Raw genomic sequence first — 110,580 nt, forward strand, 5'->3', positions numbered from 1 at the left:
AGAATTTTCTTCATTTTATGACCAATAAGTACTGATTATGAGAGGTGTAAGCAACCATCGACGGCTAAGAGGCATTGAGCCATCAAATCGTTCAATGAAATTTTCACCTGTCACTTTTAACTTATGATTTGGCCGATTCTACCTATCCTACTCCTACCTAACCCGCTCGGGAAAACTCAAAAAGCGTGGAGTTAGGGCCCAGATTTGATCATCTCCAGAAACGAGAAACCCCGCTCAGTGGCGGGGTCTGGTCCACCCCTCATCCCAGCCCCCAAAAGAGAGGGATGGAGGACTGGGTATGAGGAATGGCGGCCGGATGATGCCAAACAAGGATCAACCGGGCAACAAAAAGCCCGACTCAATGGCCGGGCTTTTTATGATCACTCCTCAACACGCGCAGGAATGACAGGATGGGTGAATAATGCGACATGGCGACATGACATTGCAAGCCCTTTTGAGGGCCTTTTTTAGGCCGCCTCTCCTGACAGCACGCCAACCGCTTCGAGCATGTGCTGAGCCTCGACCAGGGCCTCGTCCACCATCGACTCCAGGTGGTCGCGGATCGCCTTACTCCAGCGCTGGTAAGTGCGCTCGGTGAGCCCCTGCGAATCCCAGGTGGTCATGTCGTAATTCGACTCGGCCAGGACGATCATTTCGCCAGGCTTCGACTCGGCCACGGCCCGAGCATGCCTGTTAGCACGAGCGACAGATTCAGCAGCCGCCTTGTTGCGCCACTCCCACTGCCCATCCCTCTCTTCTTCACGCGGCGCCGGCGCTTTCACTTCGGAAACCTTGCGCTGAATGCCTTTGGATTGTTGCGGTACCGCCCAGACGAGCACGGCCTGCTGGGTGAACCGCTTCGGCGCTGGAGTTGGGACCACTGCGACCAGGCGCCCGATTGAGTCGATCTTCCGCCCCCGGTGCGTGCTGTACTTCGCCACCAGGGCATTCCAGTGCCGCGGACTGAGCTGGGCGTGTAGCAGCTTGTGCACGATGCAGTCTGCCAGCAGGGCAGCATCCTTGCCGGATATCTCACCTTTCTGCTTAGCCATCTGGACCTTCGGTTCGAAGTCGCAGCCACCTGCGCTGTTGATGGTCTCGGCGGCCAGTGCACGCACCACCGCTGATATGACATTGTGGTAGTTCATGCTGCTTCCCTCTTCAATTCCTTGATCTTGGCTTTGTATTCGGCCTTGATGGCCTGCAGGTCTTCGATGCTCAGGCGCAGGGCCTTATGAGGGCCTTCCAACCACTCGACCCGATCGGCGCCGATGCGTTTCACCAGGCGGATTCGATACTCGACTGCATTCCCGGACAGGTTCCGGTTGCACTTCACGCACTGGCGGTGGACGTTCAGCGGCTCGAAGCGGAGCTCCGGGCAGGCGCCAACCGACCGGTAGTGGCCGGCATCCCAGCGGCTGCCAGTGATGAGGTCGTGGTCGCTCGGGTTCGAGTCGCAGCTGATGCACGGCAGGCCGGCGTCGCGCTCGCGGATGTAGGCGTTGAACGCGGTCTGCGCCTCGGCCATGTGCTCGCGACGGGTCTTCAGCCCCTCCCGGCGCTCCTGCAGGTCCTGGCGCGCCTGCTTGGTGATGGCCTTGGCAGCGATCTTCTGCAGCTTCGGGTCTTTGGCCATGGCCCTGGCACAGGCGATGCTGCACACCTTCTGCGTGGTCATGGATGGCTTGAAGGGCTTTCCGCAACCTGGCGCCTTGCACTTCTTTGGCTTGATCTCCTTGGCCACACTCATGCCGACCTCCAAATCTGTTCGCGCGTCTTCAAGCCATTTTTCTTGGCCTCGCGCTTCACCTTTCGCAGCTCAGCCTGAACCTGCTCGATGGTCATTTCACCCGCATGGACCCTGGCTACAAGAGATGCGCGCAGTGCTGAGCTGTCGGCAACAATCCCCTGCTCTTCGGCGATCTGGAGGGCCACACGCTTATCCGTTCGACGGTCGTACCAATCACGCCTTCTCATGCAGCAGCCTCCCCCAGCAGGTCGCCGAACACCACGCCCTTGGCCGTGAAGTCCGCAACAACCCGCTCGGTGTAGGCGACGCCCTGGGCGCGATTGAACAGGCTGGTAACCGGCATGCCGTCCGGACCGAACAACTTGCAGTCGCCCATCATGTCCAGCTTCTCCTCGTAGGACAGGTGGCGCATGACCCGGTACCAGGCCGCCAGGAAGTCCTGATCTTCGTTCAGTAAGATCTGCACACCGTGGTGCAGCTTGCAGTACTTGCGGGCGTCCGAGGCATCGCCGATCTGAGTCATCTCGGCGATGCGCTTGTAGAAGGCGAACCACAAAGCGTTCTGGTCTAGGGTGCGATCCTTGCCTGGGCGCATGCTGACTACGACGAACTTCTTGTCGCGGAACATGCGAGTGAGCATGGTCACAGCTTCGGAGAGTTTGGCCTGGCAGTTGACGCTGATCTTGTCAGTCATAACTTCTCTACCTTGCTCATGACCGCATCGATGGCCATCTCCAGCTTCTCACCCGACGGCAGCATTCCAGGTCCGATAGATCCGGCAATCACCTTGTACTCAACAATCCCGCATCGATCGCGAAGCCACCGGTACCGCTCTGCATCCTTGCGCAGCGCCTCGTTCTCGGCCTTGGCATCCCCCAGCCGGCGCTCATGCACATCGCAGAGGTGATCAACTCCCCAGCGTACCTTTTCCACAAGATCGGCTGCGCTGAGGTATTCAGCGTTGTAGCCACCAGCGCCAAGAGTCGAAGCAATGGCGCGCATGCCTTCGTCGAAGCACTCGATTTTTGCAGCCAGAGACCCGTTCTCGGCTTTGAGCTGGTCGATCTCGCGCAGAGTCTTGCGGGCCTGCTTCTGCGCCCTGGATGCGTCCTCGCCCATGCGCTTGGTGCTGCCGCGCATGCTGCCGTTGTCGACTTCCAGCCGCTCGATCTCCGCGAGCAGGGTCAGGACATCGGCTGCGCGAACGGCAAGAGCAGGGAAAGGGTTGCCGCCGCCACCAGGATGGTTGTTGGCAATGGCGCGCTCAGCCAACGCCTTCAGCTTCTCTTTGTCGATGGTCATCACACCCCCCCCCCGGCCGTCTGCCCGGCGCGCTTGATGTTCAACTGAGCCAGTAGTTGCACTCGAGCTGCTGCTCCGCTGCACGGGATGGCCTGAATCTCCAGTAGGCGGGCCTGGCGTTGATCGGCAAACTCTTCTGCCAGCTCCACTTCGCTCTTCTGACTGTCATCGCCAATGCCAATGGCGATTTCTTCCAAGGGTAAGCCCTGCATCAAGCGGCGGATGGTGATGTCGTAGGCGCGATCAAACACCTTGCTGGCCTTCTCAGGGATCAAGTCGCCCAGGTTGCGCATCTCGCATTGCAGCGCAGCGTGGCGCACGGCAGGATGAGACCAAGTGCGATCGCCAAACCGACTTGGGTGGGCGTTCCCCAGGGCTTCGCGAAACGCCTTGTCATGACTGGGGATGCCCAGCATTTCCGGGGTGGGCAGGCACAGCTTGATGAACTTTCCGGCGCTGGGCGCGAAGTCGGTGCCCAGGGCGCGGCAGCGCTCAATACCGAAGCGGATCTGCTCAAGCGTGTTGATCTCAGCCACGATGAAAGCCTTGATCCAGCTGCGCTTTGCAGTGCTCAGTGCAGCATCAGTCGGCCATGCCTGCTTCCAGGCAGGGAAGATGGCCTGCAGCTCCTTGAACAGGGCGTTCACCACATCAGCAGTGCCCGGCGGCAAAGTCTTCGGGATCACTGGCATTGCCGGCGACTGATAGCCAGCCATAGCGCCACGCAGATCCTCTGTCGCCCCTGCAGCCTTCATCAGCTGGGCAGCGCTTCTTGGCGGCTTTGGCTTGTCGCTCATAGCACACCGCCCAAGTCATCAGCCCAACTCAGGTCGTCGAAGTCAGGGCCGTTGGCCTGGCGACGCTGCGGGAACGGGTGCACATTTGCCGGCACCGGCAGCTCATCCTCCCAGCGCCTGCCATTCAGCCAGGTGGCTGGGTGTGGCACGAACTGGCCGCCGTCCTTGGTCCAGTCCGGCGAAACCGCCCAGGCAGCCAGCGCGCTGGCCATTCGCTCGAACAGGTCGGCGTCGACTTTCAGCTTCGACCAGGCCTTCTCGGCATTGGCCTTGCCCACCTTTCGCGGGTACAGCTTCCAGAACCGCGCGAACAGGTCACCGTCATCGCACGATGACGAAGGCTTTTGATCTTGTTCTTTCTCTTCTCTTCTCTTCTCTTCTCTGGTCCGCAAGTTGTCCGCATCGCTTGCGGACACATTGCGGACACGGTTGTTTTTCCGGTCGTTGCGCTTGCGTTCGCTGTCGTTTGCGCGGCGCTTTGCGCTGGCACCGTTATGCTCGTCAAAGCGAGGCATTACAAGGCTTCCGTCGTCCTGCACGGACGCCCACTCCACCTCGATCATGGCCTGGGTAAAGCCGGGCCAGCCCACCACGGCATCCATGGCGTCGACGCTGTAACCATGCAGCACACCGTCGTCGGAATGGGTGTCGAAGATGCTCCAAGCGATGTGCAGTCCGCCGATGATCCGCAATCTGTCCGCTTTCAATGCGGACACCATGCGGAAAACTTTCGGATGCGTCTGAAGGTCGATTCGCATTTTGATCCAGTCCCCGGCCATTACACGGCCTCCGTCAATTGGTACTGCGCCCACAGTCCCGCCACCCAGGTGACGCCCTTAGGGGTGAATTTGGTCTGGTTGAAGGCGTGACCGTTGTCAGCCGTGTCGGTTTTGACTTCGAAGCGCCCGGCATCGATGTGCTGCTGGTAGGCCTGCCACTCTCCACCCATGCGGTACATGATCTTCTTGTCGAGCAGGAACTCGCGGAAGCGGGCCTCATTGGCCCTCAGCAGCTTGGCGGTCTGGCGGAAGCCTTTGAGCCCAGTGGATTCGACGTACTTGTCGACGAATTCGACCTTGGGCGCGGCAATAGCCAGGGCTTGGCTGGCTGCTTGCTGCAGCTCGAACTGCTCGGCCCAGGCCCGGGCAGCTGCGGCAGGGTTAGTAAAGTCCGGAAGGGTTGCCAAAACCCGAGGCTTAAGCGAGAACTCACCCGTCCTTCGAACACTAGGCAGCACTTCGCTCACCACCCACTCTTCGAAACGCTCTGCTTGGGGCATCTTGGAGCGCATCACCAGGCGGTAGACGTCCCGCTCAGGGATGACGTTTGCCGATGCCCCAAGGGTGAACGAATCGTTCACCCCAACTGGGCGCGGGCTTTTGCAGTGATCGCGCACTGCTTTCTGTGGGTTGGTGTAGCCGAGGCCCTCCGCCACGTCCCTGGCAGAGAACCAAGGCTCTCCGTCGATGAGCATGACGCGAACGTCGAGACCTTCGAAGTTGAACAAGTTGACTGTGCGCGCCACGAAATCATGGTTCGCATTTTGTGGCGCGGGCTTGACCGGGGCCTGTACACTCTGGGTCTGCATATGCATAATTGGTCTCATATGTGTGATGTTGCAGAGAGCCGGGGCGCAATCCCGGCTTTTTTGTGCCCGGGATTCAGGCAAGCTTCAAATTCGGTCGGTGTTTTGCGATCAGTGATTCAGCCTTACGGCCAAGCTCGCCTGCCCGCGCCTCAACCTGACGGCATTGCTCGGCGAACGCTGGCAGATGCGGCAGGTCCTCCTCGCACATCACCTGGTCGTCAAACACTTCGCTGCCGGTATCGATCACGTCACCCAGCGCACGAATCAGCGCACCGAAGCTTTTGTTGGCGCATTGATCGCTCTGCATCTGGCGGGCGCCGGTCAGGCCGTGGCGACCGGCCAGCTCGTTGATGCAGTGGTCGCGATACTCGGGCTCCAAAGCATTGACCCAAGACTCTTCCAGCCACGACGGCATTTCCTGTTCGCCGGACAGCCAGCGCTGCACACGCTTCAGCCAGCGGCCTGTCGCTTTCACGAATTCGCTCACATCGTTAAGGCGAGCCAACTCATTGAAGTCAGGAACTTTCGATTCCTTGATCTTCTCCGCCGGAACTCGCAGATAGATCTCTCGGGCCAGTGACTGCGCGAAATCGTCCTGGCTCAGGCTGGTTCGGGCAATCTGGTTTGCCGCATGCGCCACCAGCACTTGGTCACGGGTTTGCGCGGTGTGTCTTGGACTGGACGTTTCCATGGGGACTGCTCTCTTCTAATCTGGATTCAGTAGATCGGCGGATAGAGGTGTCAGGCGACACTTTCCGCAGCAATTGCGGCCAGCTTTGGGAAGAACGAAAAAGCCGAGACCTGGCCCCCTGTTGCTCTATGGATCTTCGCGGCAACCCCTTCGGATGGCTTTCGATGTCCGCCAGCAATAAGCCACAGGTAGCCAACGGAGATTCCCGACTCATCGGCAACCCGCTGGCGCTCATCAGCACAGGCGTGCGTAAGCCATGCCTGCATATCGGGAATGGGGGTTTTCATCTTCATTACCTTGTATAGAGATAAATTAAATTTATCTCATTGATAATTTCAAGGCAAGGATGAATTGATCGCAGAGATTATTTATCAAATAGATAAAAGAGGCGATGATCTGTTGATGGATACCAACAGCATTCGCAGAGAAAACCTGCGAGCCCTTGCGGCTCGCTACCAAACACAGGCCGAGTTCGCAGCAGCCTGTGGTACCGCGCCATCAGTAATCAGCCTGATCGTGTCGTCCAACCCGAAGAGGAACCTTGGTCATCAACTGGCTAGGAAGATCGAGGCCGCACAGGGTCTTCCTTCTGGCTGGCTCGATACGCCGCAATCAGAATCACCTCCTAATGTTAATAGGCCAGAGGCCAATGCAGGGCCGCTTCGTGAGATAGCTGCCTGGGATGAAAAAACGCCTCTGGAAGACGATGAGGTGGAGGTTCCATTTCTTCGCGAGGTGGAGTTGGACGCAGGGTCCGGGAGGTTCGTCATCCGGGAGGATGATGGTGAGACCCTTCGCTTTCGGAAGAAAAATCTTCGCGATAACTGCGTGCGGTTCGATCAAGCCAAATGCGTAACCGTTCGCGGCAACAGCATGATCCCTGTGCTTCGCGATGGCGCAACCGTGGGTGTGGATCTCGGGAAGACGAGCCTCGGTGATATTATTGGCGGCGACCTCTACGCCATCAATCACAATGGCCAACTGCGGGTTAAGCAGGTCTTTAGGCTCCCGTCTGGTATCAGGCTGCGCAGCTTCAATCGCGACGAATACCCAGACGAGGACTACAGCTTCCAGCAGATGCAGGATGAGCAGATTGGCATCCTGGGGCACGTTTTCTGGTGGGGCATGTACGCTCGGTAATCTTCTATAGGAGCCTCGCATGCCCCTAACCAAACCCAACCAAGAGCTCTACGAAGACTTAGATGGTCATGCCGCCACTCTAGACTGGACCGCGTTGGAGGTGCTTGATGTCGCCAAGCGCTTAAATGAGGCGGGCCTGTCCGAGTATGCGATAGAGCTTATGGAGATCGGTAAGTCCCTCAGAGGTCAGTATGAAGTCATTCTAGGCATCGCAGACGATGTTCAGGATGGATTGATCGCCAGGAGCGGTCTATGAGTCTGACTAAGCCCAACCAACAACTGCGCCGCGACCTGAAAGAGGTCGCAGCCCTGCTCAAGTGGTCAGGCGTAAACCTGATGCAGATAGCTACCCGATTGTCAGAAGCCGGCCATGAGCAAGAGGCCCGAGAACTGATTGAGGCAGCCATAAGCTTTCAGGAGGCGGAAGACAAGATGGAGGGGTATGCGGAAGAGGTGAAGGTGGGGCGGATTGAACGAATGAAGCCTGGCACCGAAAATCGATGACGTCACGGCCTGCGCCAGGGTGTTACTAGTATGGAATGCTCATTTGGTTTGACATAATTTTATTTGCATAGCGCTTCACCAGAAAGGGCGCAAACACTGAACATAGGGAATCAGGACTGCTATGAGTGATGATGAGAAGGGATTGATCGTGCACCTGGAAGGACCGGACGTAACTGTGGAACCGAAGCTGAGACCGCCCATGTTTCAACGGCAGTTGTTTCCAGTTGCGGTGATGACAACCTACCCGAATGATCAAAACTCTGCCGACTTACAGACCATAGGCCTTGCAGCGAATGGCAAGGACTATGCGATTAAAACTGTTATGGATGGTAACGGTAAAATCCCCGCATCAGAAGCATTCTGTTATCAGCTTGCGAGAATGGTTCTTATTGCCACACCTGACTTCGATGTGATCGAACTGCACGATGGATCGCACGCTTTCGGCTCCGTTTGGGAGGGCGGCGCATCAACCCTAAAAGATGGCCTGCAAGTAATGAGAATCCTGAAAGGCGAAATTCCCGTTGTAGGATTGAAGACTTTCTTCAGTCGCGTATATGCACTGGACCTTTTCGTCAATAACGTGGATCGTCACTTCGGGAATTACATATTCCGACCGAGCTATAGCGGTCAAATTGCTCTAGCCTTTGATTTCAGTAGAGCTTGGTTTGCATTCAATCCGTTCGGATTTGAAGCTGCTATTGAAGCAAATAATACTTCAAACTCCATACAGCATATTCAAAGCCATAATCAGTACGATAGAGAAGAAGCAATCAAATGTTTGGATGTGATTGCAAAATTGACCAAAGAAGACGCAGCAGCTATAATTTTAAATTTTCCTGAGGCCTGGATGTCAGATCTGGACCGGCAAGAGTTCCTCGATTGGTGGGGTTCACAGGCTCGTATAGATCGGATCGATTTTCTCAAAGGGATGCTGTAATAATGATTACCTACGATTACTCTCTCATACGCTACATGCCAAGCCCGAAGCGCGGCGAGATTGTCAACATAGGCATACTAATTTACAGCAATCCGCACTTTGACATTCGATTGCTAAATGGCGCAGCCAAGCTTCGGCTGCTTGACGGCGAGTCATCTGCAGTTGACATCTCCGAGCTAGAATCAATCATCGCTGAGGCGCAAGAGCGCTGCAAGACACATGACGAAATGCTAGGCTTTCTCAGATTGTTTAGAAGCGCCTTCACGATTAGCCCGGCCGCCAAATTTTCTATCGACCACCCTGGCCAGTACGAAGCGCAGGTCTCTAGGCTTTTCACCGATCTCGTAAAGCCATATAGCACGCGCGAGACAATGCCTAGGACTTCAAGAATCCAAACATTGATTAAAAATAGGTTCGATAGCTTAAACATATTAGCTAAGAGCGCCGAAGAACTTAGCTATCACAAAGTAGTTCAGAATTACTCTTTTAGCAAGAAATCTGGATTCTCTGCCGACTTTTTGCTAAAAAATGGAAAATACCACATTAGCGAAGTCATCGACTATAACGTCAACGACCTAAACTCAAAGTTTAAAGAAACCACTTTGAAAGTGATGACCTTCATGGAAGGGAAAAAGCATCTTGGCGATGAGACTGGCTGCTATTTTGTTTATGCAGCCTCGCCAAAAATAGAGCAGGAAATTCAGGCTCATCTAAATCTGGCAGAAGACTATAGTGAGCACATTTACAACATTTCATCTAAGTCTGATGAAAGAGCTTATTTTGAAATGATTGCGAACTTAGCAGGCCAATCTGCCCCCATCTTTCACTAATATCCTAAGTGCGATACGCCCATGAGAGCCCGCCTCGGCGGGCTTTTTCACGCCTACGTACCGCACGCGCGCTGGGGTCAGGACCCGGCCCAGCGCCGGGCTTCTTGTATCTGCACCATTGCAGATCTACGCCTAAGCTTAGCCTGGGCGTCTAGCTATCTCTCTGGCGCCTAGGCCGCCATGATCACTCCTCCACCTGGTCGGCGGCCTTCTTGTATCTGCCCTTCCCGCCGCCATAAGTCAGTCCACCGTCAGGCCTGCAAGCCATCGCCGATGGAGGCTGCGCATCATGGATGGTAAAGTGCTGGCTCAGTAACGGGAGGGATCCAATGAAAGCAAAACTTGCCTTTTTCCTGCTTGCATCCTGTATCGCAGTGTCCGCGCAAGCTGCTAAAAAATCTTCTGAGCCGGCGCCCTGGATGCAGGAGCCTGACAGCTTCATGGGCATACAGTTTGACCAGAAGTTTGTTTACTCTGTACCGGAGTGCCCAGCCGGATACGAGATCCCTAAGGAAATATGTCGCAGAGCTCCGTATCAAGGCCTCTATATCACCATGGGCGGCCCTTCAATCGGTTTTGGTTACGGCCTGTCGGTGATGGCCAAAAATGGCCCGGTTGATTCATTCTATCTGACCACACCGTCCGAGAACTATCTCCACCTCACGCAGCTGTTCATCACCAAATACGGGAGCCCGACAAGCAGATCCACAGAATCAGTAAAGACCAAAGGCGGTGGAGCATTCACCAATGAAATCCTCGCCTGGAAAGGGAAAAAAATAGAAATTGTCGTTGAGAAGTATACTTCCGACATCAACACTAGCTCGGCAACACTCCGCACCATTGCCTCAAAAGCAAAGGCAATTCAGGACGTTGATCAAAAAATCAATGGCGCTGCCAGCAAGCTCTAGATCTTCCAGCACATAAAAGCGACATCAAGGCCCGCCTAGAGCGGGCTTTTTTGCGCCCGCAGAAAGCAGCGATATACAGCAGATAAACAACCAAGGAGATAAATTTATCAAAATGATATTGACACTAATTTATCACAAGGATAAATTCACTCCCAAGCCAGCACAACACCGGCCCAGCAGCGAAAGCTGCGCCGTTCTTTAACAGTCAGCGCAACACAGAAATACCAACAGACCGCATTGCCTCTACTGGCGACCGGCGATCAGACGGGTCAGATAGCCCGCCAACGACAGGAACAACCTGTACGGCTGATCGAGAGCGAAACGCTCGAACCGTGCGAACGACCCGGCATGCAATGCGCCCCGCTAATCCCAGCGGCAGAAGGGAGATTCAACTGAAAAGAATTAGCGCCCCGAGCTTCGGCATTGAGGGGCGCCGGACCTCATGCACCCTGCCCAAATCAATCAGGGCATTCAGAGCTGTAGCGTGCATGTTGTAAGGACCTGTGAACCGCGGCGGACAGATGCTGTTTGACGCTGCGCGGAGGAAGCTCGAAGCCCAACCACCGACGAAGATCGGCCAGCCCTGCAATCAGCGGCGGGTAACTGGCCAACATCGCCGACGCAACAACCCCGGTCTGACGCCAGTAGCGGGACCGGGGCACTTTGGAAAGCATCACTGAAGCCCTTTCATTGAGCGGGCTTTGGGATTACGACCAGGAGATAAGCGATGAGCACTGCATTGTTTGAAGCGAGCGAAGAAGTGGTCAACGAGGCTGCAGCCTCCTGCGCTCGGAAGCTCGCGAAGTGGTTTGGCGGCATAGATGAAGCGATAGCAGCGCTTGAGGCCGATCCCGCAGATCTCGCCGACCTTGCACTGCGCGATGTCATCAAAGATCGGCGGCAGATGACGCTCAAGGTGTACATGAACCCTCAAGCATTCAGCCGCCAGATTCTGAACAACATCACTTGCTACGAAGCTACCAGGCAGAAACGTAAATACTCTGGGGCTCATTAAATCGAGTCACTTCACGCTCAAGCGACATCCCGACACGCTCGAGCAGGCGGATAGAGGCGAGATTCTTACTCTGCGTTTCGGCGATCACTCTCTTTAAACCCATCACGTCTTTTGCATAAAGCAGTGCGAAGCTTAACGCCTCCGTGGCGTACCCCTTCCCACAGTATTCGGGGAGCAGCTCGTAACTCACCTCGATGTCAGCACCATCATGATGCAGGTCGAACGAAACAATGCCAGCAAACTGCTCGGCTTCACGGGTTCTAATAACCCAAAGAGGCATTTCTCGCTGGGAATCCACTTCCAGGATCGAGCGCTTCACTGCTGCTTCTTGACTGAGCGGCCCTCCTAGATAAGTGCGCACCTTGGGATCGGTATACAACCTCACCAGATTCGTAACATCTGTTGGCCGAAGCGGTGTTAGGTGAACAAGGGATTTCACTGAAGTCTCGTCATCGCGCAAGAGGATTCGCAGCAGCATCTTCGACAAGTTCCAAGTCTATGTCCAATACACGATTCAGGCTGAGCTTCTGCGCCGGCTATACACCCTCCCCCTCCGACACCACCCGCATGCACTCCCCTCCGCGCCCATCGGCAACCAGCAGCCGGTCAGAGTGCTGACGAGTAATCGCAACCTACGCAGCAACCAGGAAGCAAAAATGACCAAATCAATCAGGCAGATGATCACCGCCGGAGAGGTTCGCCGCGCCGATGCTATCAAGGTTCGGCTTGAAGATATTCACGAAGAGCCCGGGTTTAACCTTCGCACCGAAGGTGAGTCGCTGGAGGCCAGCATTTCAGCCCTGGCGGAGTTCATCGCCAATGGCGGTGTCATCCCGCCTCTTGAGATCAGGCCTCGGGCAGATGGTGGTGTGTGGTTGGTTGACGGGCACCGCCGGCGCCGGGCGCTGATCAAGCTTGACCAGGCCGGTCGACTGCCGCGATTGCCCAGCAAGGAAAACCCAAAGGTCACCGAGTATTGGGTTGATGTGCGGATGTTCGAAGGCAGCGATGCTGATCGTGTTGCCAGGATCATCTCGAGCCAGGAGAACGAGAAGCTCTCCCCTCTCGAGCTCGCGGAGGGCTACAAGCGCCTTCGTGCGTTCGGCTGGCCAGTCGAACAGATCGCCAAGAAGGTTGGCAAGACCCGCCAGCACGTTGAGCAGGTGATGACGCTAGGCAATGCCAACACCGACGTCCAACAGCTGGTCGCTTCCGGCCAGGTATCCGCGACTACAGCAGTCCAAATAGTACGCCAGTATGGCGAGGAAGCAGGCAAGGTGCTCGGCGGGGAACTGCAAAAGGCCAAGGCCACCGGCAAGTCAAAGGTAACGGCAGGATCGATGCGCGGGCCAACGACTCCACGTCAGCGGCTTGAAGCCATCCGCACCGCAGCACAGGAGCTGATCAAAACCTTGCCTGAAGGCAGCCTTGAAAGCTCAGGGGCTGTCCTGAGCCTGCCTGCGGATCTTGTTCTGAAGCTGCACCAAGCGATTACCGCTGCCAATCAGGGCGTCTAGCAAATCAATTGCGAAGCCCTCAATCACCCGGATAGAAAAATTGAATTCCCCATTAAGGGGTTCAGTCCACAACTATGAGTACAGTAAATCTGACGAGGTAACAGCGATGACTATCGAAGCAGAGACACTGGTTGAACTGACCGAGACCCTGAAGAGCAAAGGCATGGTTCTCCTGTCGGACGTGACGTTCATTCGCGCCCCTTACCGGTACAACCACCGTTGGGTGTGCAGCGTAGAGTAACACTCGCCGCAATCACCAAAGCCACTCTGTCTGCCGGCACCGGGCCCCTCCCCGCGCCGGCACAGTCATACCTACTCCCCTACTCCAAGCACGCTCTGACTCCGCGCCCTAAGGCATCCTGCGGAGCGCACGACCGTGCACGCTCCGTCTTCCTGGAGGCAATCATGTCAGCACTACGCAAGGCACAGTTCGAATACGACAACCGTTTGCCGCCACCGGTGAGCGATGACGACCTGGCCGAATCGGAATGGCTTGAGGCAAACGCCGAGCGCCTGCTGATGGGTTACCGGATCTCCTGGGGCTACCAACCTTCAGAGCGCGGTGAGGTCACCCAGGCCGACTTTGCAAGGGCCGTGCAGGACCACCTAAACCAACGCCAGATCGACGGAAAGGACCAGCAAGACGCCTTCGGCCAACTGGTGATCGGCGCCATGGGCTTTCGTAGCTCGGGGCTCCTGATGGATCTGGCTGTGTACCTGCTGGGCAAGAAGTCTGCGTTGAAGGACATCGCGCTCGAGCTTCTAAGGCCACACGCCGAGGCAGCCCTGGCATTTGAGCAGGAGCAAGAACGCCTACAGCAGGAGTGCGGATTTTGAGTCGAGTCCGCACATCCTCATCGACCAGGCCATCGAGGGTGTTGCCGATCCCGACAGTGAGCCCGGTATCGATGTCCTGGTGCAAGGCCTGATCACTCGCCTCTTCACTGATGGGGCAATCACCACTGATGAATTCAACCACTACTGCAAGCGCTTGATGGACGTCTGTCAGAAGCGCAAGGAGGCAGAATGACCACATCCCCAGTCAAGTCGCTCATCGACGAGCAGTTGGAAGATATCACCGCCCACAACCTGCGCGATGCCTATAGCCTGGCCGAGCGTCGGGGTTTCTTCGGGCCGCCAGTTGAGCAGTACGCAGAGCCGGGTTACCGCGGTCGGGTGCTGCAGGTTCTGCGCTATCGCGCGGCCCAGCTGGAGCAGCGGCAATGAGCGGTGCCGGCGCGCACAAGCGCGGCCAGCAGTTGGCGATCCGTTGCGCGAAACTCCGGCGCGAAGGTCTTTCTCTGTCCGAAGTGGCCCAGGCAACCGGCATCAAGAAGGAGCAGGCCAACGCCAAGATCATCCTGGGCGAAAGGCTGCTGTCGCTGGTCGAGTCGTGATCACACTTGTCTACTGGCGTAGCTCCTTCCCTGCCCTCGCCCTCTGCACCGCTGCAATGCTGATCAGCGCCCTCGCCGATCACCTCACCCAATAACCCACATCTTTCAAAGCTGCGCACCTGCGCGGCGGGAGATAGTCATGTCTGCACCAAACCTCGCCCTGTGGGAAGAGGTCGAAAAGACCGATCCCAAGTTCACCAAGGAGTACACCGGCCTCGGCGGCTTTACGGGTACTGCGGTAAATGCCCAGTACCTGGCCAAGCGCGCCACGGAACAGTTCGGCCCCTGCGGTACCGGCTGGGGTTATGACGTGATTGAGGAGCGCTTCGACATCGGCGGCCCGCTGCTGAGCAAGGAAGGCGTGGTGCTGGCCCACGCCCAGGTGCACACCCTCAGGGTCGCCCTGTGGTACCTGGGCGGCGACGGTGAGCGCAAGACGATCACGCACTACGGGCACACGCCTTTCATCACTCAAAACAAATTCGGAAGCATCGGCACCGACTTTGACGCACCGAAGAAGTCCCTCACCGATGCGATCGGCAAGTGCCTGAGCCAGCTTGGCTTCTCCGCTGATGTTCGCCTGGGTCTGTACGACGACATTCACTACGTCAACGAGCGCCTGGGAGAAGCCGAGATCGAGCGAGCCGAGGACAAGATCGAAGCGAAGGAGCGTCTGGCAGCTGAGTATCGCGAATGGCGCTCGGAAACACTTCATCTGATCGGTACCGCTCAATCACTCAACGAGTTGGAACAGCTCTACAAGTCGGCGATGCGTAAGCTGGACTTACGCAAAACCGATCCAGACTGCGCAGCCCACAAACTCAAATTCACACGCGCCAAGGACGCCCGCAAAGCGGACCTTGAAGACGCTATGGAAGGTGCAGCATGACCGAACTCTACGCACTGACTGGCCAGATGGCCGAACTCGCCGCCCTGGCAGATACCGACGACGAAGGACTGCGTCAGGCTATCCAAGACACCATGGACGGCATTAAAGGCGAGTTCGAAGTGAAGGCCGACAGCATCGTCATGCTGCGCCGGAACATCGAAGGCGACATCGATGCCATCGACAAGGAAGTCGATCGCCTCAACGAGCTCAAGCGCATCAAGAAGAACACCGTGGGCCAGCTCAGCGACTTCCTGCGCCGGAACATGGAGGCCGCGGATATCAAGTCGGTCAAGCGCCCCCTGTTCACAATCACCCTCGCCCTTTCGCCAGAGAAGGTGATCGTCGATGACGAGAAGGCCGTGCCTGATGAGTTCGTGTCGCTGAAGAGCGTGATCACGCCGGACAAGAAGACCATTGCGGTACGCCTCAAGGAGATCCGCGATCACAACGAGGCTATACGCAAGCGTATGGCAGCCGGCGAAGACGCGGAAGCTGAGCTCATGGAAGAACCGACCTGGGCCCACCTGGAGCGTGGAGAAAGCTCCATTCGCATCAAATGAGGTAATCATGACCAACAACTACATACTGGTCGGCGCCGAGCGCCAGGCCGAACTGGAGGCAGCTAAGGCTGCCTTCTTTATGTCTGGGAATAAGATCGAGGTACTTGAGTCCTTCAAATTCAAGCCCCGAGATCCACGTAAAGACATTGATAGCCCACTTAGCAGGCACGGACCGCGAGGCAAACTCAAACGCACCAGCGAAAGCCACTTCACCCGGCGCCTGGCCTACGTCGACACGATCCGCGAGCTGGCCAAGACCATGACCATCGACCAGGCCATGGCCGCCACCGGCAAATCAGAATCAGCAATGCGTCGGGCAGCCCATGAGGGCGGCTTCATGTTCAAGAGCAAGATCGTGGACCGGGAGCGAGATCTGAAGCTCATTGAGCGCCTGACGGCATTGAGGGATGCAGGTCTTTCACGGATCGCTGCCTGCAGGAAGGCAGGGATATCCGACTCACTCCTGCACCGCCTGGAGCTCACCTATGAGTTCAGCTTCCCCAAGCGCTGGGAGAAGCGAGCTTGAAGCGGATCAACAACCAGGTCCGTAAACGGCGGCGACAAACATGGCTGGACCTGCCGGCCAGCGGAATTGAAGAGGTAGGCCATGGCCAAAACTGGAAAAGAGCGATCTGCCAAAACCGCCGCGAAGCGGATCGAGTACGACGAGAAGGAACTGCGGCACAGGCTACGACTGGGTACCCGACAGAAGCTTGAAGAGCTGATGGCCTGGAACGGTATCGAAGAGATCGGCGAAGCGGTCCAGAACCTGATCCTCAATGCTCACGCCTTGGGCCCGACCCTTTCCCACCAAGCAATCGAATGTCCGCGCCACAAAATCACGGTTAGCGAAAACGTGGCGCGGATGATTCATAGCGCAGGCCAGCGCAAAGCGTCTCGACTCGATGCTGAAGAGGCATAGACCCACCCTATTCGCTGCATCCTGTCACTGGAGTTGCTAGCGTCGTGGATTCAGCGCCCAGCGACGTGCTTCTGCCATTGCCACTTCCAAGGCCTCTTCATCAGTCTCATCGGAAATGTCGTGAATTTGCTCGGTAATCAACTTGCCGTCTTCGCGATAGACACCGATGAACATATATCCTATGAGCCCATTATGAGTGCGGCGCAATCGAATCTCTGAAAAGCATCCGTTTTCATGGCCGTACTCTATGAGCTTATCGCCTTGTTGAGGAGCCCACTGCTCAAACGCTGTTGAACGCTGAATCATCTTGCTCTCCTTGATCCGGCACCATGCCAGTCACCCGCAATATACGATTTACACGCGACTTTCCAACTTGCTAGAACAAGAGCACTAGGCGCCGAATAAGTGCCTATAACTTCAACCTAATCATTAAATTCAGCCTCATTATAATCAAATATATTAATCACGAATTCATTCTCACCAAACGCCTCTCGATCCAACTGCAATACATGACTTGGATTTAACAACAGGGTCACATCCAAGTTATCAAAAATTGCAAATTCATTGGCATACTTCTGAAATCTCTCACCACTAGGCATTAGACAATTATAAAATAATATAACCAGCTCATAATCAGAGATCAGCGACCTAGCAACACTCCCGAGGGTTTTCTTATTTACATACCTGCTTTCCGATATAAATCTAAGCAAAGTGTATAGACTTCTAAAATAAATACTCAAATCCCCTCGGTGCTTATCCCACAATTCTCTGTAGGCTTCTCTGATCCTGTCTGAATCATCAATAGAAGTGGCGTCGTCATACTCTTTCTGCAGCTTACCTGACCACACTTTGAAGCAGTCTCTTCCCTTTGTAATTACTTGATTCCCACCATTACTAGTTCTCTGTAGATCAATATCATAAACGACCGACTGCTGAAGGTTTAACATATTATAAAATTGCGACTCGGCCTGCTGACGTAAGCTATCAACTTGGCTGTCTGCAATGTCTTTGCGCTGCAGAAGTAAAGTCGTAATAAGCCCAAAAAACGCCAAGCCGGAAAAGAGAGCATTAAGTACACCGAAGGCATCCCCGAATGTCCCGGACCTCACGCCGACCAAATTTCCTTCTTTGTCAGCGGCATCGAAACCGAAAAAAAGAAACAGCCAATACCCTGCATACAGCGCAACTATTAGCAAACCAACAACTAAGACAACCAATGCTCCTGGATTTTTTTTGTTATCTCGATCTTCCATGTCAGTTCCTCGCATCCGCCTATGAAATATGACCATTACACTTGCTGCCATAGTGCCATCACACCAGGAGAGAATCTATTGCGACAATCAAATCACCGAATCCTGATGGGCGACTGCGTCGAGAAGGTGCATTTCGACATGCCGGCGGGGGTTCGAAAACAACTTGCAGCCGAGTTGAAGGCTCACGGTTACAGCCAGGTTCAAGAACTCTGGCAGGACCTGGCGCTATCGTGGATCGCCCAGGAACCAGATGAGCGAGCGCGCCGACTGCTTAAACCTGACGCGCCAGCTTTTCGCATATCACAAAGACTTGCGCGTCAGTTCGAAGACGCCAGCATGGCTGAGCTAAAGCGCAATCCAGGCGATGATCAAATGCATCGAGATCATGCCGTGTAGTCCCCCAGAAATCCGCCATCTTCGAAGCGTGCCTTGAAGTTCTCTTTGTTGCAGCCGGTCATCTTCCCGCAGTGCCTGCATTGCTGCAGGTTACCAAAGAGCATGCTGCTCTCGAAACTTGCGCGATCAGCAATCCAAATGGCGGAATCGAACCAATTCCTACAGTGCTGGCAGCGCACTTTTATTTCTGTTGTGGCGGACATTCTGATCCTCCCAAATTCGGCAACATGCCGGTACTTCGTAATAGCCCATCCCACCCCAAATTGCCACCATGCCGCCACCAGCACGGAGGGCGGCGCATGCTTGGAGAAAGCCATGAACGACGAACAGCGCCACCAGGATTGGATTGCCAAGCGCAAAGCTGAAGAAGCCAAGCGCCGTGACCGCGCCGCGGAATGCTTGAAGGATCACCAGTACACAGTCCTGGCCGATACCGACCAGCTGAAGGCCTGGCGCTGCAAAGCCCCCGGAACCAACTGCTACGCCTTCGACATCCTCATGACCCGCTTAGGCATCTCAGTCGTTGGCGACATCGATGGCCTGACCTTCAGCGTCGGCCTCTCCTACGGCATCGAGTTCCTGGCCGGTGATGACATCGGTTACTACATCCACTCGAAGCTGGAGCGGCACTGCCAAGAGCGAGAATTCGACGAGGAAGCCTTTCGAGCCGCCCTGGTTACTGGCATCTGCAGCCAGATTTGCGAGAACACCCATGACGACGACCAATACGCCGCCCTGCCTGAATGGATGCGCAATGACGGCGGTATAGGTGAAGCCGGTCGATGGGAAGAGCTGCGTGAACTGGTCAACGCGAAGCTGAGACCGCTTAAGTTTGGTGACGAAGGGTATGACTTTTGGGATGAGCTGAATGACCGCCTGTACGAAGCCGATCACGTCGAATGCACCGAACAGGCCAGCCTCCTCATGAGCGAGCACCACGAAGTGCTGGGCCTGGGCTGCGACTACTGGGAGATCACTATCGACAAGCCGCGCGACAGCCTGATCAGCCGGCTGTACCTGATCAATCACGCAGCCAAGGTGATCCTCGCTCAGCAAGACGCAGCGAAAGCCGCCTGACCATCCTGCGCTGCCCGTGTCAGCGCCCACCCTACCCCATTGATCACGCCAGCCAGGACACGGCCATCGGCTGCCCGGAGAAACCTCATGAGCACATTCGCAGTCTTCGGCATGACAGCCGGTGTAGCGCTGGCCGAGGCCAGGAAGATCACCAAGACCACCAGGCCAAGCGGAAAAGCTGGCTGCCCCCCCCTGGAGCTGACACTCGCTGAATGGAATGAGGCCGTAGACAAGCAGGCTGCAGCAATCTTCGGCGGCGAGAAGGTAAAGCAGCTCAGCCAGTTGTTCGATGCGCCTCAGTACGCACAGCAGTTCATTGAACTTGCAAGGAAAGCCGGCCCCTGCCGAGATTTGCGGATCAGGGCAAAGGCCGTACTTACGGATGCGGAGGGAAAGCCCGTGATCAACCCCAAGACCAAGGCCCCTATGGTCGGGTGGGCTGACTGGAGTCCGCCATCTGCAAAAGTCGCATAGCTCACCACCAAGGCAAGCCTGCCAGTAGCGACCATAGCCAGAACAGAAGCTCAAACAGAGCCTCCGCGAGTACTTGAATCAGGATCTCTTCAATCAGTCGTTTCATGTCTTGCACCTTTAGTTGAGGTGCCATTGATTCTGATGTCACGACGGACCGGTTTGTACATCGAGGACTTGTCGTTTCACTTCCTACAACTTCCCAACTTGACATCGACTCCGGTCGTGACGGCCGGCGAGGACTCCCCATGCGCACAAAAAACCTACACCTGGAGCAGCGAGTAGCTGCCCTTCAGTCAGACCTGAACCAAAAGGACGAGCAGATAGACGCTCTCGAGTTCAAAGACAAAGACCGCGAGCTATCCCGGCGCGACTGGTTCGACGAGGCGCAGAGGCTGGAGAAGGAGAACGAGGAGCTGCGCTCCGACGTCGAGAAGCAGCGCCGCCTCAAGATGCTTGTTGCTGAGAAACTGCAAAACGCCCTGAACAACTGCTCGGTCTATCGAGTGCAGCTGGCCGAGCGGGATGCGCTGCTATCAGAGATTCGCGGCGCTATGCGTGAGTACGAGCAAGGGTGCGACCAGTTCCCACCTTTCCACCATAACCGACTGATGGAGCGCATCGAAGCCACTCTATCCGCCAGCTCAGAGCCAAAGTCTTGCGGCGCGTGTGCCGGCTGCGAGGATGGTTGCCGTGTTGATCGCGAGTCTCCACCGGTTGATCTCACCGAGAAGGCAGAATTCAAGAAGTGGCATCTAAGTGCGCAGATTGGCGAACGCGGGGCCTGGAGCGCATGGCAAGCCCGCGCCGCCCTGGAGCGCAAGCCATGAGCAATCTTTCGTATCGCATGCAGGACACGTTGAGGAATCTGCACAAGCGCCCAAACGGCTATTACGGGAGCTGCACCAACTCAACGATGAAAGCACTGAAAAAACGTGGTCTTGCCGACGATGAATGGACCGAGGTTCCGGGCAGCCCTTACCGAGACCATAAATGGGTCATCACATCGGCAGGCGTGGCTGCCCTGGAGGGCAAGCCATGAGCGAATACATCTACGAAGTTCATCACCTTGTTCGCGACGACGACATGTCGATCTGCTGCCGCTGCCCGCACTGCCAGAGCGTGATTGGATTGGAAGGTGACGAATTCAGCGACGTGCGTGGCGAGCAGTTCCGGTGCCGGTGCGGCGGATGGCTTGAGGTTTCGTATCGGGCCGCCTGCCTCAAGCGTGGCAGCGATCTACCACCAAACAAAGGTGTTCCTGATGATGAGTAACGAAACGATCAGCGTGCCACCACATATTGGCCTGGAGCCTTTGGTCGGTCTCTACTACCCGGCCAGATGCCGCCGCTGTGGATGGGTTGGTAGCTCGGAAGAGTTGACCGAAGACGATGCGCAGTGCACACGCGACATTGGTGATCGCCTGTGTCTTGGCGATTGCGACGAGCTCGACAGTCATGATCTGCTCGGCATCATCCAGGCCATGGCCAAGCACCAGGGCGAGCCGGTGGCGCGCATGCCCGTTGAGCGCAGCTACGACGTCCGGGCGCAGATGATCATTGCCTTCAACGAGACCAAGAAGGCTGGCGGCGACTTGGATGATGCGCTTGATGCGGCATACAAGTCGGCCTTGCGCTATTCGCCAAACCCGATGATGCGCGACGAGCAGCACCAGGGCGAGCCGGTGGCGTGGGTTGAGCTGGACGATTCAATGCCGCATGGCAAAACGCTCGATTGGTATCAGGAAGATATAAAACCTCTTCCGCTTCACGCGAAGCTCTACACCCGCCCAGGCGCCCAGCACCAGGGCGAGCCGGCTCCCGCGATACCGGTGGGGGTTCCGGCCCTTCTCGCGGAGATCGAGCGGCTGAAGGGGTTGCGGCCAGAGGCGCCGCCACGCCCGCCCGAGGGGAAAGGTCTGCCACGCTACGGCTTGCGCTGGAATGGCCCCCAGCAGCCACTCGCGACACCAATGGACGACGGCTACTGGACGCCGTGGCACCTGGCCAACGAGCTGCGCAAGGACGCCGAGCGGTACCAGTGGCTGCGCTCCCGCGACCTCGAAACCATCAGCCAAGGCGGCGTGTTCGCCGGCATCACGCCAGAGAATCAAGTCCTCAACGAGGAAACACTCGACGATGCAATCGACGCGGCCATGGCCCATGAGGTGCAGCCATGACTGTGTACGTCGACGACATGAACGCAACGTTCGGCCGCATGAAGATGTGCCACATGTTCGCAGACAGCACCGAAGAGCTGCTCTCGATGGCCGACAAGATCGGCGTGCAGCGGAAGTGGATCCAGAAGGCGGGCACTATCCGCGAGCACTTCGACATCTGCCTCAGCAAGCGCGCTCGCGCAGTTGAGATGGGCGCTGTTGAGATCGGCTACCCGGGTGACGTTGCCGAGCTGATGCGTAAGCGCAAGGCCGCAACACAGGAGGTGCAGCCAGGATCCACCAGCGCGGACGTTTGCGACTGTGGTGCCGTGGTCGATGGCGTGGCGGTTCCTGCCGAGCGCGACGATCTGGCGAAATTCATCGCCGAGAAGGCCAGGGCTATGTTGCAGGAACGGCCTGAGCAGGGATCAGGGCTAAAAGTCGCAGCTCCCTCTGCGACTTTGGATCAACCCGACAATGGAGGTTGAGCGTTCTGGCTCAGGAAGATGACCCAAGCGTTATATGACTTCTGGTGCCAGGCAACCGCATCGTCCCAAAGGCCGCCTTTAATCTCGCCGCTAGAAATCAGGTAGCTGAGCCTGGAATTTGAGGCATCTAATTCGAGGAGGTGCCGATGAGCCATATATCGAAAATCATCATTGCTTATCATTGGTCTGATGTCTTGAAGGGCTGGCCCGAGGATACGTGCCGCTGTCCCTGTGCATTCATTGTGACATCAAGTCGAAGCGGATATTCCATAAATCCTCAAGAAGCATGTTTGTACTCTACCCAGCAGTAACCCCTACCCTCTATTCGATCGGCGAATCGAGGGCCGCATCTCCTCCACCCATTCAGTAGCTCGCTGCAGCGCCCAAGCCATGGCGACGCTCATTGTCTGGCCATTGCAATCGGGGTGGCTCTCCTCAAGAAGCATCACTCCCTTCGCTCCGTAAATGCCGAAGAAGACCTGTGTGAGTTTCTCTTTGGAGGTTCGGACCTGGACGTTTATCAGGGTTCCGCAGGGTAGGCGCTTGTCGAGATTGCGAAAATGCAACTCAGGATTAACCCAGTCCCAAAAAACCTTACCTCGATTACGCATTCCCTGGCCTTAAAGAAAAATGAAAAGGTTGATGAATAGTCAGCACCTAGAAGCTTTTTAGATCCAGAAGAGACGAATTAGATTCCTCACAAAATCGCATAACCGCCGCAAAGCGGCAAGGACAAGTCATGCCTGAAGAAAACCAAATTCGCCTAAGCAGCGCGGTGCGAGATGTCATTGCAGAACGCCAACGCCAGGTATCCACCGAGGGCTATTCGCTGTACCACGATGACCTTTACGTGAAGGGCGAGCTCGCAGAAGCCGGAGCAGCCTACGCAAGTCTTGCTGGAAGGCCGAACACCATGAGCACAGCGTGGCCTTGGGGTGAGGCCACATTCAAGCCAAGTGCGGATCGGCGTCGTGACATGGTGAAGGCTGCGGCTCTGTTGCTTGCGGAGATCGAGCGCTTGGATCGCGTAGGCCTGATCAGCCATTGGCCTGTCAAACGTGACGAATACGGAATGTTCCAGCACCCAGACCTGCCTGACTTCGACGAGGGCGACGGCGAGAAGTGCAAGGCCTGGGTCGCACAGCAGGGGCTGCAGCTCGTCATGGTCAGCCTGGAGACAGACGCACCGGAAGAGATCGCAGATCGCTACTTCCAGTCAGATATGCCGCACTGTGGCTACTGGGAGCCGGGCAAGCCTGAAGGCGATGGCTGGTTCTGCCTGGCCATCCACGACACGGACGACGGCCCGGTCTGCTGGTGGGCCCGCCGGGAGGTGCAGCCATGACCCAGGTGAAGGAACGCCCGATCCTGTTCAGCGGGCCAATGGTGCGCGCCATCCTGGAAGGCCGGAAGACGGTCACCCGCAGGACCGTTAAACAAGATTGGATTCAATCCGACCGAACTCCGCTCGAAACCTGCAAAGGAGTGTTTCACTTCTGGTGTAGCGGAGAGCATTCATGCCCCTACGGGTGCCCAGGTGACCGGCTGTGGGTGCGTGAGGCGTGGGTAGCGGATGCCCAGGTGAATGCGGTAGCACCGCGAGATCTGAGCCAAGGCGAGCCGATCCGGTACCCGGCAGATGGGGGCGCCCGGCAGACTGGGTGCGCCATGATCACGCCAGGTAAATCGCGCCCGTCCATCCACATGCCGCGCTGGGCCAGCCGCATCCTGCTGGAAATCACCACGGTGCGTGTGGAGCGACTGCAGGACATCACGCCAGACCAGGCCATTGCCGAGGGAGTTCGTCCCGCTGACGATGGTTTCTTCGAAGTCGATAAAAATGTCCACCTTGGCGCAGATCCTCGGGAAAGCTTCGAGATGCTTTGGCGGTCCACCGGCGGCGACTGGAACGCCAACCCCTGGGTCTGGGTCGTCGAGTTTCGGAGGGTGCAGCCATGATCCTCCCCGCCCTGCTTTTCATGGCCTGGAACGTCTACAGGGGGCCGAGGACATGAGCGCCGCAGCGAAGGTGCTCGACCCCTGCAGCGCCAGCCGCATGATGTGGTTCGACAAGCAGGACCAGCGGGCCCTGTTCGGCGATATCCGCGACGAAGAACACCTGCTTTGTGATGGCCGAGTACTGAAGGTTGAACCGGACGTGCTCATGGACTTCCGGCAACTACCCTTTCTCGATGGCGCCTTCCGCCTGGTCGTGTTCGACCCTCCGCACTTGACCCGGGCCGGCGTCGACAGCTGGATGCGGGCGAAGTACGGGATGCTCACCAGCAATTGGCGCGAGGATATCCGTCAAGGATTCGCCGAATGCTTCAGGGTACTGGAGCCTGAGGGAATCCTGATCTTCAAGTGGAACGAAACCCAAGTGCCGGTCAGTGAGCTGCTGGCACTGACCGACGAAAAGCCGCTGTTTGGCCACAAGTCCGGCAAGCGTGAGAAAACGCACTGGATCACGTTCATGAAGCGCGCCACAGCCTAACCCCTCCCCCAACAACTCTGCCTGCCCGCGAACGCGGGCGAGGATGAACTATGCCCGAAATTAAATGCGAATACGGCCACACCCAGAGCGTCGGGACTGACGCCTGGGTCGCCACCCTCACCCTGGACCAGCTGCGCTACGCCCGTGACCAGATGGCCAAGAAGATCGAAGCAGCCGAAGCCCAGCCGAAGCGCTGCGTTTGGCGTGTATGCCGCGGTGGGATTGCCGAAGGCAACTACCGCGAAGAAGACTTCGAAAAGGCGGCTGAGCACCTGCTGCGCATCTTCAGGGAACGATTTATCAGCGAGGCGAAGGCCTTTATTGGCCAGCCCTACAACACGCTGCGCTTTGAGCGAGAAGTGCCACATATGTCAGTGGATCTGGTCAGCCAGTTCGAATACGACACCGAGTGGTTCCCAGCCAAAGCCTGACAACAACCTGCCGCCAGGCGCGGCGTGGAGATCACCCCATGGAAACCGAAAAAACCAGTGACGTCGACAAGGTCACCGAGAAGCTGATGGCCGAACTGGTCGGGTGCACGAAACGCGCTCTAGAGCGTCGGCGCCTTGAGGGCAAAATCCCTGAAGGTGTCTGGATGAAGCACGGCGGCCGAATCATCTATAGCAAGAAGAGGTACGACGAATGGCTGGAAAGTCAATGGATTTACCCCGAGGGGTCGAAGTCTTCCGCGGCTCCCTCCGCATACGTTTCACATGGGATGGTGTCCGTAGATGTGAAACGCTCCCCTATCCCCCGACACAAAAAGGGATCAAGGCTGCATCCAGCCTTCGCGATCAGGTAGCCAGCCTCAACAAGCTCGGCCTTCTGGATCAGGAGAAGTATGCCGAGCTCTTCCCCGGATCACAGACCATAGTGGGTGGAAAGCCGGCATTCGGTGAGTACGCCCAGCTCTGGCTGGACAGCCGAGAGATCACCCAGGGTACCCACAACAACTACAAGAGCGCGCTGAACCTGTACTGGGTGCCGCGACTGGCCCTGGTACGGATCGACTTGATCACCACCACCATGATCCGACGAATTATCACGGAAACTGAATGGACGTCGGCGAACGTCAAGCGCAACGCGATCACCAGGCTTTCGACTATTCTCGCCGGCGCGATGCGTGATGGCCTGCTGATCAAGAACCCGGCGGAGGTAATCGACCTGCCGAAGCGATCGCGCAAAGAAATCGACCCGTTCAGCCTTGAGGAGGCCAACTGCATTATCGCCAGGCTCTACGAGCACCCGCACTGGCCAAGCCGAATCTATGCCGCGCTGTTCGAGTTCATGTTCTTCACAGGACTCCGGCTATCCGAGGCCCTTGCGGTACGGTGGGAGGTGATCGACGAGGAGAAAAGGACAGTTCACGTCAGAAGGACCATCGCCCTGGGCGAGGTTGAAGAAAGGACGAAGACAGGGAGGGATAGGTTCGTTCTGCTGAACGAGAGGGCTTTGCATGCGCTGCAGTACGCCAGAGAGTATGCCGAGCGCCGCAAACAAGGGAAGGGATTGGCTGCCAACACGCCCTACGTGTTCCCTCCATCGAAGGGAAGCGAATACGTGAAGCAGACTTCGGACCTGCACAAGCAGTGGGTGCCTGTACTGAATGAGCTGGGGATTAGAAGGAGGCCCCCATACAACTGTCGTCACACCTATGCGACAATATGCTTAATGTCTGGCCTCAACCCCGCATTTATCGCCCAACAGCTGGGTCACAGCGTGCAAATGCTGCTGTCGACTTATGCCCGTTGGCTCAACTCAAGCTCCGACTGGAGCGAGCTGGAAAAGCTCAAGATTGGTATCAAATCGGTATCAGGCGAAAATCCAGCTGCATAAGTTACTGATAGGTAAGCACTTTGATCTCCACCGCCAATATCACCATGCAGTTCGGCGCCAAGCCGCTGTTCGAGAACGTCTCGGTCAAGTTCAACAACGGCAATCGCTACGGCTTGATCGGCGCCAACGGTTGCGGCAAGTCGACCTTCATGAAAATTCTCGGCGGCGACCTGGAGCCCTCCAGTGGCCAGGTCATGCTCGAGCCGAACGTACGCCTGGGCAAGCTGCGCCAGGACCAGTTCGCCTATGAAGAATTCACCGTCATCGACACCGTGATCATGGGCCACGAGGAGCTGTGGCGGGTCAAGGCCGAGCGCGATCGCATCTATTCGCTGCCGGAAATGACCGAAGAAGACGGCATGGCCGTGGCCGAGCTGGAAACCGAGTTCGCCGAGATGGACGGCTACACCGCCGAGTCCCGCGCCGGCGAACTGCTGCTGGGCCTGGGCATCCCCCTGGAACAGCATTTCGGCCCCATGACCGAAGTGGCTCCGGGCTGGAAACTCCGGGTATTGCTGGCCCAGGCGCTGTTCTCGGATCCGGAAGTCCTGCTGCTGGACGAACCGACCAACCACCTGGACATCAACACCATCCGCTGGCTGGAAAACATCCTCACGGCGCGTAACAGCACCATGATCATCATTTCCCACGACCGGCACTTCCTCAACAGTGTCTGCACCCACATGGCCGACCTGGACTACGGCGAGCTGCGCCTGTTCCCGGGCAACTACGACGAGTACATGACCGCCTCGACCCAGGCGCGCGAGCGCCTGCTGGCCGACAACGCCAAGAAGAAGGCGCAGATCGCCGAGCTGCAGACCTTCGTCAGCCGCTTCTCGGCCAACGCCTCCAAGGCCAAGCAGGCCACCAGCCGTGCCAAGCAGATCGACAAGATCCAGCTGGAGGAAGTCAAGCCGTCGAGCCGGGTCAGCCCGTTCATCCGTTTCGACCAGAACAAGAAGCTGCACCGCCAGGCGGTGACCCTGGAGAAAGTGTCCAAGGGCTTCGAAGACAAGCAGTTGTTCAAGGACTTCAGCTTCACCGTGGAAGCCGGCGAGCGCGTGGCCATCATCGGCCCCAACGGCATCGGCAAGACCACCCTGCTGCGCACTCTGGTCGGTGAGCTCGCCCCGGATTCGGGCAACGTGAAGTGGACCGACAGCGCCGAGACTGGCTACTACGCCCAGGACCATGCCCACGATTTCGAGACCGACGAAACCCTGTTCGAATGGATGGGCCAGTGGACCAGCGGCGAGCAGAACATCCGTGCCGCCCTGGGTCGCATGCTGTTCTCTTCCGACGAAGTCCAGAAGTCGGTCAAGGTACTTTCCGGTGGCGAACAGGGTCGCATGCTGTTCGGCAAGCTGGCCTGCCAGAAGCCCAACGTGCTGCTGATGGACGAACCGACCAACCACCTGGACATGGAATCCATCGAAGCGCTGAACCTGGCACTGGAAAACTACCCGGGCACGCTGATCTTCGTCAGCCACGACCGCGAGTTCGTATCGTCCCTGGCCACTCGCATCATCGAGCTGGGCCCGAACGGCGTGACCGACTTCAGTGGCACCTACGACGACTACCTGCGTAGCCAGGGCTTGCTGTTCTAAAACAGCGGCAACCGGTGAGTCGCAAGACAAGGCCCCGTCCAGCGTGACGGGGCTTTTTGGTTTTCCGCACTGCCGCCTAGAAGAGACCGGATGGGAATGAATAGTTAGCCTGCTTTCCTTTAACTTCGCGGCACGCGATGATGCGGCCCTCTAACCGCCGCCCGCGAACGAGCCTTCATGCCCGAGCCCCAGACATCCGCGCAAAGCTCCATGGCGATCACCCTGCAGATCGTTTCCATCGTCTTCTATACCTTCATCGCCTTTCTCTGCATCGGCCTGCCGATTGCCGTACTGCCAGGTTATGTCCACGAACAGTTGGGGTTCAGTGCCGTGATCGCCGGCCTGACCATCGGCTCCCAGTACCTGGCCACCCTGCTCAGCCGCCCCCTGGCCGGACGCATGTCCGATACCGTCGGCACCAAGCGCTCGATCGTCTACGGTTTGCTGGGCATCCTGCTGAGCGGCATGTTGACCCTGGTGTCAGTGTGGCTGCAGGAATTGCCCTGGCTAAGCCTGGCGATGCTATTGGGCGGCCGCCTGCTGCTGGGGGTGGCTCAGGGCCTGATCGGGGTCGGTACCATCAGCTGGTGCATGGGCCAGGTCGGCACGGAACATACCGCGCGGTCGATCTCCTGGAACGGTATCGCTTCCTACGGCGCCATCGCCATTGGCGCGCCGCTGGGAGTGGTGATGGTCCAGCAATACGGTTTCGCCAGCCTGGGCCTTGCGCTTTCAACCCTGGCCTTGCTGGCCTTATTGTTGATCCGCAGCAAACCATCGGTACCGGTGGTGCGGGGTGAGCGCCTGCCGTTCTGGGCGGTGTTCGGACGAATCGCGCCTTTCGGCGTGAGCCTGAGCCTGGCCTCCATCGGCTATGGCACCCTGACCACCTTCATCACCCTGTTCTACCTGAACCTGGGCTGGGACGGTGCGGCCTATTGCCTGACGGTGTTCGGCGTGTGTTTCATCTGCTCGCGCCTGCTGTTCATTTCCAGCATCAGCCGCTTTGGCGGCTTTCGTTCGGCAATCGCCTGCATGAGCGTCGAGACCTTGGGGCTCGGCCTGCTCTGGCTCGCCCCCTCGCCCGCCTGGGCACTGGTGGGGGCCGGTCTGACCGGTTTCGGCCTGTCACTGGTGTATCCGGCCCTGGGGGTGGAAGCCATCAAGCAGGTGCCCAACAGCAGCCGGGGTGCCGGCTTGAGCGCCTATGCGGTGTTCTTCGACCTCGCGCTGGCGGTCGCCGGGCCCTTGATGGGCACGGTGGCGCTGAACCTTGGCTATGCATGGATCTTTTTCTGCGCCGCCCTGCTGTCCGTCACCGGCCTGGGCCTGACCCTGCTGCTCAAGCATCGCGCCATGGCCTGAATCACTGGTCGGCAGTCTGCATGCCAGCCCGGCTCGGCTTGCCCAGGGTATGGGCGAAGAACCTGCCCGCCTCGGAAATCAAGTTGCGGTGGATGTCGACCCGATCCACGCCATCGGCGTCGGTGCACAGCAACGGCATGGCCGCCAGTTGTTCAGCGCTGCAGGGCGCCATGAACACGAAATGCCCGGCTCCAGCCAGCAATTTGAAGTCCGGCGCCACCGGCAGTTTGCGCGCCAGGGCCGCGGCGTTCTTGTCCAGGGCGACCAACTGATCGCCGTCGCCGCTGTACAGCAACACCGGTACATGCACCCCGGACAAGGTCTGGCGACCGAACTTGAGGCTCAACGGCGCCATCAACAGCAAGGCGTGCACCCGGGGATCGGCCACCGGCTGCAGGTCGTCGCGGTCGACGATCAACTCACCCTGGGTATTGCAGGCATCCCGGTCAGTCGGCCGCTCCCGGCAATAGCGGCGCAGGCGATCCAGGTCTGGAGTGGCGCCGGACAGGATCAGCGCCGTCTCGCCGCCGGCGGAGTAACCGATCACCCCGACTTGCTCGGCATTGACGAATGGGGCCAGCATCGGGTCGGCCAGGGTCGCGGTGATGGCTTCGGAAATCTGGATCGGCCGGCCATAGAGGTTGCTCAGGGTGCCCAGGCGGCTATGGTCCTTGGAGTTGTCCCCGGGATGAATCACCGCCACCACCACGAACCCCTTGCGCGCCAGGGAGGTGGCCAGATCATGCAGGGCCAGGGGCGTTCCGGTATTGCCGTGGGACAGCATCAGCATCGGGAAGCGGCCGATGGCGATCTTGGCATCGCGGGAGGCGCCGATCCGGTAACCCTCCAACTGGCTGGAGTGCTCGATACCGGTGGACGGGTAAAAAGCGATGGCGCGCATCGGTTGCTGGTCAAGGGGGTCGAGAAAGTTCAACTCATGAAAGCCGACGCTCCAATGCGGGTGGGGAGCGGCCTGCACCGAAACCATGCCGCTGAACAGGCAGATCAGTAACATTGCACAACGACCGCTCATCACACACCCACCTTAGTCGCAGGATCGAGAATGCCGGTTGCCCGTGCCATCCCTTGCCGCCAAGGCTCTGGAGGGGATTCGTCCTGGAATCGGAACCGCGGGCTAAAGAAGCAACCCTCTTCAACCTGCATAACCCGAGCCAGAAAGCCTGGAAAAGCCAATAAAAAAACTCCGTACCCTGATCATCTGAAACGATGACCAGAATACAGAGTCTAGTGGCCCTACCGGTGCGTGAAAGCGTCTTTACACAAGCCTTACGCGGCCGCGAAGAGCGACCCGCGAATATGCGCCTGGGCGTCGGCCATGGCCTTGCTGCGCACCTCTTCGCCATAACCCAGGCCATGGGCACGGACGAACTCGATATCGGTAATGCCCATGAAACCGAACATCACCTTCAGGTAGTCCTCGTGCCCGACACCGGTAGGCATGCCGACATGCAGGCCGCCGGAGGTGGACACCACGATCACCTTCTTGTCGCCGCACAGGCCTTGCGGGCCGGCTTCGGTGTAACGGAAAGTCTTGCCGGATATCGCGATGCGGTCGAACCAGGCCTTGAGCTGGCTGGGGATGGTGAAGTTGTACATGGGCGCCGCGACCACCAGCGTGTCGGCAGCCAGGAACTCTTCCAGGGTCTGGGCACTGAGCCGCGCCTCGTGCTCCTGGGCCGCATCGCGCAGTTCGGCGACGGTGCCGGCGGCCACCAGGGTGGCGGCGGAGAAATGGCTGATGGCATCGGCGGCCAGGTCACGGTAAGTCACCACCGCTTGCGGCTCGGCGGCCTTCCAGGCCTCCACCACGCTATGGCTGAGCTGACGCGAAGCCGAGTTGTCGCCAAGAATGCTGGAATCGATATGCAACAGTTTCATCTGGATTCTCCAAGTGAGGACCGCCGCTTGGCGATCGAATGTTGGCAATCCTACCCATGAAACCAATGGATGATTAGTCAGCATAAATGCGATAGTTAGTCCCATCAGCAGGACAATAAGGCCGATCCAGTGCAAGACCTCAACGATCTCTACTATTTCGCCAAGGTGGTGGAGGCCGGCGGTTTCACCGCGGCCGGCCGCCTCCTGGGCATTCCCAAGTCACGCCTCTCGCGGCGGATCGCCGAGCTGGAAGAGCGCCTGGGCGCGCGCTTGCTGCAGCGCACCACCCGGCAACTGAAACTGACCACGGTGGGCGAGCGTTACCTGCGGCATTGCCAGGCCATGTTGCTGGAGGCGGAGATGGCCGATGAAGCCGTGGCCAGCATGGCCAACGAGCCTCGTGGACGGTTGCGGGTCTCGAGCCCGGTGGGCCTGGCCCATGAGCTGCTGACGCCCCTGGTGAGCGGTTTCCTGCAGAAGTACCCCCAGGTCCAATTGGAGATGTTGCTGGTCAATCGACGCGTCGACCTGGTCAACGAAGGCATCGATGTGGCCCTGCGGGTGCGGGAACAAGGCGATGAGGACCCCTTGCTGGTGACTCGCCGCCTGCGTCCGGCGCAAACGGCGATGGTAGCCTCGCCCGCCTTCCTGGGCGCACATCCCGTGGAGCACCCCGAGGACCTGCGCCGCCTGCCGATCCTCGGTGCCCTGGAAGCCGATCGCCTGGTGCATCTGCGCCTGCTGGACCAGCAAGGCAACACCTGCGAACTGGCCCTGGAGGCGCGGCTGGGCATCGACGATTTCATCGTGCGCCGGGCCTGCGCCTTGGCCGGCCTGGGCTGCACCGTACTGCCAATGCTGTATTGCGAGGAAGAACTGGCCAGCGGTCAACTGGTGCAGTTGCTACCACAATGGTCGCTGCCCGGTGGCTGGCTGCAAGCGGTCTATCCTCATCGACGCGGTGTGCTGCCGGCCGTCCGGGCCTGGATCGAGCACTTGCAGGAAGCCTTCGAAGAATGTGGAGAACGATCGCTGTGAAAGCCAATACCCGAATGACCGAAGAGCAAGTGGCGAGTTTCTGCCTGGACCTGCCAGGTGCGCGGGAAGACTACAAGTGGGGTGGCGTGCGGGTGTTTTCCGTTGCCGGCAACAAGATGTTCGCCATGCAGAACCTGCGGGGCGAGTCACTGGCGTTCAAGGTCGATCCGGAGCTGTTCCTGGGCCATGTGGATCGCCCAGGCATAGCGCCAGCACCGTACCTGGCCCGCGCCCACTGGATCATCATGCAGGCCCCCTACCCGCTGGCCGCAGCCGAACTGCAGCAGTTGCTGCAACGTTCCCACCAGCTAGTGGTGGCCAAGTTGCCCAAGCGGACCCAGGTCGGGCTCTTGCTCTAGAGCAGCCTCGACCAGCCGCCCTGCAAGAACAACCGGTCGATCCAGAACACCTGGTGCAAGGCGACGATCAGCCAGAACAGCGCCTGGTAGGACAGCTTGCGGGTCTTGTGCCGCAGCAACTGCTGGGCCAGCAGCGCCCCAGGCCAGCCACCGGCCAGCTCCAGGGCATGCAGGATGTTCTCCGGCGTGCGCTGGCCCTGCTCCCGGGCCTGGCGCTTGTCATGCCAATACGCCAGGAACGTCGACAGGCTGACCGCACCATAGGCTGCCAGCGCAATGACCGAGCCGTCGCGCCACCACAGCGATAGCGCCCCATACAACGGCAAGGCGCACAGCAGGATGAACACCAGCAGCTTGGCTCGGGGATGCTGGATCCGCCCGGAGCTGCCCTGGCGTTGCTCGGATCGGGAAGCCTTCACGCCTTGGCCGCCGCCCAGTCGATCCAGCCGAACTGCCAGGTCGCCAGGATCAACAGGCCGAAGGCGATGCGGTACCAGGCGAAGGCGTCATAACTGTGGTTGGCGATGAACTTCAGCAAGCCCTTGACGGCGATCATGGCGAAGATGAAGGCGGTAACGAAACCGATGGCGAATACTGGCAAGTCATCGGGCTGGAACAAGTGCCGGTACTTGTAGCCGGAGTACACCGCGGCCCCGACCATGGTCGGCATGGCCAGGAAGAACGAGAACTCGGTGGCGGTCTTGCGCGACAGGCCGAACAGCAAGCCGCCGATGATGGTCGAGCCGGACCGCGAGGTTCCCGGGATCATCGCCAGGCACTGGATGAACCCCACCTTCAGGGCGTCCTTCCAGGTGATTTCATCGACGTTGTTGGCATGCACCTGATGCTCGCGGCGTTCGGCCCACAGCATGATGATGCCGCCAACCACCAGGGCGGTGGCCACGGTGATGGGGTTGAACAAGTAGCCGTGGATCAGGTCGGCGAAAATCACCCCCAGCACCACGGCCGGCAGGAAGGCGATCAACAGGTTGACCGTGAAGCGCCGAGCCTTGGGCTGGGTCGGCAGGCCCATCACCACATCCAGGATCTTGCCCCGGAATTCCCAGACAACCGCCAGGATCGCCCCCAACTGGATGATGATGTTGAAAGCCATCGCCCGCTCGCCGCCAAAGTCGAGCAAGTCGGCCACGATGATCTGGTGTCCGGTGCTGCTGATGGGCAGGAATTCGGTCAAGCCCTCCACAATCCCGAGTAGCAATGCCTGAAAGGCGGTCCAAAGGTCCATCGATCCCCCATGAAGCAATGCTCGTGGCATGCCTCTTTATAGATGTTCACTGCAGTGAAATTGGCCGGGAACCCGGCCTGTCAAAGATCAACACAAGCCCATGAAAATTATGTGAAAAAGCCAGAATTGTTCAGGTTTTGCGCGAAGGCGCCGAAATCCTAGCAGACAGGCGCAAAAAGCGTCGTCGCGTTATTGGACTTCCGTAGAGTAGGCGCTCAGGGCCAAGCGTGCTTGGATGCTCTAAATCGTTCATGACAAGAACAAGAACCTGGAGTGACCGGATGATGAAAAGCTTGCGAAAGATGTCCATCAGTCAGCGCCTGTGGCTGATCCTGATCGTGGCGCTACTGACCCTGGTAACCCTGGGCGTGATGATGCTCCAGCAGATTCATGGCGACCTGTACCAGGCCAAGGCGCAGAAAACCCAGCATGTGGTGCAGACCGCCGCTGGCGTGCTCGATTACTACCAGGGCCTGGAAGCCGCTGGCAGCCTGACTCGCCAGCAGGCGCAACAGCAGGCGCTGCAGACGATTCGCGGGTTGCGCTACAACCAGAACGACTACTTCTGGATCAACGACCTGACCCCCGTGATGATCATGCATCCGGCCAATCCCAAGCTCGACGGGCAGAACCTGGCATCGATCAAGGACCCGGATGGCTTCGAGGTGTTCAACCAGATGGTGACCCTGGCCAAGGCCAAGGGCGCCGGCATGGTCGACTACCGCTGGCCCAAGCCCGGTGCCCAGGAACCGGTACAGAAGACTTCCTACATCCAGCTGTTCCAGCCCTGGGGCTGGATCATCGGCTCGGGGGTGTACATCGATGACCTGCAACAGGAGTTCCAGGCCCAGGTGCTGCGGGCGTCCTACGTGGGCCTGGTGATCGCCCTGCTGATGGGTGCCCTGGTGGTGCTGATCGTGCGCAGCATCGTCAGCCCATTGCGCGAGACCGTGCATGCCATGGCCAATATCGCCAGCGGCGAGAGCGACCTGACCCGCAGCCTCGACACCCATGGCCAGGACGAAGTGACCGAGTTGGCCCGGCATTTCAATGGTTTCACCGCCAAGTTGCGTGGCGTAGTCACCCAATTGCAGTCCAGCGCCGCCGCCCTGGAACAAGCCTCCAGCGAGTTGGGCAGCAATGCCTCGCAGGCCCAGGAGCGCAGCCAGCAACAATCCCTGCAGATGGAACAAGTGGCCGCCGCCATCAGCCAGGTGACCACTGGCGTCCAGGATGTGGCACGCAGCGCCGAGCATGCCGCCGAAGGGGTCCGCGAGGCCGAGGGCCAGGCCCGGCAGGGCCAGGTCAATATCGATAGCAGCCTGCAGCAGATCGGCCAGTTGTCGGCGACCATCGACCAGGCCGTGGAGGTGATCCGCACCCTGGCGGCCGAGAGCACCCAGATCGGCACGGTGCTGGAGGTGATTCGCTCCATCGCCGAGCAGACCAACCTCCTGGCCTTGAACGCCGCCATCGAGGCCGCCCGCGCCGGCGAGCAGGGCCGCGGTTTCGCCGTGGTGGCCGACGAGGTGCGCCTGCTGGCCCAGCGTACCCAGCAGTCCACCGCGGAAATCCAGGGCATGATCGAGCGCCTGCAGAGCCACTCCGAGGCCGCGGTACGGGTCATCGGCGATAGCAGCCGGGCCTCCCAGGCGACCATCGAACAAGCCGGCCTGGCAGGTTCTAGCCTCAATGCCATCGGCCAGGTCCTGCACACGCTCAACGAACTGAACGCCTCGATCGCCAGCGCTACGCTGCAACAGGCCCATGTGGTCGAAGACATCAACCACAACGTCGGCCAGGCCGCCGGCCTGTCCCAGGGGACGGCCTTGGCGGCCCAGCACTCCAGCACCGCCAGCCGGCATCTCAGGGAGCTCTCCGAACAGCTCAACGGCCTCTTGCGCCAGTTCCGCGTCTGATCCGCCGGGCCATCCGAATCCGCCGCTGCGCATCCCGCCGGTGGATTCGGCCAACACCTGACGCCGCTGGCCAGTCTGGGTACAATCCGCCCCCTCCTCCCCTTCCCAAGGAACCATCATGTCCGGGCTTGAACTGTTTGCCGCTGCGCTCGGCGTCATCGCCGTCTGGCTGACAGTCAGGCAAAACCCCTGGTGCTGGCCCATCGGCCTGGTCATGGTGCTGCTCTACAGCTGGATCTTCTTCGAGGTCAAGCTCTATTCCGACATGCTGCTGCAGGTGGTCTACGCCGCATTGCAGCTCTATGGCTGGTGGCAATGGACCCGCGGCGGCGACCGGCACCAGGGACGCCCGGTCAGCCAGCTAGAGTTCCCCGCCCTGCTCCAGGGCCTGGCCCTGGGGGCGGTCGGCAGCCTGGTGCTGGGGGCGGCCATGGCCCATTGGACCGACGCCGCGCAACCCTGGCTGGACGCAGCCCTGACCGCCTTCAGCCTGGTGGCGCAATGGTGGATGGCGCAGAAACGCGTGCAGTGCTGGCCGTTGTGGATCGCCGTGGACGTGATCTTCGTCGGCCTGTTCATCTATAAGCAGCTGTACCTCACCGCCGCGCTATATGCCCTGTTCACCTTGCTGGCCATCCAGGGCTGGCGGACCTGGCGCGCCGATCCGGCCCTGCAGCCATGAAGGTACTGGTTCTGACCGGTCCGGAATCCAGCGGCAAGAGTTGGCTGGCGGCCGAGCTGCAAGCCCATTTCGGCGGCCTGCTGGTGGGTGAATACGTGCGCCACTTCATGGAGCAGGAACGCCGTGATACCTGCCTGGCGGACATTCCCCGGATCGCCAGGGGCCAACTGGCCTGGGAGGATCAGGCGCGGGCGCAACGACCCGAATTGCTGATCCTCGACACCCACCTGTTGAGCAACATCCTCTGGAGCCGGGCACTGTTCGACGATTGCCCGCCCTGGCTCGAAGAACAGCTGCTGGCCCGGCACTACGACCTGCATCTGTTGCTGTCGCCAGAGGACGTTCCCTGGAGCGCCGACGGCCTGCGCTGCCAACCGGAACTAGAGGAACGCCAGGCCTTCTTCCAGGCCACGCGGCACTGGCTGGAGCAACACCAGCAAGCCTACAGGATCATCGGCGGCGATTGGTCGATGCGTCACCGCCAGGCCTTCGAGCTGGTCCGGCAACAATTGCTGGGCTGAGCATCCAGCGCTTGCCAGTGTCCACTTCTGAAACACTCCTGGGTTGAGCGGAGCGCCATTTTCCGGGGGCGCTGCCGCTTCCAGGCAAAACTGTTGCACCGCTGATACACCCCCTCGACAACCCGCATTCCAGAGCATCGTCCCGGCTATGGCCAATGGCCTTGACCCTGTCCTGTCTCAGATTTGAAACAGCTGCCCGCGCCGGCATCGAGCTGTTTCTCCAAGTATTTGATTAGGCGGAACAAATAAAAAGCGGCACGGCTCCTGCTCTATCCCTCTCAACGCTGACTAGGGCCAGCACTGAGAAGAAGGAATGCCGCCGTGGGGACTCTGCATGAAAGTTTCACCCGCCTGTTGCTGATCGGTTGCGCCATCGGTGCAGTGCATAGCCTTCCGGCCTTGGCGGCAGGCAATGGCGAAATCGTCCTTGAACGCCAGATGTACGCAACGCCGATCGGCCGCGCCCGCAACCTCGACAACAATCCCACCACCGTCAATGCCAACCCTTCAGGGGTCGTCACCGGCATGACCAATGGCGAAATCAGCGACAACGACTTTGCCGGCATCAGCAGCGGCGCATTGGTGCGCGGGGCGGTGATGCCCAATGGCAACGGGGTGCCCGGCATGAACATCGTCACCAATCCCAACGGCCTGCCTGGCATGAGCGCGGGCCATGGCGGTGGCTCCGGGGCGTCGATCTCCAATTCGATCAACCGTTCCATGGGTTCTGCCATGGCGCCGCTGAACAACATCGGAGGTCGTTGAGATGAAGCTCTCACTGATCCTGCTGGCGCTGCTGGGCTGCACCTCGGCCATGGCCGATAACGGCGCCCCGGTTCAAGACACCGCGACCCTGAGCAGTTCCGGCGCAGGTTACAGAGGCAACCTCAACATCAACCAGGCCGCCGGCGACCAGCAACAACAGACCAACGTGCGGGCCATCGCCATCGGTACCAATGCCAGTGCCAGCACCGGCGTAACCCAGAAGATCACGACGCCCGCCGACCGCTCGGTCAACGCCACCAGCACCATCGGCGGCAACTCCTTCAGCAACGGCAACGGCGCACTGGGCGTGAACCAGTCGTCCGGCGCCAATAACCAGATGGCCAATGCCCTGCGGATCAGTATCAGCGCCAATCCGCAGGGCATGGACGACAGCGCGCTCTCGCAGCAGAACGTCGCGCTGTTACCGAACTCAGGAGCACCTGATACCCATCAAGGCAGCCGCCAGGTCGTTACCAGCGACCAGGCCTTCACCGGCAGCCGGGGAGTCGTCCAGGTGAACCAGAGTGCCGGGGTGGGAAACCAGATGGCTAACACCCTGAGCATCCGGGTCGCAGACTGACCCTTCGTAGTGCGATTGGAAAGTACCAACACTTAACCAACTAATAAGCACCGGAGAAACACCATGAAACCAACAATGGCTCTCAAACCACTGGTTTTCGCCCTGGCCGCCGTCATGGCAATGGCTGCCCAGGCAGGTGGGAACAACAACGGTCACCATGGTCATGACAATGGCCACCACAACCAAGGTCCGGATCTCAACACTCTGCTGCAAATCACCGCCGGGGCCGGTGCCGCAGTCATCGATGTGCAAGACAGCAACACCAACGTGGTGAAAAACCAGGGCACCAACAACAACGCCAAGATCGAAGGTTCGCTCAACGGCTCCAACGGCAACATGGGCGCCAACGTCGCCGCCGGCGATGGCAACCAACAAGACAACGCCGCAGCCCTGGCCACCGCCGATGAACGCTTCATCTTCGGTAGCGCAGTGGCTGTCTCCAGCGCCACCCAGCTGAACAACAACAACTATGTGAAGAACTCTTCCACCCAAAACAATGCCGTGCTCAACAACTCCGGCAACAACGGCTCGGGCAACCTGGGCATGAACGTCACCGCCGGCGACTTCAACCAACAGAAAAACAACCTGGCGATCGCCGTATCCGGGGGCCGTGTAGCCACCGCCGCCACCTCGGCCAACCAGTCCTCAACCAACCTGGTCGTGGAAAACAAAGGGGTCCAGGCCTACAAGAAAGACACCCTCAGCGGTGGCTTCGTAGCCTCCGGCAGCTACAAAGGCACCGGTACCGGCAAGATCGAAGGCGACGACGATCATGGCCATGGCAACAAAGGCCACGGCAACGACGATCAGAAATTCACCTTCAAGGAGCAAGGCTCCATCGAACTGGCCGGCTACTGGACCCAGCAAGTGCTGACCAAAGACGGCTGGAAAGCACCTGTGGTCAACAACGCCAGCATGACCAACTCGATGAACGGCTTCTCCGGCAACGGCGGCGCCAACGTATCGGCTGGCGTGGGCAACCAACAAAGCAACTCGCTGTCCATCGCCGCCGGCTGCAAAGCCTGCATGTAGTCGCGATCGTAACGAAAGCCCCGGAAACGGGGCTTTTCCACAGTCTCACCAGGCGTAACGATCATGCGTACTGCACTTCTCATCCTGGCGCTCAGCCTTTGTGGTCCGGTACATGTACAGGCTGCGCAGATGGCCTTTGCCGGGCTTCCCGATGGTGGCTTGCTCTTCAAGAAGGTACAAAGCGTACGCGAGCGCAAGTTCGCCGACCTCGTCGAACAGAAGACCGACTTCAGCTGCGGTGCCGCCTCGCTGGCGACCATCCTGCGCCAGGCCTACTGGCTGGATGTCGACGAAGAGCATGTGATCAAGGGCATGTTGATGACTTCGGACCAGAAACTGGTCCAGACCCAGGGTTTTTCCATGCTCGACATGAAGCGCTACGCCGAAAGTATCGGCATGCGCGCCCGCGGTTACCGGATCCCGCCCGACAAGCTCGATGCCGTGAGCATCCCGGTGATCGTGCTGATGGAGATCCGCGGCTACAAGCACTTCGTGGTGCTGCAGCGCACCCAGAAAGACTGGGTATACATCGGTGACCCGGTCCTGGGCCATAAACGCTACACCCGCGATGATTTCGTCAAGGGCTGGAATGGCATCGTCTTCGCCATCATCGGCCCCGGCTATGACAAGGCCAACGCTTTGCTCGACCCACCCGTCCCGCTGACCGCGAAAAACAAGCTCGATGCCTTCTACCCGGTCAAAGATGCGGAGCTGATGGATTTCGGTTTCATCCAAAGCGACTTCTTCTAGAAGCCCAGACAACTAGAAAGGGGCAGGATGCTCCGGGAGCAGCAGATGAAGACTTCATACTGGCTGGCCGCGGCCTGCCTGGCAGCAGCTCTTCCGGCCCATGCGGGCTTCAAGCCCATCGAAGTGCAGGACCAGGAACTCTCGCAACTGCGCGGCCGTTATGTGATGCCCGGGCGCATCATCAGCTTCGGCATCGTCATGAACAGCACATGGCGCAATGCGAGCGGCGACCTGATCGGCGCCAGCAGCACCCTGCAGATCCAGCAGTCCACCGTCCAGCCACAGTTCTACGTGACCACCATCAACCAGGCCGGCAACGGCAGCGCGCCGGCCCAGGGTACCGGCAATGTGATCGGCGGTGCTGGCCTGGGCAGCGGCCAGGGCGTGACCCAGGTGGTGCGCGCCGCGGGCGACGGCAACAGCGCCTACAACAATGTCAGCATCAACGTCAGCGAGGCCAACCAGGCGCCGGTCCAGGTCAACAATCCAGGCCAGGCCCTGCTCAGTGGCCAGACCATTACCAGCAGCAACGCCGCTGGCACTGTTTCGGTCTCGGCGCTCAGCGGCGGCATCCAGATGGCCATCCAGGCCAGCGCCCACCAGGGCAGTAGCCTGCAGCAAGTAGCCCAGGGCAACGTCCTGCAGAACACTCGACTGCTGGGCAACAGCAACTTGGTGAACAACCTCACGCAACTCAATGTTGTCCTACAAAATAACGGTCCCAGCACCGGCGCGCTGGACTGCAACTTAACGACGCTGAACGGACTACGCAATTTGAAATTCTGAACTACGCTGCTCTCGACCATTGGGGTTTACAAGGGACGGTTTATTTCATGTATCGATCGGTTTCACTGCGCGCGGCAGTTTGTTTGAGTACTCTCCTGCCGATGGCGCTGCAAGCAGCGCCTGAGTCGGATGTAGAGGCCCTGAAACGAGAGCTTCTGGAGTTGAAGCAGCGCTATGAAGTGCAGCAGAAAGCCCTGGCAGTACTGGAACAGCGGGTCCGGCAGGTCGAGGACCAGCCCGCTGCGCCACCACCTAGACGCCTGGTGAAATCCCCGGCCGATCTCAAGGGCAACCAGCAGGTAGCCGGTACCGGAGCCACTGCAGCCTCCGGCGGTGCTGGCGGTGGCGCCAGCTATGGGCAGTCGCTCAAGGATGATTCGACTCCAGCCCAGAGTGTGACCAACCTCTACGACGAGGCCAGCGGCTTCTTCGGCGGCGGCAAGTTCAGCTTCGAGACCGGCTTGACCTACGCCCGCTACGACACTCGCCAGCTAACCCTCAACGGCTTCCTGGCCCTGGATTCGATCTTCCTGGGCAGCATCAACCTGGACCGGATCAAGTCCGATACCTGGACCATGGACCTGACCGCCCGCTACAACCTGGATAATCGCTGGCAGTTCGATATCAACGCCCCGGTGATCTACCGCGAATCCACCTATTCGTCCGCCGGTGCCAGTGGCGGTTCTGGGCAGCGCATTTCGGAAGATACCGTCACCCGCAACCCGACCCTGGGGGATGTCAACGTCGGGGTCGCCTATAAATTCCTCGACGAGTCCGAGAGCCTGCCCGATGCCGTGGTCAGCCTGCGGGTCAAGGCCCCTACTGGCAAGGACCCTTTCGGCATCAAGTTTGTCAGGAAAGAGGACAACAGCAACCTGGCCGTACCGGAGAGCCTGCCGACCGGCAACGGCGTCTGGGCCATCACCCCGGGGATTTCCCTGGTCAAGACCTTCGACCCCGCGGTGTTGTTCGGCAGCCTGTCCTACACCTACAACATGGAAGACTCGTTCAGCGACATCAGCCCCAATCCGGTCGAGAAGTCCCCAGGGAAGGTCAAGTTGGGCGACAGCTTCCAGGTCGGCGCCGGCGTAGCCTTCGCCCTGAACGAGAAGATGAGTATGGCCTTCTCGGTTTCCGACCAGGTCCAGCGCAAGAGCAAGATCAAGTACAAGAACCAGGACTGGCAATCGGTGCAGTCCAGCGACGCCAACGCCGCGTACTTCAACGTCGGCATGACCATCGCCGCCACCGATCACCTGACCATCGTGCCCAACCTGTCGCTGGGCATGACCCAGGACGCGCCGGACTTCACCTTCAGCCTGAAATTCCCCTACTACTTCTGAACGGCCCCAAAGCCAAGGCCCGCAGCGACTCCCCAATCGCTGCGGGCCTTGGCCTTTTTCCGCCCTAGCGGATCTGGTGCTTGTGCAGCAAACGGTAGAAGGTCGGGCGCGAGATCCCCAGGACCCTGGCCGCCACACTGAGGTTGTCACTGTGGCGGTTCAGCACATCGCACAGGGCCTGGCGTTCGGCACGGTGCTTGTAGTCTTCGAGAGTGCCCATGGGCGCATCCTGGGTCGACAAGCCCTGCAGCCCCAGGTCGCCGGCCTGGATCTGCCGCCCTTCGGCCAACACCAGGCCACGCCGCACCCGGTTGGCCAACTCGCGGACATTGCCCGGCCAGTCGTGCTTGCCCATGGCCACCAGGGCGTCCTCGCTGAAGCTGCGGGGCCGGCGGCCGGTTTCCTGACTGTAGAAATGCGCAAAGTGGCTGGCCAGCATGCCCAGGTCACCATGGCGCTCGCGCAAGGGTGCGGTGATCACCTGCAATACATTGAGCCGGTAATACAGGTCCTCGCGGAACCGTCCGCTGGTGATGGCCTGTTCCAGGTCCACATGGGTAGCGGCCAACACCCGGACATCTACCGGAATCGGCTGGCTGCCACCGACCCGTTCGATGTGTTTTTCCTGCAAAAACCGCAGCAGGTTGGCCTGCAGTTCCAAGGGCAAGTCACCGATTTCGTCGAGGAACAGCGTGCCGCCGTTGGCCGCCTCGATGCGTCCGACCTTGCGTTGGTGGGCACCGGTGAAGGCGCCCTTTTCATGGCCGAACAGCTCGGACTGGATCAGGTGCTCGGGAATGGCCCCGCAGTTGATGGCCACGAACGGCTTGTCGTAACGCAGGGACTGGCGATGCAGGGTACGCGCCACCAGCTCCTTGCCGGTGCCGCTCTCCCCACGGATCAATACCGGAGACTCGGTGGGCGCCAGCTTGCCGAGCAACTTGCGCAGATCGCGGATCGTACGGCTGTCGCCCAGCAGCTCGTGTTCGGGCTGATCCACATGGACCGAGCCCTGACCGCGCAGGCGGGCCATGCCGAACGCCCGTCCCAGGGTCACCTGGACCCGGGATACATCGAACGGCAGGGTGTGGAAATCGAAGAACCACTCGCAGACGAAGTCACCGACCTTTTGCAGGCGCAGGACTTCCTGGCTCAGCACCGCGATCCACTCGGTGCCGCTGCGGCTGATCAGGTCCTTGACCGCTTCCGGGCGCTCCAGGTGGAAAGGTTGCAGGCGCAGCAAGCCGACATCACAGGAGCGCTCGCGGGCGGACTCCAGGTCACAGCTGTCGACATCCCAACCGATGGTGCGCAAGCCAGGCAACAAGCGGTGGCAATCATCACAGGGATCGACCACCAGCAACCGACGCTGCACGGGAGCTTCGAGCATGACTGTTCCTTGCCGCCACAGTGAGGAAAAGTTATTAGAAACAGTGGTTTGGCAAACCTGGCAGTAACATTAGCAAGAACTTGACGCACGGATGTATCGATTGCTTATAGCGCTGATTGCCAAAGGAACTAAAGTGCCACTTGAGAGGGCCACTTGAGCGACCGATTGTCGCAGTTATTTTTTTAACCCCCCGCAACTAAGGGCTCTGCCCCGGGGCTTGCGCACGAAAGACGTAAAAACTTGTTTTTCAGTGTGACCCGTCCCCCACCTCGGTGCATCAGTACAAATAACCAGCCGAACGGTAAGCCCAACCGACGGCACATCATTTGATTGGGCACCATAGAGAGAAGACCCCCATGAACGCCCCGCTCCGTATCAACGAAGCACTTTTGATCGCCGACCGCGCATTCAAGCCTTTCCAATGCGTGGCCTGGGCTCCACAGGACGGTAACGGCGAGTTGAGCCTGACCGTCATCGACCGTACCAGCACCCGTATCGGCCATGCGCAAATCCCCAGCAGCGCCTACTCCGACCCAGCCCAGCTGGAAACCCTGCTCAACCAGGCACGTGCCGAACTGAGCCAGGAAGGCTACGCACTGCAATCCTGGGCCATGCCCAAGTAAGCGATGCTGTTAACGGATCACCCGAACGGGTGATCCGCTGTTCTAAGCCAGCAACTAAGCAAGCTTTACGCTTGACCTTCCCTATAACTGTCCCTGTTGCGGCATTAGTTGCCCTGGTTGTTCTAGCAAGCATCTCGTGCAAACCATTCCGGTACTCCACGAACTGCTGTTTCCAGCCATTCCGATTATTTTTCCCTGGGCCTCGCTCATGGCCGTCCCATCAGTGGATCGCTGATGCTGTGCTCGCCGGTTTCCAGGCGTCCGGCAACCCTGCGCAACCAGCCGCCATCACTGTGCAAGGTCAGGTCATACCAGCCACCGCTGGACTCGCAGGGGAACACCTGGCGCACCTCGCCCCCGGCCGGAATCGACAAGGTCCACGGGCCCTGCTGGGTATAAGGGCAACGATCGATGCTGACCGTCGCGGCCTGCCCACCAGGGTTGCTCAGGGTCAGTTGCAACTGGTGCTGGCTGGACGTCACCAATAGCTCCGGCTGACGTTGTTGCACCTGGCCGTGGAAACTGCGGTGGAACCCGTTCGGGCCCAGAACCCAGAGCTGGTAGCGCTCGACCACTGTCCAGCTGTCCTGCAACGCCTTGCCGGCCTCCAGCGTATAACGGCGGGGAATATCCGCCAGGTGCAAGCCGTCGTAGACATGCAGGACGGCCCCCTGGGCGCCGGTGTTCTGCAGGCTCAGGGACAAGGTCCGGGCCTTGTGGTCGACCTGGCTATCGACGTGCAAGCGATATGGCAAGGCCCGTGAAGGACGCGCCAGGCGCTTCTGCTGCGGCACCAGTTGCTTGCTGGTCGACGGCACCGGCACCGGCAACAGTTTTTCCTGGCGCTGGCGCAGGCTGTCGGCAGCCTGGCGGGTAGTGGTTTGCAGCGCTGGCAGTGGCTCGTGGTTGGGATCGACGAAGTTGAACGCCGAGGTCAAGTCGCCGCATACCGCGCGGCGCCAGGCGCTGACATTCGGCTCACGGACGCCGAAGCGTTTTTCCAGAAATTGCAGCACCGAGGTGTGGTCGAACACCTGGGAGTTGACCCAACCACCGCGGCTCCAGGGTGAAAGCACCAGCATCGGTACCCGCGGCCCGGGTCCGTAGACCCCGCCGTCCGGCCGCGGCTGCTGGGTCGAGCCGGCCGGAGCCGGATGCTTGAACAGCTCGCTGTCGAACGCCAGGGTCGACTTGCCGGCGAAAGTGCCGTCCTTGCGCTGGGAAGGTGCCGAGGGCGACGGCACATGATCGAAAAAGCCATCGTTTTCGTCATAGGTCACCAGCAGCACGGTCTTGCTCCAGACCTCGGGGTTGCTAGTCAAGGCCTGCAGGATCTCCTGGGTGAACCAGCCGCCCTGGACCGGGCTCGACGGCCCCGGGTGCTCGGAATAGGCCGCCGGGGCCACGATCCAGCTGACCTGGGGCAACTTGCCGGCCTGCACGTCGCTGCGAAAGCCGCCGATGATGGCCTCCAGGTTGCTGCCAGTGCTGGCCGGCAAGGTATTGCCGTTGCCCTTGTACAGCGGCGCCACGGCATTGAGCGCGTCGGTATAGGGAACGAAGGCATTGAAGCCGCTGGGGGGCTGGGCCGGGTTGCCCACCTGCACGCTGGCGGCCCGATACTGGCGAAAGCCTGCCAGCGGGTTGTCGCCGAAGTTGTCCGGCAGATGCTGGTAGACCTTCCAGCTCACGCCCTGCTCTTCCAGGCGTTCGGGATAGGTCTTCCAGGTGTAACCGACATTCACTGGCCCCGGCCCATCCCACTCATTGACCACGGCAGCCACTTGCCCGCCAGTCGGCCCGTTGGTGCCGGTCCAGAGGAACAGCCGGTTAGGGTTGGTGCCGGCATGCACCGCGCAGTGGTAGGCATCGCACAAGGTGAAGGTACTGGCCAGGGCGAACTGGAATGGCAGCTCCTGCTCGCTGTAGTAGCCCATGGAGGTGTTGGTCTTGTAGGTCGGCCAGGCATTCATGCGGCCGTCGCTCCAGGCCGAGTGGGCATCGCTCCAGGTATGGGGCGTGCCGCTGACCCGCTGGGCGTTGCCCCGGGAACTGTCCAGGTGATAGGGCATGACCACCCGGCCCTTGCCCTGCTGTTCCCAGACTTCACGCTGGCCGGACAACGGGATGGTGAAGCGGTCGCTGAAACCGCGTACACCGGGGAAAGTACCGAAGTAATGGTCGAAGGAACGGTTTTCCTGCATCAGGATGACTACATGCTCGACATCCTTGATCGTCCCTGTGCGATTGTTCGCCGGTATTGCCAGGGCCTGGCGAATGGAAACCGGCAAAGATGAAAAGAACGAGCCGATGGCGGCGGCTTGCAAGAGCTTCCTGCGTGAAATATCGGGCATGGGTCAATGAGTCCTTGTGGTTGCAACGCGGTCTATAACGCTGCCTGCAAGGTATTCATTTCTAATAACAATGCAGTGACACTGACATTGCAATGAATGCCATTTCCAATCATTAGCCAACCTATCAACCAACACTGAAGTCGCCACTGGCTTATATATGAACGGCCTTGGAAGAATATTGGGTGAATAAAACTCCCGAGCCTGCAAAGTGCCAGTAGCTGCACGCCTGGATCGGCCTTGACAAGGCTTGAAGTCCCTGAAAACCGGGAACAACCCATGGAGGTTCCCGGAGCCTTTCATGTATGCAAGCTATGTAGGCTATCGCAGCTCGTCAGCCACTTCGTTGCGCTGGACCCGCAACGGATTGAAGAACAGGCGAATGAACTGCGGATCCCGCGCGAGCTTGTAGTCTTCACCGACGAAGTACTCCTTGGCCGCGGGATCGTTCTTGGCCAGGTACAGGATCCAGGCCGTGGTGATACCGGCGAACTCGTTTTCCTTGAGGCTTCGCACCGGGCTGAAGTGCGTGGCGTTATGGGCGGTGGCGCTCCATCCCGGCACCGCCTTGATCAAACCGCCCTGCCACAGCCGCGGCCAGGCCCAGGCCGGTACCACCACATCCGCGGCGCCGGTGAGCACCAGCGTCGGCGTACGGACCGTGGAGCCCAGGCCGATGGGCCCGGGCTCGATCGGCAGCGAACCTATGTACTGGAGTTGCGGGTCAATGGCCTTCAAGGTCTCGGGCATGAGGCTGGAGGAGAGAATCGACGCCCCGCCACCTGCCGAATGCCCAGCCACTATGGTCCGCGCCAGGTCGACCTTGCCAAATAGCGGCGAGGTCGGATCCTGATTGAGCCTGCTCAGCTCCACCGCCCCCAGGACGTGCATGCTCGGCGCGGTATTGATGAAGTCCGAAGACACCACCACCACGAAACCGTAGCTGGCCCACAGCCTCAACAGTTCGGTGTATTGCCCCTGGTTGGAAAGAATGCCACCGACGAAGTTGACTACCGGCAACTTGTCCAGGCTCTTTATATTGGCCGGGTAATAGACGCTGGTGGAAATAGGATTGCTGAACCCGTAGGGAAATGACTGGTTGCATTGAAGGCTGTTGTCCAACAACAGGATCTTCGCCAGCACTCCCAACAAGCCACGGCAGTCACTCAAGACCGCATTGGTCGCTACCTTGTAGGGGCCAGGTGACTTGGCGAATTGTTCATTGGCCAACCCCAGCGCCGGAACCAGTTGCGAAGCGCCTGCCAGGCTGACAGAAGCCAGCAACGCACCGCCCAAACCAAGTTTCATTGCAAGTTTGCGTATCGCCTTCATGGTAATTCCCTTTATTTGCCTGCTTTCCCTGCAAGGCCGAATACCGGTGCCTGGCCGTGCCCCCTTTGAATATCGAGCAGATGAACATTGAGGTGATGACATGGAACTGCAACACCTGTGAAGCACTGCCGCATTCGTCATGCGCCAGCCTGGCGCGACCCTAGAACAGGAGAAAATGGCAGGTCAATGGTTATTTGCCACCCGCCTCAACCGGGAACGGTGCAAGCACACAGCCCCAAAGATTGTGGCAAAAGATTTCATCGTTTCTTGATTCTCCTTCTCGCATGCGGCAACTTGCGCGCTTCTCACTACAAGGAGCAGCCAATGTCCGGTTCAATGGCCCAGGCGTTCGCCCATAATTTTCTCGGCCACTCACCCCGCTGGTACAAGGCAAGCATTGTCGCGTTCCTGCTACTCAACCCATTGCTGTTCTTCGGGGTCAGCCCGGCCGCCGCCGGCTGGTGCCTGGTGCTCGAATTCATCTTCACCCTGGCCATGGCCCTCAAGTGTTATCCCCTGATGCCCGGCGGGCTGCTGCTGGTGCAGGCGATGTTGCTGGGCATGGCCACTCCCCAGGCGCTGTACGACGAACTGGTGCACAACTTCCCGGTGATCCTGCTGTTGATGTTCATGGTCGCCGGCATCTATTTCATGAAGGAGCTGCTGCTGTTCCTGTTCTCAAGGCTGCTGCTGGGGGTGCGCTCCAAGACGCTGCTGGGGTTGCTGTTCTGCTTCCTGTCGGCCTTTCTCTCGGCCTTTCTCGACGCCCTGACCGTCACTGCGGTGATCATCAGCGCCGCGGTGGGCTTCTATTCGGTGTACCACCGCGTGGCATCGGGCAACGATCCGCGCCAGGACAGCGGCTATGGCGACGATCGGCAATTGCCAGCGCTGCACCATGACGACCTGGAACAATTTCGCGCCTTCCTGCGCAGCTTGCTGATGCATGGGGCTGTGGGCACTGCCCTGGGCGGCGTCTGCACCCTGGTGGGCGAGCCGCAGAACCTGCTGATCGGCCATGAGATGGGTTGGCACTTCGCCGACTTCTTCCGCCAGGTCGCCCCGGTATCCCTGCCGGTACTGGTGGCGGGGCTGGTGACTTGCGTGCTGCTGGAGAAACTGCGCTGGTTCGGCTACGGCACCCTGCTGCCGGACAATGTCCGCCAGATCCTGGCCAACTACGCCGCCGAGGACGATGCGCAGCGCACGGCCCGCCAACGCGCGGCCCTGCTGGTGCAAGGCCTGGCAGCCCTGATATTGATCGTCGGCCTGGCGTTGCATGTGGCCGAGGTCGGGCTGATCGGCCTGTTGGTGATCGTGCTGATCACCGCCTTTACCGGCATCACCGACGAACACCGGCTGGGCAACGCCTTCAAGGACGCCATGCCTTTCACCGCCCTGCTGGTGGTGTTCTTCGCCGTGGTGGCGGTGATCCACCAGCAACAGCTGTTCACGCCGCTGATCCAGTGGGTGCTGGCGCTGCCGGCGGATCGCCAACCGGGCATGCTGTTCATCGCCAACGGCCTGCTGTCTGCCATCAGCGACAACGTGTTCGTGGCCACCATCTATATCACCGAGGTCAAGCAAGCCTTCCTGGACGGGCAGATGAGCCGCGAACACTTCGAGACCCTGGCCATCGCCATCAACACCGGCACCAACCTGCCCAGCGTCGCCACGCCCAACGGCCAGGCGGCGTTCCTGTTCCTGCTGACCTCGGCCATCGCGCCGCTGGTGCGCCTGTCCTATGGCCGCATGGTATGGATGGCGCTGCCCTACACCCTGGTGATGGGCGTGCTGGGCTGGTACGCAGTCAGCTACTGGCTATAAAGAAGGATTGACGACGCTGCCAGGGCCCCTGGCAGCGGTTGCAGGCTCAGCGCAGCAGGATATAGCGCTCGATCGCCTGGGCGGCGCCATCCTCCTGGTTAGTGCCGGTGACCACATCGGCCAGGCGCTTGACCTGTTCTTCGGCCTGGCCCATGGCGATCGACAACCCGGCCCGCTGGAACATCGCCGGATCGTTGCCGCCATCACCCAGGGCCGCAGTGCGCGCAAGGGGCACGCCGAGGTATCCGGCGAGCGTCGCCAAGGCCTGGCCCTTGTCCGCCTGCACGGCAGTGACATCCAGGAACCGCGGTTGCGACCGCGAGACCTGGGCCTGCCCCGCGGTCTGGCGTTGCAGGCGTGCCTCCAGCTCCCTCAGCAAGCGTCCGTCGCTACTGGCCGCCACGACCTTGTCGACGCAGTGCAGGTACTCCTCGAAGCTGTCCACCACCTGCGGCGCATAACCCAGGGCCTGCTGCTCCAACGGCAGCAAGGGTCCGTCGGGATCGCGCACCAGCCACTGGTTGTCGGCGAAGACCCAGGTCTCGACCTGGGGATAGGAGGCGAACAGCAGCAGCGCCGTAACGACCGCCGCTACCGGGACATGATGACGAGCCAGGTAGCGACCATCGGGGTGGACGATGCTGCCGCCGTTGAATCCGGCGCTGGGCAGTTCCACCCCGAGTTCTTCGAGTTGCCGCCGCATGGCCCGTGGCGGACGACCGCTGGCCAGGCTGAAACCAATGCCGGCGTCATGCAGGGCACGCACGGCGGCGACGGTTCGTGGACTCAGACTGTGGTCCGGACGCAGCAGCGTGCCATCCATGTCGCTCAGCACAAAGTCGATGGGATAGGCGTTCGAGCCACTCATCCCAGGGGGCGCCAGACCCGGCCATCGCGGGCCAGCAATTGGTCGCCCGCATCCGGCCCGTCGGTGCCGGCCGGATATTGCTGCAGGCTCGCGTCCTGCTTCCAGGCGTCGAGGAACGGCTGTACCGCACGCCAGCCATTCTCGATGTTGTCCGCACGCTGGAAGAGCGTCTGGTCGCCGATCAGGCAGTCGTAGATAAGCGTCTCGTAGCCGGTGGACGGCTGCATCTCGAAGAAGTCCTTGTAGGCGAAGCCGGACTCGATACTTGCCATGTCCAGGGTCGGCCCGGGCTTCTTCGCCAGCAGGTCGAACCACACGCCTTCGTCGGGCTGGATCTGGATCCGCAGGTAGGTCGGCATCAGGCGCTCGACCTCGGTATCGCGGAACTGCGCATAAGGCGCCGGCTTGAAGCAGATGACGATCTCGGTGTCGCGCACGCTCATGCGCTTGCCGGTACGCAGGTAGAACGGCACCCCGACCCAGCGCCAGTTGTCGATCATCACCTTGAGCGCGACATAGGTCTCGGTGTTGCTGTCGGGCGCCACGTTGGTTTCCTCGCGGTATCCGGCCAGGCTCTTGCCGTCCAGCTGGCCGGCGCTGTACTGGCCGCGCACCGAGTTGGCCCGGGCCTCGTCCAGCGTCCAGGGACGGATGGCGCCCACCACCTTGGCCTTCTCGCCGCGCACCGCATCGGCGCCGAAGGCCGCCGGCGGCTCCATGGCCACCATCGCCAGCAGTTGGAACAGGTGGTTGGGCACCATGTCCCGCAGGGCGCCGGTGTTTTCGTAAAAGCTGCCACGGGTTTCCACCCCGACGGTTTCCGCCGCGGTGATCTGCACGTGGTCGATGTAATGATTGTTCCAGAACGCCTCGAACAGGCTGTTGGAGAAACGGCTGACGAGGATGTTCTGTACGGTTTCCTTGCCCAGGTAATGGTCGATGCGGTAGATCTGCTTCTCGCCCATGACCTTGAGCAGGCAGGCATTGAGGGCCTCGGCGGTCTGCAGATCGGAACCGAAGGGTTTCTCGACCACCACCCGGCGAAACGCCCCAGGCTCCTCTTGCAGCAGCCCCGCGGCGCCCAGGCGTTGCACCACCTCACTGAAAAAGCGCGGTGCGGTGGCCAGGTAGAACACGGCGTTGCCGGTGCCGCTGGCGGCGATTCGCGTCGCCAGCTCGACATAGGTGGCATCGTCCAGGAAATCACCCTGGACATAGCTGATGCCCCGGGTCAGGCGCGCCCAGACGTCGGCATCGATGCGGGTCCCTTGCCCTTGTTTCTTGAGTACTTCGTCGCGAAGGAAGTCTTCCAGCAAAGTGGCGAACTCACTGTCGCTCACCGCATTGTGATCGACGCCGACGATCCGCAGCCCCTCGTCCAGCAAACCGTCGCGACTGAGGTTGTACAGTGCCGGCATCAGCAGGCGCTTGACCAGGTCGCCACGGGCGCCGAACAGGAACAGCGTGGTCGCCGGGGCCGGCAGTGCCTTGGACTTCCTTCGCTCGGTCATTTCTTCCCGGTCTCCACATGGCCGCCAAAGCCGAAGCGCATGGCCGAGAGGATCTTGTCGCCATAAGTACCCTGGCCACGCGAGCGATAACGGGAGAACAGCGAATTGGACAGCACCGGAACCGGCACCGCCTGCTCCATGGCCGCCTCGATGGTCCAACGGCCTTCACCGCTGTCGGCCACCGAACCGGAGAAACCGTCCAGCTTGGGATCGCTGGCCAGGGCGTCGGCGGTCAGGTCCAGCAACCAGGACGAGACCACGCTGCCGCGCCGCCAGACTTCGGCGATATCGGCGACATTCAGGTCGAAGCGCTGGTCTTCTGGCAGGCTTTCCGAGCTCTTGGTCTTGAGAATGTCGAAGCCTTCGGCGAAGGCCTGCATCATGCCGTACTCGATACCGTTATGGATCATCTTGACGAAGTGCCCGGCACCGGCGGGACCGGCGTGGATATAGCCGCGCTCGGCGCGGTCGTCACTGGCGACACGGTCCTTGGTGCGGGGGATCGATCCCATTCCCGGGGCCAGGGCAGCGAACAGCGGGTCCAGGCGCAGTACTTCATCGGCGTCGCCACCGATCATCATGCAATAGCCCCGCTCCAGGCCCCAGACACCGCCGGAGGTGCCGACATCGATATACTTCAGGCCCTTCTGCGCCAGGTCCCGGGCACGGCGGATGTCATCCTTGTAGTAGGTGTTGCCGCCGTCGATGATCACGTCGCCCGGCTCCAGCAACTGGCTCAGGGTATCGATGGTCTCTTCGGTGGGCGCGCCGGCGGGCAACATCACCCAGACCGCTCGCGGCTGTTGCAGGCCAGCCACCAGGGCCGGCAGGTCGGCGACGCCCTTGGCGCCTTCGGCGGCCAGGGTGCCGACGAAGTCGGTGTTGCGGTCAAAGACTACGGTCTCGTGCCCATTGAGCATCAGGCGCCGTGCAATATTGCCGCCCATGCGGCCCAGTCCGATAATCCCCAGTTGCATGTGCTGATGCTCCTACTGCCAAAATCCAGATCAAAAATATATAGCCCAACGGGCCAGGTGAAACTTCAAGGTGCGCAACTATACAAGGCAAGGCGCCTCAAGACAGCGCAATCTTTACCTTGGCGGACCGGTTCGCGTCTCCGGCCGTCCCTCCTGGCGTCGCACAACCACGATCGACCGCCCCCAGGAACAGGGCTCATGGAAAATTAGTCAGCAACACCTGCGGCGAAGTTTCGCAAACCATGGATGGATAACGATGCCCATCGCCACGAAGGCACAGGACCATGAAAAATAAAAAAGTTCCCTTGGACTGAAAAATAAATAAAATTGCCCCCGCCAGGCGAGACAACGCGGTATGGACCCGCTGCAACTACGCCGCCTGTGATAGCGCTTTGTGCAAGGAATGGGAATCGCGAAGCATAGTCAAGACCCGCCATTTGCGAGGTGAAGCAATGGGCACAGTACTACCGGCACGACCTGCACAAACCTTGTACGTCACCATTCGTCGTGATGAACTGCAGCAGCTCAAAGCTGAGCGCGACCAGTTGCAACGAGAGCTCGCGCAGATACGCCTGTTACAAAATCAGGACCGGCCATCGGTCGCCCTCCCGCCTCTTTCCCGGGCGAACTGAGTCCTCCCGTTCTCGAGCGCAACCCAACGCTACGCTCGATGCCAGCAGCCCCTCCCCAGCCTCCATCGACGAGCCTCCCGGTCCAGGAACCCAGGCACAAAATGCCAACGTTCTGCTGACGAACTTTTCACACTTGCCTATCGATACTCTCGGCCATTGTGGCCGCCTTGTTACATAGGGGCGGCCTTCATTGGCGCCGGACCGGCGCCCGATGATCATGGTTTCCTGGGGAGCGCCGAATGGCATTGTTCAAACGCGGCAATACGTCTGCGAAGGGTTTCGACTGGATGGGCCTGCTCTGGCTGTTCCTGTTCTTCTGGTATTTCTCGGGCATTACCCAGTTGCTGATCCAACTGACCGATACCTCCGGGTTCGCAGGTTTCCGCCAGGCCTTCCTGATGAGCGCCGTCTGGCTGGCACCGATGTTGCTCTTCCCCAGGCAGACCCGGCTACTGGCCGCCGTGATCGGTATCGTGCTCTGGGCCTGCTCCATGGCCAGCCTGGGCTACTTCTTCATCTACCAGCAGGAGTTCTCCCAGAGCGTCATTTTCATCATGTTCGAGTCCAACCCCTCGGAAGCCGGTGAATACCTGACCCAGTACTTTGCCTGGTGGATGCTACTGGCGTTCCTGGCCCACACCGCTTTCGCCATCTTCCTGTGGACCCGCCTGCGCCCGGTTTACCTGCCCAAGCTTCAAGCGCTGGCGGCTGCAGTGGCGATCCTGGTGGCCATCGTCGGTTACCCGCTGGTCAAGCAAGTCTCGCGTACCGAGACCCTGGCCGAGGGCCTGGAAAAATTCGAGACCCGCATCGAGCCGGCGGTGCCATGGCAGATGGTGGTCGCCTACCGGCGCTATCGCGAGCAGCTGGACGGCATGCAGGGCATGCTCGACAGCGTCAGCAAGATCCCGCCCCTGACCAATCTCAAGGACAGCATGGCCAACCAGCCGGCGACCCTGGTGCTGGTGATCGGCGAATCCACCAACCGTCAACGCATGAGCCTCTACGGCTATCCGCGCCAGACCACCCCGGAGCTGGACAAGCTCAAGGACCAGTTGGCGGTGTTCAACAATGTCATCACCCCGCGCCCCTATACCATCGAGGCCCTGCAGCAGGTACTGACCTTCGCCGACGAAGAGAACCCCGACCTGTATCTCAAGACCCCGTCCCTGGTCAGCGTGATGAAGCAGGCCGGCTACAAGACCTACTGGATTACCAACCAGCAGACCATGACCAAGCGCAACACCATGCTCACCACCTTCTCCGAGCAGGCCGACGAGCAGGTGTACCTGAACAACAACCGTAACCAGAACGCCCGCCAATACGATGGCGACGTGCTCGAGCCCTTCTCCAAGGCCCTGGCCGACAGCGCGCCGCGCAAGTTCATCGTGGTGCACTTGCTGGGCACGCACATGAGCTATCAGTACCGCTACCCGCCGAGCTTCGACAAGTTCACCGACCGCCAGGGCGTGCCGGCCGGCGTGCACGACGACCAGGTGGCCACCTACAACAGCTACGACAACGCCGTGCTGTACAACGATTTCGTGGTTTCCAGCCTGATCAAGGACTACGCCAAGACTGACCCCAACGGCTTCTTGCTGTACCTGTCGGATCATGGTGAAGACGTCTTCGACTCCGCCGGCCACGACACCCTAGGGCGCAACGAAGGCAAGCCCACCGCGCCGATGTACACCATTCCGTTCATCGCCTGGGCCTCGCCCAAGTGGCGGGAGACCCACGACTGGAACTTCGCCTCCGATCTCAACCGGCCCTTCATGAGCTCGCAACTGGTGCATACCTGGGCCGACCTGGCGGGCCTGAGCTTCGACCAACTGGATCACAGCCGCAGCCTGGTCAGCGACAGCTTCAAGCCTCGTCCGCTGCTGATCGGCGACCCATACTCGCGCCAGAGCAAGCCGCTGATCGATTTCAGCCTGATGAAGCCCAAAGCGCCGGTGGACACCTCCGTCGTGCAAAAATGATCGCTTTCCCGGGAGCCGCACGGCTCCCGCGGCAGCCTCGCCCCTGCCTGCGCCCACCTAGGGCACGCATCGCCTCTTGACCCTGGTCGCCTACGATTTCCCGTAGAAGCCCGCGATGGCCATCGCAACATGATGTCGAAAATGTAATTTTTGCCTCAGGCTGGCGTTAACCCTCACTTAATAGAATTCGGTTTAACTTCCTCCCGTCACTTGCCGTACAGGGACGAAGCAAGTAACCGAACACTCTTAAGCAGGAAAACCAGCATGAAACTTTCAACTCTTGTACTCACCGGCCTGATTCTCGCCGGCTCCAACGCAGCCTTCGCCGAAGGCGGTTCCGAGCGTGTACAACAGTTCTACGAGAACTTCCGTGTCAATCAGCAACAAATTGCCGGAAACCAGAACGCCAATACCGCCAAGAGCGACAAACAGCAATCTGAACCTGCATATTCCGCCTCGGATGCCAAACAAGAAAAACAAGTAATCCAGCAGCCCGGCGCCTGATTCAATCTTTGTGCAACCACTCTGGATAAGTGCTTCTCAACCAGAGCTGGATATTTCGGCGCCCTTTGGGCGCCTTTTTTATTGACGTCGGCCAGTGATTGCGGGCCATGTTTTCAAGGCAATTACCGGGTCATTACAAAGCTGTCATATGGCACATCGCCCAGATGTACTGGCTTAACATCCCGATATGAACACAACGAATTTTTCATCGAAGAAAAGAATTGAAACAACAAACAAACCCACAACACCTCGATCGCCCATTGCCCTGGAAGCCCCGCCATACTTCCCGCCCGGGATGTTCTACCGACCGTCGGCAAGCCGCTAATCCCTTGAATTATCAGACCTGATCGATTGACCCTATAGTTACTTCAGGCTTCACCATCGGCCCATCGAACAATATCCGGTTAGTTAAAGAGGACAATAGGCAATGCGTATTCTGGTGATCGAAGACGAGTCGAAAACCGCTGACTATCTGCATCAGGGACTTACCGAGAGTGGATACATCGTCGACCGCGCCAACAATGGCGTGGATGGCCTGCACCTGATTGAACAACAACCCTACGAGTTGGTGATACTGGATGTAAACCTGCCCGGAAAAGATGGATGGCAAGTATTGCAACATATGCACCGGCAATCTCCGGCACGGGTCATGATGCTGAGTGCCCGTGGCCGCCTGGAAGATAAAGTCAGAGGCCTGGACCTGGGCGCCGATGATTATCTGGTCAAGCCATTTCAGTTTCCCGAGTTGCTGGCCCGGGTCCGCACCTTGATGCGGCGCAGTGAACCGGTGGCTCAACCGGAAGTACTGCAAGTTGCCGACTTGCAACTTGACCCGCGACGCCATCGGGCCTACCGCGGTGAACGCCGTATCGACTTGACCACCAAGGAGTTCACCCTGCTGCATGTATTGATGCGGCACTCGGGTGAAGTTCTGACCCGCACGCAAATCATTTCCCTAGTCTGGGATATGAATTTCGATTGCGATACCAACGTGGTGGAAGTGTCCATCAGCCGCTTGCGGGCCAAGATCGACGATGCCAGCGAGCTCAAGTTGATCCATACCCTGCGCGGTGTCGGCTACGTGCTGGAAGTGCGCCAATGAGCACACCCCCTGCACCGCCCGGCAACAGCAGCTTGTCCATGCGCCTGGGCCTGACCGTCAGCCTGATGGGCGCGGCCCTGGTCCTGCTGCTGGCCACCCTGGCCTACTTGTCCCTGAGCCACGAGTTGGACACCCTGGCCCGCAAGAGCTTGCAGAGCAAGCTGGAGCAGATCCAGCACAGCCTGATCAGCGATCTCAAGAGCAGCGACCTGGCAGCCCGCCCTCATTCCCTGCTGGACCTGGTGATGGGCCACGACAACCTGCGCTTGTCGGTGTTGGCCAGCGATCCGCGGGTGCCGCCGCTGCTGGATGTCGGTGGCGGCCGGCAACCTTTACCCCGCGCCCTGAAGGAAGCCAAAGGCAGTACCTACCTGGACTGGAACGACAAAAGCGGCAGCCAGTTGCTCAGTGCCTCACAGCCAATGCCCATGCGCAATGGCGAACAGGTACGGGTCGTGCTGAGCCTGGACCGCAGCAACGACCAGGCGCTGCTCAGTGCCTACCTGCGCTCCACGGTGATTGCCTTGCCGCTGCTGCTGGGCCTGATCGGCATCGGCGCCTGGTGGCTGGTGCAACGGGGCCTGCTGCCCCTGCAGCAGTTCAGCCGGGTAGCGGCCAAGGTCACCACCCAGGACTTGACCCACCGCCTGAATCTGGATCGACTGCCCCGTGAACTGGCGGAGCTGGGCCAGGGGATCAATGTCATGCTGCAACGCCTGGATGGCGGCGTGCAGCGCCTGTCGCAATTTTCCGATGACCTGGCCCATGAGCTGCGCTCGCCCATCAGCAACCTGATGGGCAAGGCGCAGGTGACCCTGTCGCGGGAGCGTCCGCCGCAAGAGTACAAGGCGGTGCTGGAGGCCAGCATCGAAGAGCTGGAGCGAGTCACGCGGATGGTCGCCGACATGTTGCTCCTGGCCCAAGTCAGCCAACCGGCATCCCAGGCTCGCTTCGCGCGGATTTCACTGCGGGTGGAAGCACGCAAAGTCATGGAGCTGTTCGCCCTGAGCGCCGAGGACAAGCAACTGGAACTGCAACAGAGCGGAGATGCCTGGGTCCTGGGGGATCGGCTGATGATCCAACGCGCCATTTCCAACCTGCTGTCCAATGCCATTCGCCACAGCCCTAGCCAGGGCCGTATCCAGCTGCGGGTCGAACAACAGTTGCAGACGGTGAGCCTGACAGTGAGCAACCCCGGTCCAGGCATCGAGGCCTGCCACCTGCCACATTTGTTCGAGCGCTTCTACCGGATCGACAGCAGCCGCACCCGCGCCGAAGGCGGTACCGGCCTGGGATTGGCGATCGTGCGTTCGATCATGAACCTGCATGACGGACAGGCCGAAGTCAGCAGCGTCATCGATGGCCAGACCGAATTCCGCCTGGTGTTTCCCAAGCTCGATCCCGCGCAACACGATCTCTAGGCACGACAGCCCCCGCACGACCAGGGCTCAGCACGACTCCCACCACCTGACTGCTGGCGGGCCGCGGGGCACTACAAGACCTTGCTCCAGAACAGCATGCGGCCATGGGCGGGATCGAGCATCGCATCGGCAAAACCGCAGGCCCGGTAGGCTGCCTGGGCCCTGGCATTGCCTTCCAGCACCTCCAGGGTGATCTTGCAGCAGCCGCGCTGGCGAGCGATGTCCTCGACCTTCTGCAGCAGGCGCTTGCTCAGTCCCTGGCCACGAAAGCCGTCGAGCACCACCACATCGTGGACATTCACCAGGGGCCGGCAGGCAAAGGTGGAGAAACCCTCGAAACAGTTCACCAGGCCCACCGGTTGCCCGCCGGCGAAGGCCAGCACGCTGAACGCCTGGGGCCGCTTGGCCAGTTCCTCCGGCAAGCGCTGGAGCTGGTCCGCCGAGAGGCTCTGGCCACCGCCCATGACGTCTGCTGCGTAATGGCTGAGCAACACACCTATGGCTTCGGCATGCACCGGGTTGCTGTAACTGGCTTGCAACACCACGACATCGGCAACGTCCATGTTCATCCTCGATCAATGTGTCGGAACGAGCGCTCAAGGCTCGGGCAGCTCCGATTGTAGGCTGGCGGATTTGACCAAACGAAGATTTTTCACTCCCTTGTGGCAGAAAAATCCTAGCCAATGACCAGGATGAACCACACCCGGAAGCCCTTCCCCCCTCAGGGCTGGCCGAAACGCTGCAACTGCATTTCCCGCAGGCGGCTCAAGGTCCGGCGGAAGGCGAACTCCAGGTAACCCTCGGTATACAGCTGCTCCATCGGCACTCGCGCCTCCAGGTACAGCGGTACCTTGCGGTCGTAGCATTCGTCCACCAGGGCGATGAAGCGCCGGACCGCATCGTCGTGGACCGACAGCTGCGGCAACTCGCGATCCCCCGCCACCACTCGCTCGGCACCATCTTCGGTGCCCCGGGCAATGCGCCCCGGGCGTTGCCGGGCACTCAGGCAAGGCACCTCGCCAAGCAGGATGGCGCGATAGCGGTCGCACAAGGCCATGAAATCCATGGCCGAGAACGGCTGCTCGCACAGGTCGGCGAAGCGACACCAGATCACCGCCTCGGCGACCCGGACCACCGCCACCGGCCGATAACCCAGCAACACCGGCTCCGCGGATGCCGGCTGCCCGGCACTCAAGCGCTCGAACAAGGTCCCCAGGGCGCTGGCCTGGCCTTCGGCAGCCACCCAGTAACGCTGGGTGCCGGCACCCGGATGCAGCCGGTGATCCTCGGCGCCATCGACCGCCACCACCTGCATGTGCCGCTTGATGGCATCGATGGCCGGCAGGAAACGCTCGCGGTTGAAGCCATCGGCATAGAGTTGCTCGGGCGGCTGGTTGGAAGTGCAGACCATCACCACGCCCTGTTCGAACATCACCTGGAACAGGCGGCCGAGGATGATCGCGTCACCGATGTCGTTGACGAACAATTCGTCGAAGCACAACACCCGCACCTCGTCCGCCAGCTCCCGGGCCAGGGCCTGCAACGGATCGGCGATACCGGTCAACTGGAAGGAACGCTGGTGCACCCAGCCCATGAAGTGGTGGAAGTGCTGGCGTCGCGCCGGAACCTTCAAACTCTGGTAGAAGCGGTCCATCAGCCAGGTCTTGCCGCGCCCCACCGCCCCCCAGAGGTAGACGCCGGCAACCGTCCCGCGGCCCTGGTGCAACGCCGCATGGCAGTGTTGCAAGGCTTGCACCGCCCGGGCCTGGGCCTCATCGGCGACGAACCCTTGCTGCTCCAGGGCATGTTGGTAGGCACTCAAGGGTGAATCGAACGACATGGGGCCACGGCCTCCCGGCAAAAGGCCGCAGTATGCCACCGCCCATCGTCTGGCGTATCCGCTGCCGGGCGCCCAAAGGGAATACGCCAGCTATCTCAGCGGGAAATGTCCAGACGGGCGATCCGCCCCTGGTCATCCAGGCGAAAGACATGGCGCAACGACTGGGGGCCGCCGGGGAAGTCGCCATACAGAAGGCTGTCCAGCAGTATCTTGCCGGTACGCTGCTGGACCGCGACTATCCGCAGGCGGCCAGGGTTGTCCGCCATCCAGCGGGCGATCTCGCCCGGGCCGACCCGATGCTCGCGCTCATCGAAGACCTGGGCCTGGGGAGCGAAGATCGAGGTTATCCGCGAGCAATCACCACTGTGAGTGGCGGCCACGAAGGCCTCGATCGCCGGGGCCAGCGGTCCGCCTCCAGGACGGTGCCGGTGCTCGGATCGGTTGATGACTGACATGACGCAAGCTCCTTGCATGTGGACGAAGCCGGCATGTTAAGAGCTCCCTGCGTCATTTCTTGTCAGGAGTGAAACGCTGGTCTTCATCACCCTGCATGCGCTTGCGCCAGGTCCGTAGCCAGTCGCTGCGCCGGCCTGGGTAGGCCTCGCCCTGCTCCTGCGCGACAGCGACCCGGTCGGTACGGAAGGTCCGGTAGTCCCCGCGCAGTTCGCACCAGGCGACGATCACTCGCGCCTCGTTGAGAAATCCCAGGGCCAGGGGCCAGATCAACCGCTGGCTGGGCGTACGGTTGACGTCGGCGTAGTCGATCAGCAGCTTGGCCTGGTGGCGGATCGCCTGGCGGTACACGTTCAGCGGCACCGGATTGTCGGGGAAGCCATAACCGGCCGGCCCCGGAAGCAGCGTCGGGTTGCGCAAGGCATCCTGGGCCGCCGGCGCCAGCACCGCGGCGATCTTGGCCATGGCATCGGCGGCGGCCTTGCTCAGTTCCTCGTCGCCGCGCTGGTCCACGTAGCGCAGGCCGAGCACCACGGCCTCGGTCTCGTCGGCATTGAGCATCAAGGGTGGCAGGAACAGCCCGCTGCGCAGCACATAACCGACCCCGGCCTCACCGTAGATGGGCGCCCCCAGGGCGGTGAGCTCGGCAATGTCGCGATACAGAGTTCGCTCCGATACCTCCAGCTGCCCCGCCAGGGTCGCAGCGGTGACCGGACGGCTTTTGCCCCGCAGCATCTGCAACAGAGTGAGTAATCGACTGGCTCGCGACACCTTGGCTGGACTCCCGGAAAAAATCCGCCGCAGGATAGCAGAGCCTCCTGACAGAAATTGTCAGCAGACATGGGCCGCCGCGCTGCCTCGCATGCTCGGCAGCGGCTACGACAGCCCCGTGTAGCCGCCGAAGGCTGCGCATGCCCGCGCAGCGGGTGAGTCAGCTCAATAGGCCATGGTCCAGCTCAGGGTGTAGGTGCGGCCGCGGCCCTGGTAGTCATAGAGGTACTCGGGCCCATACGTTGGCGAATAGAACAGCTTGGCGCGCTGGCCCCAGACGGTGCTGTACTGCTTGTCCAGCAGGTTCTGGATGCCACCGCTGAAGGTGCCGAAGCCGGTGTCCTGGCTGCCCAGCAGGTCGAAGGTGGTGTAGCCGTCGATGGTGTGGTCGGCATCGTCCTTGAGGGTGAAGGCATGGTTGCCCTGCAGGCGCACGCTTTGGCTATCGCCCTTCCAGCCGATGAAGGCCGTGGACTTGGACAGCGAGGCGTAGCGCGCATCGCGCTTGATCCAGCCGCCGTTCTTGCCCTCCTCCTCGGAGCGCACCAGGTGCAGGGTGCCACCCGCTTCCCAGCCGCTCTCGAAATGCCGGGTCAGGGCGCTTTCGAAGCCGTAGTCGCGGCTCTTCTGGTCCTTGACGTCGATGGTCAGGGTCGCGTTGTCGGTGGTGATGACCTTGTCCGACCAGATGTAGTACAGCGCCGCCTGGGCATCCCACTCGCTATCGGAGAAACGCCAGCCGGTTTCCACCTGGCGACTCTTGACCCCGGCCAGGGGGTTGTCGTCGACGCTCAGCCCCGGCTTGCCGTAGAACTTGGCCGGGTCCGGCAGATCGAAGCCCTCGCCGTAGTTGACCCAGACCTGGTGGCCGTTCTTGAAGTCATAGATGGTGCCCAGGTTGAACAGGTTGACCTGGTAATCGTTGTTGCCCCCCGGCACGTTCTTGAACCGCCCGACATCCACGTCCATCTGCTGGCGCCGATAACCACCGGACACCGTCAGGTTGTCCGTGGCGTGCCAATCCAGCTGGGTATAGGCGGACAGGCCATCGACCCGGTAGCTGGGGTAGCGCGCGGCCTTGCTCTGGGTCACCAGGTCCAGGCCACCACTTTCTGACGACACCCGCTGGTCGAACGTGCTCTGTTCGGCGTTGAAGCGCTCGCGATCCAGGTCCACGCCGTAGGTCAGCTTGACGGTCTCGAACTCCTTGGCGAACAACGCCTTGAGGCTGCTGACCTCGAAGTTCTGCTGCGAGGCGGCGAAGTACACGCCCTTGGAACCGGTCGGCTTGCCGGTGTTGTAGTAGGGAAACGGATAGAAATTGTCGTTTTCCTTGCGGTACGAGGCCTGCAGGTAGAAATCCTGGCCCAGCACATCAGCGTGGTGATAGTTGGCATTGAGCAACAGGCGCCGGGTGCGCGGTTCCAGGTCGGTGGAGTAGCCGCCACGCAACTTGGCGTCTTCCAGGTTCGAGGGCGCCTGGGTCTTGAGGTTGGGAAAGTAGATCCCGGTGCTGCCGTGGTTGCCCGAGTCGTAGTACTGGGCCAACAGGTCCAGGCTCTGCTCCTCGTTGAAGTTCATGGCCAGGCTGCCCATCAGGTCGAGGGTGCGGTTGTACTGCAGGTCGGTCTGGGTGTTGTCGATGAAGATCTGCTTGCCGGCGCCATCGTAGAACGCCTGGTTCTGCTCGCCGGCCACGGCCAGGCGGCCGCTGATGGCTTCGTTGCCGCCGCTGACCGACTGGGCGATACGGGTGGTCAAGTCGTCGCTGTTGTTGAAGCCGCTGCTGGCACCGATCTGGGTCTCGAAACGCGCCGGACCCGGCTCGCCTTTCTTGGTGACGATATTGATGATGCCGCCGGTGGCGCCACCGCCATAGATCGCGCTGGCCCCGGACAGCACCTCCACACGTTCGACGTTGAATGGCGAGATGCTGTCGAACTGCCGCGACAAGCCGCGGGAGCTGTTCTGGCTGACCCCGTCGATCATCACCAGGACGTTGCGCCCGCGCATGTTCTGGCCATAGTTGGTACGGCCTTCCGGCGCCAGGTCCAGGCCCGGCACCAGCTTGCCGATGGCTTCCTTGAGGCTGACCCCGGTTTCCAACTGCTCGCGCAACTGGCTCTGCTCCACCACCCAGACGGTGCCGGGGATCTCGCTGATGGCGGTGCTGGTACGCGACGCCACGGTGACCTGGGTCGGCTTGAGATTGAGGCTGCTCGCCGCAGGCTCGGCACGGCGCAGGATGACCGTGCGCCCATCGCTGAACGACCAGCCCATGCCGCTGCCGGCCAGCAAGGCTTGCAGGGCCTGGGCAATGGTGACTTCACCGGCGAGGGCCGGCGCCTGCAGGCCCGCCACATCACTGGTGGTGTACAGCAAGCGCAGGTCGGCCTGGTCGGCGAAACGGGTCAGGGCATGGTCCAGGGGCTGGGCCGGCAACTGCAATGACACGCGGCGTTCCTGGGCTGCACCAGCCTGGCTGGCCGGCAATGGCTGTTGCGCCTGGGCCAACAATGGGCCCAGGGCCCCGGCAAGCACGGCCTGGGCCAGTAATGTACGGCGCACCAGGTGTTGACCGCGCCCGAGTATCGACAGCTTGAACATAGCTTTCACGTGTTCCTTCCCAGCCCGTTGAAATGACGTCAATGAGAATGATTGCCTTCTCAGTCTCACTACGACGATTGGCCCGAAAGGAACTTGCAGCGCCCACTGCAAAAAAATTTCAGTGCACGAGCGCCAGCCACGGCAAGTAGGTGATCTGCATGGGATAGCGTTGCTGCAAGGTGCGCAGCGCCCCTTGGGGATCATTGAGGTCGAACACCCCGCTGATGGCCAGGTCCGCCAATTGCCGGTCGGCAACCAGGATGCGCCCATGCTGGTAGCGCTCCAGTTCACCGATCACCTCGCCCAGCGACCGGCCATTGAAAATCAACTTGCCGCGCTGCCAGGCGGTGAGGCTGGCGGCGTCCACCTGCTGTTGGGCCAGCAGCGGCTGGCCGGCCTGGTACTGCAGGCGTTGGTCGGCCTGCAACAGCACCGGGGCATGATCGCCGGTGAATTGCACCTGGCCCTCGCGCACCACCACCGTCAGCCGGTCGCCATCGCGGCGCACGCTGAACGCTCCGCTAGCGCCCTGCAAGTGCTGGCCACGAACCTGCACCACGAACGGCCGCTGCCCATCGGCCACTGGCTCGAACAGCGCCTCGCCCTGCTCCAGGATCACCCGCCGCTGCCCCGCCGAGAAAGCCACCGACAAGGCGCTGGCACTGTTGAGGATCACCCGCGAGCCATCGGCCAGGACCAGGCGTTGCTGCTGCCCCACGCCGGTGTGGTAGTCCGAAGTCCAGGCCGGCCATTGCTGCCAGCCGATCACGCTACCCAGGGCCAGCAACAGTGAAGCGGCCAGCGCCGGCCACCAGCGACGGCCCCTGGCCGCCGGACGAGCGGCCTGCGGGTGCTGCCGCGCAGCCCGGGTCTGGCCCAGGTCAGCCCAAAGTCGTTGTGCCTCATCCGCCGCCCGGGCATGGGCCGGGCTGCGCTGGCGCCAGTGTTGAAACGCCATGCGCTGGGCCGCGGTGGCCTGGCCGGAGTGCAGCAGCACCAGCCAGTCGATGGCGGTGTCTTCGAGGTTCTCGGAATCTTCGGTCATGGCGGCATCGGCAAGCAGGTGGGACTCATTCATGGTGCTGTTGCAGCCAGTCACGGCAATGGCGCAGGGCTTGGCCGATGTATTTTGCCACCATGCTTTCGGAAACGCCCAACCGCACGGCGATCTGGGCCTGGGTCAGGCCCTCCAGGCGGTTGAGCAGCAGCGCCTGGCGCGCATTGTCGGACAGCTGTTGCAACGCCTGGCCAAGTACCTCCAGGCGCTCCGTGGCCAGCAGCACCGCCTCGGGTGCCGGGGCCGGATCCACCGCCTCGCCATGCTCGGGGGCCTCACCCAGGTTGGCGGCCAGGCGCTGTTCGCGACGCAGAGTGTCGATGGCCAGGTTGCCGGCCACCCGGAAAATGAAGCCGCGGTCGTTCTGGACCTGCAGCGCCTGCTGCTCGACCTTGAGCAGTTTCAGGTAGGTGTCCTGGGCCACGTCCGCCGCCCGCTGGCGGTCGTTCATGCGCCGGGTGAGAAACTTCAGCAGGTCGTCGTAGTGCTCTTGAAAGCTGCGCAGCAGGCTGGGTATCGGCAGCATCGAGGGGCGGTCCGCAGATCGGGGAGGCGGATTATTCCATAAAGGCAAATGAGAAACAGTATCTTTCGTATCCCTTGGACGTTGGTTTTTTATGCCCGCCTGCCCTTCTGGCAGCCGCCCCTTTCTGGCATCCTGCGCCTCCTTTTTCAGACCGGGTCCGCAATCGCTGCCTACTGGCCGCTATTGGCGCCCCAAGTCCCGTCCACTTTCCGGCGCGTGCCCCGTTGCATCCACGTGCCACTGGCAGGCCTTCCTCAATGAGCGCATCCGAACACTCCCCGCCCCGCTACAAGTCCGACCTGATCTATGGTCTCGACGATCGGCCACACTTCAGCGCGGCGATCTTCGCCGCCCTGCAACACGTGCTGGCCAGCTTCGTCGGCATCATCAGCCCGACCCTGATCTTCGGCGGGGTGCTGGGCCTTGAAAGCGAACTGCCGTACCTGATCAGCATGGCGCTGTTCGTCTCGGGACTGGGCACCTTCGTCCAGGCCCGGCGCCTGGGGCCCATCGGCTCCGGCCTGCTGTGCGTGCAGGGCACCAGTTTCTCGTTCATCAGCGTGCTGCTCAGCGCCGGTTTCATGGTCAAGGGCCGGGGCGGCGACACCAACGAGATCCTCTCGACCATCTTCGGCATCTGCTTCGTCGCCGCCTTCATCGAGATGTTCCTCAGCCAGTTCATCGGCAAGCTGCGCAAGCTGATCACCCCGGTGGTCACCGGCACCATCATCACCCTGATGGGCCTGTCGCTGATCAAGGTGGCAGTCACCGACATGGCTGGCGGCTATGGCGCCAGCGACCTGGGCGCGGCCAGCAACCTGGGCCTCGCGGCGCTGGTGCTGCTGACCATCGTGGTGCTCAATCGCGTCAACAGCCCGATGTTGCGCCTGGGCTCCATCGTCATCGGCCTGACCCTGGGCTTCCTGGTGGCCTGGATGCTCGGCCGGGTGGACATGGCCGCCATGCCCGAAGTGCCCTTGGTGAGTGTGCCGGTGCCGTTCAAGTATGGCTTTTCCTTCGACCTGATCGCCTTCATCCCCCTGGCGGTGATTTTCCTGATCTCGCCCCTGGAAGCCGCCGGCGACCTCACGGCCAACTCGATGATTTCCCAGCAGCCGGTCAAGGGCCCGCTGTACATCAAGCGCATCAAGTCCGGCCTGCTGGCCGATGGTTTCAACTCGGCGGTGGCGGCGGTGTTCAACAGCCTGCCGATGGTGACCTTCGCCCAGAATAACGGGGTGATCCAGCTCACTGGCGTGGCCAGCCGCTACGTGGCCTATTTCATCGCCGGACTGCTGGTGCTGCTGGGCCTGTTCCCGGTCATCGGCGCGGTGCTGCAACTGATGCCCAAGCCAGTGCTGGGCGGCGCGACCCTGATCATGTTCGGTACCGTGGCGGTGGCCGGGATCAAGATCCTCGCCGAGGCCGGCCTGCACCGGCGCAACGTGCTGATCGTGGCGATTTCCCTGGGCATGGGCCTGGGCGTGGCGGCGGTGCCCGAGGTGCTGCGCGAACTGCCCAAGGCCCTGCACAACATCTTCGAGTCGCCGATCACCGTCGGCGCCTTCTGCGCGATCTTCCTCAACATCTTCCTGCCCGAGGAGTTCCTGGAGCTGGAAGAAGACGAGTTCGATCCTGAAGCCGCGACCCTCAAGGTCATGCAGGACCCGGACCGGGACGCCAAGGCGAACTCTTGAGAAGCAATGGCGTCTATCCTGCGTGCGTCAAGCAAGGCCCCCAGGGGCCTTGTGGCAGGCTCGACAGCAGCGTCGAGCGCAAGCCCCGTAGCGACGCCTTGGTCATTCACGTCCATCGCCAGTAGGTAGCCCATGCGCAAACTCATCGCCCTGTCCCTGGTCCTGCTCAGCCTGGGCGCCTGCGCCCTGTTGCCCCAGCGCGATCCGCTGGCGATCAGCCTGGTCGGCATCGATCCGCTGCCGAGCCAGGAACTGGAGATGCGCTTCGCCATCAAGCTGCGCCTGCAGAATCCCAATGAAACCCCCATCGACTACAACGGCGTGGCCCTGGACCTGGAGGTCAACGGCCGGCCACTGGCGTCCGGGGTCAGCGACCAGCAAGGGCATATCGGCCGCTATGCCGAAGACCTCCTGGTGATCCCGGTAAGCGTCTCGGCCTTCTCCGTGTTGCGCCAGACCCTGGGCCTGGGCCAGGCCCAGAGCCTGGACAACCTGCCCTACGTGCTGCGCGGCAAGCTGGCCGGCGGCTTGTTCGGCACCCAGCGCTTCATCGAACGCGGACAGATCAGCCTGGCCAGCCCCACAGGCAATGGGTAGGCCCAGCTAGAACACCGACCAGCCAATACGCTGGCTGAGCAGCTCCAGGGCGGCCATGCCCGCCAGCGAGTTGCCGGCCGTATTGAGCTCCGGCGACCACACGCACACCGTGAACTGCCCGGGCACCACCGCGACAATCCCGCCGCCTACCCCGCTCTTGCCCGGCAAGCCGACCCGATAGGCAAAGTTGCCGGCCTCGTCGTACAGGCCGCTGGTGGCCATGATCGAGTTGACCTGCTGGGTCTGCCGGCGGCTCAGGATCTGCTCGCCGCTGTGCTTGCAGAAACCGTCATTGGCCAGGAAGCAGAAGGCCCGAGCCAGGTCGACACAGCTCATGCGCAAGGCGCAATGGCTGAAGTAGCTGCGCAGTACCGCCTCCACATCGTTGTGGAAGTTGCCGAAGGATTGCATCAGGTAGGCCATGGCCGCGTTGCGCGCACGGTGCTGGTATTCCGACTCGGCCACCCGACCATCCACCATCACTTGGGGATTGCCGGACAAGCGCCGGACGAAATCGCGCATGGACAAGGCCGGCGCGGCAAAACGCGACTGGTTGATGTCGCAGATCACCAGGGCGCCGGCGTTGATGAAGGGGTTGCGCGGGCGACCCCGCTCGAATTCCAGCTGCACCAGGGAATTGAACGGCTGGCCCGAAGGCTCATGTCCCAGGCGCTGCCAGATCGCTTCGCCGGAGTGGCCGATGGCCTGCACCAGGCTGAAGACCTTGGAAATGCTCTGCACCGAAAATGCCGTATCGGCGTCACCGGCGCAAAACACCTGGCCATCGTTGCCATAGACGGCGATCCCCAGTTGGTTGGCCGGTACGTCCGCCAGGGCTGGAATGTAGCTGGCGACCCGGCCTTGGCCGATCAGGGGGCGAACTTCATCGAGAATCTGGTTCAACAACGCTTGCATGGTCTGGCTCATCGTCACGGGTCCCGATACGGCTGCGGGGCCAAGGTCTGCTAGACGCTCTTCGCGGCCTGCGCAGCACAGTCCGTTGCGCGGACAAATGAAAATGCGATTGATAGTCGATCATTTTCAACAACTAAAACAACGAAACTCCTGATGAAGATCACCATGAAATCAGCAGTAACGGCTAGAATCGCCCGCTGCTGCGCGACTAATACTGTCATATTCAACTTTAGTCGTAGCACAGCAAATCGTTCCGTGCATCGTCGTTTTTTCGCTGTACCGTCGCGGCGATGCTTTCGCCATGACGGCATTTGCTCACCGGAGTCATGCACCCTTGAGAACCTGGCATACGATCGTCGGCGTCCTGCTGATCACCACTTTTACCCTGCTAATGGAAATCCCCAGCCAGACCTGGCTGACGTCCGCCACGCTGAGCCTGGTATTGGGCAGCGCCGCCCTGGCCTACATGGCCCTGTCGTGCCTGCTGTCGAGCCGCTGGCGTTGGGTCGAGCGGCTGTTCGGCGGCCTGGATCGGGTGTACGAGACCCACAAATGGCTGGGCATCTGGGCCCTGGCGTTCGCCAGTTATCACCTGGTGTTCAAGGCCAACCTGGACGAATGGAGCAGCGTGCCGATCCTCGAGCTGTCCAAGTACTGGACGCGCATGGTGCGCCAGTTGAGCTATGTGGCCCTGGGGCTGATCGTCCTCCTGGCCCTGAACCGCAACATTCCCTACAGCCAATGGCGCTGGTGGCACAAGCTGTCCGGGCCGCTGTTCCTGGTGGTGATCCTGCACTGGCTGAGCTTCAAGTCGCCGATCGCCCTGGACAACCCGTCAGGCATCTGGCTCGGCTTGTTGTGCCTGCTCGGCGTCCTGGGGGCGCTGTACAAGCTGCTGCTCTACCCATTCCTGGCCAAGGCCGGTGAATACCAGGTGACCTCCGTGCGCCTCGAGCGTAACTCGTTGCATCTGGAGCTGATTCCCCAGGGTCGCGGTTTTCCCTTCAAGGCCGGACAGTTCGCCTTCCTGGCGATGCAGGAAAAGGGCCTGCGCGAACCTCACCCCTTCACCATCGCCAGTGCCCAGGCCCACGACGGGCGCATCGAGTTCGTGATCCGCGCCCTGGGCGACTACACCCAGCGGCTGCACAAGCAGGTCAAGGTCGGCATGCTGGCCGATATCTATGCCCCTTACGGCCGCTTCAAGCGTCCGCCACAGGCCGCCCGGGAAATCTGGATCGGCGGTGGCGTCGGCATCTCGCCGTTCATTGCCTGGTTGCAAGACCAGGCCGCCAGCCGGCTCGACCAGGCGACCCTGGTGTACTGCTACAACCCGTCCCGGGCCTTTCCCAGCGTCGACGCCCTGCAAGGCATGGCCCAGGCTCGCGGTGTCGGTTTCGTCGCCAACAGCGGCGGTGTCGAGCCCCTGGCCCAGACCCTCAAGCGCGCGGCGGCGGAAACCGACCCGGGGCAGATCCAGATCAGTTTCTGCGGGCCCAAGGGCTTGTTGGGGCGGGTCCGTGAGCTGATGCACGAATGCCGGATTCCCGAGGCCAACTTGCACTACGAGTTCTTCGAGTTCCGCTGATCAGCCGCGCTGGCGCGGCTCATGCAGCGCCACTCGCACCACCAGGGCCGACAGCAAGGTGATGCCCACCAGCACCTGCAACAGCTGGTTGAAGGCCCCGGTATACAAGGCGAGCAAGCGCTCACGGGCAACCTCCGGCAAGGCGGCCGCACTGGCCGCCCAGTCGCCCCCGGCCAGCTGCCGGGCCGCCAGCAGCGCGGTATCGCCCCGGACCTGCAACTGGCCCAGGGCGTGTTGCAACAGGCCGGCCAGCAAAGCCACCACCAGGGCCAGGGCAATGCCCTCGCCCGCCACCCGAGTGGTGCTGAAGATGCCGCTGGCCATGCCCGCCCGCTCCTTGGGCACCACGCTCACCGACAGCCCATCCATCAAGCCCCAGGGCAACCCGGTGCCCAGGCCGATCACCAGCAACGGCCAGGCACGCTCCATGGGCGCCTGTCCTACGCTGCCGCAACTGAGCCAGAACAGCCCGCCAGCAGCCACCACCAGGCCCAGGCTCGCCAGCTTGCCGGCGCTGAACCAACGGTTCAGCCAGCCAGCGGCGAAGGGCACCACCAGCATCGGCGCGGACAGGGCGATCATCAGCAACCCGGCCTCTATCTCGCTGTAGCCTTCCACGCCGATGAAGCGGATCGGCAGCAAGATCAGCAGCACCACGTAGCAGTAGCAGGTAGCGATGGGCAGTACCTGGACCCCGACGAAACGCGGGTAGCGAAACAGCGACAGGTCGAGCATCGGCCGCGCCGCCCGACGCTCCACGGCCACGAACAGCCATAGCACCAGCCCCGCCCCCGCGAGCAACGCCAGGACCAGCGGGCTGTCCCACCCGCTTTGCGGGGCTTGCAGGATGCCCCAGGTCAGCAGCACCAGGGCCAGGGTGAAGCTCAAGGTGCCGGGCCAGTCCACGCCCCGGGCCTCGGGATCGCGGGACTCGACCATGCGTGGTACGCCAAAACCCAGGGACAAGGCCCCGATCAGGGCGCCGGAGACGAAGATCCCGCGCCAGCCGGCATGCTCGATCAGCACCCCGGCTAGGATCGGCCCGAAAGCCAGGCCGACCCCGAAGGTGGTGCCCAGCAAACTGAAGGCCCGGGTCCGGCCCGGCCCATCGAACGCCTGGGCCAGGGCCGCCGAACCACCGGCCAGGGCAGCCGCGCCAGCCAGCCCCTGCACGGCGCGCAGCAGGTTGAGCCATAACAACGACGGGGCGAACACCAGGGCCAGGGAAGCCAGGGCGAACAAGGCCACGCCAAGGCTGAACAGGCGCTTGCGGCCGAATTCGTCGGCCAGGGTGCCGGCAGCCATCAGCACGCTGCCAAAGCTGAGCATGAAGGCGTTGGTGGTCCAGCTCAGTTCCAGCGGACTACCCCCCAGTTCACGGCCGATGGCCGGGGTCGCCACCGCCACCCCGACAAAGGTCAAGGGCAGCATCAAGGCCGCCAGGCAGACTGCGGCCAATACGCCTTGGGCTGCGCGTTCGCCGCTGCGGGTTGGCGAGCCCAGGGTCAATTCAAGTTCAGGATTCACGGTCACTTCTACCTCCTGGCAACCAGGGTCAGCTAAAAAATTCATGGTAGGCGCGCCGCAATAAGCAAAAAACAGGGCAGTATTCCGGTCTTTACGGACAAAAAGGCTCTAATCGAGGTCGCCATGGACAACCTGAACGGCTTGCAAGTGTTTGTCTGCGTAGTGCAGAGCGGCAGTCTGGTAGCCGCCGGCGAGCGCCTGGGGCTATCCGCGTCGGCGGTGGGCAAGGCCCTGGCCCGCCTGGAACAACGGCTCGGTGTGCGCCTGCTGAACCGCAGCACCCGGCGGATCAGCCTGACCGATGAAGGCACGCTGTTCTACGAACGCGGCCAGCGCATCGTCGATGAGGTGCAGGAAGCCGAAGCCGAGCTGGCGCGGATCAGCGACAAACCCCGGGGGCGGCTGCGGGTCAGCCTGCCGGCGATCGGCTATCGCATGCTGCTGCCGATCCTCCCGGAGTTCTCCGCGCGCTACCCGGACATCGAACTGGACCTGGATTTCAACGACCGGATGGTCGACGTGATCGCCGAAGGCCTCGACGCAGTGATCCGCAGTGGCGAGTTGGCGGATTCGCAATTGCGCTCGCGTAGCCTCGGACCGTTCGGTTTCGTGCTGGTTGGCGCCCCGGGCTACTTCGTGCAACGCGGCATGCCGCAGGCCCCACAGGACCTGGAGCAGCATGCCTGCCTGCGCTACAGGTTCCCCGCCGGCACCCAGATACAGGCCTGGCGCCTGCGCCTGCCCGAGGGCGCGCCACCATTGGCGCTGGGCAAGGCCCTGACCAGCAACAACCTCGAAGCGCTGATCCACGCCGCGACCCAGGGCCTGGGCATCGCCTACGTACCGGAGTTCGTGGTCGCCGGGGCCCTGGCCGACGGCAGCCTGGTCTCGGTACTGGACGACTACCAGGACGAGCGCGGCAAGTTCTCGATCCTCTGGCCTGGCAGTCGACAGCTGCTGCCAAAATTGCGAGTCTTCGTCGACTTCCTCAGCGAACACCTGGTGCTCGGCAAACCCCACAAGGAGCCATGACCATGACCGGCCACGTACCGCCGCTCACCACCCCGCGCCTGCTGCTGCGCCCGCTGGAACTGGCGGACGCCGGTGCCATCCAGAACCTGTTCCCGCAGTGGGAAGTGGTGCGCTACCTCAACGCCAACGTGCCCTGGCCCTACCCGGCCGATGGCGCCCTGAGCTTTGTCCGTGACCTGGCCTTGCCGGCCATGGCCCGCGGCGAGGAATGGCACTGGACCATTCGCCTGCGCGAAGAGCCAGGGCAAATGATCGGCAGCATCAGCCTGATGCGCGAGCCCGATAACAACCGTGGTTTCTGGCTGGCTCCGCAGTGGCAGGGCCACGGCTACATGAGCGAGGCCTGCCAGGCGGTGGACCACTACTGGTTCGAAGTCCTGGAACAGCCGCTGATGCGGGTGCCCAAGGCCGCCCCCAACCAGGGGTCGCGGCGGATTTCCGAGCGCGGCGGGATGCGCCTGGTGCGTTCCGAGGCCGGGGAGTTCGTCAGCGGCCGTTTTGCCCTGGACATCTGGGAAATCACCCGCGAAGAGTGGCGCCGCCTCGGCCCGCAAGCACCTGTCAGGTAAAGCGCACGCCAGGACGCGGGCGCTGGTCCACCGTCAGTTCGAACACGTCCGGGCGCGCATAGTGACCCACCACATCGTAGTCATAGCGGGCCTTCACCAGGTCGTCGGTATCGATCTGCGCGCAGATCAACCCGGCACGTCCCACCAGCGGGCCGGCCAGTACATCGCCCATGGGGCCGACGATGACACTGCCACCGGCGATCAGCGGCCGTTGCGCCGGCCAGTTGGCGACCTGCAGGCCCAACGCCTCGGGCGAAGCCTGCACCTGGCAGGCGCTGACCACGAAACACCGACCTTCGTGGGCCACATGACGCATGCTCACCTGCCACATTTCGCGCTCATCCACCGTCGGTGCGCACCAGACCTCGATGCCCTGGGCATACATGGCGGTACGTAGCAGCGGCATCATGTTTTCCCAGCAGATCACCGCGCCGACCCGTCCGACCTGGGTGTCCAGCACCGGCAAGGTGGAACCGTCGCCCTTGCCCCAGATCAGCCGCTCGGTGCCGGTGGGCATCAATTTGCGGTGCTTGCCCACCAGGCCCTGCTGTGGGTCGAAATACAGCGCGGTGCAATACAGGCTGCTGCCGCTGCGCTCGATCACCCCCAGCACCAGGTTGGCCCCAGTACGGGCCGATAGCCCGGCCAGGGCCTCGGTCTCCATCCCGGGTACATCGATGGCGTTGGCGAAGTAGCGGGCGAAGGCCTCACGCCCCTCGGGCAGGCGGTAGCCCAGCTGGGTGCCGAAGCCCTCGCCCTTGGGATACCCCCCGAGCAGGGCTTCGGGCATCACCACCAGCTGGGCGCCGGCTTCGATGATGGCGTCCTCGTAGGACAGGATCTGTTCCAGGGTTTCGGCCTTGCCGCCTGGCAAGGCACCGATTTGCAGGGCAGCGACTATGGATCTGGGCATGGGATGACTCCTTCGGCGATCAAGTGTTGTGCATTCTCCTGCCGCCGTTGATCATCGATAAACCCCAACTCAGTGCTTAATGATATGAACCAGATGAATATCGCCGACATCGATCTCAACTTGCTCAAGGCCTTCGAAGCGCTGCATGACGAATCCAGCGCCAGCCGCGCCGCCCTGCGCCTGGGGGTTACCCAATCGGCCATGAGCGCGGCCCTGCGGCGGCTGCGCGAGTTGTATGGCGACCAGCTGTTCGTGCGTACCGGGCGCGGCCTGGCCCCGACGCTCAAGGCCAACCAGTTGAAGCCGGTGGTCAGCGAGGCCTTGAACAAGTGCCGGCAGAGCCTGGCCATGGTCGCGCCAGACAGCGCCGACTATCAGGGCCGGGCGGTCACCGTGGGGTTGTCGGATGATTTCGAGATCGCCTATGGCCGGCAATTGATCGAGGCCGTGGCCCGGCGGGCGCCCAAGCTGCGGCTGATCTTTCGCCAGACCCACAGCCAGATCGTCGCCGAAGCGCTATTGCAGCGCAGCGTCGACCTGGCCATCAGCGCCGGCGGGTTCGCCCAGCGCATGCTCAGCCGCCAGGTACTGGGGGAAGGTGACTATTTGTGCCTGGCCGATCCGGCGAGCCTGGCTCCCGGGCAACAACGGATCGATATCCAGGAGTTCGTCGAACGCGAACACCTGCTGGTGTCCTCGCAAGGGTTCATCGGCATCACCGACGAGGGGCTGGCGAACCTGGGCTTGAGCCGCCAGGTATGCGCCTCGACTACGCATTTCGCCGCGCTGGCGTTCCTGCTCAAGGGCAGCCAGGCGGTGGCTACCATCCCGGCCCATGCCGCCCGGCGCATCGCCGAGTTCACCGGCTTGCAGTTGCTGCCCTGCCCCCTGGCATTGCCACGCTATCCCATCGAGCTGGGCTGGCGCACCACGCCACAGATCGACCCGTTGCTGGTTAAAGTCCGCGAGGCGATCGTCGAGAGTTTTGCCGTTACCTGTTCGCCGCCATCAGGCGATTGACTTCACTGCGCACCATATTGGAGTACTCCGGTGGCGACATGCCGTCGAGCTCGGCGCGGACCCATTCGGCCCACTTGCCCTTGCGCTTGCCGCGCTCGCCGAACAGGCGTGCGGCCTCGCTCTTGGCCTTGCCCAGGTTGCTCTGCCACAGCTCGAACAGGCGGGACTTCTCGTCCTCGATGGCGGCGCGCTCGGCCAGGGTCTTGTTAGCCAGGTTGAAGCTCATGGGAAATTCCTGCTGCGTAAAATAGGCGACATCTTACACTGTAGGGGCTGGCAGGTTTTACCTGCGAAGGCCGTCGGGCGGTAAAACAGCTGCAACTTTTGCCCCGGCGCCGTACTCCATTGTTCGCCAGCCCAGTCGCCTGCCACCACAAGGGGCGAGCGACAAAGAAGCACAGGCGCTCTTCGAGGGCGCCCATGGCACACTGCACTACCAGGCCACATCGACAAGGAACCACTTCATGGCTCGTAAAACCGCCGCGCAAGCGGACAACGATCAAATCAAGGACCAGGCATTCAGCGAGCTGCAGGCGCTGATCGAAGAATCGGAAAAACTGCTCAAGGGCAGCGCCGCCCTGGTAGGCGAAGAAGGCGAAAGCCTGCGCCGCCAGGTGAGCCAGAAGCTCAAGCAGGCATTGAATTCGGTGAGCAACGTGCGCGAGCGCAGCAAGCCGGTGGTCGATGCCACCGAGCAGTACATCGGCGGCCACCCATGGCAGACCGTGGCCATCTCCGCCGGCGTCGGCCTGGTAGTCGGCCTGTTGCTCGGCCGGCGCTCCTGAGTGCCCCCTCTAGGCCAGGCTCCGGCTGCCTGGCCTTGACCGCCCCCGTTTCATTCCTTGCGCGCCAGCTCCCGTAGCTGTTCCAGCTGCTGGCAGGCGATGGCGATACCCTGTTCCCGGGACCGCTCGCGTTGCCAGTGACGACGATCCCCTGGCAGGCGCTTGAGACCCACCGCGTGCATTTGCCGCACCAGCTCCTGGCTACGTTCGGCAAAACCTTGCCCGGCGCCCTTGCCCGGATCGATGACGATCAACAACTGGCCGGTGCGGGGAGTCTTGGCTCCCGGATGGTTGGACCAATCGAACTCGAACGAGAAGTTGCCACCGGTCAGCCCGGCACAGAGCAGTTCGACCATCATCGACAGCGCCGAGCCCTTATGGCCGCCAAAAGGCAGCAAGGCCCCACCCTCGAGGATCGCCCTGGGATCCTGGGTCGGCTGCCCCAAGCTGTCGACCCCGACCCCCGGCGGCAGGCGCTCGCCCTTGGCTGCGGCGATCTGTACGTCGCCATGGGCGATGGTGCTGGTGGCCAGGTCGAAGACGATGGGGTGCCCCTGGGCCTGGGGCGCGGCGAAAGCGATCGGATTGGTGCCGAACAGTGGCCTGTCGGCGCCATGGGGCACCACGCAGGTCATGCTGTTGACCACGCTCAGGGCCACTAGCCCTTCTTCGGCAAAGGGCTCGACATCCGGCCAGAGCGCCGCGAAATGATGGGAATTACGAATCGCCAGTAACGCGACTCCGGCGTGCCGGGCCTTGTCCACCAACAGCGCCCGGCCGGCGGCCAGGGCCGGCTGGGCGAAACCGTTGGCGGCATCGACCCGGACGAACGCCGGGGCCACGTCTTCCACCACCGGCACGGCCTTGCCATCGACCCAGCCGCTGTCCAGGGTCGAGAGATAGCCGGGAATACGGAACACGCCATGGCTCTGGGCGCCATCGCACTCGGCCAGGGCGCAGTTCTCTGCCAGGCTGCGGGCCACTTCGGCACTGCATCCATGACGCAGGAAAATGGTCTCCAACAATTCCACCAGGGCTGGCAGGGACAGGTATTCGCGAGGGGGCTCGGCAACCAGGGACGATGCAGACATCTGAAGCTCCAGTGTAGTTATTGGAGGGGGCTACAGCGCATGACCTGGAGATTAAACAACGGCGCAGCCCGGGCCTGTCAACCGCGAGCACAGACGCTTTGTGCGCCCGCCCACGAATCAGCGCGGCCCCGCCAGCGGCGCCAAGCAAGCAGGGGAGGCAAGTTGCCTCCCGAGCCGGTCGTCAGTCTTTCTGGTCGCGCAGGATGTTGCCGGAGGTGCCGTCGATGCGGAACTCGTAGACGCTGCCATCGGACTTGCGACCCTCGCCTTCCCAGTAACCGTCGTTGTCCGCCTCGATCTTGTAGATGGCCACGTAGCCAGCCTTGGTCTTCGCCGTTTCAATGGCTTTCTCGATCGTGATCCAGCCTGCCTGCGGATGATCGGCCAGCGCGGCAGAGGCGCCGAACAGGGTGGCGCAGGCAAACAGTGCGGCAAAAGTGTGCTTCAGCATGTTCCATCTCCATTTGTAGAAACTTTCGATACACAACGTGTTTTTAGGGTGCGATGGATGAAAATAAGTTCACTTTGATGCTCAATCGCCATGACGACTGTTCTACAAGGCTTGCCCTGGAGGGTAGAATGCGCGAAATCAGGAAGAGTCAATGAGCGAACAGATCCTCTCGGAAGCCGAATACGACGCCATCACCCAAGCTGCCGCCCAATGGTGCATGCGCCTGCATGAACCGGACTGCAGCGATGCCGAGCGTCTGGCTTTCCAGCGATGGCATGACGCCGACCCCTTGCATGCCCTCGAATACCAGGCCATGCGCGAAATCTGGGAGGTGGCCGACCAATTGCCGCCCACCACCCTCGCACCAGCCCCATTCCAAGGTACCCGGCGGGCCTGGCAACGTTACGGCGTAGCGGCGGCCATTGCCCTGTGCGCCCTGCCCCTGGCCGCCTACAGCGGCTGGGAGCTGGGCTGGCTACCGTCATCCTATGAGCGCTTCGAAGCTGGCGACAGCCTGCGCAGCGTGACCCTGGCCGATGGCAGCGAGGTGGAACTGAACTTGGGCAGCAGCCTGGTCTACAGCAACTACAAGGACCAGCGCCGGGTAACCCTGAAAAAGGGTGAGGCCTTCTTCAAGGTCAGCCATGACAGCCACCATCCCTTCGTGGTCAAGGCCGCCAATGGCCAGGTCAAGGTCACGGGCACTCAGTTCAACGTGTGGATGTACGAGGACCAGGTTCGGGTCACCCTGCTCCAGGGATCGGTCCTGGTGAGTAGCAACACCGCCCTGCCCGGCGAGGGTTTCCGTCTGGAACCAGGCATGCAGGCGCGCTACAAGGGTGGCGACTACGAACCGCGGATCAGCCAGACCCACAGCAACGACAGTTCCCTGGCCTGGCGCAACGGTAAGCTGGTACTGGACAACCTGCCCCTCAACGAAGCCCTGCCGCTGATCAATCGCTACCTGGAAATGCCCGCGCAGGTGGCCGACAGCCGCACCGGCCAGATCCGCGTCGGCGGCATCTACGACACGCGCGAGATCAAGAGCCTGCTGACCTCGCTGCCCAAGGTCCTGCCGGTGTACCTGACCCGCAACCGTGACGGCAATCCAGTGATCAACTCGCTGCCGCAGTCCCCGCCAAAAAGCTGAAGGCCGCGCCGTTGCCGGCGCGGCCTTCAACTTTTCCCCACGCTTGAACTCAGCGGTGGACCAATGCCGCCGGCTCCTTGCGCGCTTGCTCGATCACCTGCACCTGGTACTGCCCATCGGCGCGGATCTGCGCTTCGGTAAAGGGCAATTCACTCCACTGATTACGGGCGAAGGCCTCGGTCTGGTCGCGAAAATGCTTCGAGACCGGATCGCTGGACAGGGAAAATGCCAACAGCCCCCGGGCCCGTGGCCCCTGCTCATCGAAACTGACGACGTTCAAGTAACTGGTGCCGCTGACCACCTCGCGCTTGCCAGCGGCACCAGGCACGCTTTGCATGGCGTTGTAGATCCCCAGGCTCTCCGGCCCACCGGGCACCGGGGTCGGCTGGCCGCCCTGGCTGACCTGCTGGATATCGCCCCAGCGGACATCAGCAGCCAGCCCGGATTCCTGTACCTGCTGCGCCGAGGCCAGCATCGCCTTGCGCAAGGCCTGGGCTACCGCCGGGCGACCAATGGCCAGCCCGCGCGGGGTGTGCAGTGGGTCCTGGGAATCGAACGCCACGCGCCAGGCATCGGGCTCTTGCAACAGGGCCTTCATGATGCCCTGGAAATGCACGAACCCCAGGCCCGCCTGGAGGCCCGCGCTGCGATCCCAGGTCTTCAAGCTCCGGCACAGCGCATCCAGGCGCTGGGCATCCGCCCCCAACTCCTGCGCGCAGAACTGCAACAGATCCGGCATGACCTGGCCCGCCAGGTACACCTGGTCGTCGCTGACCAGATGCTGCAAGTCGCTGGGCCGAGCCTGGTGCAGTCGACTCAGGCGATCCAGGGCAAAGCGCGCGCGCATTTTCAGAGGCACATCCTGCTGGCTGATGACCGGCGAAAAGCCTTCCAGCGGCTTGGCCGGGTTGACCATCCAGGCCGAGTCGTTGGAGTGCTGCAGATAATCGTTGCGCGCCAGTTGCGGCAATTGGCCGGCGGCGAAGATACCCGGCTGGGCCGCCGCCGGATCGATGTCCCAGGCGCAAGCCCGGCGCGAGCCGTCGAGGACGATGAGTTGGGTAGCGGCCCGTGGATCGCTGCATTGCGCCAGCTTGGCCTGGGTAACGTTGGGCACCACCGACTGGTTCATGTACAACGCCCGGCCCTGGTCATCCACCGCCAAGGTATTGACCCAGGGAATGCCCTGCCAGCGGTGCACGCTGTCCTGAAGAGCTACGACGCTGGAGGCCTGGTTCATCGCCGCCCACTGGGCCAGCACCCGGGTATTTTCCAGGTTGGCGTCGCGCAGGCTGTAGGCATGCTGGCGGTCCCAGTCCAGCTCGCCCGGCCACTGCACCACCGGGCCGAAGACCGAGCGGTACAGAGTGCGCGAGTGTTCCTGCAACTGACCGTCCGCGCCCTTGCCCTGCACCGTCACCACCTGCCGTTCCAGGGGCAGCGAACGACCGTCGAGCAGGTAACGGGTCGGGTCCTTCGGGTCCAGCTTCAGGCGATACAGGGTGAAGTGCTTGGAGGTATCGACCGTGTGGGTCCAGGCCAGGTGCTGGTTGAAGCCGATATTGATCAGCGGCAGGCCGGGCAAGGCCGCGCCCATCACATCCAGCTGACCGGGAATGGTCAGGTGCATCTGGTAGAAGCGCATGCCGCCAACCCAGGGGAAGTGCGGATTGGCCAGCAACATGCCACGGCCGTTGAACGAACGCTCGCTGCCGATCGCCACCGCATTGCTGCCCCGGTCCAGGGCAAAGCGTTGCTGGCGCGCGACCGCCAGCTGCCAGGCCTGCGCCGACAGCCCGGCCTGAGCCAGGCTCCCCGGTGGCGTAGCGCCAGCCAGGGCCTCGGCGAACTGACCGGCCCCACCTTCCACCAGGAGGCGTCGGGTCAGCTTTACCAGGTCCGCCGGGGTCAACGGGCGTACCCACTCGCCCTTGCATTGTTCGGGCAGCCCCAGGGGCCGGCGCTCTGCCAACTGGCGGTTGTAGCCCTCGACATAGCCCTGCATGCGCTCACGCATCGCCACGGGTTGCGCCTGCCAGAATGCCTCCACCGCCTGGGGGGTGTTCAACCAACTGAAAAACACGTCGCTACTCAGGTTGTCCCGCTGCTCCAGGGTCTGGCCCCCGGGACCGAAGTAGCGCGAACGCTGGCCGTTGACGGTCAGTACTTCATTGGCCAGCAGGCACAGGTTGTCCTGGGCGTAGGCATAACCAATGCCATAGCCCAGGCCTCGCTCATCGGTTGCGCGGATATGCGGTACGCCGAAGCTGGTGCGGCGAATTTCGGCGCGGGTCTGCTCCGCCTGGGCGCCGCAGCTGAAACTCAGAAACAGGGCTGCAAGGCAAACGTTCGATAACTGCCTGGAAATGATCACGCCGACTCCTGATACGAAAACACAGAACCAGGACTGGAGAGCTGCAAGGAATTGGCAAGATCGCCAGCCTGGGTGTCCGGCCGCGCACGAGTGAACCGGCGCTTGCCTGCCCATACAGACGAAATCGATGAAATAAAATTAACCGGCGCGTAGCCCGCCAGCTGGAACCATCACATGTCAGCGACTTGATACCGACAAATTTTCTACATCCTGAGACTCATGATTTGCCGTGCTCGTTCGTCTAGTCACTAGAGCACCCATCATTCTTTTCCTGGTCAGGCTCTGATTAAGGAGTTTCTGCATGTACAACCAGCCACTGCCAACGGACGGCAATATCGTGAACAGCACGCCCTCCCTCAACGCCGGCGCCGGTGTCTTCGGCAAGCAAGTCGAACGCAACAGCAACGACCGGATCAAGCAGATGCTCAAGAGCTTCGGCCTGCGTACCAGCCTGATTCGCCTGAAGGTCATCGACGCCCTGCTGGTCGCGGCCCAGAGCGGCCGCCCCCTGGGAGTACGAGGCATCCACAGCCAACTGCTGGAGCTGGACACCCCATTGTCGTTCCTCAGCGTGCGCGAAGTGTTGAAGCGCTTGTGCAGCGAAGGGGTCATCACCCTCAACGCAGACAAGAGCTACAGCCTGCATCAACAGGCTGCAGCGGTGCTGGACGGCCTGGCCTGAAGCCGCCCACGGGCTCAGGGCTTGACCTTGCGCCGCATCACGCCGTTGAGCACCACGACGATGACCGCCACGGCGATGGCGATGTACTGGAAGGTCTTTTCATCGATGACACCGCTGTTCTGCAGGTAGGAAAGGCCAAGCATGATTCCCAGGACCGCCAGGGAAATCAGAATCGAATATTTCAAACGTTGTGACTGAGTCATTGCGGGAATCCTGAAGCTGAAATTGTATCCGCCGTGTATCGAGGCCGATGCCAAGCACATACCCGGATTCGGGGATGCGCGGGTCGAATCGGGGTCATATGGTACAGGCGCAAAGGAGTTTTTTCTTCGTTGTCGCCCTGCCGTGTTCCCCAAGTCCTTGAGGATTGATAAATGTTCCGTCGAATCACGTTGTTGATTCCCCTGCTGGCCATGCTGACCCTGTCAGGCTGTATCATCATGCCCCACGATGGCTGGCATCACCGCTACCATGACGGCGGCCCGGGCTACTACTACCACCGTTGAGCGACTGCCAGCGTTGAACCATCCGGCCAGTCCACCGGCCCTCTCGCGCCACCCCACCACCCACGCCCGCCCTGCCGCGGGCGTTTTGTTGTCCGGGCCGACCTCAATTGCGACCCCGGATGAGTTCGTCCGGCCGGGCGAACAGTTCCACCAGCCAATCGATGAACACTCGAACACGAGTCGAAAGGTGGCGCTGGGGTGGATACAGCGCCGTCAGAGGCATGGGCGGCGGTGCATGAGCCGCCAGTACCTCCTGCAGGAGACCGGCCCGCAATTGCCGGGCGGCATGGTAGTACGGGGTCTGGACCAAGCCGTAGCCCGCCTCGCAGGCCGCCAGGTAGCCTTCGGCACTGTTGACGGCGACCTGCTTGGGCAAAGTGATCTCATGCAGTTGCCCGTCAACCAGGAACTCCAGGCCATAGCGCTTGCCGGAGACGGCAGAGAAGTACTCCACCATCCGATGCCCCTGCAACTGCGCCACGGAGGTCGGAACACCGTGCTCACGCAAATAGCCGGGGCTGGCGCAAGTCACCTGGGTCAGCCATGCCAGGGGGCGGGCCACCAGGCTCTCGTCCAGTAGCGGACCGCCACGCAAGGCACAGTCCACGCCCTCGCGAATCAGGTCCACCGGGCGGTCGTTGAGACCGATCTCCAGCTCGAGCAATGGATAACGCGCGCAGAACTCCGGCAATGCCGGCATCACGATCAGATGGCCGATACCGGCCGGCATGTCGATGCGCAAGATGCCCCGGGGATTGTGCCGTCCCTGGGAAAAGGCCGCCTCGGCCTCCTCCAGATCTGCCAGCAGGCGTATACAACGCTGGTAATAAGCAGCTCCGTCCAGGGTCGGGCTGACCTGGCGGGTGGTGCGGTGCAGCAACTGCACCCCCAGATGCGCCTCCAGTTGCTTGATCAGGATGGTCACCGAAGCCCTGGGCAATTGCAGGCTATCGGCCGCCCGGGCAAAACCGCCAAGCTCGACGATCCGGGTGAACACGCGCATCGCGTTGAAACGATCCATGGAAAGCGCCCTTGATTATTTGGAAAATCTTAATAGTGATAGCGTCTTTAGCCGGTTTATCGGTGTTTTGTCGAGCAGCACAATGAGCGCCTCACCACCTCTGGAGTAGCCAGCGATGCACACTCGACAACTGGGCCAGCACGGTCCACAGGTTTCCGCCATTGGCCTGGGCTGCATGGGCATGAGCGACTTCTACACCACCGGCAGCGATTCCCGGGAATCCATCGCCACCCTGCACCGGGCACTGGACTTGGGCGTGACCCTGCTGGATACCGCCGACATGTACGGTCCCCACAGCAACGAAGCACTGATCGGCCAGGCCATCCGTGGCAAGCGCGAACAGCTGGTGCTGGCCAGTAAGTTCGGCATTGTCCGCGACCCCGCCAATGCCTCGGCCCGTGGCGTCGATGGTCGTCCGGAGTATGTGCACGCCGCTATCGATGGCAGCCTGCGACGCTTGGGCGTGGATACCCTGGACCTCTATTACCAGCACCGGGTCGACCCAGAGGTGCCCATCGAGGAAACCGTCGGCGCCATGGCCGAATTGGTCAAGGCCGGCAAGGTGCGCTACCTGGGCTTGAGCGAAGCCTCGGCGGCGACCCTGGAGCGGGCGCACAAGGTCCACCCCATCAGCGCCTTGCAAAGCGAATACTCATTGTGGAGCCGCGACCCCGAGGAAAACGGCTGCCTTGCCACCTGCCAGCGCCTGGGCATCGCTTTCGTTCCCTACAGCCCGCTGGGCCGGGGTTTTCTCACCGGCGCCCTGAAGAGCCCGGACGACTTCGCGGCCGATGACTACCGGCGTTTCAACCCGCGCTTTCAAGGAGAGAACTTCCAGCGCAACCTGCGCCTGGTGGAACAGGTGCAACAGCTGGCAATACAGAAGGAGGTCAGCGCTGGGCAACTGGCCCTGGCCTGGGTCCTGGCCCAGGGCGAATACCTGATACCCATCCCCGGCACCAAGCAACGGCGTTATCTGGAGGAGAACGTAGCGGCCCTGGAGGTGCGCCTGAGCGCCGATGACCTGGCGTCGCTGGACCGCATTTTCAGCCCCCATGCCACCGCCGGCACTCGCTACAGCGAAGAGGTGCTGGCCCTGCTGGATCGCTGAAACGACAAGGCCGGGGTCGCTGGAAAGCGCCCCGGCCCTGGCTCGAAGCCTGGATCAAGCCTTGGCGACGGTGTTCTTGTCGGTCACCGTGGTGCCGTTGCCCTTGCCGTAGCTTTGCAGGCTCTGCAGGACGTAGATGGCTTTCTTGTATTCGGGAATCAGGTAGTTGGCGTACTTGTTGCCCTTGAGGTTGTTGTTCTGGATATCGTCGATCTTCATCGCGAAGTATTCCAGCGCGTTGAAAGGCTCCTCGGGGTTTTTCGGAATGCCGAAACGGTCGAACTTGTCACCGGCATTGAGCAGGTTCAGCGCAGTTACATCGGAGATCAAGCCGTTGTTCTTGAGGAAAGTGCTCATGCCACCCAAGGACTTGATGGTGACATTCGTCGGATCGAAGCCCTTGATCTGCTTGTGCAACTTCAACTGATCCATTTTGCGCACGTCGAGCACGGCGGCGTTCTGCCCCACCATGGTCAGGATCTGGCGCACCTTGGCGCTCTGCGGGGCCTTCTTGACGTCGCCGCCTCCCTGCAACAGGCCTGCCATGCTGCTGCCGCCAACGTATCCGATTGCCATACTGCAACTCCTGTAGTCCGGCTTGTCGATTCCCCTGTCCTGCTCCATAGGAGCTTCGCAAAGCTCCGGGCAGACCTCTGAAACAGGTCGCAAGCCATGGTGAAACATCTGAATGGGGGCAAGTATCAACGCCGAAACAATTGGCGCCAACGAATTATTTCGGAAATTTACATTTTTTATACATTTCCGACAAATTCGCCAGGAGCCCCTGATTTAAAGGGCCTGACCAATATTCAAGGCTACTCTCGGAGCATTTCTGCGGGCCTTGCCGGTTACCGCTCCCGACTTCGCTGGCACTTCGGCAAACTCCTTGCACACAAAATCGATTTTTCTGGACGAACGTCCTAAAGAGCGCATGTCCGGCGCCGATACCTTCTTAATGCCCTGCATAAGGCGCAGCTCTCCCAAAGAATAAGAAACGCTCGGTAAGGACCGGTCCCATGCCCGCTTTGCGCACGATTCAAGCCCGCTACACGCTCTTTCTGGTCCTGTTCATAGCCGTGATGCTGATACTCACGGTGCTGGGTATCGGCCAGCTGGTGGCCCCCAAGTTGCGCCAGACCGAAGAACAGGTCGCCCTGGACCGCATCGCCGAAGTGGCGCAGCGCATTCAGGGCGAGTTGAGCAAGGTCCAGGCCCAGCAACGCAGCATTACCCAGACCGTCGCCCTGCTCGACAGCGACAGCATCGATCGGGTCCTGCCAGGCCTGGTGGACCAGTATGCAGAGCAGAAGGTCTTCGGCGGCGGCATCTGGCCCTTGCCCGGCCAGCGTACTCCCGGCCGCGCCAAGCACAGCAGCTTCTGGCACCGCGATGCCTCGGGCCAGCTCAAGGCCAATACCTTCTGGAACAGCGATGCGGCGCCCAACTACTACGACCAGCCCTGGTACAAGGGCGGCATGCGCACCGCCCCGGGCCAATGTGCCTGGGCCGCCGCCTACAAGGACGACGCCAGCGCCGAACCGCGCACCAACTGCGCCATGGCCATCAGCCGCGACGGCGTGCCCTATGGCGTGGCCACCATCGACGTGACCCTGGGCTTCTTCAATGACCTGGTGGCCGCCCGGGAAAAGGCCCTGGGCGCACAGATGCTGATCGTCGAGGCCGACGGCAAGATCATCAGCAACAGTTCGCGGATCAACGGCCCCATCGTCCTGAAGAACATCACCGAACTGGCCAGCAGCTCGGCCTTCGTCGCCCAGGTGCAGCAGGCCCTGGGCAATCGCGGCAGCGGCCTGCAGCGCCTGGAGTTCGACAACGCCGGGGAACCCAGCACCTTCTTCATGCAGCCGATCGAAGGCACCCCGTGGTTCCTCGCCAGCGCCCTACCCAACCGCCTGATCACCGCCCAGCGCGACGACGTGCTGAGCACCCTGGGCCTGCTGCAACTGCCCATGGTGATCCTGCTGGTGCTGCTGCAGGTCTATGCCATCGGCCAGCTGGTGCAGCGCATGAAGGCCCTCAAGGCCAACATCGACACCCTGGCCACCGGCGACGCCGACCTGACCCGGCGCATCACCATCCGCGCCGAGGATGAGCTGGGGGCCATCGGCCACTCGGTCAACCGCTTCATCATCTATCTGCAGGACATGATCGGCGAGGTGACCCAGGCCACCGAAGCCATGGCCGGCAGCCTGCAACAGCTGCAACGCACCAGCGAGCAGAGCGGACAGATCCTGGCCCGGCACGCTTCGGAAACCGACCAGACCGTCACCGCCATCAACCAGATGAGCTCCACCGCCGACGGCGTGGCGGCCAATGCCGCCGAAACCGCGGCATTCACCCAGCGCGCCAACGAGCATGCCGAGCGCTCGCGGGTGGTGGTGGGCGAAGCGTCCAGCAGCGTGATCGCCCTGATCGACGAAGTGGCCAGCGCCACCCACAAGGTCGAGGCCATGCAGCAAGATGCCCAGCGCATCACTGAGATCCTCGGGGTGATCGGCGCCATCGCCGGGCAGACCAACCTGCTGGCGCTCAACGCGGCCATCGAAGCGGCCCGGGCCGGCGAACAGGGTCGCGGCTTTGCCGTGGTAGCCGACGAAGTGCGCGCTCTGGCCGCCCGAACCCAGGCCAGTACCTCGCAAATCAACGAAATGCTCAACCGCCTGACCCAGGGCGTCAGCTCCTCGGTCAGCGCCATGGAGAACACCCAGGCCAGCTGCCAGTCGGCGGCCGATGCCACTGCCCGGGTCAACTCGGGCCTGGACGAAATGGCCGGCTCGGTCAACCAGATCAACAGCCTGAGCACCCAGATCGCCACCGCCGCCGAACAACAGAGCGCGGTCACCGAGGAAATCAATCGCAGCATGGTGAGCATCCGACATATGGTCGAGGAGCTGCTGCAAAGCGGCCAGGCCAATGAACACAACACCCAGAGCCTGGTCCAGGCCAACCAGCGGGTCAGCGCCCTGATGGGCCGCTTCAAAGTCCGCTGAATGGTCGAGCGCACTCCCGCCACGGCGCGGGAGTGCGACTATATTTGCAGCTCCGGCCACAAGGAGGTGCATGCATCATGGGCCAGCGCCAGCCCCACCTGACGGGCGAATACATCAGCCAGCAGCGGTACATCGCCGCCAGCATCGATACGGTCTACTACTACCTTTCCCAACCTGATCGCTGGCACGAATGGCACCCGGCTTCCCTGCGTGCCGACACTGGCCTGGGTGGTTCGCTGCCGGCCGGCTACAGGTTCAGCGAAACCATCGACCTGCTGGGTTTGCAGGTACACCTGAGCTGCCGGGTCCTGTGCGCGGTGCTGCCCCGGGAGTTCAAGATCGTGTTCAGCTCCGCGCCCCTGGATGGCATCGTCGACTACCAGTTGCGCAAACAGGGCGACGGCACCCTGCTCAAGCACAGCCTGCAATACTCCACCGACCTCAATCTCGGCGGCCTGCGTTCGCGCATGGAGCGCTCTTGCGGACAGGCCCTGGACAACCTCAAGCGCTTCCTGGAAACGCCACCTGGATGATCAAGCACCAGGCCTCGGACAGCCTCGCCGGTCTTGGCTGATCCCCCATCAGTCACGCTGACAAATCTGTAACCTGAACCTCAGTTGGCTGACAGCCAGCACTGATTAGTCTCTGCCTGAATCTGAAACTCAGGACCGACAGGACTCACTCGGTATGCTTGGCAATCCCACACGACGCAGCTTGATCAAGGGCCTGGGCGTCGCCGGCGCACTGGCCGGCACCGGCCTGTGGCCCTCCCCGGCCTGGTCCCGGGCCAACCCTGGCCTGCCCCAGGAAATCCGCGGTCGGCAATTCGACCTGTACATCGGCCAGACGCCGGTGAACTTCAGCGGTACCCCGTGCACCGCGATGACCATCAATGGCGGCCTGCCCGGCCCGCTGCTGCGCTGGCGCGAAGGCGATACGGTGAACATCCGCGTGAGCAACCGCCTGGAGCAAGACACCTCGATCCACTGGCACGGCATCCTCCTGCCGGCCAACATGGACGGCGTGCCTGGCCTGAGTTTCGCCGGCATCGCCCCGGGCAGCGTCTACGAGTACCGCTTCCAGGTCCGCCAGCACGGTACTTACTGGTACCACAGCCATTCCGGGCTGCAGGAGCAGGCCGGGGTCTATGGCCCGCTGGTGATCGATCCCCGGGAGCCGGAGTCGTTCCAGTACGATCGCGAGCATGTGCTGCTGTTCAGCGACTGGAGCGACCTGGCGCCACAGCGCCTGATGCAGATCCTGAAAAAACAGTCCGGCTACTTCAATTACCACAAGCGCACCGTGGGCGACTTCATCGACGATGTCGGCCGCCACGGCTGGGGCGCTACCCTGGCTGATCGCAAGATGTGGTCCGCAATGAACATGAGCCCCACCGACCTGGCCGACATCAGCGCCGCCACCTACAGCTACCTGCTCAACGGTCAGACCCCGGGCAGCAACTGGACCGGGCTGTTCAAGCCCGGTGAACGGCTGCGCCTGCGGCTGATCAACGCTTCGGCCATGAGCTACTTCGATGTGCGCATCCCCGGATTGCAGATGACCGTGGTCGCCGCCGACGGCCAGCCGGTACGTCCGGTCAGCGTCGACGAACTGCGCATCGCCGTGGCCGAGACCTACGACGTGCTGGTGGAACCCGGCCGCGAGCCGGCCTACACCGTCTTCGCCCAGTCCATGGACCGTACCGGCTATGCCCGTGGCACCCTGGCGGTGAGCCACGGCCTGGGCGCCGCCGTGCCGCCCCTGGACCCGCGCCCGCTGGTGAGCATGGCCGACATGGGCATGAGCCACGGCGCCATGGCGCCCGCAAGCATGGGCGACATGCCGGGCATGGGGCACGAGCCGATGGCCGCCATGGACCATGGCGACATGCAGGGCATGGACCACAGCCAGGCCAGCGACATGGCGCCGATGCAGCGCCACCCGGCGTCGGAGCACGGCAATCCGCTGGTGGACATGCAGACCATGAACCCGACGCCGAAACTCGCCGACCCGGGCATCGGCCTGCGCGACAACGGCCGCCGGGTGCTGACCTACGCCGACCTGCGCAGCACCTTCGAGGATCCCGACGGCCGCGAGCCCAGCCGCACCATCGAGCTGCACCTGACCGGACACATGGAGAAGTTCGCCTGGTCCTTCGACGGCATCAAGTTCAGCGACGCCCAGCCCTTGCGCCTGGCCTATGGCGAGCGAGTGCGGATCGTCCTGGTCAACGACACCATGATGACCCACCCCATCCACCTGCACGGCGTATGGAGCGACCTGGAGGACGAACAGGGACGCTTCCAGGTGCGCAAGCACACCATCGACATGCCCCCCGGCACCCGCCGCAGTTATCGGGTCACCGCCGATGCCCTGGGCCGCTGGGCCTATCACTGCCACCTGCTGTACCACATGGAGATGGGCATGTTCCGCGAAGTACGCATCGACCAGCAGGGGAGTCCGTCATGAAGCGCCACCCTGCTGCGCCGTTGCCCGGATTGCTGCTCGGCCTGGGCCTGGTGGCCAGCACCGCCAACGCCGCGCCCGACCCTGTCGGCATGCACCACCGGGGCATGCCCGGCATGGCGCCCGGCGCGATGTCCGCCATGGATCACGGCGCCCACGACCTGGCCCCTGCCCCAGCCCGGGAACGCAGCCGGACCCCGATCCCGACGCCTACCGAAGCCGATCGTCGCGCAGCCTTTGCCGAGGTGTCCGGCCATGGCGTCCATGACCAGGCGATCAATTCGCTCTGGCTGATCAACCAGCTGGAATACCAGGATGCCGACCGCGGCAGCACCCTGGCCTGGGAAACGAATGCCTGGATCGGTGGCGATATCGATCGCCTGTGGCTGCGTAGCGAAGGCGAGCGCAACGACGGTCGCAGCGAGAAAATCGAGCTCGAGGCGCTCTGGGGCCATGCCATCGGTCCTTGGTGGGACCTGGTCGGCGGTGTGCGCCAGGATTTCAAGCCCGCCTCGCCCCAGACCTGGGCCGCCATCGGCCTGCAGGGCATGGCCTTGTACAACTTCGAAAGCCAGGTCACCGCCTACCTCGGCGAAGGCGGCCAGACGGCCCTGCGCCTCAAGGGCGACTACGACATCTTGCTGAGCAACCGCTTGATCCTGCAGCCCACGGCAGAGATCAACCTCTATGGCCGCAACGATCCGGAACGGGGCCTGGGATCGGGCCTGGCGCAAGCCGAAGTCGGGCTGCGCCTGCGCTACGAACTGGATCGCCAGTTCGCCCCCTACCTGGGCGTGGCCTGGAACCGCAGCTACGGCCACAGTGCCGACTATGCCCGCGCCGAAGGCGACAAACCCAGCGAGGCCCGCCTGGTACTGGGTGTCCGCCTGTGGTTCTGACCCCGGGCGCTTACCAGCGCTTTGTATAACCTTGATACACAAGCCTCGCCCCTGGTGCTGCAAAAAACGCAAAATGCACGGCGATTCGCGCAGCCCCAGGGCGCCACCTTCGATCCACACGAGACTTCCGATGAAATCCACCCTGCGTCTGGCGGCCCTGTCCGCCCTGCTGTTCACCTCCCTGGCCCAGGCCGCCGCCCCCATCGACATCGATGTGCACCGCGACGCCAACTGCGGCTGCTGCAAAAAGTGGATCGAGCACTTGCAAGCCAATGGCTTCAAGGTCCATGACCATGTCGAGAACGACATGCGCAGCGTCAAGCAGCGCCTGGGCGTGGCCCCGCGCCTGGCCTCTTGCCATACCGCGGTGCTCGACGGCAAGTTCGTCGAGGGCCATGTGCCGGCCGAGCAGGTCCTGGCCTTGCGCAAGCGCGATGACCTGCTGGGCATCGCCGCCCCCGGCATGCCCATGGGATCGCCGGGCATGGAAATGGACGGCATGGGCGCCGACGCCTACCAGGTCATCGGCCTGACCAAGGAAGGTCGGGACGTGGTGGTCGCGGACTACCCGGCCCGTTGATCGGCGTCTACTTCGGCTTGTTCCTGGCGGCCTTCGGCGCCGCCACCCTGCTACCACTACAGTCCGAAGCGCTGCTGGCAGGGCTGCTGCTCAACGGCCGATGGTCGGTGCCCGGCCTGTGGTTGGTGGCGACCCTGGGCAATGTCCTCGGCTCCCTGGTCAACTGGTGGCTGGGGCGGCGCCTGGAACACTACAAGGACCGCCGCTGGTTCCCCATCGGCCCGCGTCACCTGCAACGTGCGCGCAAGCACTACCAGCGCTACGGGCACTGGTCGCTACTGCTGAGCTGGCTGCCGCTGATCGGCGACCCACTGACGCTGATGGCCGGGGTGATGGGCGAGCCGCTCAAGCGCTTCCTGCTGCTCGTCAGCCTGGCCAAGGGCGTGCGTTATGCGGTGCTGGCCTGGCTGACCCTGGGCTGGATGGACTGATCGCCAGGCTCGACGGCGGCTCCAACGGCTTCGTGTAGCCGCTGCCAAAGGCTGCGTACGGGCCATCGCAAGAACCGGAGCGAGCGCCAAAGATCCTGACTGCCCCGTTATGGACCGAACGCTGTCCAGCGCACCCATTGCGGGCACCCCGATACGCTCCACAGACCGACCTCTCGTCGGCACCAGCCGCGCTCGAGTCCTCGCATCGGCGCCCGGCAAGGGCCTTGCCCGGCGCCGTTGCGTCTTCTGTCCTAGACTGGCTCTCGCATCGTGACCATGCAGTCACAGCGCCAGGAAAAAAGTCGAAACTTTTCGTTCCGGCCCAGGGTCAGGGTAAAGGTAGGGCCGCTGCCGCTGGTGCATTCCTTGCAGCGACTCCTCCATCCATTCTGCTTCAGCACTCGGGCAGCACGGGCTGATCGAAGTGCGATGCGTTCGTGCCCGGCCACAGGAACCGGCCGGCACGGCGTGCAATACGCCAAAACAGATCGACGACACGGGAGAAACACATGATCAGCGCCGTATTGGATACCCAGGGAGAACCCATTCCGCAGCAGGCCGGTGGACGCGGCATTCCCCTGGTCCCGCTCCCCGGGAGCAAGACGGTACTGCCACTGGCACGCCAGAATCCCAACCGCAAGCGGGTGCTGTTCGTCACCTCGGAACTGACCGATCTGGTCAAGACCGGCGGCCTCGGGGATGTTTCCGCCGCCCTGCCCCGGGCCATGGCCCACCTGCACGATGTGCGGGTGCTGATCCCCGGTTACCCCCAGGTCCTGCATAGCGAGAACCCGATCCACATCATCGGCGAGCTGGGCGGCCATGCCGCGCTGCCGGCCTGCAAGATCGGCCGCATGGACATGCCCGACGGCTTGGTGATCTATGTGCTGATCTGCCCCGAGCTCTACGAGCGCGAAGGCACGCCCTATGGCGCCAACAACGGCCGCGACTGGCCGGACAACCATATTCGCTTCGCCCGCCTGGGCCTGGCCGCCGCCGATATCGCCGCCAACCTGGCGCAGATCCATTGGTGCCCCGACCTGGTGCACGCCCACGACTGGCCCGCCGGCCTGGCGCCGGCCTATATGCACTGGCGCGGCCAGCGCACCCCGACGCTGTTCACCATCCACAACCTGGCCTACCAGGGCGTGGTCAGCCTGGCCTGCTGCCCGGAACTGGGCATCCCCGAGCACGCCCTGCAGCAAGAAGGCATGGAGTTCTACGGCAAGCTGTCGTTCCTCAAGGCGGGCATGGCCTATGCCAGCCACATCACCACGGTGAGCGCCACTTACGCCCGGGAGATCACCACCCCGGACTTCGGCTGCGGGCTCGATGGCTTCCTGGCCAGCAAGACCCAGCAAGGCCTGCTCAGCGGCATTCCCAACGGCATCGACGAAAGCTGGGACGCCGCCACCGACCCGCATCTGTTCTGCCCCTTCGGCATCGGCGACTGGGACGGCAAGGCCGTCAACGCAGCCCATGTACGCCAGCTGTTCGGCCTGGAGCCGAGCGATGGGCCGCTGTTCGCCGTGGTATCGCGACTGGTCTACCAGAAGGGCCTGGACCTCACCGAAGCGGTGGCCGAATTCATCGTCGACGCCGGCGGCCAGATCGCCATCATCGGCCGTGGCGAACCGGAGGAGGAACAAGCGATGCGTGAACTGGCCCGGCGCTTCCCTGGCCGCGTCGGCGTGCACATCGGCTTCAACGAGACCGATGCCCGGCGCATGTTCGCCGGCAGCGACTTCCTGCTCATGCCCTCGCGCTACGAGCCCTGCGGCCTGAGCCAGATGTACGCCCAGCGTTTCGGCTCGCTGCCGGTGGCACGCAATACCGGCGGCCTGGCGGACACCATCGACGACGGTGTCACCGGCTTTTTGTTCGACGAATCCAGCGTGGCCAGCTACCAGGGCGCCTTGCAGCGGGCCTTCCGGGTCTTCGCCCGGCCCGGGCTGCTGCATGCCATGCGCTGCCGGGCCATGGCCGCGCCCTTCAACTGGTGCCAGGCGGTGGAACCCTACGCCGAGCTCTACGAGCAATTGGTGGCCCAGACCTTGGGGCAGACCGCCAGGTAGAGGAGGCCTGACAAATGTCTACCAGTACGCCACCACCCGTGCGCCATGGCGCGGTGCTGCTCGACGCCGAGCGAACCCGTTTCGCCCTCTGGGCCCCGGATGCGCACCATGTCAGCGTGGAGCTGGGCAGCGGCCAGTCCGTGCCCATGCTGCCCCAGCCCGAAGGCTGGTTCATGATCCAGGCAGCGTGTCCGGCAGGCAGCCGCTACCGGTTCAATATCGATGACCGGCTGCTGGTGCCGGACCCGGCGTCCCGCGCCCAGGACGGCGACGTGCATGGCCCCAGCCTGGTGGTCGATCCCCAGGCCTATGCCTGGCAGCACCCACAGTGGAGCGGCCGGCCCTGGGCCGAAGCGGTGATCTACGAGTTGCACGTGGGCCTGCTGGGCGGCTACCAGGGAGTCCAGCAGGTGCTGCCAGCGCTGGTGGAACTGGGGGTAACGGCCATCGAACTGATGCCCCTGGCGCAGTTCCCCGGCGAGCGCAACTGGGGTTACGACGGCGTCTTGCCCTATGCCCCGCAAGCGTCCTATGGCACGCCGGAGCAACTCAAGGCCCTGGTGGATGCGGCCCACGGCCTGGGCCTTGCAGTGATCCTGGACGTGGTCTACAACCACTTCGGCCCCGACGGCAACTATTTGCAGCGCTACGCCAGCCCATTCTTTCGCGAAGACCGGCAGACCCCCTGGGGGGCCGCCATCGACTTCCGCCGCCGGCCGGTGCGCGACTTCTTCATCGACAACGCCTTGATGTGGCTGCTGGACTACCGCTTCGACGGCCTGCGCCTGGATGCGGTGCATGCCATCGACGATCCGGGCTTCCTGAAGGAGCTGGCCCGGCGCGTGCGCGAAGCTGTTCCCGGCGGCCGTCAGGTGTGGCTCAACCTGGAGAACGAGGCGAACCAGGCCAGCCTGTTGCAGCACGGCTTCGATGCCCAGTGGAACGACGACGGCCATAACGCCCTGCACGTATTGCTGACCGGGGAAACGGAGGCTTACTACGCCGACTTCGCCGAACAGCCGACCCAGCAACTGGCACGCTGCCTGGGCCAGGGATTCGCCTTCCAGGGCCACCTGGACCGCCATGGGCGGCGGCGCGGCGAACCCAGCGCCCACTTGCCGCCCAGTGCTTTCGTGCTGTTCTTGCAGAACCACGACCAGATCGGCAACCGCGCATTCGGCGAACGCCTCAACCAACTGGCCCCGCCCCAGGCCTTGCACGCGGCCACGGTGCTGTTGCTGCTGGGACCGATGATCCCGCTGCTGTTCATGGGCGATGAAATGGCGGCGCAGGAACCTTTCCTGTTCTTCACCAGCCACCAGGGCGAGCTGGCCGAAGCCGTGCGCCAGGGCCGGCGCGACGAGTTCGCCGCCTTCAGTGCCTTCGCCGATGCCTCCGAGCGCCAGCGCATCCCCGATCCCAACGCCCTGTCGACCTTCCTGGCCTCGCGTCCAGCCGCTGGTTCCGCACAGGCCGAGGCCACCCGGGCGCTGTACCGCGAACTGCTGCGGATCCGTCACCGCGAGCTGGTACCGCGCCTGCCCGGAACATGCGCCCTGGGCGCCGAGGTACTGGCCGAGGGCGCCCTCACCGCCCGCTGGCGCCTGGGCGATGGCAGCCTGCTGCGCATCGACCTCAACCTCAGCGCGCACCGGGTCGAACTGCAACCGGCGAACGATGCCCAGCCATGGTTCCAGTATCCCCCAGGCACCCTGGAGCATTGGCGCCAGGGCTGGTTGCCAGCCTTCAGCGCGCTGGTGCAACTGCAGCCCGCGACAGCCCCCGATGGAGAGCGTCCATGAGCGATGCGCAACTGGAAATACTCGCCAGCCGCGCCGGCCTGGCGGTGGACTGGATCGATGCCAACGGCCGACCGCAGAAGGTCGAGCCCAGGGTCCTGCGGGCGGTGCTGGCCGGATTGGGTCACCCGGCCGGCAATGCCCGGGAAATCGAATGCAGCCTGCGGCAACTGCAGCACCGGCAGCAGGGCCGGCACCTGCCGCCGCTGCTGACCGCCGATGTCGGCCAGGGCCTGGACCTGGCCCACTATTTCCCGGCGCGGACCGAATGCCGGGTGCAGTTGGAAGACGGCAGTTGCCGGCAATTGCAGCTGGACGACCAGAGCCGGTTGCCCGGTGAACTGCCCGTGGGTTACCACAGCGTGGATATCGAGGATGAACGCTTCATTCTCGCCGTGGCGCCCGAACGTTGCTACAGCGTGGCCGACGCAGTGGCCGACCAGCCGCCGCGGGCCTGGGGCCTGGGGGTGCAGTTGTATGCCCTGCGCCGCAGCGGCGATGGCGGTTTCGGCGATACCCAGGCCCTAGAGGAACTGGCCCACCAGGCTGCCGAACGCGGCGCCGACGCCCTGGCCATCAGCCCGCTGCATGCGATGTTCAGCAGCGACCCCCAGCGCTATAGCCCCTACTCGCCCTCCAGCCGGCTGTTCCTCAACAGCTTGTACGCCGCTCCGGGGGCGATCCTCGGCGAACGGGCCTGGCGTACCGCCATCGAGGCCTGTGGCCTGGGCCCGCAGTTGCAGGCGCTGGAACAACAACCGCTGATCGACTGGCCAACGGCGGCCCGAGCCAAGCAACAGGTGCTGCGCGAGCTGTACCAGGGTTTCCGCCAGGGCGAGCACCCGCTGCACCAGGACTTCGCCAGCTATCGCCAGGCAGCCGGCGAGGCCCTGGAAAACCACTGTCGTTTCGAGGCGATCCAGGCCCTGCGGGTGGCCCGTGGCGAAGACCCGGACTGGCGTCAGTGGCCGGAGTACTGGCGTGACCCCGCCAGCCCGGAACTGGCACGCCTGGCCGAGGAGCACGCCGAGGAAATCGGCTTCCATGCCTTCTGCCAATGGCTGATCGCACGCAACCTGGAACGGGTGCAAAGCGCGGCCCGCAGCAGCGGCATGGGCATCGGCCTGATCGCCGACCTGGCGGTGGGCGCCGACGGTGGCGGCAGCCAGGCCTGGAGTCGCCAGGATCAGTTGCTGGCCGAGCTGACCGTGGGCGCCCCGCCGGACATCCTCAATCGCCAGGGCCAGGCGTGGGGGATCTCGGCCTTCTCTCCCGAAGGCCTGCAACGCCATGGCTTTCGCGCCTTCATCGAAATGCTGCGGGCCAACTTCGCCCATGCCGGTGGCTTGCGCATCGACCATGTGATGGGCTTGCAGCGGCTCTGGGTGATTCCCCGGGGTGCCCCGCCCTGCGACGGGGCGTACCTGTATTACCCGGTGGACGACCTGCTGCGCCTGCTGGCCCTGGAATCCCAGCGCCACCAGGCCATCGTCCTCGGCGAAGACCTGGGCACCGTGCCCGACGGCCTGCGGGAAAAGCTCGCCGCAAGGGCCATGCTCGGCATGCGCGTGCTGCTGTTCGAGCAAGACCATGGCTGCCACTTCAAACCCATCCTGGATTGGCCGGACAACGCCCTGGCCACCACCAGTACCCACGACCTGCCGCCCCTGGCCGGTTGGTGGCACGGCCGCGACATCGAGTGGAACCAGCGCCTGGAGCTGGTGGATGAAGCCGGGGCCAGGCACTGGCGGGAACATCGCCAGCGCGAGCGCGACGGCCTGCGCCAGGCCCTGGCCCGGGACCCACAGAACTTTCGCGAGCCGCTGGATGAAACCGACCAGCTGCTCGACGCCAGCGTGCGCTTCCTTGGCCATACCCGTGCGCCCCTGGTGCTGTTGCCGCTAGAGGATGCGCTGGGCATCGACGAACAGGCCAACCTGCCGGGCACCGTCGAGGGCCATCCCAACTGGTGTCGGCGCCTGGCTGGCAGTGCCCGGCGCTTGCTGGACGACACCGACGCCGCGCGGCGCCTGGAACAACTGGCCCGCGCCCGGCAACAAGCACAGGAGCGCGACCGATGAACCTAGCACCTGCCCCCGAGCTGCGAGCCAGCCTGCGCCTGCAGTTCCACCAGGGCTTCACCCTGGATGACGCCGTGCCCCTGGTGCCCTACTTCGCGCGCCTGGGCATCAGCCATCTTTACGCCTCGCCGTTGCTCTGCGCCCGGGCCGGTTCCATGCATGGCTATGACGTGGTGGACCCGACCCGGATCAACCCTGAACTGGGCGGCGAAGTGGCCCTGGAACGCCTGGTGGCCGTGCTGCGCCAGCACGGCATGGGGCTGATCCTGGACATCGTGTCCAACCACATGGCGGTGGGCGGCGGCGATAACCCCTGGTGGCTCGACCTGCTGCGCTGGGGGCGTCTGAGCCCTTATAGCGAGTTCTTCGATATCCAGTGGCACTCGTCCGATCCACTGATGGCTGGCCAGTTGCTGCTGCCATTCCTGGGCAGCGACTATGGCCAGGCGTTGCAGGAAGGCAGCCTGCAATTGCATCTGGACGATGACTTGCGGGGGTTCCATGTCCGCCACCACGAGCATCGCTTTCCCATCTGTCCCGGCGACTATGCAGAGTTGCTGCACCCTGACGGCGCAGCAACCGAAACCTTGAAGCCCTTGGCCGACGCCTTCGCCGCCCTGCGCTTCAACAGCGATGCCCACGCTCAAGCGCAGCCCCTGCAGCAAGCCCTGGGCGAGGCGCTGCAACAACCCGAGGTACGCCAGGCCGTGGCCCACAAGCTTGTCGACTATGACTCACGGCAGGCTCCCGGCTTCGAACGCCTGCACCAATTGCTGGAGCGCCAGAGCTATCGCCTGGCCAGTTGGCGCACGGCCGCCGACGACATCAACTGGCGCAGGTTCTTCGACATCAACGAGCTGGGCGGCCTGCGGGTGGAGCGGCCGGCGGTATTCGAAGCCACCCACGGCAAGATCTTCGAACTGATCCAGCGCCGGCTGGTGGATGGCCTGCGCATCGACCATGTCGACGGCCTGGCCGATCCCCGGGGCTACTGCCGCAAGCTGCGGCGCCGGGTCGATCGCCTGCGCCCCGGTGAACACTTGCCGATCTATGTCGAGAAGATCCTCGGCGCCGGGGAAACCCTGCCTCGCCACTGGGGCGTCGACGGCAGCACCGGCTACGAATTCATGAACCAGCTGTCGCTGTTGCAGCACGATCCCGCCGGCCAGGCGCCCCTGGCCGAACTCTGGAACCAGCACAGCCAGCGCACGCCAGACTTTCTTGCGGAGGCGCGGCTGGCCCGCCAGCAGATCCTCAATGGCTCCCTGGCGGGAGATTTCGAAAGCGTGGCCCAGGCCCTGCTGCAGGTGGCTCGGCTTGACCTGATGAGTCGCGACCTGACCCTGGGTGCCATTCGCCGGGCCTTGCAGGAACTGATCGTGCACTTCCCGGTGTACCGCACCTATATCGGGGGGTGCGGTCGTGGGCCCCAGGACCAGCGCTTTTTCCAGCAAGCCCTGGAAGGCGCCCGGGCCAGCCTCAGCGAAGCCGACTGGCCGGTGCTGGACTACCTGGATCGCTGGCTTGGCGGCCAGGGCTGGCGCCAAGTGCCAGCGGGCCCGGCCCGCAGGCTGCTGCGCCATGCCGGGGTGCGCTTCCAGCAGCTGACTTCGCCGGCGGCGGCCAAGGCCGTGGAAGACACAGCCTTCTATCGCTCGGCGGTGCTGCTGGCACGCAACGACGTAGGCTTCGATACCCAGACCTTCAGCGCGCCCCTGGCGGCATTCCACCAGGCTTGCATCGAACGCCTGGAGAGCTTTCCCGACAACCTGCTGGCCACCGCCACCCATGACCACAAGCGCGGCGAGGACAGCCGGGCGCGGTTGGCGGTGCTCAGCGAGCGGGCCACCTGGTACGCCGGGCAGGTGGAGCACTGGCGCAGGCTGGCCGAGCCCCTGCGTGCCGCCGTCGACGCGCCCTCGGCGGCGGACGAGCTGATTCTCTACCAGAGCCTGCTGGGCAGCTGGCCCCTGGACCTCCAAGCCGGCGATGCTCCAGCGCTGGAGCAATACACCCAGCGCATCTGGCAATGGCAGCTCAAGGCCCTGCGCGAGGCCAAACTGCACAGCGGCTGGTCCGCGCCCAACCTGCAATACGAAGAGGCCGTGCAGGCCTTCATCGAGAACCTGTTGCTCACCCCACGCGGCTTGGAACTACGCCGCTCGATCGCCGCCGCGGTCCAGTCCATCGCCCCCGCGGGCGCCCTCAACAGCCTGGCGCAGGCCCTGCTGCGCCTGACCGTACCCGGGGTCCCCGACCTGTACCAGGGCAATGAGCTCTGGGACTTCAGCCTGGTGGACCCGGACAACCGCCGCCCGGTGGACTACCAGGACCGGCGCCAGGCCCTGGAACAGCCGGCCACGGCGGCCCAGTGGCTGTCCCAATGGCACACCGGCCAGATCAAGCAAGGCCTGATCGCCCGCGCCCTGGAACTGCGCCGCCGATATCCGCAGCTGTTCCGGCATGGCAGCTACCAGCCCTTGCAGGTCCTCGGGCAACGGGCCGGCCACGTACTGGCCTTCCTGCGCGAGTACCACCAGCAGCGAGCGCTGGTGATAGTCCCGGTACGGGTGGCCGGTCTGCTCGGGGACAGCCCGGCTCCACACCTGGATGCCGGACTTTGGGGCGACACCCGGGTGCAACTGCCGTTCGCCACCCCGGGGCGCAATCTGAATGGACTTTTTGCCAACGCGACAGTCACAGCCCACAGGGAGCTGATGCTCGCCGAAGTCCTGCGGGACTTCGCGTTGAACCTCTTGATCGACCATTGAATCCAGCGCGGGAGCATTGCGATGAGTACTGACGATAAACGCATACGTGAGTTCGCCTATCAGATCTGGGAGTCGGAAGGAAAACCCCAGGGCCAGGAACAACGCCATTGGGAAATGGCCTGCAAGCTCGCCGAGGCCGAAGCCCTGGCCCCGGCCAAGCCGCCCAAGGCCGTGCAGGCCAAACCGGCGGCCGCCAAACCTGGCAGCAGAGCGACGGCCAAGCCCAAGGCCAAGCCGGCCACGACGCAGGTGCCAGCGGGAGAGAAACCGGCGGTGCTCAAAAAGCCCCGGGCACCCCGCAAGCCGCCAGCCAGCTGATATCCATCCGGCCCGGGCAACCTTCTTTCGTTGCGACCCGCCCGGTGCCGCAAGGGCCGCGTTCGGCCTGTCCCGCCATTCTCATTGCAGGAGCAACCATGAGTACACCCAAGCACAGCCCGACGTCCGCCTCCCACCACGAACCTTCACGCATCCGCGAGGGCCTGCCCTTCCCGCTCGGCGCCACCTGGGACGGCCTGGGCGTCAACTTCGCCCTGTTCTCGGCCAATGCCACCAAGGTCGAGCTGTGCATCTTCGACGCTGCCGGCGAGGTGGAGCTGGAGCGCATCGAACTGCCGGAATACACCGACGAGATCTTCCACGGCTACCTGCCCGACGCCCATCCCGGGCTGGTCTATGGCTACCGCGTGCACGGCCCCTACGACCCGGTCAACGGCCATCGCTTCAACCCCAACAAGCTGTTGATCGACCCCTATGCCAAACAACTGGTGGGCGAGCTCAAGTGGTCCGAGGCGCTGTTCGGCTACACCATCGGCCACCCCGATGCCGACCTGAGCTTCGATGAGCGCGACAGCGCGCCCTTCGTGCCCAAGTGCAAGGTCATCGACCCGGCCCACACGTGGGGCAACGACCAGCGCGTCAGCGTGCCCTGGGACAAGACCATCATCTACGAGACCCACGTGCGCGGCTTCACCATGCGCCACCCGGCGGTTCCCGAGCAGCTGCGCGGCAGCTTCGCCGGGTTGATGGTCGAGGACGTGCTCAAGCACATCCGCAGCCTGGGGGTATCGTCGGTGGAGTTGCTGCCGATCCATGCCTTCGTCAACGACCAGCACCTGCTGCAAAAAGGCATGACCAACTACTGGGGCTACAACAGCATCGCCTTCTTCGCCCCGGACCCGCGCTACCTGGCCAGCGGCAAGATCGCCGAGTTCAAGGAAATGGTCGCGCACCTGCACGAGGCCGGCCTGGAGGTGCTGCTGGACGTGGTCTACAACCACACCGCCGAGGGCAACGAACAGGGACCGACCCTGTCCATGCGTGGTATCGACAACGCCTCGTACTACCGCCTGATGCCCGACGACAAACGCTTCTATATCAATGATTCCGGGACGGGCAACACCCTGGACCTGAGCCATCCCTGCGTCTTGCAGATGGTCACCGACTCACTGCGCTACTGGGCTGGCGAGATGCACGTCGACGGCTTCCGCTTCGACCTGGCGACCATTCTCGGGCGCTATCACGATGGCTTCGACGAGCGCCACAGCTTCCTCGTGGCCTGCCGCCAGGACCCGCTGCTGCGCCAGGTGAAGATGATCGCCGAGCCCTGGGATTGCGGCCCGGGTGGTTATCAGGTGGGGCGCTTCCCGCCGGGCTGGATGGAATGGAACGATCGCTTTCGCGACACCGTGCGCGCCTTCTGGAAAGGCGATGACGGCCAGTTGGCGGATTTCGCCGGGCGCATGACCGCCTCCGGGGAAATGTTCAATCAGCGAGGTCGTCGCCCTTATGCCTCGGTCAATTTCATCACCGCCCACGACGGCTTCACCCTGCACGACCTGGTGTCCTACAACGACAAGCACAACGAGGCCAACGACGAGAACAACCAGGACGGCAGCAACAACAACCTGTCCTGGAATCACGGGACAGAAGGCCCCACCGACGATCCGGCGATCAATGCCCTGCGCCTGCGCCAGATGCGCAACTTCTTCGCCACCCTGCTGCTGGCCCAGGGCACGCCGATGATGGTGGCTGGCGACGAGTTCGCCCGCACCCAGCACGGCAACAACAACGCCTATTGCCAGGACAGCGAGATCGGCTGGGTCAACTGGGACCTGGACGAAGATGGCAAGTCGCTGCTCAAGTTCGTCAAGCGCCTGGTCAAGCTGCGCCTGAGCTATCCGATCCTGCGGCGCGGGCGCTTCCTGGTGGGCAACTACAACGAGGACATCGGGGTCAAGGACGTCACCTGGCTAGCCCCTGACGGCAGCGAGATGACCACCGAGCATTGGCAAGATCCCCATGGCCGGTGCCTGGGCATGCTGCTCGATGGCCGCGCCCAGGAAACCGGCATCCGCCGCCAGGGTGCCGACGCCACGGTGCTGCTGGTGGTCAACGCGCACCACGACATCGTCAATTTCCGCCTGCCGCAAGTGCCGGCCGGGGAATTCTGGACATGCATGCTCGACACCAACCAGCCGGCGGTGCGCGGCCAGGAACGCCTGGACTTCGACCATGAATACTCGGTGACCGGACGTTCGTTGCTGTTCTTCGAACTCAAGCGCGAGGAGCAGGAATAGTCGCCATCCAGGCGGACGGGGCTTGCCAGGGGCCTGGGGCAGCCTTGGGACCGAGTCTTGGGGGACGCCTGGCGCTTTTCGGGGACGATATTCGTCAGGACGACATACCCGGTAACGAAATACGTCTACCCTATCAACCGGACCGCAATCGACAAATTATCCTGGCGCCCCCTGTGTGGGCGGCGCCGGGCTGAGTATGATTGCGCAGCTATCACGGCGTTCCAAAGGGATGGGACACCGGTACTTCACGCTGAGGCAGGTGCCATGGAATCAGCGTGCGTGCAAACCCAGGGCCGATGCTGAACGCTCGTTCAGTTTTTGCATACGGCCCGGAAACAGGGATGTATCACGTTATGAAAGCCATATCCGCAATAGATAACAGCTGGCCCAGCCAGATCTGGAACAGCGCCCATAGCCTGGCCGAGGTCCCGGCCATCAATCTTGCCAACCTGGTGCCGGCCGGTTCCCGGGCGGTGATGGTGGCTCCGCATCCCGGTGACGAAGTGATCGCCAGCGGCGGCCTGCTGCAGGTACTGGCCCACCACGGCCACCCCCTGGAACTGATCTCGGTCAGCGACGGCAGCGCCAGCCACCCCGGGTCCGAGGTCTGGCCGGAACGCCGCCTGAGTGTGTTCCGCCCCCAGGAAAGCGCCGAAGCCTTGCGCCGCCTGGGCTTGCCTTTGCATAGCCTGAAATGGATCCGCGGCGGGTTCGCCGACAGTGCCTTGAGCGAGCGCGAGCAGCAGCTGGTGCCGTTCATCAGCCGCTACCTGCGCCCCGGGGACGTGGTCTTCAGCACCTGGCGCGAAGACGGCAACCTCGATCACGAGGCCGTGGGCCGGGCTGCCGCCAAGGCCGCGGCGCAAGTGGGTGCAAGGTTCTGCGAGATCCCCGTGTGGGCCTGGCACAGCTCGGTCCGCGAGGAGCACCAGATTCCCTGGCAACGGGCGCGCAAGCTGCGCCTGGACACCTGGACCGTGGCCCGCAAGCGCCACGCCGCCCATGCCTACGCCAGCCAACTGCAGGGCGAACCGGAGATCGGCTTGCAGCCGTCGCTGTCGCCCATCGTGCTCGAACGCATGCGCCTGCCCTACGAGATCATCCTCATGTAGCCTGGGCAAGCACCGGCGACGTCAACGACTGGCCGTTGCGCGGCAACCTCACCCTGGGCCGGCGCGGCGACCACCTGTCGGAACCTGCCGTACATCCGGATTGCTGAACCGGCACTGGCGCCGCAATGAGCCTGATGCATGCTCTGTAACGGACAGGGACCCCGGGTATCCGCCCGGGGCCGCCCCTGCCGTGAAAAGGAGCGATGCCATGAGCGATACACCCACGATCGTCCTGGTCCACGGGTTCTGGGGCGGCGCCGCCCACTGGAACCGGGTCATCGACGAATTGCTGGAACGCGGCCACCGGAAGATCCGCGCGGTAGAGTTGCCCCTGACGTCCCTGGCCGATGACGTCGAGCGCACCCGCAAGCTGCTGGCCCAGCAAGCCGGGCCGGTGCTGCTGGTGGGGCATTCCTACGGCGGCGCGGTGATCACCCAGGCCGGCCACGAGGCCAACGTCGCCGGCCTGGTGTACATCGCCGCCTTCGCTCCCGACAGCGGCGAGAGCCCCGGCAGCCTGACCCAGGAGTTTGCTCCCGCGGCTGCGGCCAACCTGGAGCCGGACAGCGATGGCTACCTGTGGGTTCGTCCGGAACGCTTCCACGAGAGTTTTTGCCAGGACTTGCCGGCCCGCGAGGGACTGATCATGGGCCTGACCCAGAAAGCCCCGCTGGCCAATACCTTCGGCGACACCCTGGGCGCCCCGGCCTGGCGCGACAAACCCTCGTGGTACCAGATCTCCAGCGCCGACCGCATGATCGCCCCGCCCAACCAGGAACGCATGGCCGCACGCCTGAACGCACGCAAGGTGATCCGCCTGGACGCCAGCCATGCCTCCCTGGCCTCGCAACCGCACGCCGTGGCCGGGTTGATCGCCGAAGCCGCCGCCAGCCTCTGATCGGCCAAGGCTCGCAGGGCTTCAGGAGTCCTCCGGGGCCTGCGATTGCCGCCGCTGCGCAGCCTGCGGCAGCGGCTAAACGAAGCGCGCCCTGTGGCCGTGTCAGTGGCCGGGGCGCAGGATCAGCACCGCCAGGGGCGGCAAGTTGAGCACCAGGGACAGGGCCTGGCCGTGGCTTTCCTGCTCTTCGCTGAAGGCTTCGCCGGCGTTGCCGTAGTTGGACCCGGCATACAGCTGCGAATCGCTGTTGAACACTTCGCTCCAGCGTCCGGCCAGGGGTACGCCCACGCGATACCCCTCGCGCGGCACCGGGGTGAAGTTGGCCACCACCAGCAACGGCTCGCCATCGCGGCTCCAGCGCAGCCAGGCATACACACTGTTGAGCGCATCGTCACCAATCAGCCACTGGAAGCCCTGGGGCACGTGGTCCTGCTCGTGCAGCGCCGGATACTCGCGGTACAGGCGGTTGAGGTCGCCCACCAGCCGTTGCACGCCACGGTGTTCGGGATATTGCAGCAAGTACCAGTCCAGTTGCCGGTCGTGGTTCCACTCGCGCCACTGGCCGAACTCGCAGCCCATGAACAACAGCTTCTTGCCCGGATGGGTCCACATGAAGCTCAGGTAAGCCCGCAGGTTGGCGAATTTCTGCCAGCGATCGCCGGGCATCTTGTCGATCAGCGAATGCTTGCCGTGCACCACCTCATCATGGGAGATCGGCAGGATGAAGCGCTCGGACCAGGCATACACCAGGCCGAAGCTCAGCTCGTTGTGGTGGTGGGATCGATAGACCGGGTCTTGCTGGATGTAATGCAGGGAGTCATGCATCCAGCCCATGTTCCACTTGTAGGCGAACCCCAGCCCGCCATGCTCGGTACTCTGGCTGACCCCGGGCCAGGCGGTGGATTCCTCGGCGATCACCAGGGCGCCCGGCGCTTCAAGGTCCACCACGTCGTTGAGATGGCGCAGGAACTCGATGGCCTCGAGGTTTTCCCGGCCGCCGTGGCGGTTGGGTACCCATTCCCCGGCCTTGCGCGAGTAGTCGCGGTAGAGCATCGAGGCCACCGCATCGACCCGCAGCCCATCGACATGGAAATGCTTGAGCCAATGCAGGGCCGAGGCCAGCATGAAGCCATGGACCTCGGTACGCCCGAGGTTGTAGATCAGCGTGTCCCAGTCCTGGTGGAAGCCTTCCAGAGGGTTGCCGTACTCATACAGCGCCGTGCCGTCGAACTGTGCCAGTCCGTGGGCATCGGTGGGGAAATGCGCCGGCACCCAGTCCAGGATCACCCCGATCTGCGCCAGGTGGCAGGCATTGACGAAGGCCGCGAACTCCTCGGCGGAGCCGTAGCGGGCACTGGGCGCGTACTGCGCCAGGGGCTGGTAGCCCCAGGAGCCGCCGAAGGGATGTTCCATGATCGGCATCAGTTCGATGTGGGTGAAGCCCAGATCCTTGACGTAGGGAATCAACCGCTCGGCCAACTCCGCCCAGCTGTAGTGGCGGGCCACCTCGCCCACGTCGTCGACCTCGCATTGCCAGGAGCCGGCGTGCAGCTCGTAGATCGCCAGCGGCGCATCGACCCGCTGGCGTTCACCCCGGGCCAGCATCCACTCCTGGTCCTGCCAGTCGATGGCCAGCGGCGCCGCGACCTTCGACGCGGTATCGGGCGGCAATTGGGTCGCCAGGGCCACCGGGTCGGCCTTGAGCGGCAGGATGCCCTGAGGGCCGAGGATCTCGTACTTGTACGACTCGCCAGCGCGCAGGCGCGGGATGAACAGCTCCCAGACCCCCGAAGGATGACGCAGGCGCATGGGATGCCGGCGGCCGTCCCAGACATTGAAGTCACCCACCACCGAGACGCGCCGGGCATTGGGCGCCCACACCGCGAAGCGCACGCCGGCGATGCCGTCCACCGTGGTCAACTGGGCTCCCAGGCAACTGCCGAGGTCGCGGTGATTGCCTTCGGCGAACAGGTACAGGTCCATTTCGCCAAGCAACGGCCCGAAGCTGTAGGGGTCTTCACTGACCTGTTCGCCTCCGGCCCACTGCACACGCAGCAGGTAGGGCCGGGCCTCGGGGAAATGCCCGACGAACAACCCCGGCACCTCGTCGGCTTCCAGGTTGCCGAGCAATTGCTGCTGCTCGCGGTCCAGCACCTGGACACTCAGCGCCCCGGGCAGGAAAGCCCGGATGACCTGCCCGCCGGCACCATCGCCATGGGGCCCGAGGATGGCGAACGGGTCGTTGTTCTCGGCCCGCACCAGGGCCTCGATGGCCCTGGCCGACGGTAGCAACCGTTCCTGGCGCCGCTCCTGCTCCCTGTTCGAGAAATTCATGACTGCTCTCCATCGATGTCGGAAAAGTCCGGTAGTTCACGCAACAACCCGGCCAGGCCGCGCAGCGGCACGTGCAGCCAGGCGGGTCGGTTCTGCGCCTCATAGGCCAGTTCATAGGCGGCCTTCTCCAGGCTGAACAACACCAGGGCGGCGTCGGCCGCCGAGGCCTGCCAGCCATGGGCAAGATTAGCCGTCGCCTGCCGGTACGCCGTGACGAAAGCCTGCCGGGAGCGCTCCAGATAACGCCCGACCACGGCTTGCCGGACCGCCTGGGCATCCGGCGCGCCATCCACCGCCGGCGCTTCCAGGGCCAGGGCCGCGGCATAGTCGAACGAACGCAGCACGCCGCTGACATCCTTGTAGGGGCTGTGCTTGGCCCGGCGCTCCGCCAGGGGCCGCGCCGGCTCGCCTTCGAAGTCGATCAGGTAGGCATCGCCCTTGATCACCAGCACCTGCCCCAGGTGCAGGTCGCCATGGACCCGGATGCGCAAGCCGCCCAGCAATTGCCCGGCCAGTTGCTCGACTTCGGCGAGGATGCGCCCCTTGTGCCGCAACAGGCGCCGGCACAGGCCACGGTCGGTCTCGGCCAGGCTGTCCTGGTGTTCTTCGAGCAATTGCAAACTGTGTTCCAGTTGCCCGGCGACCTGGCACTGGCAAGCCTGGAGATCTTCCTGGGTATAGGCCTGGGGCGCGAAATCCGCAGTACTGCCGGGAGCGGCGAGCAGCATGTGCATTTCCCCCAGGCGCTGGCCCAGGAGGCCGGCGAAGTCCTGGAGTTCGGCCAGGGCGTTGTAATGCTGCTCCTGCTCGGAGACGGCGCTGGCCAGTTCGTCGCGGATCGCCCGCTCCAGGTTGCTCTGGGTCCATTCCCAAGCGTCGCCCTGGTTGCTCAGGTAGCCCTGGGCGATCATCAGCAGGTGGTCCTGGCCCTGCGCATCACGGCGCACCACCGAACCCAGCAATGGCGAAATATGGGCAAAACCGGCCTGGGTGAGAAAAGCGCCCATTTCCAGTTCCGGATGGATGCCGCCGGCCACCTTGCGCACCAGCTTGAGCACCAGGCTTTCGCCCACCACCACCGAGCTGTTGGACTGCTCGGCCGACAGGTAGCGCACATCGACCTCGGCCTCCAGGCCCAGGCGCTGCAGTTGCGGGCTGCCCTCGAAACGGATCTGCCCGGCGTCGCTGTCCAACCGGGCCTGGGCCTGGAGCGCCTGGAGCACGCTGCGCACGAAGCTGTCGAGGGCGAAGGCATCGGTGATCAAGCCCACCTGGCGCCCGCGTCGGACCCGGGACATGGCCAGTTGCTGGGGCAAGGCGCTGCTGATCTGGTCCTCGGCCAACAGGCCGAATGGCACCTGGTAGCGCTGGCTGCGGCCCTGGGTGGTGACCTCGATCTCGGCCAGCAGCACCGGATGCTGCGGATCGCCGAAGCGCACGCCATACACCAGTTGCACTTGGCCCACGGTGCTGTCCTTGTCGGCGAACCAGCGGCGCTTGGGCAGCCAGCTGGGCAGGATTTCCTGCTCCAGGGTGGTGCGCGACGGCGCCTCCAGCAACTCCTCGAGGCGTTTCTTCAGCACCAGGGTGGTGAACTCCGGCAGGCTCTGGGCCGGCTCGACATGCCAGCTGGGCATCTGCTGCTCGCTGGCCAGGACGAACCAGTAGAAGCCATAGGGCGCCAGCGTCAGCAGGAAATTCAATTGGCCGATGGGCGGGAAGGCGCTACCGCCGAGCATCTCCACCGGCACCATGCCGGCGAAGCTCGACAGGTCCAGCTCCGCCGCCTGGGCGCTGCGCGAGACGTTGGCCACGCAGAGGATGATCTCCTGCTTGCCATCGGGCCCGGTGTATTCCCGGGTATAGGCCAGGATCCGGCGATTGCTCGGCGAGAGCATCTTCAACGTGCCCCGGCCAAAGGCCTTAGAC

The 110,580-nt window shown here is 62.3% G+C and carries 116 protein-coding genes and 1 pseudogene (1 of these 117 only partly in view); 74 read left to right on the forward strand and 43 right to left on the reverse strand.

Going from position 1 to position 110,580, the window contains the following annotated elements; genetic code table 11:
* Positions 1-467: 467 nt before the first annotated feature.
* The 10 genes from H7A76_RS24305 to H7A76_RS24350 form a co-directional block, all read right to left on the reverse strand.
* On the reverse strand, positions 468-1,148 hold the full coding sequence (locus H7A76_RS24305) for a hypothetical protein (RefSeq protein WP_185700852.1): 681 nt from the start codon (positions 1,146-1,148) through the stop codon (positions 468-470).
* Positions 1,145-1,750 carry a recombination protein NinG gene (locus tag H7A76_RS24310; protein WP_185700853.1) on the reverse strand — a complete coding sequence of 202 codons (606 nt, stop codon included), beginning with the start codon at positions 1,748-1,750 and terminating at the stop codon, positions 1,145-1,147. The genes H7A76_RS24305 and H7A76_RS24310 overlap by 4 nt, the downstream gene beginning before the upstream one ends.
* Positions 1,747-1,935 carry a hypothetical protein gene (locus H7A76_RS24315; RefSeq protein ID WP_312026268.1) on the reverse strand — a complete coding sequence of 63 codons (189 nt, stop codon included), beginning with the start codon at positions 1,933-1,935 and terminating at the stop codon, positions 1,747-1,749. Before H7A76_RS24315 ends, H7A76_RS24310 begins: the two co-directional genes overlap by 4 nt.
* A gap of 38 nt (positions 1,936-1,973) precedes the next feature.
* On the reverse strand, positions 1,974-2,444 hold the full coding sequence (locus tag H7A76_RS24320) for a hypothetical protein (RefSeq protein ID WP_022639563.1): 471 nt from the start codon (positions 2,442-2,444) through the stop codon (positions 1,974-1,976).
* Positions 2,441-3,052 (reverse strand): hypothetical protein, encoded by a 612-nt coding sequence (locus H7A76_RS24325; RefSeq protein ID WP_185700855.1) that lies wholly within the window; start codon positions 3,050-3,052, stop codon positions 2,441-2,443. Before H7A76_RS24325 ends, H7A76_RS24320 begins: the two co-directional genes overlap by 4 nt.
* Positions 3,052-3,849 carry a replication protein P gene (locus H7A76_RS24330; RefSeq protein WP_185700856.1) on the reverse strand — a complete coding sequence of 266 codons (798 nt, stop codon included), beginning with the start codon at positions 3,847-3,849 and terminating at the stop codon, positions 3,052-3,054. The genes H7A76_RS24325 and H7A76_RS24330 overlap by 1 nt, the downstream gene beginning before the upstream one ends.
* Complete coding sequence (locus tag H7A76_RS24335) at positions 3,846-4,628, reverse strand: Pyocin large subunit-like protein (RefSeq protein WP_185700857.1); 783 nt, start codon at positions 4,626-4,628, stop codon at positions 3,846-3,848. Before H7A76_RS24335 ends, H7A76_RS24330 begins: the two co-directional genes overlap by 4 nt.
* Positions 4,628-5,437, reverse strand: a complete 810-nt coding sequence (locus H7A76_RS24340) for a phage antirepressor KilAC domain-containing protein (protein WP_185700957.1) — start codon at positions 5,435-5,437, stop codon at positions 4,628-4,630. Before H7A76_RS24340 ends, H7A76_RS24335 begins: the two co-directional genes overlap by 1 nt.
* A 73-nt stretch (positions 5,438-5,510) precedes the next feature.
* Positions 5,511-6,128 carry a hypothetical protein gene (locus H7A76_RS24345; protein ID WP_185700858.1) on the reverse strand — a complete coding sequence of 206 codons (618 nt, stop codon included), beginning with the start codon at positions 6,126-6,128 and terminating at the stop codon, positions 5,511-5,513.
* Positions 6,129-6,178: 50 nt separating this feature from the next.
* Positions 6,179-6,415, reverse strand: a complete 237-nt coding sequence (locus H7A76_RS24350; protein WP_185700859.1) for a hypothetical protein — start codon at positions 6,413-6,415, stop codon at positions 6,179-6,181.
* A 382-nt stretch (positions 6,416-6,797) separates the two neighbouring features.
* On the opposite strand from H7A76_RS24350, the pseudogene H7A76_RS24355 reads away from it, so the two are divergent.
* The 7 genes and pseudogenes from H7A76_RS24355 to H7A76_RS24385 form a co-directional block, all read left to right on the forward strand.
* Positions 6,798-7,268 (forward strand): annotated as a pseudogene (locus H7A76_RS24355) (helix-turn-helix transcriptional regulator); the annotation flags it as partial.
* Between the two features lie 19 nt (positions 7,269-7,287).
* On the forward strand, positions 7,288-7,524 hold the full coding sequence (locus tag H7A76_RS24360; RefSeq protein ID WP_185700860.1) for a hypothetical protein: 237 nt from the start codon (positions 7,288-7,290) through the stop codon (positions 7,522-7,524).
* On the forward strand, positions 7,521-7,772 hold the full coding sequence (locus H7A76_RS24365) for a hypothetical protein (protein ID WP_185700861.1): 252 nt from the start codon (positions 7,521-7,523) through the stop codon (positions 7,770-7,772). The genes H7A76_RS24360 and H7A76_RS24365 overlap by 4 nt, the downstream gene beginning before the upstream one ends.
* A 121-nt stretch (positions 7,773-7,893) precedes the next feature.
* Positions 7,894-8,709, forward strand: a complete 816-nt coding sequence (locus H7A76_RS24370) for a hypothetical protein (protein ID WP_185700862.1) — start codon at positions 7,894-7,896, stop codon at positions 8,707-8,709.
* Between the two features lie 2 nt (positions 8,710-8,711).
* Complete coding sequence (locus tag H7A76_RS24375; protein ID WP_185700863.1) at positions 8,712-9,539, forward strand: DUF3037 domain-containing protein; 828 nt, start codon at positions 8,712-8,714, stop codon at positions 9,537-9,539.
* 329 nt (positions 9,540-9,868) lie between these two features.
* A complete protein-coding gene (locus tag H7A76_RS24380) occupies positions 9,869-10,447 on the forward strand; it encodes a hypothetical protein (RefSeq protein WP_185700864.1) in 579 nt (192 codons plus the stop codon).
* A 727-nt stretch (positions 10,448-11,174) separates the two neighbouring features.
* Positions 11,175-11,462 (forward strand): hypothetical protein, encoded by a 288-nt coding sequence (locus H7A76_RS24385; RefSeq protein ID WP_185700865.1) that lies wholly within the window; start codon positions 11,175-11,177, stop codon positions 11,460-11,462.
* Here the strand turns inward: H7A76_RS24385 and H7A76_RS24390 are convergent.
* On the reverse strand, positions 11,425-11,940 hold the full coding sequence (locus tag H7A76_RS24390) for a GNAT family N-acetyltransferase (protein ID WP_103326145.1): 516 nt from the start codon (positions 11,938-11,940) through the stop codon (positions 11,425-11,427). The two genes, H7A76_RS24385 and H7A76_RS24390, sit on opposite strands and share 38 nt — an antisense overlap.
* Before the next feature lie 178 nt (positions 11,941-12,118).
* Between H7A76_RS24390 and H7A76_RS24395 the strand changes: the two genes are divergently transcribed.
* The 9 genes from H7A76_RS24395 (at position 12,119) to H7A76_RS24430 (ending at position 16,747) form a co-directional block, all read left to right on the forward strand.
* Positions 12,119-12,979, forward strand: coding sequence for a ParB N-terminal domain-containing protein (locus tag H7A76_RS24395; protein WP_185700866.1), 861 nt, complete (start codon positions 12,119-12,121; stop codon positions 12,977-12,979).
* Positions 12,980-13,384: 405 nt separating this feature from the next.
* A complete protein-coding gene (locus tag H7A76_RS24400; protein ID WP_185700867.1) occupies positions 13,385-13,816 on the forward strand; it encodes a hypothetical protein in 432 nt (143 codons plus the stop codon).
* A complete protein-coding gene (locus H7A76_RS32455) occupies positions 13,773-14,009 on the forward strand; it encodes a hypothetical protein (RefSeq protein WP_260498070.1) in 237 nt (78 codons plus the stop codon). Before H7A76_RS24400 ends, H7A76_RS32455 begins: the two co-directional genes overlap by 44 nt.
* Positions 14,006-14,206: a hypothetical protein gene (locus H7A76_RS24405; protein WP_185700868.1), complete on the forward strand. Its 201-nt coding sequence runs from the start codon at positions 14,006-14,008 to the stop codon at positions 14,204-14,206. Before H7A76_RS32455 ends, H7A76_RS24405 begins: the two co-directional genes overlap by 4 nt.
* Positions 14,203-14,376 (forward strand): hypothetical protein, encoded by a 174-nt coding sequence (locus tag H7A76_RS24410; protein WP_177330294.1) that lies wholly within the window; start codon positions 14,203-14,205, stop codon positions 14,374-14,376. The genes H7A76_RS24405 and H7A76_RS24410 overlap by 4 nt, the downstream gene beginning before the upstream one ends.
* A gap of 139 nt (positions 14,377-14,515) precedes the next feature.
* On the forward strand, positions 14,516-15,265 hold the full coding sequence (locus tag H7A76_RS24415; protein WP_185700869.1) for a hypothetical protein: 750 nt from the start codon (positions 14,516-14,518) through the stop codon (positions 15,263-15,265).
* A complete protein-coding gene (locus H7A76_RS24420; RefSeq protein WP_185700870.1) occupies positions 15,262-15,825 on the forward strand; it encodes a siphovirus Gp157 family protein in 564 nt (187 codons plus the stop codon). Before H7A76_RS24415 ends, H7A76_RS24420 begins: the two co-directional genes overlap by 4 nt.
* A gap of 7 nt (positions 15,826-15,832) precedes the next feature.
* The gene (locus H7A76_RS24425; protein WP_185700871.1) at positions 15,833-16,351 is read left to right on the forward strand and encodes a hypothetical protein; all 519 of its coding nucleotides are present in this window, start codon (positions 15,833-15,835) and stop codon (positions 16,349-16,351) included.
* A gap of 81 nt (positions 16,352-16,432) precedes the next feature.
* A complete protein-coding gene (locus H7A76_RS24430; RefSeq protein WP_185700872.1) occupies positions 16,433-16,747 on the forward strand; it encodes a hypothetical protein in 315 nt (104 codons plus the stop codon).
* 36 nt (positions 16,748-16,783) lie between these two features.
* On the opposite strand, the gene H7A76_RS24435 is transcribed toward H7A76_RS24430, so the two are convergent.
* Complete coding sequence (locus H7A76_RS24435) at positions 16,784-17,053, reverse strand: hypothetical protein (RefSeq protein ID WP_185700873.1); 270 nt, start codon at positions 17,051-17,053, stop codon at positions 16,784-16,786.
* Positions 17,054-17,169: 116 nt separating this feature from the next.
* Positions 17,170-18,000: a putative phage abortive infection protein gene (locus tag H7A76_RS24440; RefSeq protein WP_185700874.1), complete on the reverse strand. Its 831-nt coding sequence runs from the start codon at positions 17,998-18,000 to the stop codon at positions 17,170-17,172.
* Between the two features lie 105 nt (positions 18,001-18,105).
* On the opposite strand from H7A76_RS24440, the gene H7A76_RS24445 reads away from it, so the two are divergent.
* Positions 18,106-18,396 (forward strand): hypothetical protein, encoded by a 291-nt coding sequence (locus H7A76_RS24445; RefSeq protein ID WP_185700875.1) that lies wholly within the window; start codon positions 18,106-18,108, stop codon positions 18,394-18,396.
* Here H7A76_RS24445 and H7A76_RS24450 read toward each other — a convergent pair.
* Positions 18,384-18,713 (reverse strand): hypothetical protein, encoded by a 330-nt coding sequence (locus H7A76_RS24450; RefSeq protein WP_221775367.1) that lies wholly within the window; start codon positions 18,711-18,713, stop codon positions 18,384-18,386. The genes H7A76_RS24445 and H7A76_RS24450 overlap by 13 nt on opposite strands.
* Here H7A76_RS24450 and H7A76_RS24455 point away from each other — a divergent pair.
* From H7A76_RS24455 to H7A76_RS24520, 14 genes are all read left to right on the forward strand, one after another.
* Complete coding sequence (locus H7A76_RS24455) at positions 18,712-19,473, forward strand: hypothetical protein (RefSeq protein WP_185700876.1); 762 nt, start codon at positions 18,712-18,714, stop codon at positions 19,471-19,473. The genes H7A76_RS24450 and H7A76_RS24455 overlap by 2 nt on opposite strands.
* An 87-nt stretch (positions 19,474-19,560) precedes the next feature.
* Positions 19,561-19,947 (forward strand): hypothetical protein, encoded by a 387-nt coding sequence (locus H7A76_RS24460; protein WP_185700965.1) that lies wholly within the window; start codon positions 19,561-19,563, stop codon positions 19,945-19,947.
* A gap of 245 nt (positions 19,948-20,192) precedes the next feature.
* A complete protein-coding gene (locus H7A76_RS24465) occupies positions 20,193-20,774 on the forward strand; it encodes a hypothetical protein (protein ID WP_185700877.1) in 582 nt (193 codons plus the stop codon).
* On the forward strand, positions 20,771-20,986 hold the full coding sequence (locus tag H7A76_RS24470; RefSeq protein ID WP_185700878.1) for a hypothetical protein: 216 nt from the start codon (positions 20,771-20,773) through the stop codon (positions 20,984-20,986). Before H7A76_RS24465 ends, H7A76_RS24470 begins: the two co-directional genes overlap by 4 nt.
* Positions 20,983-21,219: a hypothetical protein gene (locus H7A76_RS24475; protein ID WP_185700879.1), complete on the forward strand. Its 237-nt coding sequence runs from the start codon at positions 20,983-20,985 to the stop codon at positions 21,217-21,219. Before H7A76_RS24470 ends, H7A76_RS24475 begins: the two co-directional genes overlap by 4 nt.
* Positions 21,209-22,123 (forward strand): hypothetical protein, encoded by a 915-nt coding sequence (locus tag H7A76_RS24480; RefSeq protein WP_185700880.1) that lies wholly within the window; start codon positions 21,209-21,211, stop codon positions 22,121-22,123. Before H7A76_RS24475 ends, H7A76_RS24480 begins: the two co-directional genes overlap by 11 nt.
* Entirely contained in the window at positions 22,120-22,590 is a 471-nt protein-coding gene (locus tag H7A76_RS24485) for a DUF4031 domain-containing protein (protein ID WP_185700881.1), read from the forward strand. Before H7A76_RS24480 ends, H7A76_RS24485 begins: the two co-directional genes overlap by 4 nt.
* A 976-nt stretch (positions 22,591-23,566) precedes the next feature.
* Entirely contained in the window at positions 23,567-23,935 is a 369-nt protein-coding gene (locus tag H7A76_RS24490) for a hypothetical protein (protein ID WP_409519206.1), read from the forward strand.
* Entirely contained in the window at positions 23,932-24,549 is a 618-nt protein-coding gene (locus tag H7A76_RS24495) for a hypothetical protein (protein WP_185700882.1), read from the forward strand. The genes H7A76_RS24490 and H7A76_RS24495 overlap by 4 nt, the downstream gene beginning before the upstream one ends.
* Positions 24,550-24,601: 52 nt before the next feature.
* Positions 24,602-25,084, forward strand: coding sequence for an SAM-dependent methyltransferase (locus tag H7A76_RS24500; RefSeq protein WP_185700883.1), 483 nt, complete (start codon positions 24,602-24,604; stop codon positions 25,082-25,084).
* A 50-nt stretch (positions 25,085-25,134) separates the two neighbouring features.
* Positions 25,135-25,515 (forward strand): hypothetical protein, encoded by a 381-nt coding sequence (locus tag H7A76_RS24505; RefSeq protein ID WP_185700884.1) that lies wholly within the window; start codon positions 25,135-25,137, stop codon positions 25,513-25,515.
* A 211-nt stretch (positions 25,516-25,726) separates the two neighbouring features.
* Positions 25,727-26,920 carry a tyrosine-type recombinase/integrase gene (locus H7A76_RS24510; RefSeq protein WP_185700885.1) on the forward strand — a complete coding sequence of 398 codons (1,194 nt, stop codon included), beginning with the start codon at positions 25,727-25,729 and terminating at the stop codon, positions 26,918-26,920.
* Between the two features lie 20 nt (positions 26,921-26,940).
* Complete coding sequence (locus H7A76_RS24515) at positions 26,941-28,527, forward strand: ABC-F family ATPase (protein WP_185700886.1); 1,587 nt, start codon at positions 26,941-26,943, stop codon at positions 28,525-28,527.
* Between the two features lie 177 nt (positions 28,528-28,704).
* On the forward strand, positions 28,705-29,892 hold the full coding sequence (locus tag H7A76_RS24520; protein WP_185700887.1) for an MFS transporter: 1,188 nt from the start codon (positions 28,705-28,707) through the stop codon (positions 29,890-29,892).
* Position 29,893: 1 nt separating this feature from the next.
* Here the strand turns inward: H7A76_RS24520 and H7A76_RS24525 are convergent, their stop codons facing one another.
* Entirely contained in the window at positions 29,894-30,925 is a 1,032-nt protein-coding gene (locus H7A76_RS24525) for a dienelactone hydrolase (protein WP_185700888.1), read from the reverse strand.
* 254 nt (positions 30,926-31,179) lie between these two features.
* Positions 31,180-31,791, reverse strand: coding sequence for an FMN-dependent NADH-azoreductase (locus tag H7A76_RS24530; RefSeq protein ID WP_085597559.1), 612 nt, complete (start codon positions 31,789-31,791; stop codon positions 31,180-31,182).
* A gap of 129 nt (positions 31,792-31,920) precedes the next feature.
* Between H7A76_RS24530 and H7A76_RS24535 the strand changes: the two genes are divergently transcribed.
* A complete protein-coding gene (locus H7A76_RS24535) occupies positions 31,921-32,829 on the forward strand; it encodes a LysR substrate-binding domain-containing protein (protein ID WP_185700889.1) in 909 nt (302 codons plus the stop codon).
* 14 nt (positions 32,830-32,843) lie between these two features.
* Positions 32,844-33,188: an MmcQ/YjbR family DNA-binding protein gene (locus H7A76_RS24540; protein ID WP_185700961.1), complete on the forward strand. Its 345-nt coding sequence runs from the start codon at positions 32,844-32,846 to the stop codon at positions 33,186-33,188.
* Here H7A76_RS24540 and H7A76_RS24545 read toward each other — a convergent pair.
* Positions 33,185-33,607, reverse strand: a complete 423-nt coding sequence (locus H7A76_RS24545) for a DUF1294 domain-containing protein (RefSeq protein ID WP_185700890.1) — start codon at positions 33,605-33,607, stop codon at positions 33,185-33,187. The two genes, H7A76_RS24540 and H7A76_RS24545, sit on opposite strands and share 4 nt — an antisense overlap.
* Positions 33,604-34,434, reverse strand: a complete 831-nt coding sequence (locus H7A76_RS24550; RefSeq protein WP_185700891.1) for an undecaprenyl-diphosphate phosphatase — start codon at positions 34,432-34,434, stop codon at positions 33,604-33,606. The genes H7A76_RS24545 and H7A76_RS24550 overlap by 4 nt, the downstream gene beginning before the upstream one ends.
* 284 nt (positions 34,435-34,718) lie before the next feature.
* On the opposite strand from H7A76_RS24550, the gene H7A76_RS24555 reads away from it, so the two are divergent.
* The 9 genes from H7A76_RS24555 (at position 34,719) to H7A76_RS24595 (ending at position 42,812) form a co-directional block, all read left to right on the forward strand.
* Positions 34,719-36,353 (forward strand): methyl-accepting chemotaxis protein, encoded by a 1,635-nt coding sequence (locus H7A76_RS24555; protein WP_185700892.1) that lies wholly within the window; start codon positions 34,719-34,721, stop codon positions 36,351-36,353.
* A gap of 118 nt (positions 36,354-36,471) precedes the next feature.
* Positions 36,472-37,035, forward strand: coding sequence for a nicotinamide riboside transporter PnuC (gene pnuC / locus H7A76_RS24560; protein ID WP_185700893.1), 564 nt, complete (start codon positions 36,472-36,474; stop codon positions 37,033-37,035).
* Complete coding sequence (locus H7A76_RS24565; protein WP_185700894.1) at positions 37,032-37,556, forward strand: AAA family ATPase; 525 nt, start codon at positions 37,032-37,034, stop codon at positions 37,554-37,556. Before pnuC ends, H7A76_RS24565 begins: the two co-directional genes overlap by 4 nt.
* Before the next feature lie 321 nt (positions 37,557-37,877).
* A complete protein-coding gene (locus tag H7A76_RS24570; RefSeq protein ID WP_185700895.1) occupies positions 37,878-38,321 on the forward strand; it encodes a hypothetical protein in 444 nt (147 codons plus the stop codon).
* Position 38,322: 1 nt separating this feature from the next.
* A complete protein-coding gene (locus H7A76_RS24575; protein ID WP_185700896.1) occupies positions 38,323-38,901 on the forward strand; it encodes an adhesin in 579 nt (192 codons plus the stop codon).
* A 63-nt stretch (positions 38,902-38,964) separates the two neighbouring features.
* The gene (locus H7A76_RS24580; RefSeq protein WP_185700897.1) at positions 38,965-39,933 is read left to right on the forward strand and encodes a heme utilization protein; all 969 of its coding nucleotides are present in this window, start codon (positions 38,965-38,967) and stop codon (positions 39,931-39,933) included.
* Between the two features lie 63 nt (positions 39,934-39,996).
* The gene (locus tag H7A76_RS24585) at positions 39,997-40,683 is read left to right on the forward strand and encodes a C39 family peptidase (protein WP_185700898.1); all 687 of its coding nucleotides are present in this window, start codon (positions 39,997-39,999) and stop codon (positions 40,681-40,683) included.
* A 45-nt stretch (positions 40,684-40,728) separates the two neighbouring features.
* Positions 40,729-41,469: a hypothetical protein gene (locus H7A76_RS24590; protein WP_185700899.1), complete on the forward strand. Its 741-nt coding sequence runs from the start codon at positions 40,729-40,731 to the stop codon at positions 41,467-41,469.
* A gap of 47 nt (positions 41,470-41,516) precedes the next feature.
* Positions 41,517-42,812 (forward strand): hypothetical protein, encoded by a 1,296-nt coding sequence (locus H7A76_RS24595; RefSeq protein ID WP_185700900.1) that lies wholly within the window; start codon positions 41,517-41,519, stop codon positions 42,810-42,812.
* A gap of 64 nt (positions 42,813-42,876) precedes the next feature.
* Here H7A76_RS24595 and H7A76_RS24600 read toward each other — a convergent pair whose 3' ends face one another.
* Positions 42,877-44,202: a sigma-54 dependent transcriptional regulator gene (locus H7A76_RS24600; RefSeq protein WP_185700901.1), complete on the reverse strand. Its 1,326-nt coding sequence runs from the start codon at positions 44,200-44,202 to the stop codon at positions 42,877-42,879.
* A 356-nt stretch (positions 44,203-44,558) separates the two neighbouring features.
* On the opposite strand from H7A76_RS24600, the gene H7A76_RS24605 reads away from it, so the two are divergent.
* Positions 44,559-44,825 carry a hypothetical protein gene (locus H7A76_RS24605; RefSeq protein WP_185700902.1) on the forward strand — a complete coding sequence of 89 codons (267 nt, stop codon included), beginning with the start codon at positions 44,559-44,561 and terminating at the stop codon, positions 44,823-44,825.
* 206 nt (positions 44,826-45,031) lie between these two features.
* Here the strand turns inward: H7A76_RS24605 and H7A76_RS24610 are convergent, their stop codons facing one another.
* Entirely contained in the window at positions 45,032-47,179 is a 2,148-nt protein-coding gene (locus H7A76_RS24610; RefSeq protein WP_185700903.1) for a phosphocholine-specific phospholipase C, read from the reverse strand.
* Between the two features lie 318 nt (positions 47,180-47,497).
* Complete coding sequence (locus H7A76_RS24615; RefSeq protein ID WP_409519205.1) at positions 47,498-48,484, reverse strand: adenylate cyclase; 987 nt, start codon at positions 48,482-48,484, stop codon at positions 47,498-47,500.
* A gap of 348 nt (positions 48,485-48,832) precedes the next feature.
* Here H7A76_RS24615 and nhaB point away from each other — a divergent pair, with 348 nt between their 5' ends.
* On the forward strand, positions 48,833-50,335 hold the full coding sequence (nhaB, locus tag H7A76_RS24620) for a sodium/proton antiporter NhaB (RefSeq protein ID WP_185700905.1): 1,503 nt from the start codon (positions 48,833-48,835) through the stop codon (positions 50,333-50,335).
* 46 nt (positions 50,336-50,381) lie between these two features.
* Here the strand turns inward: nhaB and H7A76_RS24625 are convergent, their stop codons facing one another.
* The 3 genes from H7A76_RS24625 to gnd are packed head-to-tail and all read right to left on the reverse strand — an operon-like array spanning position 50,382 to position 53,691.
* Positions 50,382-51,203 (reverse strand): Cof-type HAD-IIB family hydrolase, encoded by an 822-nt coding sequence (locus H7A76_RS24625; protein WP_185700906.1) that lies wholly within the window; start codon positions 51,201-51,203, stop codon positions 50,382-50,384.
* A complete protein-coding gene (zwf, locus tag H7A76_RS24630; protein WP_185700907.1) occupies positions 51,200-52,714 on the reverse strand; it encodes a glucose-6-phosphate dehydrogenase in 1,515 nt (504 codons plus the stop codon). The genes H7A76_RS24625 and zwf overlap by 4 nt, the downstream gene beginning before the upstream one ends.
* Positions 52,711-53,691: a phosphogluconate dehydrogenase (NAD(+)-dependent, decarboxylating) gene (gene gnd / locus H7A76_RS24635; protein ID WP_185700908.1), complete on the reverse strand. Its 981-nt coding sequence runs from the start codon at positions 53,689-53,691 to the stop codon at positions 52,711-52,713. Before gnd ends, zwf begins: the two co-directional genes overlap by 4 nt.
* Before the next feature lie 452 nt (positions 53,692-54,143).
* On the opposite strand from gnd, the gene H7A76_RS24640 reads away from it, so the two are divergent.
* The 5 genes from H7A76_RS24640 to H7A76_RS24660 all read left to right on the forward strand — a co-directional run bounded on the left by H7A76_RS24640 (position 54,144) and on the right by H7A76_RS24660 (position 59,332).
* Positions 54,144-54,323, forward strand: coding sequence for a DUF6026 family protein (locus H7A76_RS24640; RefSeq protein ID WP_185700909.1), 180 nt, complete (start codon positions 54,144-54,146; stop codon positions 54,321-54,323).
* A 239-nt stretch (positions 54,324-54,562) separates the two neighbouring features.
* Positions 54,563-56,305, forward strand: coding sequence for a phosphoethanolamine transferase CptA (locus tag H7A76_RS24645; protein WP_185700910.1), 1,743 nt, complete (start codon positions 54,563-54,565; stop codon positions 56,303-56,305).
* A 264-nt stretch (positions 56,306-56,569) separates the two neighbouring features.
* A complete protein-coding gene (locus H7A76_RS24650) occupies positions 56,570-56,809 on the forward strand; it encodes a hypothetical protein (protein WP_185700911.1) in 240 nt (79 codons plus the stop codon).
* A gap of 427 nt (positions 56,810-57,236) precedes the next feature.
* Complete coding sequence (locus H7A76_RS24655; RefSeq protein WP_185700912.1) at positions 57,237-57,911, forward strand: heavy metal response regulator transcription factor; 675 nt, start codon at positions 57,237-57,239, stop codon at positions 57,909-57,911.
* On the forward strand, positions 57,908-59,332 hold the full coding sequence (locus H7A76_RS24660) for a heavy metal sensor histidine kinase (protein ID WP_185700913.1): 1,425 nt from the start codon (positions 57,908-57,910) through the stop codon (positions 59,330-59,332). The genes H7A76_RS24655 and H7A76_RS24660 overlap by 4 nt, the downstream gene beginning before the upstream one ends.
* A 71-nt stretch (positions 59,333-59,403) precedes the next feature.
* Here H7A76_RS24660 and H7A76_RS24665 read toward each other — a convergent pair whose 3' ends face one another.
* The 7 genes from H7A76_RS24665 to H7A76_RS24695 all read right to left on the reverse strand — a co-directional run bounded on the left by H7A76_RS24665 (position 59,404) and on the right by H7A76_RS24695 (position 66,586).
* Complete coding sequence (locus H7A76_RS24665; RefSeq protein ID WP_185700914.1) at positions 59,404-59,895, reverse strand: GNAT family N-acetyltransferase; 492 nt, start codon at positions 59,893-59,895, stop codon at positions 59,404-59,406.
* 158 nt (positions 59,896-60,053) lie between these two features.
* Positions 60,054-61,172 carry a cell division protein ZapE gene (zapE, locus tag H7A76_RS24670; protein WP_185700915.1) on the reverse strand — a complete coding sequence of 373 codons (1,119 nt, stop codon included), beginning with the start codon at positions 61,170-61,172 and terminating at the stop codon, positions 60,054-60,056.
* Between the two features lie 95 nt (positions 61,173-61,267).
* The gene (locus H7A76_RS24675; protein WP_185700916.1) at positions 61,268-61,627 is read right to left on the reverse strand and encodes a nuclear transport factor 2 family protein; all 360 of its coding nucleotides are present in this window, start codon (positions 61,625-61,627) and stop codon (positions 61,268-61,270) included.
* Positions 61,628-61,679: 52 nt separating this feature from the next.
* Entirely contained in the window at positions 61,680-62,396 is a 717-nt protein-coding gene (locus H7A76_RS24680) for a YafY family protein (protein WP_185700917.1), read from the reverse strand.
* 165 nt (positions 62,397-62,561) lie between these two features.
* The gene (locus H7A76_RS24685) at positions 62,562-65,003 is read right to left on the reverse strand and encodes a TonB-dependent siderophore receptor (protein WP_185700962.1); all 2,442 of its coding nucleotides are present in this window, start codon (positions 65,001-65,003) and stop codon (positions 62,562-62,564) included.
* A gap of 118 nt (positions 65,004-65,121) precedes the next feature.
* The gene (locus H7A76_RS24690; RefSeq protein ID WP_260498071.1) at positions 65,122-66,081 is read right to left on the reverse strand and encodes a FecR family protein; all 960 of its coding nucleotides are present in this window, start codon (positions 66,079-66,081) and stop codon (positions 65,122-65,124) included.
* Entirely contained in the window at positions 66,074-66,586 is a 513-nt protein-coding gene (locus H7A76_RS24695; RefSeq protein ID WP_185700918.1) for an RNA polymerase sigma factor, read from the reverse strand. Before H7A76_RS24695 ends, H7A76_RS24690 begins: the two co-directional genes overlap by 8 nt.
* A gap of 257 nt (positions 66,587-66,843) precedes the next feature.
* Between H7A76_RS24695 and H7A76_RS24700 the strand changes: the two genes are divergently transcribed.
* Positions 66,844-68,283 (forward strand): nucleobase:cation symporter-2 family protein, encoded by a 1,440-nt coding sequence (locus H7A76_RS24700; protein ID WP_185700919.1) that lies wholly within the window; start codon positions 66,844-66,846, stop codon positions 68,281-68,283.
* A gap of 132 nt (positions 68,284-68,415) precedes the next feature.
* A complete protein-coding gene (locus H7A76_RS24705; protein WP_185700920.1) occupies positions 68,416-68,880 on the forward strand; it encodes an LEA type 2 family protein in 465 nt (154 codons plus the stop codon).
* Positions 68,881-68,886: 6 nt separating this feature from the next.
* Here the strand turns inward: H7A76_RS24705 and glsB are convergent, their stop codons facing one another.
* Positions 68,887-69,795 carry a glutaminase B gene (gene glsB / locus H7A76_RS24710; RefSeq protein ID WP_185700964.1) on the reverse strand — a complete coding sequence of 303 codons (909 nt, stop codon included), beginning with the start codon at positions 69,793-69,795 and terminating at the stop codon, positions 68,887-68,889.
* Positions 69,796-70,129: 334 nt separating this feature from the next.
* On the opposite strand from glsB, the gene H7A76_RS24715 reads away from it, so the two are divergent.
* Positions 70,130-71,383 carry a ferric reductase-like transmembrane domain-containing protein gene (locus tag H7A76_RS24715; RefSeq protein WP_185700921.1) on the forward strand — a complete coding sequence of 418 codons (1,254 nt, stop codon included), beginning with the start codon at positions 70,130-70,132 and terminating at the stop codon, positions 71,381-71,383.
* Here H7A76_RS24715 and H7A76_RS24720 read toward each other — a convergent pair whose 3' ends face one another.
* On the reverse strand, positions 71,384-72,910 hold the full coding sequence (locus H7A76_RS24720; protein ID WP_312026269.1) for an MFS transporter: 1,527 nt from the start codon (positions 72,908-72,910) through the stop codon (positions 71,384-71,386). It lies immediately after the preceding gene.
* A gap of 123 nt (positions 72,911-73,033) precedes the next feature.
* On the opposite strand from H7A76_RS24720, the gene H7A76_RS24725 reads away from it, so the two are divergent.
* Both H7A76_RS24725 and H7A76_RS24730 read left to right on the forward strand, forming a co-directional pair.
* Positions 73,034-73,942, forward strand: coding sequence for a LysR family transcriptional regulator (locus H7A76_RS24725; protein ID WP_185700923.1), 909 nt, complete (start codon positions 73,034-73,036; stop codon positions 73,940-73,942).
* Between the two features lie 2 nt (positions 73,943-73,944).
* On the forward strand, positions 73,945-74,511 hold the full coding sequence (locus tag H7A76_RS24730; RefSeq protein WP_185700924.1) for a GNAT family N-acetyltransferase: 567 nt from the start codon (positions 73,945-73,947) through the stop codon (positions 74,509-74,511).
* On the opposite strand, the gene H7A76_RS24735 is transcribed toward H7A76_RS24730, so the two are convergent.
* Complete coding sequence (locus tag H7A76_RS24735) at positions 74,504-75,424, reverse strand: carbon-nitrogen hydrolase family protein (RefSeq protein WP_185700925.1); 921 nt, start codon at positions 75,422-75,424, stop codon at positions 74,504-74,506. The two genes, H7A76_RS24730 and H7A76_RS24735, sit on opposite strands and share 8 nt — an antisense overlap.
* Before the next feature lie 84 nt (positions 75,425-75,508).
* On the opposite strand from H7A76_RS24735, the gene H7A76_RS24740 reads away from it, so the two are divergent.
* On the forward strand, positions 75,509-76,444 hold the full coding sequence (locus H7A76_RS24740) for a LysR family transcriptional regulator (protein WP_185700926.1): 936 nt from the start codon (positions 75,509-75,511) through the stop codon (positions 76,442-76,444).
* Here the strand turns inward: H7A76_RS24740 and H7A76_RS24745 are convergent.
* The gene (locus tag H7A76_RS24745; RefSeq protein ID WP_185700927.1) at positions 76,416-76,670 is read right to left on the reverse strand and encodes a hypothetical protein; all 255 of its coding nucleotides are present in this window, start codon (positions 76,668-76,670) and stop codon (positions 76,416-76,418) included. The two genes, H7A76_RS24740 and H7A76_RS24745, sit on opposite strands and share 29 nt — an antisense overlap.
* A 238-nt stretch (positions 76,671-76,908) precedes the next feature.
* On the opposite strand from H7A76_RS24745, the gene H7A76_RS24750 reads away from it, so the two are divergent.
* Positions 76,909-77,229: a YqjD family protein gene (locus H7A76_RS24750; protein ID WP_185700928.1), complete on the forward strand. Its 321-nt coding sequence runs from the start codon at positions 76,909-76,911 to the stop codon at positions 77,227-77,229.
* A gap of 50 nt (positions 77,230-77,279) precedes the next feature.
* Here the strand turns inward: H7A76_RS24750 and H7A76_RS24755 are convergent, their stop codons facing one another.
* Together H7A76_RS24755 and H7A76_RS24760 are read right to left on the reverse strand one after the other, a co-directional pair.
* Positions 77,280-78,320, reverse strand: a complete 1,041-nt coding sequence (locus tag H7A76_RS24755) for an Ldh family oxidoreductase (RefSeq protein ID WP_185700929.1) — start codon at positions 78,318-78,320, stop codon at positions 77,280-77,282.
* A 181-nt stretch (positions 78,321-78,501) separates the two neighbouring features.
* Positions 78,502-78,771: a PepSY domain-containing protein gene (locus tag H7A76_RS24760; RefSeq protein WP_022644282.1), complete on the reverse strand. Its 270-nt coding sequence runs from the start codon at positions 78,769-78,771 to the stop codon at positions 78,502-78,504.
* Between the two features lie 151 nt (positions 78,772-78,922).
* On the opposite strand from H7A76_RS24760, the gene H7A76_RS24765 reads away from it, so the two are divergent.
* Positions 78,923-79,921 carry a FecR family protein gene (locus tag H7A76_RS24765; protein WP_185700930.1) on the forward strand — a complete coding sequence of 333 codons (999 nt, stop codon included), beginning with the start codon at positions 78,923-78,925 and terminating at the stop codon, positions 79,919-79,921.
* 49 nt (positions 79,922-79,970) lie between these two features.
* Here H7A76_RS24765 and H7A76_RS24770 read toward each other — a convergent pair whose 3' ends face one another.
* Positions 79,971-82,295, reverse strand: a complete 2,325-nt coding sequence (locus H7A76_RS24770; protein ID WP_185700931.1) for an acylase — start codon at positions 82,293-82,295, stop codon at positions 79,971-79,973.
* 301 nt (positions 82,296-82,596) lie between these two features.
* Here H7A76_RS24770 and H7A76_RS24775 point away from each other — a divergent pair, with 301 nt between their 5' ends.
* A complete protein-coding gene (locus tag H7A76_RS24775; protein ID WP_185700932.1) occupies positions 82,597-82,977 on the forward strand; it encodes a fe2+ zn2+ uptake regulation protein in 381 nt (126 codons plus the stop codon).
* Positions 82,978-82,991: 14 nt separating this feature from the next.
* Here H7A76_RS24775 and H7A76_RS24780 read toward each other — a convergent pair whose 3' ends face one another.
* Complete coding sequence (locus tag H7A76_RS24780) at positions 82,992-83,180, reverse strand: hypothetical protein (protein ID WP_022644278.1); 189 nt, start codon at positions 83,178-83,180, stop codon at positions 82,992-82,994.
* A 171-nt stretch (positions 83,181-83,351) separates the two neighbouring features.
* Between H7A76_RS24780 and H7A76_RS32460 the strand changes: the two genes are divergently transcribed.
* Positions 83,352-83,483, forward strand: coding sequence for a hypothetical protein (locus H7A76_RS32460; protein WP_260498072.1), 132 nt, complete (start codon positions 83,352-83,354; stop codon positions 83,481-83,483).
* 103 nt (positions 83,484-83,586) lie between these two features.
* Here H7A76_RS32460 and H7A76_RS24785 read toward each other — a convergent pair whose 3' ends face one another.
* Entirely contained in the window at positions 83,587-84,504 is a 918-nt protein-coding gene (locus H7A76_RS24785) for a LysR family transcriptional regulator (protein ID WP_185700933.1), read from the reverse strand.
* A 115-nt stretch (positions 84,505-84,619) separates the two neighbouring features.
* Between H7A76_RS24785 and H7A76_RS24790 the strand changes: the two genes are divergently transcribed.
* Positions 84,620-85,615 carry an aldo/keto reductase gene (locus tag H7A76_RS24790; protein ID WP_185700934.1) on the forward strand — a complete coding sequence of 332 codons (996 nt, stop codon included), beginning with the start codon at positions 84,620-84,622 and terminating at the stop codon, positions 85,613-85,615.
* 54 nt (positions 85,616-85,669) lie between these two features.
* Here the strand turns inward: H7A76_RS24790 and H7A76_RS24795 are convergent, their stop codons facing one another.
* On the reverse strand, positions 85,670-86,191 hold the full coding sequence (locus tag H7A76_RS24795; protein WP_185700935.1) for a hypothetical protein: 522 nt from the start codon (positions 86,189-86,191) through the stop codon (positions 85,670-85,672).
* A 440-nt stretch (positions 86,192-86,631) separates the two neighbouring features.
* Here H7A76_RS24795 and H7A76_RS24800 point away from each other — a divergent pair, with 440 nt between their 5' ends.
* From H7A76_RS24800 to H7A76_RS24865, 14 genes are all read left to right on the forward strand, one after another.
* Positions 86,632-88,626 carry a methyl-accepting chemotaxis protein gene (locus H7A76_RS24800; RefSeq protein WP_185700936.1) on the forward strand — a complete coding sequence of 665 codons (1,995 nt, stop codon included), beginning with the start codon at positions 86,632-86,634 and terminating at the stop codon, positions 88,624-88,626.
* Positions 88,627-88,703: 77 nt separating this feature from the next.
* A complete protein-coding gene (locus H7A76_RS24805) occupies positions 88,704-89,159 on the forward strand; it encodes an SRPBCC family protein (protein ID WP_185700937.1) in 456 nt (151 codons plus the stop codon).
* Between the two features lie 154 nt (positions 89,160-89,313).
* A complete protein-coding gene (locus H7A76_RS24810) occupies positions 89,314-91,095 on the forward strand; it encodes a copper resistance system multicopper oxidase (protein ID WP_185700938.1) in 1,782 nt (593 codons plus the stop codon).
* Positions 91,092-91,991 (forward strand): copper resistance protein B, encoded by a 900-nt coding sequence (locus H7A76_RS24815; protein ID WP_185700939.1) that lies wholly within the window; start codon positions 91,092-91,094, stop codon positions 91,989-91,991. The genes H7A76_RS24810 and H7A76_RS24815 overlap by 4 nt, the downstream gene beginning before the upstream one ends.
* 130 nt (positions 91,992-92,121) lie before the next feature.
* The gene (locus tag H7A76_RS24820; protein WP_185700940.1) at positions 92,122-92,571 is read left to right on the forward strand and encodes a DUF411 domain-containing protein; all 450 of its coding nucleotides are present in this window, start codon (positions 92,122-92,124) and stop codon (positions 92,569-92,571) included.
* Positions 92,568-93,002 carry a YqaA family protein gene (locus H7A76_RS24825; protein ID WP_185700941.1) on the forward strand — a complete coding sequence of 145 codons (435 nt, stop codon included), beginning with the start codon at positions 92,568-92,570 and terminating at the stop codon, positions 93,000-93,002. Before H7A76_RS24820 ends, H7A76_RS24825 begins: the two co-directional genes overlap by 4 nt.
* A 509-nt stretch (positions 93,003-93,511) precedes the next feature.
* Entirely contained in the window at positions 93,512-95,077 is a 1,566-nt protein-coding gene (gene glgA / locus H7A76_RS24830) for a glycogen synthase GlgA (RefSeq protein WP_185700942.1), read from the forward strand.
* 14 nt (positions 95,078-95,091) lie between these two features.
* On the forward strand, positions 95,092-96,879 hold the full coding sequence (treZ, locus tag H7A76_RS24835; protein WP_185700943.1) for a malto-oligosyltrehalose trehalohydrolase: 1,788 nt from the start codon (positions 95,092-95,094) through the stop codon (positions 96,877-96,879).
* A complete protein-coding gene (malQ, locus tag H7A76_RS24840; RefSeq protein ID WP_185700944.1) occupies positions 96,876-98,957 on the forward strand; it encodes a 4-alpha-glucanotransferase in 2,082 nt (693 codons plus the stop codon). The genes treZ and malQ overlap by 4 nt, the downstream gene beginning before the upstream one ends.
* Positions 98,954-101,728, forward strand: coding sequence for a malto-oligosyltrehalose synthase (locus tag H7A76_RS24845; RefSeq protein WP_185700945.1), 2,775 nt, complete (start codon positions 98,954-98,956; stop codon positions 101,726-101,728). The genes malQ and H7A76_RS24845 overlap by 4 nt, the downstream gene beginning before the upstream one ends.
* A gap of 21 nt (positions 101,729-101,749) precedes the next feature.
* On the forward strand, positions 101,750-102,046 hold the full coding sequence (locus H7A76_RS24850; protein ID WP_185700946.1) for a DUF2934 domain-containing protein: 297 nt from the start codon (positions 101,750-101,752) through the stop codon (positions 102,044-102,046).
* Positions 102,047-102,144: 98 nt separating this feature from the next.
* Positions 102,145-104,307, forward strand: a complete 2,163-nt coding sequence (glgX, locus tag H7A76_RS24855; RefSeq protein WP_185700947.1) for a glycogen debranching protein GlgX — start codon at positions 102,145-102,147, stop codon at positions 104,305-104,307.
* A gap of 353 nt (positions 104,308-104,660) precedes the next feature.
* A complete protein-coding gene (locus H7A76_RS24860; RefSeq protein WP_185700948.1) occupies positions 104,661-105,419 on the forward strand; it encodes a PIG-L deacetylase family protein in 759 nt (252 codons plus the stop codon).
* A gap of 208 nt (positions 105,420-105,627) precedes the next feature.
* On the forward strand, positions 105,628-106,317 hold the full coding sequence (locus H7A76_RS24865; protein ID WP_185700949.1) for an alpha/beta hydrolase: 690 nt from the start codon (positions 105,628-105,630) through the stop codon (positions 106,315-106,317).
* Between the two features lie 102 nt (positions 106,318-106,419).
* Here H7A76_RS24865 and glgB read toward each other — a convergent pair whose 3' ends face one another.
* Both glgB and treS read right to left on the reverse strand, forming a co-directional pair.
* Positions 106,420-108,651 carry a 1,4-alpha-glucan branching protein GlgB gene (glgB, locus tag H7A76_RS24870; RefSeq protein ID WP_185700950.1) on the reverse strand — a complete coding sequence of 744 codons (2,232 nt, stop codon included), beginning with the start codon at positions 108,649-108,651 and terminating at the stop codon, positions 106,420-106,422.
* Positions 108,648-110,580, reverse strand: partial view of a maltose alpha-D-glucosyltransferase gene (gene treS, locus H7A76_RS24875; RefSeq protein WP_185700951.1) — the 3' portion only. Its footprint extends 1,412 nt past the window's final position; 1,933 of the gene's 3,345 nt are visible here — the last part of the coding sequence; its start codon lies off the right edge, out of view; the stop codon is at positions 108,648-108,650. Before treS ends, glgB begins: the two co-directional genes overlap by 4 nt.

Origin of the sequence: Pseudomonas sp. MSSRFD41 (genome assembly GCF_014230245.1) — a bacterium.
Taxonomy (GTDB): domain Bacteria; phylum Pseudomonadota; class Gammaproteobacteria; order Pseudomonadales; family Pseudomonadaceae; genus Aquipseudomonas; species Aquipseudomonas piscis.

What these genes read in the sequence shown, in the direction of transcription:
- H7A76_RS24610 (WP_185700903.1), bottom strand. Translation starts at nt 47,179, where the DNA reads ATGCCCGATATTTCACGCAGGAAGCTCTTGCAAGCCGCCGCCATCGGC.
- H7A76_RS24490 (WP_409519206.1), top strand. Translation starts at nt 23,567, where the DNA reads ATGGTGAAGGCTGCGGCTCTGTTGCTTGCGGAGATCGAGCGCTTGGAT.
- pnuC (WP_185700893.1), top strand. Translation starts at nt 36,472, where the DNA reads ATGTCCGGGCTTGAACTGTTTGCCGCTGCGCTCGGCGTCATCGCCGTC.
- H7A76_RS24540 (WP_185700961.1), top strand. Translation starts at nt 32,844, where the DNA reads ATGACCGAAGAGCAAGTGGCGAGTTTCTGCCTGGACCTGCCAGGTGCG.
- H7A76_RS24380 (WP_185700864.1), top strand. Translation starts at nt 9,869, where the DNA reads ATGAAAGCAAAACTTGCCTTTTTCCTGCTTGCATCCTGTATCGCAGTG.
- H7A76_RS24470 (WP_185700878.1), top strand. Translation starts at nt 20,771, where the DNA reads ATGAGCAATCTTTCGTATCGCATGCAGGACACGTTGAGGAATCTGCAC.
- H7A76_RS24450 (WP_221775367.1), bottom strand. Translation starts at nt 18,713, where the DNA reads ATGGCTTTCTCCAAGCATGCGCCGCCCTCCGTGCTGGTGGCGGCATGG.
- H7A76_RS24400 (WP_185700867.1), top strand. Translation starts at nt 13,385, where the DNA reads ATGTCAGCACTACGCAAGGCACAGTTCGAATACGACAACCGTTTGCCG.
- H7A76_RS24455 (WP_185700876.1), top strand. Translation starts at nt 18,712, where the DNA reads ATGAACGACGAACAGCGCCACCAGGATTGGATTGCCAAGCGCAAAGCT.
- H7A76_RS24745 (WP_185700927.1), bottom strand. Translation starts at nt 76,670, where the DNA reads ATGAGCTTCAACCTGGCTAACAAGACCCTGGCCGAGCGCGCCGCCATC.
- H7A76_RS32460 (WP_260498072.1), top strand. Translation starts at nt 83,352, where the DNA reads ATGTTCCGTCGAATCACGTTGTTGATTCCCCTGCTGGCCATGCTGACC.
- H7A76_RS24865 (WP_185700949.1), top strand. Translation starts at nt 105,628, where the DNA reads ATGAGCGATACACCCACGATCGTCCTGGTCCACGGGTTCTGGGGCGGC.
- zwf (WP_185700907.1), bottom strand. Translation starts at nt 52,714, where the DNA reads ATGACCGAGCGAAGGAAGTCCAAGGCACTGCCGGCCCCGGCGACCACG.
- H7A76_RS24805 (WP_185700937.1), top strand. Translation starts at nt 88,704, where the DNA reads ATGGGCCAGCGCCAGCCCCACCTGACGGGCGAATACATCAGCCAGCAG.
- H7A76_RS24775 (WP_185700932.1), top strand. Translation starts at nt 82,597, where the DNA reads ATGTACAACCAGCCACTGCCAACGGACGGCAATATCGTGAACAGCACG.
- H7A76_RS24425 (WP_185700871.1), top strand. Translation starts at nt 15,833, where the DNA reads ATGACCAACAACTACATACTGGTCGGCGCCGAGCGCCAGGCCGAACTG.
- H7A76_RS24510 (WP_185700885.1), top strand. Translation starts at nt 25,727, where the DNA reads ATGGCTGGAAAGTCAATGGATTTACCCCGAGGGGTCGAAGTCTTCCGC.
- H7A76_RS24440 (WP_185700874.1), bottom strand. Translation starts at nt 18,000, where the DNA reads ATGGAAGATCGAGATAACAAAAAAAATCCAGGAGCATTGGTTGTCTTA.
- H7A76_RS24685 (WP_185700962.1), bottom strand. Translation starts at nt 65,003, where the DNA reads ATGTTCAAGCTGTCGATACTCGGGCGCGGTCAACACCTGGTGCGCCGT.
- H7A76_RS24395 (WP_185700866.1), top strand. Translation starts at nt 12,119, where the DNA reads ATGACCAAATCAATCAGGCAGATGATCACCGCCGGAGAGGTTCGCCGC.
- H7A76_RS24755 (WP_185700929.1), bottom strand. Translation starts at nt 78,320, where the DNA reads ATGTCTGCATCGTCCCTGGTTGCCGAGCCCCCTCGCGAATACCTGTCC.
- H7A76_RS24580 (WP_185700897.1), top strand. Translation starts at nt 38,965, where the DNA reads ATGAAACCAACAATGGCTCTCAAACCACTGGTTTTCGCCCTGGCCGCC.
- H7A76_RS24790 (WP_185700934.1), top strand. Translation starts at nt 84,620, where the DNA reads ATGCACACTCGACAACTGGGCCAGCACGGTCCACAGGTTTCCGCCATT.
- H7A76_RS24335 (WP_185700857.1), bottom strand. Translation starts at nt 4,628, where the DNA reads ATGGCCGGGGACTGGATCAAAATGCGAATCGACCTTCAGACGCATCCG.
- H7A76_RS24595 (WP_185700900.1), top strand. Translation starts at nt 41,517, where the DNA reads ATGTATCGATCGGTTTCACTGCGCGCGGCAGTTTGTTTGAGTACTCTC.
- H7A76_RS24505 (WP_185700884.1), top strand. Translation starts at nt 25,135, where the DNA reads ATGCCCGAAATTAAATGCGAATACGGCCACACCCAGAGCGTCGGGACT.
- H7A76_RS24810 (WP_185700938.1), top strand. Translation starts at nt 89,314, where the DNA reads ATGCTTGGCAATCCCACACGACGCAGCTTGATCAAGGGCCTGGGCGTC.
- H7A76_RS24350 (WP_185700859.1), bottom strand. Translation starts at nt 6,415, where the DNA reads ATGAAAACCCCCATTCCCGATATGCAGGCATGGCTTACGCACGCCTGT.
- H7A76_RS24385 (WP_185700865.1), top strand. Translation starts at nt 11,175, where the DNA reads ATGAGCACTGCATTGTTTGAAGCGAGCGAAGAAGTGGTCAACGAGGCT.
- H7A76_RS24850 (WP_185700946.1), top strand. Translation starts at nt 101,750, where the DNA reads ATGAGTACTGACGATAAACGCATACGTGAGTTCGCCTATCAGATCTGG.
- H7A76_RS24555 (WP_185700892.1), top strand. Translation starts at nt 34,719, where the DNA reads ATGAAAAGCTTGCGAAAGATGTCCATCAGTCAGCGCCTGTGGCTGATC.
- H7A76_RS24845 (WP_185700945.1), top strand. Translation starts at nt 98,954, where the DNA reads ATGAACCTAGCACCTGCCCCCGAGCTGCGAGCCAGCCTGCGCCTGCAG.
- H7A76_RS24800 (WP_185700936.1), top strand. Translation starts at nt 86,632, where the DNA reads ATGCCCGCTTTGCGCACGATTCAAGCCCGCTACACGCTCTTTCTGGTC.
- glgB (WP_185700950.1), bottom strand. Translation starts at nt 108,651, where the DNA reads ATGAATTTCTCGAACAGGGAGCAGGAGCGGCGCCAGGAACGGTTGCTA.
- glsB (WP_185700964.1), bottom strand. Translation starts at nt 69,795, where the DNA reads ATGCAAGCGTTGTTGAACCAGATTCTCGATGAAGTTCGCCCCCTGATC.
- H7A76_RS24780 (WP_022644278.1), bottom strand. Translation starts at nt 83,180, where the DNA reads ATGACTCAGTCACAACGTTTGAAATATTCGATTCTGATTTCCCTGGCG.
- H7A76_RS24360 (WP_185700860.1), top strand. Translation starts at nt 7,288, where the DNA reads ATGCCCCTAACCAAACCCAACCAAGAGCTCTACGAAGACTTAGATGGT.
- H7A76_RS24480 (WP_185700880.1), top strand. Translation starts at nt 21,209, where the DNA reads ATGATGAGTAACGAAACGATCAGCGTGCCACCACATATTGGCCTGGAG.
- H7A76_RS24415 (WP_185700869.1), top strand. Translation starts at nt 14,516, where the DNA reads ATGTCTGCACCAAACCTCGCCCTGTGGGAAGAGGTCGAAAAGACCGAT.
- H7A76_RS24460 (WP_185700965.1), top strand. Translation starts at nt 19,561, where the DNA reads ATGAGCACATTCGCAGTCTTCGGCATGACAGCCGGTGTAGCGCTGGCC.
- H7A76_RS24465 (WP_185700877.1), top strand. Translation starts at nt 20,193, where the DNA reads ATGCGCACAAAAAACCTACACCTGGAGCAGCGAGTAGCTGCCCTTCAG.
- H7A76_RS24665 (WP_185700914.1), bottom strand. Translation starts at nt 59,895, where the DNA reads ATGGACGTTGCCGATGTCGTGGTGTTGCAAGCCAGTTACAGCAACCCG.
- H7A76_RS24815 (WP_185700939.1), top strand. Translation starts at nt 91,092, where the DNA reads ATGAAGCGCCACCCTGCTGCGCCGTTGCCCGGATTGCTGCTCGGCCTG.
- H7A76_RS24730 (WP_185700924.1), top strand. Translation starts at nt 73,945, where the DNA reads ATGACCGGCCACGTACCGCCGCTCACCACCCCGCGCCTGCTGCTGCGC.
- H7A76_RS24345 (WP_185700858.1), bottom strand. Translation starts at nt 6,128, where the DNA reads ATGGAAACGTCCAGTCCAAGACACACCGCGCAAACCCGTGACCAAGTG.
- H7A76_RS24330 (WP_185700856.1), bottom strand. Translation starts at nt 3,849, where the DNA reads ATGAGCGACAAGCCAAAGCCGCCAAGAAGCGCTGCCCAGCTGATGAAG.
- H7A76_RS24765 (WP_185700930.1), top strand. Translation starts at nt 78,923, where the DNA reads ATGAGCGAACAGATCCTCTCGGAAGCCGAATACGACGCCATCACCCAA.
- H7A76_RS24625 (WP_185700906.1), bottom strand. Translation starts at nt 51,203, where the DNA reads ATGAGTGGCTCGAACGCCTATCCCATCGACTTTGTGCTGAGCGACATG.
- H7A76_RS24695 (WP_185700918.1), bottom strand. Translation starts at nt 66,586, where the DNA reads ATGCTGCCGATACCCAGCCTGCTGCGCAGCTTTCAAGAGCACTACGAC.
- H7A76_RS24310 (WP_185700853.1), bottom strand. Translation starts at nt 1,750, where the DNA reads ATGAGTGTGGCCAAGGAGATCAAGCCAAAGAAGTGCAAGGCGCCAGGT.
- malQ (WP_185700944.1), top strand. Translation starts at nt 96,876, where the DNA reads ATGAGCGATGCGCAACTGGAAATACTCGCCAGCCGCGCCGGCCTGGCG.
- H7A76_RS24325 (WP_185700855.1), bottom strand. Translation starts at nt 3,052, where the DNA reads ATGACCATCGACAAAGAGAAGCTGAAGGCGTTGGCTGAGCGCGCCATT.
- nhaB (WP_185700905.1), top strand. Translation starts at nt 48,833, where the DNA reads ATGTCCGGTTCAATGGCCCAGGCGTTCGCCCATAATTTTCTCGGCCAC.
- H7A76_RS24410 (WP_177330294.1), top strand. Translation starts at nt 14,203, where the DNA reads ATGAGCGGTGCCGGCGCGCACAAGCGCGGCCAGCAGTTGGCGATCCGT.
- H7A76_RS24525 (WP_185700888.1), bottom strand. Translation starts at nt 30,925, where the DNA reads ATGAGCGGTCGTTGTGCAATGTTACTGATCTGCCTGTTCAGCGGCATG.
- H7A76_RS24530 (WP_085597559.1), bottom strand. Translation starts at nt 31,791, where the DNA reads ATGAAACTGTTGCATATCGATTCCAGCATTCTTGGCGACAACTCGGCT.
- H7A76_RS24750 (WP_185700928.1), top strand. Translation starts at nt 76,909, where the DNA reads ATGGCTCGTAAAACCGCCGCGCAAGCGGACAACGATCAAATCAAGGAC.
- H7A76_RS24660 (WP_185700913.1), top strand. Translation starts at nt 57,908, where the DNA reads ATGAGCACACCCCCTGCACCGCCCGGCAACAGCAGCTTGTCCATGCGC.
- H7A76_RS24435 (WP_185700873.1), bottom strand. Translation starts at nt 17,053, where the DNA reads ATGATTCAGCGTTCAACAGCGTTTGAGCAGTGGGCTCCTCAACAAGGC.
- glgA (WP_185700942.1), top strand. Translation starts at nt 93,512, where the DNA reads ATGATCAGCGCCGTATTGGATACCCAGGGAGAACCCATTCCGCAGCAG.
- H7A76_RS24475 (WP_185700879.1), top strand. Translation starts at nt 20,983, where the DNA reads ATGAGCGAATACATCTACGAAGTTCATCACCTTGTTCGCGACGACGAC.
- H7A76_RS24390 (WP_103326145.1), bottom strand. Translation starts at nt 11,940, where the DNA reads ATGCTGCTGCGAATCCTCTTGCGCGATGACGAGACTTCAGTGAAATCC.
- H7A76_RS24495 (WP_185700882.1), top strand. Translation starts at nt 23,932, where the DNA reads ATGACCCAGGTGAAGGAACGCCCGATCCTGTTCAGCGGGCCAATGGTG.
- H7A76_RS24640 (WP_185700909.1), top strand. Translation starts at nt 54,144, where the DNA reads ATGGGCACAGTACTACCGGCACGACCTGCACAAACCTTGTACGTCACC.
- H7A76_RS24365 (WP_185700861.1), top strand. Translation starts at nt 7,521, where the DNA reads ATGAGTCTGACTAAGCCCAACCAACAACTGCGCCGCGACCTGAAAGAG.
- H7A76_RS24405 (WP_185700868.1), top strand. Translation starts at nt 14,006, where the DNA reads ATGACCACATCCCCAGTCAAGTCGCTCATCGACGAGCAGTTGGAAGAT.
- H7A76_RS24565 (WP_185700894.1), top strand. Translation starts at nt 37,032, where the DNA reads ATGAAGGTACTGGTTCTGACCGGTCCGGAATCCAGCGGCAAGAGTTGG.
- H7A76_RS24575 (WP_185700896.1), top strand. Translation starts at nt 38,323, where the DNA reads ATGAAGCTCTCACTGATCCTGCTGGCGCTGCTGGGCTGCACCTCGGCC.
- H7A76_RS24740 (WP_185700926.1), top strand. Translation starts at nt 75,509, where the DNA reads ATGAACCAGATGAATATCGCCGACATCGATCTCAACTTGCTCAAGGCC.
- H7A76_RS24690 (WP_260498071.1), bottom strand. Translation starts at nt 66,081, where the DNA reads ATGAATGAGTCCCACCTGCTTGCCGATGCCGCCATGACCGAAGATTCC.
- H7A76_RS24795 (WP_185700935.1), bottom strand. Translation starts at nt 86,191, where the DNA reads ATGGCAATCGGATACGTTGGCGGCAGCAGCATGGCAGGCCTGTTGCAG.
- zapE (WP_185700915.1), bottom strand. Translation starts at nt 61,172, where the DNA reads ATGTCGTTCGATTCACCCTTGAGTGCCTACCAACATGCCCTGGAGCAG.
- H7A76_RS24645 (WP_185700910.1), top strand. Translation starts at nt 54,563, where the DNA reads ATGGCATTGTTCAAACGCGGCAATACGTCTGCGAAGGGTTTCGACTGG.
- H7A76_RS24430 (WP_185700872.1), top strand. Translation starts at nt 16,433, where the DNA reads ATGGCCAAAACTGGAAAAGAGCGATCTGCCAAAACCGCCGCGAAGCGG.
- H7A76_RS24590 (WP_185700899.1), top strand. Translation starts at nt 40,729, where the DNA reads ATGAAGACTTCATACTGGCTGGCCGCGGCCTGCCTGGCAGCAGCTCTT.
- H7A76_RS24520 (WP_185700887.1), top strand. Translation starts at nt 28,705, where the DNA reads ATGCCCGAGCCCCAGACATCCGCGCAAAGCTCCATGGCGATCACCCTG.
- H7A76_RS24705 (WP_185700920.1), top strand. Translation starts at nt 68,416, where the DNA reads ATGCGCAAACTCATCGCCCTGTCCCTGGTCCTGCTCAGCCTGGGCGCC.
- H7A76_RS24650 (WP_185700911.1), top strand. Translation starts at nt 56,570, where the DNA reads ATGAAACTTTCAACTCTTGTACTCACCGGCCTGATTCTCGCCGGCTCC.
- H7A76_RS24600 (WP_185700901.1), bottom strand. Translation starts at nt 44,202, where the DNA reads ATGCTCGAAGCTCCCGTGCAGCGTCGGTTGCTGGTGGTCGATCCCTGT.
- H7A76_RS24485 (WP_185700881.1), top strand. Translation starts at nt 22,120, where the DNA reads ATGACTGTGTACGTCGACGACATGAACGCAACGTTCGGCCGCATGAAG.
- H7A76_RS24860 (WP_185700948.1), top strand. Translation starts at nt 104,661, where the DNA reads ATGAAAGCCATATCCGCAATAGATAACAGCTGGCCCAGCCAGATCTGG.
- gnd (WP_185700908.1), bottom strand. Translation starts at nt 53,691, where the DNA reads ATGCAACTGGGGATTATCGGACTGGGCCGCATGGGCGGCAATATTGCA.
- H7A76_RS24320 (WP_022639563.1), bottom strand. Translation starts at nt 2,444, where the DNA reads ATGACTGACAAGATCAGCGTCAACTGCCAGGCCAAACTCTCCGAAGCT.
- glgX (WP_185700947.1), top strand. Translation starts at nt 102,145, where the DNA reads ATGAGTACACCCAAGCACAGCCCGACGTCCGCCTCCCACCACGAACCT.
- H7A76_RS24725 (WP_185700923.1), top strand. Translation starts at nt 73,034, where the DNA reads ATGGACAACCTGAACGGCTTGCAAGTGTTTGTCTGCGTAGTGCAGAGC.
- H7A76_RS24500 (WP_185700883.1), top strand. Translation starts at nt 24,602, where the DNA reads ATGAGCGCCGCAGCGAAGGTGCTCGACCCCTGCAGCGCCAGCCGCATG.
- H7A76_RS24375 (WP_185700863.1), top strand. Translation starts at nt 8,712, where the DNA reads ATGATTACCTACGATTACTCTCTCATACGCTACATGCCAAGCCCGAAG.
- treZ (WP_185700943.1), top strand. Translation starts at nt 95,092, where the DNA reads ATGTCTACCAGTACGCCACCACCCGTGCGCCATGGCGCGGTGCTGCTC.
- H7A76_RS24305 (WP_185700852.1), bottom strand. Translation starts at nt 1,148, where the DNA reads ATGAACTACCACAATGTCATATCAGCGGTGGTGCGTGCACTGGCCGCC.
- H7A76_RS24585 (WP_185700898.1), top strand. Translation starts at nt 39,997, where the DNA reads ATGCGTACTGCACTTCTCATCCTGGCGCTCAGCCTTTGTGGTCCGGTA.
- H7A76_RS24445 (WP_185700875.1), top strand. Translation starts at nt 18,106, where the DNA reads ATGGGCGACTGCGTCGAGAAGGTGCATTTCGACATGCCGGCGGGGGTT.
- H7A76_RS24370 (WP_185700862.1), top strand. Translation starts at nt 7,894, where the DNA reads ATGAGTGATGATGAGAAGGGATTGATCGTGCACCTGGAAGGACCGGAC.
- H7A76_RS24820 (WP_185700940.1), top strand. Translation starts at nt 92,122, where the DNA reads ATGAAATCCACCCTGCGTCTGGCGGCCCTGTCCGCCCTGCTGTTCACC.
- H7A76_RS24655 (WP_185700912.1), top strand. Translation starts at nt 57,237, where the DNA reads ATGCGTATTCTGGTGATCGAAGACGAGTCGAAAACCGCTGACTATCTG.
- H7A76_RS24605 (WP_185700902.1), top strand. Translation starts at nt 44,559, where the DNA reads ATGAACGCCCCGCTCCGTATCAACGAAGCACTTTTGATCGCCGACCGC.
- H7A76_RS24420 (WP_185700870.1), top strand. Translation starts at nt 15,262, where the DNA reads ATGACCGAACTCTACGCACTGACTGGCCAGATGGCCGAACTCGCCGCC.
- H7A76_RS24700 (WP_185700919.1), top strand. Translation starts at nt 66,844, where the DNA reads ATGAGCGCATCCGAACACTCCCCGCCCCGCTACAAGTCCGACCTGATC.
- H7A76_RS24675 (WP_185700916.1), bottom strand. Translation starts at nt 61,627, where the DNA reads ATGTCAGTCATCAACCGATCCGAGCACCGGCACCGTCCTGGAGGCGGA.
- H7A76_RS24735 (WP_185700925.1), bottom strand. Translation starts at nt 75,424, where the DNA reads ATGCCCAGATCCATAGTCGCTGCCCTGCAAATCGGTGCCTTGCCAGGC.
- H7A76_RS24615 (WP_409519205.1), bottom strand. Translation starts at nt 48,484, where the DNA reads ATGAAACTTGGTTTGGGCGGTGCGTTGCTGGCTTCTGTCAGCCTGGCA.
- H7A76_RS24785 (WP_185700933.1), bottom strand. Translation starts at nt 84,504, where the DNA reads ATGGATCGTTTCAACGCGATGCGCGTGTTCACCCGGATCGTCGAGCTT.
- H7A76_RS24340 (WP_185700957.1), bottom strand. Translation starts at nt 5,437, where the DNA reads ATGCAGACCCAGAGTGTACAGGCCCCGGTCAAGCCCGCGCCACAAAAT.
- H7A76_RS24760 (WP_022644282.1), bottom strand. Translation starts at nt 78,771, where the DNA reads ATGCTGAAGCACACTTTTGCCGCACTGTTTGCCTGCGCCACCCTGTTC.
- H7A76_RS24550 (WP_185700891.1), bottom strand. Translation starts at nt 34,434, where the DNA reads ATGGACCTTTGGACCGCCTTTCAGGCATTGCTACTCGGGATTGTGGAG.